Consider the following 114,029-nt stretch of genomic DNA (forward strand, 5'->3'; position numbering starts at 1 on the left):
AGGCTGCATCATCCCCGGCTGCACCATCCCCGCCCGCTGGACCGAAACCCACCACGTCATCCCCTGGCAACAACACGGCCGCACCGACATCAACAACGGCGTCCTCCTCTGCTGGTTCCACCACCACACCATCGACACCAGCGGATGGAAAATCCGCATGATCAACAGCCGGCCCCAAGTACGCGGCCCCCTACTCTGGGACCCCACCCAAACCTGGCGGCCCGCCCACAGCCACCGCGCCAACACCCCCAGCCCCGAACCACCCTGGCGCACGTAAGCCTTACCGCGCTGTCCACCAGAGTGTTTCGGTTGCACATCCTGAAAGGGCCGTGCTTTCAGGCGTCGACATCTCCGCGCGCGAGATTCCGCGGGTGCCCAATGAGTCTCTTGGCGCTGCGACGCGAAGCTCCGCCGGCCAGGCGTTGACCGAACAGGCGTTGACCGAACAGGCGCCGGGCGAACAGCGCGAGTCCGATCGCGGCCAGCAGCATCAACAGACCGCCGAACACCGTGGCCACGATCCAGACCGGCACCAGGGCGCCGATCCGCAGCTCGCGAACCAGCTCCAGTTCTACTCCGGCCTCAGCCGCACCGTTCATGGTCAGGGTCGCTGTACCCAGAGCCGTGTGCTGCGGAACGATGGCGGTGAGTTCGGCGTGGCCGGCGGCATCCGCTGTGGCGGTACCGAGAATGCTCGGGTCACCGCTCAGGGTCACGACCACCGGCGAGCCCGGCAGGTAGCCGGAACCGGTCACCCGCACCTGTTGCCCGGGCGACACGTGCACGGCTGGGCCGCTCACCCCCAGCTCGGCCAGCTTCGTGGGGTTGGCGAGGCCGGAGACCGCACGGTCAACGCTCTTGAGCAGTCCGGGTGCCGGCACCGCGTAGAGGTCGGCGCTGGCCAGCGCGGATGCCGACGGTTCGACACGCGCACGGTTCTGGCTCCAGAGCAGCAGGGTGTCGCCGATCGCGGTGAAGCCGTCGACGCCCGGTGCGAGCTGCCCCTCATCGGTCACCGTGACGAAGCTGTCGTCGTCGCACAGGGTGTGGTTGGGCTGCAGAGCATCTTCGGGCCCGGCGGCGTAGTACACCTCGTAGCCGTCAGCGGCCGCCCGCAGGGCCGCCGTTTCAAGGGACGCGTTCAGGTAGGCGATGACGGTGTGTCCCACCCGCGCTTCGGCGCGGCCCCATTCCTTAGTGCAGTCGATTCCGCGGTCGCTCGAGAACAGCTGCGGGTAGGCCGTCACGATCACCGGTGCGTGGGTGCCGCCGCGAGCTTCACGGGCTTGCTCGGTGTTCACGGTGGCCCAGATGCTGCGGTAGACCGGGCTGAGGTCAAGTTCCTGCACCTTGCCGATCACGGTACGAACGGCCTGGTCGTCGAGTGCGCAGCCGGAGCTCGCGCACAGGGCGAGCAGGGAGTCGAGCCCCACGTCGGCGGCGCCGACCGAGACGACCACCTCACTCACTGCGGGCTCGGCCGCGAGGCGTTCGAGCTGGTTGTCTGCGCCACCTGGCATCTCAGCGCCGAGCAGGTTGTTGCCCGACGTTGCGGCGCAGGCGAGTACGACCGGGTCGGTCGATGCGGCGAGAGCGCCGGCGTACCCGACGGCTCCGCTGTTCTCACCGGCCTCACAGTCCGTGCCGGAGCCGCCGGAGGCCAGGCCGTCGCCGACCAGAGCTGCCGGATAGTCGCTCGCCGCCGCATCCGCCAAAATCGCTCCCGGCTCGATCGGGTCAGTGCGCTCCAGCAGGGTCTCATAGCTGCCCTCGACGATGACGGCGTCGACCTCGAGGCCCCAGGCAATCAACCGATAGTTGGTGCTGCCGACGGCGTCTTGCACTGCACTGTAGAGCTGCACGCTCTGCGTGCTGGTGGCGCCGGGCGGCAGGTTGCCGAAGAGAAGTTGCGGTGACGGGCTGACCAGCGGCACCAGGTCGCCGCTCGGAAAGGTGAGCGCGACGGTGATGTCGGCCGCGTCTCGACCCGAGGGGTTCGTCACCGTGACGTCAACGTTCTGGGGCTGGTTGGCCAGAATGGTGTCGCCGGCCGCGACCGTGAGGTCGATGCTGGCTCGACCGAGTTCGGCGAGCTTGTCGGCGAGCGCATCGACGTCGTCGACCGAGGTGTAGGTGCCGTCGGTCTCCTCGGCGATGCACTTGAGCTCGGTTTCGCCGAGGTCGGAGGTCTGGAAACCCACGGTCTGCACCTGCAGGTCGAAACCCTGAGCGCGAATCTGCGCCGCAGCCTCGCAGGGGTTTCCACATCCGCTTTCCCCGTCGGAGACCAGGGCCACGGTGGCCCCGCTGAGGCCGTCTTCCTGCAGCTGTTTGGTCGCTGCGAGCAGCGCCTCGGCGGTGGGCGTGCCTCCGGACGCGGTAAACCCGGCGATCTCGGAGACGAGGTCGCCGGTGCCCATCACCGGGGCGACCTCGATGGCGTAATCCCCCGGCGCATCGCAGCCGCCGCCGTAGGTCCAGATTCCCATTTCCGAACCGAGCGGCTGGCTCATCACCAGCTCGGTGAGGGCGTCCTGCGCCTTCTCGATGCGTTCACCGGACATCGAGCCGGAGAGGTCGACGACCACGAGCAGGGGGCGATTACCCGTTCCGGTGGCCGTGTTGGGCTCGGTGTCGGGGGCAAAGGCCTCATCCCCGGTCAGAGCGTAGGCGAGCTCATCGAGGGTGTACTTCTCGTCCCAGAACACCTTCTTGTACAACTGCAGCGGCTCAGCCTCCCAGCTGAGCAGATTCTTGTCCAAAACCTCGAGTTTCACGCCGATGACACCCTCCACGACGATGTCGAAAGTGCTCGAGAAGACAACGGATGCCGGCGCCGCGCCGACGGTGCCCTCGGCCACCGAGCCCACGGTGAGGGCCGGCTTGATGGTGATACCGAAGTAAACCCCGGCCATGTCGTAGATCATCGCGTCGACCCGCAGGGCAAGAGTGGCGCCGAGGGCGACCTCGAGTTCGCTCTTCCACACGGTGGGGGCGGTCTCGGTGATGTTCTCATTGAACGACCGCAGCTTGCCGTTCTCGAGGCGCACACCGAATTCGCGGGTGATGCGTTCAACGGCCGTGAAGGTCGTGGTGCCGGTCAGCGACAGGGACCAGTCAAACTCAGCGCTCAGGTCGAAGGTGAGCACCCAGGGGATGGGGACAGGAGTCGGAATCACTCCGAGCAGACGCCCCAGCGAAACGTGGGGCAAGTCGCCGGCGGTCACCTGCAGCGGTGTGCCGACCTGGCCCACTCGGCGTTGCTTCTTGCCCGAGCCGTAAGCGACGGCAATTTCGCCATAGGAACTCACCTCGATCGTCTGGGTCTGTTGTTGCTTGACACTCGATTCGAAGTCGGCGAGCACTGTGCGCACGTCGCGGGTCCACTCCCAGAACGGTGCGATCTCAATGGTCAGGGTGGCGTAGCTGACCAGTTCGAAGGCGACACCCAACTCGAGGCTCGCTTCGCCGCTGAACGTGGGTTTATTCGGAGTCGGTGCGGCGCTGGGCGCCGGCGTGGGGCTGGGGCTGGCGGCGGGCTCTGGCACTGACAGCTCGGTGTCGCCGGCCGAGAAGCTCGCATCGGCTCCCTCGGCGGACGCGGTGATGCTCATCTTGAGGTCGTTGCTCTTGCTCTCGTACTCCACCGAGACTTCGGGCTCGGTCGTGACGGAAACGGTGGCGCTGAGGTCGACGACACCGATGCGCTTGGTTTCCGCCAGGTCCGTCGTGGGGAGGCCGGCCGGGTCAGCGGCGGCGGCGTTGTACGACGCCGGCAGCACGACCGGGCGGTTGCCTTCGGTGGAACTACTCGCGGCACCACTGGCAGTGGCCGGCGGCGTGAGGGCCGTGTCGGGAAGCAGAGCCTGCTCGACGACCCGATGATTTACCTGCAGCACGATGTCGCCGAATGCCGCCGGCCGAGTCGTCACGACCACGAGCCCGTCGATGAGTTCCACCGCGATGACCTCGCGCATGATGCCGTCCGGCGTCGCCTCCGACACCCCGGCAACGATGAACTCGCCGACGACCGCCGGAGACAGCCCGGCAAACGAGATCGACGAGGCGGTCAGGTTCGACGCCACGTCCAGGCTCGCCTCCTCGAGCACGACGGTGCGGTTGTTGGCGACCGCCTCAGTTGCAGCCGGTACCTCCACGGTGAACGCGACCTCGTCCTGCCCGGTCTGGCCGGCCCAGTCCGTTACCGTGGCGCTCACCTCGTGGCTGCCGGGGGTCGCTGAGGTCTCGATGCTCCACCGCGGCGGAGTCGTGGTGGTGTCGACGCGAGCACTGCCGATGGAGCGATTACCGAGGCGCACCTCGACGAGCTGCACGCCGGCATCCGCTTGGTCGATCGTGCCGTGAATGACGAAGGTTCCGCCGGCGTCGCCGAGATTGACCGTGCCGTCCTGTGCCGGTTCGGTGATGGTGAGCGTGGGCGGGTTGTCGTTGGCCGGCAGCGCGGTGGGAAAGTAGCCGAGCAGGGTGAGTGAGTCGGCGATCGCGCCGTCGGGCAGGCTGATAGTGCCGCCGGGGCCGGCGATGACCAGACTGGATGCCGCCCCGCGCACCGGCAGGGTCGTCTCACGTCGGTCGTCGGCCAGGCTGTCACCGGCGTCGGCGCTTACGCTACCGGGCGTGGCGCTGGTGACCTCGACGCTATAGAGGGCGGAGCCGACTGACGCCGTGGCGATGCCCTTCGGCAGGGTCGGCGCGAGGCCGTTCGATTCGAGGGCAGTGTCGAGGGCGGTGGTGGCGACTGGAACGAGCCCGCCGACGATCGTGGCGGCGTCGAGCGAGCGGCTCTGGCCGGCAACCCAGCCGGTGACGCTGGCGCGCACGGCGTCGACAGTGCCGCTGAAACTCCACTGGAACAGGCCGGGGTCATCGAGCGGAACGAGAATCAGGGCGTTGCTCCAGGATCCGCGGCTGTGCAGGACCGCCGGGGCGTCATCGGCGCCCGCAGTGGGCAGGCTGAACCGCGCATCGGAACCGAGCAGGGCAACCTGCAACCAGACGGCCGCCACGTCGTCGGTCGGTACCGCGCCGAGGCCCTGCGGGCTCAGCGTGATCGGGGTGTCAAGGGCGGCGAGCGTGCCGCCGAGACCGGCGCTCGTGTCGATCACGAGGCGAGGCTCGATGGCCGCACTCCCGCCCGGTGCAACCGCCGGCTCGCCCTTGCCTGCCACCTGCAGGTAGGCGAACAGTGTGAGGGTGACGGCAACGGCCTGGTCGGCGGTGAGGGTGAACGAGCCCGTGTCGTCGAGCAGTACGAGCTGCGAGGTCGTGCCCGGCGCGTTCGCGCTGAAGCTCACGGTGGGGGTGTCGGTCGGCTGCGAGCCGATGACGATGGCGCCGGGTTCGGTGCCGGGAACGATCTCGAGTTGGAGCAGAACGGAGGTGGTATTTTTCGGGAGGGCGGCATCCGCTCGGTCAATGGAAAACTCGGTCCCGGCATTCGCCACCAGGTCTTCTGACCCGACATCGAACGGTTCGACGGCGTGCCAGCTTCCGGCCGAGCCGGCGTCGTCGAGGCCATCAAGGGTGCCGGCGGCGGCACTGTTTCGGCCGTCCATGAGAAACCAGACCACGCCGATCGCCAGCACCAGGGTGACGACGAGTCCGGCGGCGATCAGGATGAGTGCCGCGCGGCTACGCGGCGTAGGAGCGGCCCCCGAGGCGCTCACTTAGAGTTTTCCCAGTTCGTCGATGCTGCCGAGGACTTCCGGGGTGATGAGCACGAGGTACGAACCGTAATCAGATTCGGCGCTCGTGACTTGCACGGACAGGGTGGTCACGCCGGAGACGAGCCAGCTGAACGCCACCGGAGGCCCCTCGGCGAGCGCGTAGCGGGCGATTTCGGCACCGTCGGCGAGCACCACAACGGTGATGGACTCGTCACTGTACTGGTCGTCTTCGAGGCCGAGCGAGCCGGTAACCTCGGCGACGTGGCCGCCGAGCGTCCAGGTGACCGTCTCGGTGTCTGGGCCGGCCGACACCGTCACCGCGTCGTCGTAGTCCTGGCCGCCGACCGACTGGGTGCTGCCGAAGCTGGTCGATCCCTTGGTCGGATCGATGTCGTCGAGCGAAACACGTGACGCACTGTCGGCGATCACGATGGCGACCGATTCGGGCAGGGCCGATCCGGGCGCCGGAACAATGCTGGTGACCGTGCCGATGACGGCGCCGGGAACATACTGGCGGGTCTGCTCGACCCGGGCGCCCATACCCTGCAGCTCATCGATGATCTCGGCGGCTGGGCGGCCGGCAAAGTCGGGCACAATGGCGGGCGTGGATTCCAGGATCGTCACGCTCGTGGGGTTTTCGGCGCCGAAGACCGGCGTCTGCTGCACGATGACGCCGACCACGCCAGCGGCCGGGCGGGTGGCGACCTCGATGAGTTCGGCCGGCACCCCCGCGTCGACGATGGCCTGCATGGCCCGCTCGGTGTCGAGTCCGCGCACATCGGGCATGATGGCCACGTCGCCCGGTTGGTATTCGGGCAGCGCTACGGTGATCACCTCCGGGCTCGTGCGGGAGACCTCGGCGACCACCAGACGGTTGGCGACGGCCCAACCGGCGAAGACTCCGCCGGCGCCGCTCGCGAGCATGAGTGCCAGAACGGATGCCGCAGCCACGGCGATCCACCAGCGGGCCTTGCGTTCCGGGGGCACCGTTTTGGTCTCTGGAGCGGCCGGCTCGGGAGCCGGATCGGTACTCGTTGGGTCGGGCGCAGCCAGATCTGTTGCAGCCAGATCTGCCGCTGTCACATCGGCGATCCACTGCAGAAGCCCGGGATAGCTCGCGGGGTTGTTCACGATGATCTCCCGCAGTTCCGGATGCTGCTGGGCGAGCTCGGCGAGCCGCTCCGGGCTGCTCTGAGGGTCAGCTGCGAGGTTCTGCAGGGCGATAAGCGTGGGATTCACGGGCTGGCTCCGGGTTGGGGATGAGTGGGGTGCGGTCGCAGGTGTTCGGTGGGGCTAGAGGCCGCGGGCGCGCAGCGCCTGCTGCACGAGCGGGTCGGGCGACTGCGCCAACCAGGTGAGCAGGTCGGGGTAGGTACTCGGGTTGCCCGCTAGTTGCGGCCAGACCTCCGGGTGCTTCTGCGCCAGGTCATAGAGCTCGGCGGCCGAGGTGGCCGGATCGCCGGCCGCGAGGCTGGCCGCGCTGGGAGCTGCGACGGGTGCTGCGGGTGCAACGAAGGCCGCCGGAGTCACGGTTGCGACAGCGGCGGGTGCCTGCACGACCGGCGCCGCGGCATCCGCTTGCGCGGTCGGCGGAACCGGCGGAACAGCCGAAACGGGCGCAACCGGCGGAACCGGCGCATAGCCCGTGTACGTGGCCTGAGCCTGGGCCCGAACCGGTCCGTACTGGGTGAAGTAGCCGCGAACGGCGGCCGGGGCGGTGAGCGAGTAGAACACCAGGGCTGGCAGTCCGAACGCGAGGGCGAGACTCAGCGTCGCCGCGGTCGTGAGGATGATCAGCGAGAAGGAGCTGTACGCCGCGCCATCGAACATCCAGGAATAGAGCTCGCCGACGTTCTCGTCGCTGAGGGTCTGGGCGCGCAGCACGACGAAGACGATACCGAGCACGGTGACGACGCCGGTCAGCCCGAGCACGAGCCACTGGCTGCCGGCCGGGTTCGACCGCAGCGTTGTGCGGGCGATGATGGCCACCACAATGATGATGGAGAGCACGATCGTGGCACCGATGTTCAGACCGGTGGAACCGGTATTGGTACCGCTCCCAATGAGGTTGGCGATGACCAGCAGCAGGCTTAGACCCGCGGCGCTGATGATGAGAATGAGAGTGAGCGAGGCCACGCCGAACCATTTGGCGATCGGTTCGATCGGCACCATCGCCAAACGCAGCGCCGGTGCCGAGGCCAGGCCGAGCAGCCCGGCGAGCAGAATGAGCGGGTAGCCTCCCCAACTGAGCGACTCGATACCGCCCACGGACAGAGCAAAATCGGTGAATGCGTCGATCGTGATGACGGCGACGGCGATGCCGCCGAGCGTGCGGCCGACGGTGAGCCAGATCGCGCTGCCGCGAATGATCCCATAGGTCGGCAGCAGCACGGCGGCGGCGCCGGCCAGCACGGCCACGACCGCGGTGAGCAGCACCACGGCGTTGACCTGAGCGGATGTCGACGCGACCAGTCCGAGAACCAGCGCGCCCAGCACGGTCAATGCCACCACGGCGCCGTACCCAATCACGATGCGGTGCCAGATTCGAGCGATCGGGTGGTAGCCGACGATGCCGACCAGTTCGGCGGAACGGGGCTGGGCGGCGAGGAAGGCGCCGGCCAGTCCGAAGGCAGCCGCGTAGCCGAGCCCGGTCGTTTGATCCTTCGAGAAGGCGTCAACGAGCATGAACCCCAGCACGAGGAGCGCGTATGGGACGTTGACCAACAGTCGGATCAACCAGATCTGGGCGAGCCCGACGCCCGGCCCGAAGACGCCGGCGCGCAGCAGGTAGGTGAGGCTGAGCGAGAACAGCGACAGCAGCGTGATCAGGATGACCTCGATGCGGCCGGTCGCTCCGATCGTTTCGCTCATGTTGTAGGTGTCGGGACTGTTCATCCACGGTAGGGCCAGGGAGATGAGGAGCAACAGCAGTGCTCCGCCGTCGCGCACCCAGTCGGAGGCGGGGATGCCGGCGAACGGGTTCGGTCGGGTCGGTGCTGGGGCGTACTGTGGCGCAGCTTCGGGCGCGGCGTACTGCTGCGGGGCCGCGTACTGCTGCGGGGCCGCGTACTGTGGCGGCGCGACGGGCGCCGCATACTGCGGAACTGCCGGCTGCTGCTGGGGGGCGTTCGGGTCGAAGGTCATCTGAGTCCTCTGTCTTCGTTCTGGTTTCGTGTCACGGTGCTGCGCGGGGGTTACTGGTAGAGCCGGTCGAGTTTGCCGTCTTGGCTGAGTCGCACCAGGTTGTCCACGGCGATGCCGGTCACGTCGGCCACGGTGCGCATGGGGCTGACGAACCATCCGCTTTTCTCCTGCACGGAGAGAACCCGCCAGCTGTCGGCGCCGAGTTCTTTCATCCAGGACGCGTCGTCGAGGCATCCGTCGAACGACGAGTAGCCCGAATCGGTGGTGACGCAGACTCCGTTGAATTCGGTGCGGTATGGCCAGTTGTAGCCGTCGCCCTCGATCACGATGCTGTCGATGTCGAGGCGCGCCGTATTGCCCTCAATTTGCGGGGTCACAGCGAAATCGGTGATCTGCAGGTTGTCGTAGTCGCCGTCACCGTCGGTGGGCATGAGGGCGTCACCGTAGAGGCTGAGAAAGCGACGTTCGGCCTCGGGCAGCACCGCGGCGAGGTCGCCGTAGTCGCCGTTCTCGCCGAACGCGATCACGGCTTCGGCGAATCCTTCGGCAGCGGCGTCGGCGGTGTCGAACGAAGCGACGTCGCCTTCGGCGACCAGGCTGCCTCGGGCGTTCGATCCGCTCTGCAGAATGTTCTCGCCGGTCGTCAGCAGCGGGCTGACGTACCAGGAGCCACCCTCGCGAACGGTGACGATGCTGGCGTCGTGTCCGAGCGAGTCGGCCAGGTCGGCGGCGGTCTGCGTGTACGGCAGCATGTCGTTCAGTTCGTCGATCGACGACTCGCGCAGGTCGGCGATCATCGAATCGGTGTCGCTGTCGTCGTAGCCCCACGACTCCTGCTGCAGGCGCAGCTGCGGCGCGACGACCTCGAGGTAGGCGTCGGTGATCGTTTCAGCATCACCGTTCATGGTCATCTCACCCGCGGTGATAGTGACGACGGCGATGCCCTCTTCGATGTCTTCAGACTCGAGTTCGAGCCCGGTCAGGGTGATGTTGAGGCTGTCGACGACGGTGTTGATGAGCTCCGGCATATCAACCGGGTCGCCGTTCTCGTCGTCCATGGCGATGGTGCCGAGCTGGTCGATCGGAGCCTTGAACGATTCGATCTCAGCGGGAGACAGCGAGCCGTACAGGCTGATCAAGTCCATCTCGGCGGTGCCCTCGAGCAGCTTTTCGACCGCAGCCGTCGGTGAGGATGCCCCGCCCAGCTTCGAGAAGATGGCCCCGTAGGCCCAGATGCCGCCGCCGGCGACCAACAGCACGACGACCCCGATTGAGCCCCAGATCAGCAGTTTCTTGCGCGGGCGCTTGGGCGCTTGGCCCGGCTGGGTCTGGCCAGCCTGAGCCTGACCCGGCTGGGCATAGGGATTCACCAAAGCGGATGCCGCCGGCTCGGTAGCCGGCACGACAACGGCGGGCGCGACTGCGGGCGAAGCGATCACGGGCGCGATCGTGCCGAGCTGGAGCATCCACTCAATCAGGGCCGGGTAACACGACGGATTTCCGGCGATGACGGGGTGCAGCTCGTGGTGGGCGGCAGCGATTTCGGCGAGCCTGGCCTGCGGGGTCGCCGGGTCGGCGGCTTCCCGATAGAGGGGGGAGGTGGAATCTGTCACGAGAGGAATGCTCCTAGATGGTCAGTGCTGGTGGACGGGTACGAAGTGAGGGGGCGGTAGCGGGTAGCGCTTGCCATTACCAGGTGAGAATGGTGAAGACCGTGTACGCGGCGGCTGCGAGAACGACCAGAACGGTGATCGAGATGATCAACGTCAGGGTCACTCGGCGACGGCGACGCTTCGTGACCGCGGTACGCTCGCGAATCTCGGCGGCCGCGTCGGCGAGACGGAGACGGACCAGGTCGGGCTGCACGTCGGCGAGGGGCAGCGGGTTCTTTGGCGGAATGATGGCCGGTGTCGGCCGCGCCGCGTAGCGCACGCTCTCACCGCTCTGCACCTGCGGCGGCTGGTAGCGCCGTTGCAGGGAATCCACGACCGGAGCGTGCAGGGGGGCGGCCGCTCGCCGTCCGCTCAGGAGGGTATCGGCCGCCGTGCTGCCCCGGGAGGAACGCACGGTGGCCTCGTCGTCCGGGCCATTAGTCGGGTCATCAGTCGGGTCGGCCGCACCTGGTGCCTTCGTACGGGCCCGTCGCAGCACACGGCGGGTGTGTTCATCACTGCCGCGTTGCACGATGCGGGTGTGATCGTCCATCGTGCGCGAAACGATAATGGTGTCGTCGATGTCGGTGTCATCGGTGTCGGTGTCGTCGATGTCGGGCAGGTCTGCCACCGGTTCCGGGGGTGGCGCGCTCGGGTCAGCGGGCTGCATTGCGGGCCACTCGTTGCACCGGTCGGGTGTCTTCGGTGCGGGTATCGATGGTGTCGGAGTGGTCGTCGCCGATCGCGACGCCGTGCCAGGAGCTGACCCCGCCGGCGATGACATCGATCACGATCACCGAAACGTTGTCGCGGCCGCCGTGCTCGAGGGCCCCGGCGAGCAGCGCGTCGGCCGTCTGCTGGGTGCTGCCGCCGAGGGTCAGACCGGCCTTGATCGCTTCGTCGGAGAGCTCGCCGCTGAGGCCATCGGAGCACACCAGCAGTCGTTCGCCGGTCACGACCGGTCGCAGCCAGTAGTCGGCGCTGCTGTTGTCGGCACCCATCGCGCGGGTGATGACGTTTTTGCGGGCGAAGCTGGCGACATCCGCTTTGAGCAGTGACCCTTCCTCGATAAGTTCCTGGGCGAGGGAATGGTCGACGGTGAGCTGCTGAAAGTCGCCGCCGTGCAGGCGGTAGACGCGCGAGTCGCCGACGTTCACGATGAGCCAGTGTGGGGCATCTTCGTGGTCGATGAGCACCAGGCCGGTGAGAGTACTACCCGCGCCGCGCCCGGTCGAATCCGACACGGCGCGCACGCTGGTGTGGGCGCGCTCGACCGCGGCCACCACGTCACCGGCCGCAACATCGGTGCGGCCGACGCAGCCCCGGAACTCGGCGATCACGGCGGAGCTGGCCCGCTGGCCGGCCTCCAGCCCGCCCATGCCGTCTGCGACGATGAACACCGGTTGGGACGCCAGCAGCGAGTCTTCATTCTCGTGCCGTTTGCGGCCGACATCGGTGCGCGAGCCGCACTGCAGCGACACCCCGGCACTGGTCGCTCGCTGTTCGGCGAGGTGCGTCATGACTCAGGCCTCCAGGTAGATGCGCGCCGCGAGCTCCCCCAGCAGGAACCGATCGGTCAGGGGCGCGCTCGCACCCGCATCGAGTTCATTCTCCAGTCCGCCCCCATCAATGAGCACGACGCCGTTGGTCGAGTGCAGGTCGCTGATACCCCAGGCACCTTCGACAAAGTCCAGGCGGGCGTGCGTCTTCGACACCGTCTTGCCGGGGTCGTGCAGCGGAACCAACTGTGCGTCGGTGTGTGCGCCGCCACGTGCGGGGTTGCGCCCGAGCAGCACGACCGGTTTGGTGAGCGACACTTTGAGACCGTGCTCAGTTTCGAGCGTCCACGGCTTCATGCGGCGCGCCACGATCATCGTTTCGTCGAGGTCGTCGCCGGCTTCGTCGTCGACTTCAGCGGCGACTGGCGCGGGAAGTGCGGCGGGGACCGCTGCGACGGCTACCCCGGCGGCGATCTCGGCGGCGGCTGCGGCGAGCTCGCCGGGCAAGGCCATGGGGAGTTCCGCGGTCCTTGGCCCACTAGCCGCAGCAGCGACTGGTGCGGCGCTCACCTGAACGACCGGCGCCGGCGGAGCCCACGGGTTGGCCGGTGCGGCGGCCGCAACGGGCGGTGCCGCAACAACCGGCGGCGCCGGCGGGGCAGAGGCTACCGGCGGTGCCGGCGGTGCCGAAGTTACCGGCGGTGCCGGCGGTGCCGAAGTTACCGGTGGTGCCGGCGGGGCCGGCAATACCGGCGGGGCGGGTGGGGCTGGCGGGGCTGGAACAACGGCCGGAGCCGACAGCACCGGCACAGCAGGCGGGGCAGGCGGAGCAGGCGGGGCGGAGAATGCCGGCGGCGCCGGCGGTGCGCTCACGTAGAACGGCGGCGGGCTGGTCGGCAGACCGTGCGGCGCTGCTGGTGCCGGCTGGGCCGGCGGGGCCGGCGGGGCCGGCGGGGCCGGCGGGGCGGTCGCCAAAAACGCTGCGGGCGGGGCGGGTGGCAGTGGTGGTCCGGCAAACTGAGCCGCCGGTGCAGGGGGCGCCGGCGGCATGGATGCCAGCGGCATCGAAGGTGCAGCGTTGTGGCCGACCGGCGTGGGAACGGCCGGCTGTGCCGGCGCCAGTGACAGCAGAGTCACGGGGGCGAACGGTACGTATCCGGTCGCGGCTATGCCCGGCATCCAGCCGGTGTCGACCGACTTTCCGAACCCCAGCACGCCGGCCCAGATGGGAAAGGAGATCAGGTAGAGCAGGGTGAACCCGCCGCCGCGCCCCAGACGTCGGTTGACGTTGTTGACCGCCATGATGAACACGACGAGGGCTACCAGGTTCGCGGCCGGAATGAACATGCCAATCACCCACAGGGCCGAATACCGACCGAGCTCAAGCAGGGTGATGGTGTTGACGATCGGCACCCAGGCCTTCCAAGCCTGCTCGCCGAGTTTCAGAAAGACCTTGCCGAGGGCGATCGACGAGAACACATACAGGCCGAGGCCGAGTAGCACGGCCACCACAACTACGGCGATCGCCGCTCCAGATGATTCATCCATTTATGCTTCACGGCCGCTGATCGGCGGCCGCTCCCCCAATCTGCTGGTGTCGCGCCGGTTCGGGCGAACGGTGATGACGTCGTATCGAGCTGAGCGTCGGCGAAAAGTGAACAAGTGGCGGGCATCCGCCAGTCGAGAGAAGGAGCGCAGCGAGATGGCTGCGCGCAGGCGTTGCCGCCGGGTTCCACTGGCAGCGAGGCCGGCGCGTTCGGCCGTGACGAGCGCCCAGAAGGCGTCGCTCTCGTCGACCTGAGGTGACACCGGCCCGAAGACAGCCCTGTCGGCGAGGGTCGCAAGCTGGGCACCGCCCGCCGATTCGTAGTATGAGGCGGTCTCGACCCGGGTCATGCTGCCCTGGTCGCTGAAACCGCGGTCGACGACGGCGTCGATGTATTCGTCCCAGCCGCCCGCGAACCTGGCCGATACGTCGGCCGCGCGGGCCCGGTCACGTCGACGCTTGAATTTGGCACCGAGAATGACCAGGAACGGGGTGCTGATCGCGAGCAGCGCGGCCAGGCTGATGCCGCCGACCTTCAGGATCGCGAACAGCCAGGCCAGATCGGTGCCGGTGACCGTGTCCTGCTCCGGCTGGTCTTCACCGTTGGTCGGGTTCGCCTCGGGCGCGCGCTGCTCGGTTGCACCTTCGGCGATGACCTCGGTGTTGTATTGCGGGTCGCGGGTCGTGTCGTCGATGGGTGACAGCGGGTTCTGAAACTGCGGGGTCGCGTCCAGGGTGATCCAGCCGCCGTCGCCGCTGGCCACTTCGACCCAGGCCGCGAGGTTCTGGCCCGAGCAGACTCCGCCCCGGCACGCCCCGGGTGCGCCCGAATCAGCGCCGGATCCCAGGGTGAATCCGAGCACCACGCGGGACTCAAAGCCGAGGTGACGAGCGAGCAGTGCGGTAGCGACGGCGAACTGTTCGTCGTCGCCGATAGCTGCCACAAGCTGGGAATTCTCGGTGGCGGTCGTGCTGTTCTGCTTCTCCAGCAGCGCGGTGAAGAGAGCGTCGATGCGGGCGACCGAGTGCCCGGACAAGCTCGGCGAGAACTGGTAGTCGCCGAGGTCAGCGGTCCAGGAGTCCACCGCCGGCTCGGTCAGGGAGTGACTGAGGTAGCCGCGCTCGCGCAGGCGGGTGACGAGTTCGGCCAAGCCGGTGCCATCGCGTGTGACGGCCTGGGCGTCGACCCAGTCGACCAGGCTCTGCGGAATGAGCGTTTCATCGATCGCGTCACCGGCCGGGCTGGCGAGAGAGGCGAGGTCCGTCGCATCCGCTTGCGAGTCGGAGACGATCGTGTAGCGGTCGCCGCGCTCGAGGGCTTTGAGTTGAATTCCGGATGCCGTACCCGCGTTGTAGAAAAAGCCGTCGCTCAGGTCAGCCGCGCGATCACCGGCAAAGCGGATGCTCGACAGCGCGCCAGCCCCCGGCATCCAGACGCCGCTGTAGCCGGCAATGTCGAACCGGGTCGTGACGCTGTCCGCGCTCGCCCCGCGCGCGTGCGGCACCCGGGCGAAGGCGGTGGCCTGGTCGCTCTCGCCCGCGGCGGGGTCGACGACCCGAAAGACTTCTCCGTCGTAGTAGCTGAGCACGGCGAGGCGCACGCGGGAGTCGGTACCGTCGTCGATGGCCGGGCCGGATACCGTGAACAGCTCGGCGTCGTACTGCTCGGCGCTGAAATAGCTGCGGTACTGGCTGAGCGGGCTGACGTATTCGCGCAGTTCAACGGCCGGGTCGATGCTGCTGCGGAGCACCTCACGGGTCGGCGTCGCGGCAACGGCCGACAGCCCGCCGAGGGTGACGCCGATGGCGAGAACGAGCACCCCGCCGGCGAGAATGGCCCGGCGCAGGCGACCGCCGAGGCCGCCGGGAGTGCGCCGCACCCCGGTGGTGCGGGCAGCCAGGTCGAGTGCCTCGCTGCGGGCGAGGTGGGTGCGCCAGGCCAGAAAGCCGAAGGCCAGCAGCAGGGCGGCCAGGCCGATCAGGCTTTCGCGTGGTGCCGGCAAACTCACACTAAAAAAAGTCAGCGGAACGCTCACGGCACTCGATCCGAAGACGAGGCCGAACAGTTGCACGGCAAAGATCAGCGGCACGGCCAGGGCCATGAGCCGGCCGCCGCGCCAGGCCAGCGAGAGTGCCACGGTGGTGCCGCCGAGAAACAGCAGAAAGGCGGGGGCGAGCAGCGACTGATAGGAGCCGACCGGCAGTTGGATGGTGACGAGTTCTTTCCAGCTGAAGACCGTCGCGGTCACCAGGTCGAGCAGCCCGCCGACGGCGTTCGGCACACTCGTGAAGGCGGTCGGCACCGCGAGCGGTACGCCGAGCAGCAGGTAAGCGCCCAGCACGGTCAGCAGCACGGTGAACCAGCTCCAGCCTCGACGGGCGCCGAGCCAGGCCAGAGCCAGGCCGGTGAGAATCGCTCCGGCCGCCATGATCAGGTAGCTCACGTCCTGGTAGATCGGCCAGGCCGCCCACACGGCAACGAGCATCATCGCCACGATGAACACGGCGTTGATCACCCGGGCACGCCGGCGTGGGACCGGCCCACGGCGCGGGCGGGTGGTCGGCACGGCACCGGTCGCAGGTCGCATGGGCTGAACTTCGGGCGCGCTCATGCTGCTCGTCGACTCAGCAGGGATCGCAGGTCGTCGAGCACACCGATGGTCAGCACGCTGGTGCCGGCCAGGTCACGAAAGCTCGGCTGTTCGTTGGGGTTGCAGAATACGGCGACGACCTGCACGTTGCCGGCAAATTTGAGGGTGAGAGCCTGCAGACGCCGAGCGGTCATCGCCGAACCGCAAATCACGAAGGCGATGGAGATGTCGGGCACCACCTGCGCGGCGAGCACGCAGACGTCTTCGACGTGCATCGCGTGCGAGCTGGTTTCGATGGCGGTGAGGTCGTCGAGCAGGGTGCGCGTCGACACGACGCTCAGGCTGCGTACCGAACGGATGCTCTTCCGCACGATATCGGGGATTTCCTCGCTCGCTACGACGGCCAAATCGCGGCCGTCGCGAATGGCGCGCACGCCGAGCGAACCGGCGGCGCTGACCGCCATCTCGAACTCGTCCTCCGACGCGTATTCGGCATCGTTGAGGCTCAAGACGATGGCCAGGCGGGAGCGCCGGCTTTCTTCGAACTGGCGCACCATGAGCTTGCCGGTCTTCGCGGTGGATTTCCAGTGAATGTGCCGCTGCCCGTCACCCGGCGCGTACTCGCGAATGGCGTGAAAGGAGATGTCGGAGTCGACGATGTCACTCGTGGGGTTGCCCTCGAGGTCGCGCACGAACCCGGCGCTCGTGCTCGGAATCGACACGGTCACCGGATGCACGAACAGGCGGTTGACGTCGGCCCAGGCCACTTCACGGCCGAGCACACCGAGCGGGTCGCTGCGCACGGTCGTGACCGGGCCCACGTCAATCACACCGCGACGGTAGGCCGGCACGCGAACGTGCTCTTCGTGAACCTGGCCGCTGCGGAGGAGCGGCACGTAGACATCCGCCAGGCCTTTGCCAATGGGAACGTCGACGCGACCCGGCAGCTCGAGCCGTTTGGACACGTTGGTGACGGTGAGGGTACCCAAAACCTCGGAGCCGGCCACCACCCGGTCGACCGGCAGCACGAAGTCGACGCTGTAGGCGCGGCCGCCGGCCAGAAAGGGCAGGGAGATGAGAATGAGGGCGACCGCCACACAGCCGGTGACGATCAGTTCGGTCCAGCCGAAAACGAGGCCGAGCGGCAGCAGCACGATCGCCGTGGCGACGACGACCCAGCCGGCCGGCGTGACCGTTTCGCCCACCCATTCGACGGATACCCGCGCACCGTTTCGCACAATTCGCGAAACCCGCATCCAGAGCACGACGGCGCCCACGAGGGTCAACGCTGTTGACTGGTTCGTGCGCGTGGTGCTGTACCGGGTGTGCGTTGCAGACCTGGTCTGGGTGCTGGTTCGCGCCAGATTTGAGGTCTGGGAGCGCCGCGATTCGGTGTGGAAACTCACGCCAGGTCACTCCGACTGGGCGGTACGACGTCGAGCAGAATCTGGCCGATGACGGCGCTCGCCGTGACGCCGTCGAACTCGGCCTCCGGGTCGAGCACCATGCGGTGCGCGAGCACCTGGTCGGCGAGGGCCTTGACGTCGTCGGGGGTCACGAAGGTGCGGCCGTGGGCGACGGCCCAGGTTTTGGCGGCCTTGGTGAGGGCGCGTGCGCCACGCACGCTGACGCCCATGCGCACCTGGCGGGCATCCCGGGTGGCCTCGACCAACCGAACGATGTAGTCGTAGACCAGGGGGTTCACGAACACTCCGCGGGCGATGTCGCTCATGCTCACGAGCGCCTGCGGGGTGATCACCGGGGCGAGTTCGTGGCGCACGTCGGCGGTGCCCTCGAGAATGCGAATGGTCGAGGCGAGGTCGGGGTAGCCGAGCGACGCCTTCATCATGAACCGGTCGAGCTGCGCTTCGGGCAGCCGGTAGGTGCCGGCCTGCTCGATCGGGTTCTGGGTGGCGATCACGAGGAACGGCACACCGGTTGAGCGGGTGACGCCGTCGATGGTCACGTTGCCCTCTTCCATCGCTTCGAGCAGCGCGGACTGGGTCTTCGGGCTGGCGCGGTTGATCTCGTCGGCGAGCACGACGTTGGCGAAGATCGGTCCGCTGTGAAACTCGAACTCGCCGGTCTTCTGGTCGTAGACGGTGATGCCGGTGACGTCGCCGGGCAGCAGGTCCGGGGTGAACTGGATGCGCGTGGAGACTCCCTGCACGGTCTGCGACATGGCGCGGGCGAGCGAGGTCTTGCCGGTACCCGGGTAGTCCTCGAGCAGCAGGTGGCCCTCGCTGACCATCGCGGTGAAAGCGAGTTCGATCACGTGGCGCTTGCCGAGAACGACCTGCTCCACATTGTCGACCATCATCGCGAAGGTCGCGGAAAACCAGTCTGACTGCTCCGTGGTGATTGTCATGTGTGTGGCTCTTTCAGTGGGGCGAGATTTAGGTGGTGGGCGCAGAACAGCCGGTGGCGGTTGTCTGGGTGACAGCGGAGACAGGGGCGAGGCCGGATGTCTGCGCGGCCGTCCATGTGATGGTCCAGGTCACGTTCCTGGTTTGTTCCGCGTCACCCGGAACGACGGCGGTGTTGCGGTACTCCCACATCCGGCCACCATTCGGGTTGGGCACGTCAAACTCGGCACGGGTGACGACGGCCGTCGCGAGACCGGCAGCGGTCGCATCGACGGCGACCTCCAGTGTGCGGCCAATCAGGCATCCCGCGGTGGTAAGGCCGGTGACGGCGTATTCGACCTGCCAGGCGCGGTCGGAATCCGCTGCCGTCACCGTCGACCAGTCGCTGCACAGGGTGTCGTCGTTGCTGGTGCAGTAGCGCGCTGTGATTCCCGGGTTAGCGCCGAAGACGCTCGAGCCGGCGACCTCGTCGTATCCGTCGAAGTCGACCACGAAATCATTGGGCACTGTGGCCGACGAGGTAGGCGTCGTGAGCAGGTACTTTCCATTGGCCGGCGTCGCCATACCGTAGGTGTACGAGCCGTCGCCCGGAGCGGAGGGCTTCACCCACGTTGTGACGGAGCCCGCGCTGCCCACCGCCTCGCCGTATCCGTTGGAATAGCAGACCGTCACGTAGTACCTGGTGTGCTTGGTAAGGCCACCGATGGTGGAATCCTTCGAGGTGAGATTTCCCGCCGAGGTGATTCCCGCCACGGTGAACGTGCAGACGGCGTCCGGTGTGGTGGATGCCACATACAGAATATGTTCGGTCTCGGCGCTGTAGTTCTTATCGGGATTGGTACCCGAAACCGTGATCGCGGTGTTCTCCGAGGTCAGCGTGCCAGCCGTGATCGAGGGAGCTCCGGCCACGATCACCGTTTGCTTGACCGACAGATCAGTGGGTCCGCTTCCGGCCGGCCGGTCGTACTTACTCAGCGGGGTGACGGTGATGGTCTGCTCGCCGACGGGCAGCGTGCGCGTGAATTCCGTCGTTCCAACACCGGGAACAGCAACGGTTTCTTCCGTGCCGTTGACGCTGTACCGGTTGGTGGACGGATCGTCGTTCTTGATCTTCACGGTCACTACGCCCTGCGCCGTCGTCGTGCGACCGTCGAAGACCGGCTCGGCCGTGAGCTCGCCCATGCCCGGAGTGTCATAAGACCAGGCCGTCACGCTCACCACGGTGCGCGATTCCCCGACCGCATTGAAGGCTTTGGCCTCGTAGTCAGCTTTGTCACCGTTCGCCGACGTCGTGATGTTGCCGCAGTCGCCCGACGTGTCGCACCTCGCCACCGAAGCGCCGTTGCGGTACAGGTTGAAGCCTTCGAGGGCCGGGTAGGCCGCGTTAGCGCCGCCGGGGCTCACCGAGAGAGTCACCGACCGGTCGTCGTAGGCGATTTGGGCCACGGCGTTCGGCGCTTTCGGGTAGCCCTGCAGGTCAACCGTGATCGACCCATTGCGGGTGCCGGCGCTGAGCTTGCCCTGCGCGTCGCGCACCACAAAACTCGCCTCGCAGACACCGCCGGCGGTGTCGCCCGACCAGCTGGCTCGAACATTCTTGGAATTCTCGACCGAGAACGACACCCCAACGCAGGTGCTCGGGGCGGTGACCGAGACCAATTCAAGCGGTGTTCCGCGGTACAAGTTGACCTCGCCGGGGGTGCCGACGACGGCAATCGAGCAGCTCGATCCCGACGACTGGGTGCAGGTCGTCGCGACGGTGCCGCCCTTGGGCAGTTCGCTCGGTGCCGGGCCCACCTTGAGCGCGAGCACCGCCGGAATCGCCTCGCGGTGGCTCGACAGGCTCACGGTGACCGCCGCCTCCCGGCCGGCCACGGCGTTGTCGGCGACAGAGATCGTGAGAATCGAGCCGTCCTGCGTGACGGTGAACTGATCGGAGGAGAACTCGATCGCAAAGGTCAGCGCCGGCACGTCGCCCTTGCCCTGCCACTCGACCATGTGGCTGAGGTCGTAGCGAACGGCGTCGGCTCCCGGGCTCTCGGTCAGCGCGGCCGGGCGCAGTTCCGGCTGGGGGTCGAGCGGCTCGACCACGATGGGTACTACCAGCTGCGTGTAGTCCTCCTGTCCATCGATGCGTGCCGGCACCGTGCAGGAGTCGGTCCAGGGCGCATCGGAACCGGCCGTGTAGGTGACCGTCGTGCCGGAGTCGAAGGTGCAGGCCGCCTTGCCGCGCTCCCCCGACGAACGGATGCCCGTGCGCTGCAGTTCCAGCGTGGTCCCGGCGGGAATCGACACGAGGCTCGTCAGATCAAAACTGACCGAGGCATCTTCCCGCACGTTTTGGTCGACGTTCCCCTTCTTGAGCGCGATGATGATCGCATCCTTGGCCGGAATGCGCAGGAACCCATAGGTGGTCACTAGGGCGCCCTGAAAATTCGGGCCGGTCAGGGCGAACGGCGCGAGTAGTCCCTCGTCGGGGACGTCGCCGCGGATCTTCCAGCCCGACACGTCAAGGCCGGGGTGGTTTCCCCACAGGGTCAGGGTGAGATCGGAGACATCCCCGGAGTTCCAGGACACCTTGTCGGTGACCACGTCGATGCCCTTGGGAAACCCGTCTCGTTCGTCGAGGGTCAGGGTGGTATCGATCACGACCGGGTAATCGGGAACCGAGGTGCGCACCACCTTGACCACGATGAGTCCCTGGCCGACGTCGTCGTTGGCGTTGGTCACCGAGTAGACGAAGGTGAGCAGGCCCGGCTCGTCGCTGGCCGTGAACACCACGCGCGCGTCGGTGACGGAGTCGATGCGCCCAGCCAGCGCGTCGTACTCAGCGGTGCCAGCCGCGGCGTCGGGGGTGACCTGGCTCAGGGTGAGGCTGCCGCCGCCGGGTTCGATGTCGTTGGCGGCGGGAAAAACGACGACCTGGTTGTCGGGCCCGGCCTGCACCTCGACGTAGTCGCTGAAGGTGATCGGGCTCGGATTGGAGCGCTGGTCGAGTACGCCGATGCGCACGAGGGCGACGCCGGTGGTTCCGGCGGTGTCGCGTACGCGGTACTGAAATTCGATGGCGCCGTGATAGTCGCGGGGGCTGGAATAGACGATGGCGTCGCCGGTGGCGTTGAGCGAGGCCGTTCCGCGGGCCGGCTGGGTGAGCACCCGGTCGAGCACGACGGTGTCACCGTCGGGGTCGGTACCGAAGCTATCAAAGGGAATCTCGATGGTCTCGCCCGACAGCACCCGACCGTAGAGGGTGTGCGGCTGGGGCGCCGTGTTCTCGCCGTCGGCGAGCACCTCGACCGAGACCACGGCCGAGTCGATGAGTTCCGGCGAGCCGGCGGTGTAGACGCTGTAGGCCACCTCGTAGCTGCCCGGTTCGTCGGGGGCGAGGTAGCGCAGCTCGGCGCCGGCCGCGAAAGCGAGGCCACGGTCACTGCGGTTCTGCACCGATTCGGCGTTGAGCATCACGATGTTGCCGTCGGGGGCCACATCGTTGGCGAGCACCGGGATGTCGATCTGGGCGCCAACGCGCACCGAGACGCTGTCGTTCATGGCGATCGGCGTCTGCGGAACGGATGCCGGAAGCAGGTAGACGGTGGCCTCACCGCGCACGGTGTACAGCGGGTTTTCGGTGCCGTCCGACACCGTGTAACGCACGGTGCCGAGCTTGCCCGGTCGTTCGTCAGCGGTGGAACCGCGTACGCGCAAAATGTTCTGCCCGACGACATCGACGCTGAGCGAGGCCCCGAAGACGGTTTCGGGAATGGCCTCGCCGAGCAGCAGCACCCGGCCGGCCGGGTTGGAGACGGCGGTGAAGACGTCAACGCTGGTGTCGGCCTTGGGCCGCACGAAAACGGTCACGGGGGAGGTCGTGAGTGCCTGGGCATCCGCTGAAACCACCGAAATGCGCGCGAGCGTGACGACCTCGCTCACGTCGTCGGCGATGGTGAGACTGACGGTGTAGTTACCGACGACGGTCGCGGAAAAGTCGAAGGCAGTACCGTTCGCCGTGATGCTCACGGCCCCGCCCTCGGTGCTCGACGGTGTCGTCGCCGACGTGATGCGGTACAGCCCGGCGGCGCCCGAAATGTACTCGGCGGGGTTCACCGTGAGGCGCTCGTTCACCGCGGCGAGCAGTGCGAACGGTTCAACGGTGAGCCGTGGCGTGGGCGTGACCACGATCGTGAGCACCTTCTCGGTCGAAGCGCCGTGAATGTCCGAGACGCGCACCAGAATCGTGGCCGACTGGGCGGCCTGTTCGGCCGCGTTCGGGTGCTTGTAGACGAGCACGCCGGCCGGCGTCACGCTGACCGAGCCGATAGCGGTGGTGTTCAGAGCGGATGCGACGAAGATCGGATCGCCGTCGGGATCGACCCAGCCGGGCAGCACCGGAATGGTCACGGTGCCGCCGGGCTGTACCTCGGGGCTCGGCCAGTCCTGCAGGCAGCCGTCGGTGCCGCACCAGACCGGGGCAGAATTGATCTCGTCGCCGTGCACGGTGAGGGTGACCGTCGTCGATGCGGAGTCGAGGCCGTCGGCGCGCGATCCGTCGGTGATGGCGTAGTTGAACGTTGCAGAGCCGCGAGCGCCGGGAGCCACCTGCACGGCGAGAGCCTGGTTCTGATCGGTGACGGTGACGGTGCCGAAATCGGGGTCGAGGCCGGTGACCGAGGCGGGCACGACGCTCAGCACGTCGTCGTTGGCGTCGTGGTCGTTGAGCAGTACCGGCAGCGTGACCAGCTGGTCGATGCGCACACCGAAGGCGTCGGGCACGGCAATGGGGGCTTTGGGTTCAACGACCTCTGAAGCTTCCTCCACGTTGTCCTGGCGCTGCGGTTCTTCGGCGGCGGCGAGGGTCCAGTCCTGGGAACTGGCGACCAGGGCGCCGCCCGGAACGGTCCACACCCATCCGCTCCGGGTGTCATTGAGAATCATGAGCGATTCGTTGGCGCGAAAGGCGGGGGCGGCGTCGCCGGTCGGAGTTGCTGCGCCGTAGCTGAGGGCGGATTCGCCGTCGCTCTCGCTGAACAGGGTGCCGCCGACCCCGGAGGCGGGCAGCCAGGCGGCGTAGCGTTCTCCTTTAAAAGGGGTCGGCGCGGCGGGGGCGCCGAGCACGGTTTCATTGTTGCCGACCAGTTCGGTGCGGGCCCCGTCGGCGAGCGCGAAGGAGACCAGGCCGGTCTGGTCGGCGACGAGCACGTCGTCGGCGGTGGTGCTCGGGCGTTGCAGCACGGCCAGTTCGCTGAGGTTGGTCGGGGTCGGAGCGTTCTGCCCGGCCAGCCACAGTTCGTCGCCGACCACGCTGAGCAGCGCCCAGCTGTCGCCGACAACGCTCAGTTGGCTTCCGGGCTCGGCCGGGCCGTCGGTCACGTCGTCACTATTGCTAATCTTGTCGTCGACGATGGAATAGCGCAGCACGCTTGCGGCCTCGCTGGAGTAGCTGTAGAGCACCCCGTCCGGTGTGATCGCGATGGCGTCGGAGCGGTAGACGCGCGGGGTGTCGCCCTCGGCTACCTCGTCGTCGGCGTAGGGATTGACCGCGCGCGGTGCTTCCGCGGCGCCCACGGTTCCGGCGAAGACCGTTCCGGCGCTCGTGAGATAACCGACCCAGGAACCCGACGACACGATGGTTCGGGTGCCGGCCGGCGTGCTGTCGTAGTCGCTGGCGTCGTCACCGAGGTCGATCGGTGCCGCGAGGCTCACGTCGACGACCTTCTCGTTGTTCTGCGCGTAGAGCAGCACGGTGGAATCGGTTTGCACCAGTTCGCTCGGCGCCGGCACGGTTTTCACGGTGTCGAGTTCGCCGAGGTCGGTGTTGACGCGGGCGTACCGGTTGCCGTCGCCGCTCTGCAAAGCCCAGATCGAACTCGCGTTCACCGGCGTCTGCTTCACGTCGAAACCATCGACGACGATCGCCACGGTGGCCAACAGCGCGCCGATCGCGCACACAGCGGCAATGCGGATGACGCCGAGACGAGCCGTTGACAGCACGGGCAGGCGGCGGCGAGTCCGTTTGCCGGCCATCAGAGCAGCCCGGTGATCACGAGCACGCCCACGGTGGCGCCGATCCCGACGATGACAGCGCTGGACAGGAGCAGGCTCAGTGTGAGCGGGGTGAATCGGGTGCGAGCCGTGTCGCTCGAGTCCGGCAGGGTGCCCTCGCGGGTCTGCGAGGCGGGGCGGCGGGTACTGCGCCGCGGGCCGGGGCGCAGGGTGGGAATAGAGACATTCGAGATGATAGCGCCACGCGATTCGTGGTTATCAAAATCCACCGGCGCACCAGCGGATGCCCAGGCCTCGTCGGCGACCTCCAGCGCGGTGAGGGGCAGGCCGAGGTCGCGTTCCACCCGCTGCAGGTCGTAGGCACACTCGAGCATGCTCCCCTGGCGGGCTGCCGGGTCGCGACTCATCATGCGGGCGAGGGCGCTTTCAAAGGAGGCGGAAACATCCGCTCGCCCGATGCTGGTGTATTTGGCGCGGCCAATGCGCTGTTTCAGCTGTACCCGCGACCCATTGGAACCGGCTGGCAGTTCGAACGGCGCCCGTTCGGCCAGAAGCGAATACATCGTGGCACCGAACGACCAGACCTCGGTGGCGATCGTACCGGTGGTGCGTTCGTCGACGATCTCCGGAGCGCTCCACGGCAGCGACATGGCGAACAGCTCGTCGCGGGCACCGCCGGCCAGCGACGCGGCGATGCCGAAGTCACCGAGCACCGGGCCGCCGAAGGTCGTGGTGAGAATATTGGACGGTTTGATGTCGCGGTGCAGCACCTTGGAACGGTGCGCTGTCTCGAGGGCGCAGGCAATTCGCACGGCGATATTGAGCACGGTGGCTACGGGCAGCGGCTGGGTACGCTCCCGGGACGAATAGGAGCCGGGGCAGAATTCCATAACCAGGTAGGGGCGGCCATCGGCCGAGATGCTCGCGTTGTAGACGGTGAGAATGGACGGATGCGAGCTGAGGCGCGCCATGACGTCCGCTTCGGCATTGAAGGAACGCAGTACGTCGGCGTCGACGATGTCCTGCAGCAGCACTTTGACCGCCACGGACCGGCGGGGCATGTTCTGTTCGAACAGAAAAACGTCGGCAAATCCACCGGTGCCGAGGGGGCGCACGTAGGTGTAGCCCGACAAAATGGGCGGAGCAGAAGGAAGTCGCCTGCCCATCGCTCCCCCGACCTGCATTGTTTCTGTCTTGCATCTTTGTCTTCACTCGCAAAGACGCAGCTGGTCTCAGATCCAATCTTAACGGCGACACTCGACCCCGCCACACACTGGGGCAAATGGTACACCCCCAAAATGGGGGTGCCTAGCTAAGTAGTCGTGCGCGTCACTGGGAATAGACGGTCTTGGCAAGTGACCTGCCGCGGATATCTCTGACAGTGGGCCCTCTTAAAATGAGGGATCACTGAAAGTAGAGATCAGCATGACCGCCGCGCGGAGAAAATTTACCCAGGAGTTCAAGGACGAGCTGTGTCGCGAGGTGATCAATACCGCGAAGCCGATCAAGGACGTCGCCACCGCATATGGCGTCGGCCCGGAGACGCTCCGGAACTGGCTTAACAAATACCGTGAGGTCAACGGCGGCACCGAAGCCGACCTGACGGTCTCGGAGCGGGCCCGTTTGAAGGAACTCGAGCGGGAAGTTCACGAGCTGCGGGCGGAGACCGCTTTCTTGAAAAAAGCCAGCGCTTACTTCGCGCGGGAGCAGCGGTAGTGAGCAAGTACGAGTACATCGACTCCCAAAGATCTGAGCTCACCAACCAGAATTCGGTGGTGAAAATGTGCCTCTGGCTGGCCGTCTCCACGTCCGGGTTTCACCACTGGGCGATCCGTCCGCAGTCCGCGACCGCGGCTCGCCGAGAGGCCCTGCTCGCCCGGATTCAACACTTCTTCGAGGAGTCCGACGGCACGTACGGGTACCGCCGAATCCACGCCGATCTCGCCGCGGAGCAGACCGAGTGCTCGCCCGAGCTGGTGCGGCAACTCATGCGCCAGATCGGCCTCGTGGCCTGCCAACCACGGCCCTTCCGCATCACGACCGAAGCCGATGCGAAGGCGGCCGCGAGCATGCCCGACCTCGTTAAGCGCGACTTCACCGCCGACCGTCCCGGAGTGAAGTTCGTCGGCGATATTACCTACATCCACACTTGGCAGGGGTTCATCTATCTGGCCACCGTCATCGACTGCTATTCGAAGAAGGTCGTCGGCTGGTCCATCGCCGATCACATGCGCACCGAGCTCGTCGCCGACGCCCTCCGCAACGCTGCTGCAACGCTGCTGCAACGACCCTGATCGAGCCTCACGCGATCTGGCACTCCGACCGCGGCAGCGTTTACACGTCGGCTCACTTTCGGGCTCTCGTGACCGGCCTGGGGATGCGCTCCCCCATGGGCCGCACCGGCGTGTGCTGGGACTGTGACACGATCAGCTCATCAGGCTTGGTCGCGGCTTGACCCGTGTTGGGATTGACCGCCGCTCAACCGTGGCGTGTCCTTGTGTTGATCTGTCGACCTCGGCCCAGTCTGGAGCAGGGTTCCGCCTGCTAAGCCATGTCCCAATAGGGGCCTTGCCCGGGTGTTCCCTGCCCGTGTGTATCGTCACAGTCCTGACTGACTTTCTTCGCGGAACCGCCTTCGATAGAACAGCGAATGAAAGGCCAACTCAATGCCCGCCCCCGTTTTAAAGCGCCCTCGCAAACCTCATGGGGTATTCCACGGCGAAGGAGTAATCCTCGGCGTCGATACGCATAAAGATGTTCACGTCGGAGCCGTCCTCACGATGGCTGGGGTGCTTCTGGCAACCCACAGTTTCGCAACCACCAGTGCCGGCTATCAGGCTCTCTTGTTGTGGGCTTACCGTTTCGGTGAGGTGAGCGCGGCGGGAATCGAGTGCACCGGCTCATACGGTTCAGCGTTGATGAAATACCTCCACACACAACATGTGCTGGTCTTCGAGGTCAACCAACCCGATCGTGCGTTACGGCGAAAAGCGGGGAAAACAGACGCAGTCGATGCCGAAGCTGCCGGACGAGCAGTGCTCGCGGGTCGCTCGTTATCGACCCCGAAGGACGGTATCGGAGGAAGCGAGAACCTTCGCCAGATGCGGTTAGTGAAGTCCTCAGCGGTGAAAGCACGCACGACCGCGATCAACCAACTCAAAGGACTCGTCGTCGGCGCTGAACCCGGTCTGCGAGACGAGCTACGAGGGCTGACCACGAAGGCTCTCACCCGGGCTTGTGCGGTCATGCTGCCCACCAGTGTCGAGCGGATGCTGATGGCGGAACTTGCCCACCGGATCAGCTCCCTCACCGACGAACTCACCCGTCTGAAAACAGTCATGACGCAGACAGTCACGGCCTGCGTGCCAGAACTCCTCCAACGATCCGGTATCGGCTACGACAGTGCTGCAGCGCTGATCATCGCTGTCGGTGACAACCCCGAACGGATGACGAACGAGGCATCCTTCGCGGCTCTGTGCGGGGTGAGCCCGGTCGAGTTCTCATCCGGGCAAACAACGAAACGTCGACTCAACCGGGGCGGCAACCGACAAGCCAACGCCGCCCTCTATCGCATCGTGCTCACCCGACTTCGATGGGACCCACGCACCCAGGAATACCTGAAAAACCGTACCGAGAAAGGCAAAAGCAAACGAGATGTCATCCGCTGCCTGAAATGCTACATCGCCCGCGAAATATTCACCATCATCAAAACTATCCGTGACCAGCCCAAACATCTAACACGGGCCGATTTGACACCATAGGGGCATCAACAGCATGGCTGAATCGTTCTTCTCGATGCTCAAAAACGAGCGCGTCTACCGGACCATTTACGCGACCAAAACCCAAGCCCGCAGCGACATCATCCGCTATATCGAGGGGTTCTACAACAGCCGACGCCGGCACTCAGCGCTCGGCTACCGACGCCCCAACGAAGTCCACTATGGTTATCAACAACCAGCCCTGGCAGCGTAGAAGAAACCACTAATTCCGCTGTCCGAAATCCCCGCAGCAGCCCAGTCGGTGGCTGCCTAGATACTGTGACGGACAAGCGAAAAGACCGGACTGAGCAAAGGAGCACACAATGACGACGTACCCTTCAGCGAAGAATCAGGACCCGACTCTCTACTGCTCTTATTTCGGTGGTCCGCGAGACGGACTCAAGTCCGGTGACCTTCCGACTATCCTCTCGGGCAAGAAATTGACAGGAATGGTCTCGAAAACGCCATTGAGTCAGCCTCACCAGTTCAGCCTCTACGCCGTATACGTGTGCACCATCGAGGCGCAGATCAACGGCTTCTGGGAATTCCACTACCGGGGGATGGAAGGACCCGATGGAGAGAAACTCATCGCGGCCACGCCTGACCCCGTCACGACGCAGGTGGACTCGGCTACAGGCCTGGGGGAGCGTGGACGAAGCGGACTCGTCAAGCTCCATGCTGCCCCAGCAACGTGGGAGAGCAAAGCCCGAGGTCTGATGCTCGGACTCGCTTTGGGCGACGCAATGGGCTCAGATACGACTCGGTTTCGCTAAGCTCTCGCTATGGCCTTCGGTGATCGCGGACGTTACAAGTCGCTGGCAACAGCGATCTATCAGTTGCTCCCGGATTTCAACCCGACTATCGAAGCGTTTCCGAACGCTGGAACCGTGGCGGGATTTCCGAAGGAGGCAGTCGTCTTTCACCCGACGAGCAACACCTCACAGTTAGTTTGGATCGAAGCGGGAACGTGGAAGTGGAAGCTCGTCGTAGAGAACCATGATGGGAGTTCCACGGTTACCGATGACCCAGGGGATGGGCCACGTTCAGGTGATTTGCCCGCACGCTGGGCGCTGGGCGGAACTCGACGCTATTTCAAGGGCTGGCTTGCCGATGATCAACCAGCCGAAGACGAGCGAGCCAAAGAGTATCGTGCCTCCCTCTCCCGAGTTCACGTCGAAGACATGCTTTTGCGAGTTGAACGGCTCCTTCTTACCTAGTTCCTAAGCCCTGCCTGATTCCCACTCTCGCATTAGGGCAACTTGGGGTGACTTGTGAATTCGTCGAATATCCGACGCTAAGGGCGTGGGGCCCGGGGCGTCCGATAAGGATCGTTCGCACGGCAGTCCTAGCGCGCTGCATGTCACGCCAGGTGGAAGGAAGTTACCGAGACGGATTCTGAAGCTACGCGGCAGCGACTAGCGCAGAAATAGACCGTCTCAGGTGTCCACGCGCCGCGCGCGATACCTGCGGACGGTGGAAATGCTGGAAACACCGTTTCGGAGAAGCCCCTCCCCGAGCGGCCCGGTTATGACTGGGTCTGCTCCCCTGCGTCGATGGAGACCTCGGCGATCCGCTTGATCGCGGCGAGGGTTTTTGGGATGCCGTCGAGGGCTTGCTGGGTGCGGTCGGTGATTTGAGCGTGGGCGTCTTCGCCGTACTTCTCCTTGAACATGGCGATCCCGTCCGGTAGGAACTCCCACGACTCGGTGAGCATCGTTCCGGTCTTCGCGGCGGTGAAGCTGAAGCCCCAGCGGGCGAAGCTGCCGCCGACCACCCAGGCGAATTCGCGACCGTGCTCTGCTGTCACCACCTCAGACCGGGTTTCCCAGGTCCGGTGTGGGAGCTCGTTGTGTCCAGTGAACCAGGCACCGACCCGACCGGCCTCGGCTTCGTCGTCCCACCAGCATGACGTACAGACCGGGCTCCACTGGCCGGTGCGGGTGATGTCGGAGAGTAGGTCGTAGAGAAACGCGGCCGACGCCTCGATGAGGATGGACTCCTGGTGGCTGACGGTGCTCGTCTCATTCATGCATTTACCCTAGCGGAAGGGGTCATTTCTTCTGCCGTCGGCTGCCGCCGTGCCAGTCCTCCTGCTTTCCGACCGTGTCCGCGTCGACTCCGAACGCGGCCAGCTGTGGCCGTTCGCGCAGGCTGCGCTTGAGCTCGGCAAAACCTGGGAAGCGGGCCAGAGCGACTACGTGGTCCCACAATTCGGCTGCCGAGTCCTCGTGTGGTAGCCGGCTGATCACCGGTCCGAAGAAGGCCACACCGGTGGGTGGCTCGAAGTGGATGATGGGCGTGCCCACGTCTTTTCCCGTCAGGGAGAGTGCCTCGTCTGTCTCCTGCTGGATCTCGATGTCCCATGATTCGTCGTCGAGAGCTTCCGCCAGCTCGAGCGGTAGGCCCGCGTCGGCGAGGATCGGCTCCGCGAACTCACGCGTTCCGCGGAGCTCACGCAGGTCGACCTCGGTCCGATGGTTGTCCGGGTCGGGGGGGGGGCGAAGATGTGGGTCCCGAAGGCGGCGTACAGCGGCGCCATCGCTTCGCGGCCGTGCTCCGCTCGCGCGCGGGCGGCTACTCGCAGGAGTCGGAGTCCGGAGGTGTGGCCAGTTACGTACTCGGGAGGGAAGTGTGCGTAACATTCCCGAATTCACGACAACAGAGAAGATGCTAGGTAATGAACAGGACGGTTGCCGCGCTTACGGCGACCACGACGAGAATTGTTCGGAGAACGTTCGCCGGTAGACTCCTGCCGATTCGTGCACCGAGCCATCCGCCCGTGGCGGAGCCGACACCGACCAGAATCGCAATCTTCCAATCCACCGTTCCGCTCGAGATGAAGATCACGGCGGATACCACGTTGGCAATACCCGCAAGCACGTTCTTGGCACCGTTCGCCTTATGCATGTCAGTCGACCAGAGAATGCCCAAGAGCGCCAGCAGCACCACACCCTGCGCGGCGCCAAAATATCCGCCATATACCCCGGTGCCCAGAATGCCGAGGACGAGCCCGAACGTCACCGGGCGGGTATCCGCGACGATCCCTGTGGACTTGCGCCTCACGAATCGGGCGACCCGAGGTTGAATTGCGGAAAGTAGAGCGGCGAGTAACAGCAAATACGGGACCACCATGGAAAACGTGGCCGCCGGAAGTACGAGCAGGAGCATCCCGCCGACCAATCCGCCGATCGCAGAAAATACGGCCATCACGCCAACGCTGCGCCACTGCCCGCTGAGCTCTCGACGATATCCATACGTACCGGTGATTGCGGCGGGCACGAGACCCACAGTGTTTGACACGTTGGCGGTGAGTGGTGGGATTCCGAGCGCAAGCAGGGTGGGAAACGTAATCAAGGTGCCAGCACCCGCTACGACGTTGATGATGCCGGCCACAATGCCGGCCACCAAAATGATCGTTCCGTCAAGAATACTCATTCAGTTCTCGTTCCTTCGATCCTGCGGGATCGACTCATGCTGGCTTCGCCACGGATAGCTTTGCCCAACTTCACAAATCAGGCGTCAGGCACACCCCAAAGAGAAGGAGAGCTTGTATTTGACCGGGTCGCTTGTTGCTTCGCGATGTGGGCGAGAACCGACTCGACATGCACTGCGGCGGCCTGATAAGCGCCTTCGGAGTCACGAGCTGCGATCGCCTTGACGATCTGTTGGTGTTCGGCGATCGATGACCGTTGTCGCGCGATGGTAAGAAGGGCATTACCACGGCTTGGCTCAATAATTTCATTCACCCGATCCAACAGGCGTAGCAACAAGGGGTTTTGGGCGGCCAGGGCGATCGATCGGTGGAAAACTCGATCGAGCGCGCCATACTCGCCGGGCGTCAACTCCAGCGTCATCTCCGAAATCAGCCCATGCAAATTGGCGATATCCGTTATCGATGCCCGAGTGGCGGCCCTCGACGCGATGGGCGGCTCGATGCACGCGCGGACGTCCATGATGTCGTCCAAGCCGGACGGCGCAATATCGAGGCCGGAAGCGAGAACATTACCGTGCGGGGTGGCTCCCGGGTCCGTAATGATGGTGCCGATACCGGGCTGTCGGCGGACCATACGCCGAACCTCCAAAGCACGCAAGGCGTCTCGCAGAGACGAGCGAGATACACCGAGAATTGCTGCCAACTCGCGTTCAGGGGGGAGTTTTGAGCCCGACGCCAATTCGCGGGACAGGATCAGGCGTTCGATGCGAACAACCAGTCCATCCGGGGTTGAGAGTCGTCCACTCCAACTTTGATTCATCTTTTACGCTCTCTGGTCCGACCAACGGGTGTGCGGTATTGACATTACAGGATTCTCGCGCCTAGCTTGGTCCTACCAAGACATTTGCAATCTCAGGAGAACCTATGAAAGCTTTAACCAAGATTGTTCCAATTCTCGTTGTCGCCGGCCTAGCGCTAACGGCGTGCGACAGCACTGTCAACGCAGAAGTAGACGCCAGCAGCACGACGATTGAAGCTCCCCGCACGATAACCGAGGGCGCTCTGACCTTCTGCACTCCTTTCGAGAGCCCGCCGAATAATTTCTATGACGAGAACCATGTCGAAACGGGAGCGGAGGTCGACCTCGCCCGCGTGCTCGCGGCAAAGATGGGCCTGGCACCCACCTTCCGGGAAACCAAGTTCGCCGCAATCATCCCCACGCTTCAGGCGCAACAGTGCGACGTGATCATGGCTTCTCTCTATATCAAGCCCGAACGCGAAAAGGTTGTCGATTTCGTTCCCTACATGCTCTCCGGACAGGCCGTGGCCGTCAAGGTCGGCAATCCCAACCAGATCACGGGCATGGACGACTCCCTGTGCGGAATGAAAATCGGCGTCAAGGTCGGAACCACCGCTGCGTTCAAGAGCGAAGAGCAGGCCGCGGACTGCGCGAGCAAAGGTTTGGGCGAGCTCACATTGATGTCCCTCGACAATCAAACCATCGGCCTTCAGCAGGTGACTGCGGGACAGCTAGATGCGTACAGCGACACCAGCGCCCTCGTCCTCTACTACCAGACGAAGGATCCGGACGCTTTCGAAATCGCAGGTGAGCCCTACGGCAAGATCACGGTTGGAGCCGCAGTGAATAAGGGCAGCACCGAGCTCCAAAATGCATTGATCACCGCCCTGGACGAAGTTCGACAGGAGGGTACTTACGACGCAATCCTCGCAGACTGGAACGTTGATTCCCTCGCCCTCGACTGAATCTCACGATCACCTATTTCGGAGGATTAATGGATACCGGCCTCATTTTTGATTGGGCGTTTTTTTGGCGCCACCTGCTCACGCCTACCGACGCATTTCTCGATGGCTTATGGCGAACAATTTATATATCGGTTGCAGCCATGGCCCTGGCACTGGTCGTCGGCGTCGGTATCGCCCTCATGGGCAGATCAAAAATCGCCTTGTTCCGCGGCTTCGCTGGCGTCTATATCTGGCTCATCCGCGGTACACCGCTGTTGGTACAGCTGGTCCTCATCTACAGCGGATTGGCTGCGATCGGTGTTTATCGTTTTCAAGACATCTTTATTTTCGGGTTCGTGTTCCAAGGGGTCATCCAGGCAGCCATCATTACCCTGACGATTCACGAGGGTGCTTATATCTCCGAAATTGTCCGCTCGGGAATTGAGGCCGTCGACCGCGGTCAACTTGAGGCGGCGGAAGCGCTGGGATTGACTCCAGCTCGCGGCATGCGGCAAATCGTCATCCCGCAGGCACTGCGAACAATGGTTCCACCACTCGGCAATATTTTCAACGGACTGATGAAGACGACTTCGATACTGAGCATCATCGGCGTCAGCGAGATGTTCCTCGTCGCACAAGGCATCAGTTCGACGACGTTTAAGACGTTTGAGATTTTCCTGGTCGCGGCCGTCTATTACCTTGCCCTCACCACAATTTGGACATTCATCCAGCGCGCCATCGAGATCAAGCTGAATGACCAAATCGGAATCATCAGGGCGAAATCGATGATGCAAAGATTCATCGATCGACGTTCAATCAAAGAATTGGTTAGGAGTCCAGATGGCAACCATTAACGACACGACCCAGAACTCGATAGCTGACGTGCGGACACCGATGGTACAAATTCAAAATATATGTCGGGTCTTGGGCGGAGTCCAGGTTCTCAAGAACATCAACTTGACGGTTGCCCAGGGTGAGGTGGTCGTTCTGGTCGGGCCCTCCGGTGCTGGAAAGACCACCCTGCTTCGCACCATCAACCACCTCGAGGAAATTGACTCGGGCTGCATCCTCGTGAACGGTGAAATGGTGGGGTACCGAGGCGGCCATCGCGGGACGCAGAAGAGGGATACGGCGAAGGGAATCGCCAGAAAACGCCAGGACATCGGCTTCGTTTTCCAGCACTTCAACCTTTTCCCCCATATGAGCGTGCTCGACAATATTTGCCACGCACCCATGAATGTGCTGGGAAAGTCAAAAAAGGAGGCCGTCACGACCGCCGAGCGACTGCTGGAACGGGTCGGTCTGCTCAACAAGGCACTGGCGAAACCGCGCAATCTCTCCGGCGGCCAGCAGCAGCGAGTCGCCATAGCTCGGGCACTGGCCATGGATCCGACCGTCATGCTCTTTGATGAACCGACCAGCGCTCTCGATCCCGAAATGATCGGCGAGGTCCTGGACGTCATGAAAAAACTCGCCGCGGACAACATGACGATGGTCGTGGTTTCGCACGAAATGGGATTCACCCGGGAGGTCGCGGATCGAGTAGTAATCATGGACGACGGGCGAATCATTGAAGAAGGCCATCCAACACAGGTCTTCCAGACCCCGAACCATCCGCGAACCGTCGAATTCCTGTCGAAAATTCTCTAGGAGCTATCGCAGGAACGTGATTCGCCACATAGAAAAGGCTATCTCAATGACCATGATTTCAACTCCTACTTCGGAATCCTCGGTGACCGCCAGATCCGGTGCCATCGCAACATCTCACTCCCTCGCGACTGCAGCCGGTGAAGCCGCGTATGCGGCCGGAGGAAACGCTATTGACGCCGCTTTGGCGGCCGCAGCGGCTTTGGCCGTCGTGTACCCCCATAACACCGCACTTGGTGGTGACCTAGTCGCTCTCGTACGCACTCCGGAGGGCCGGGTCCATTGTGTGAACGCGACTGGTGTCGCGGCGCAAAACGTCGACATCACCGAGCTGCGGAAGAGACACGGCGGCCAGTTGCCACAACGCGGCGTCGATACCATCACGGTTCCGGGAACCATATCCGGATGGAAAGAAATCAGCAGGCTCGGCGCGGAATTGCCATGGGCCGAACAATTCAACCTCTCAATTCAGTACGCGGCCGAGGGTGTACCCGTTTCCCATTCCCTGGCTGAGGCCCTGATCAACGGACGTGATCTCATCGCGCGGGATCCGGGAATAAATTCCATTTTTCTCAGCGACGGACAGCCACTTGGTGAGGGCGCTCTCCTGCAGCAACCCGCCCTGGCACGGACACTCAGCACACTGGCAAAGGGCGGGCCGGACGAGTTCTACCGTGGCGAAATCGGCCGAACCCTGGTAGACGGACTCTCACGTTTGGGATCAGCGTTGACGTTTGATGATTTCGCTGACTATCAAGCTGAGGTCTGCGAACCGATCAGCCTGGAATACCGGGGACACCGGGTCCACACCAGTCCGCCCAATACCCAAGGATTCATCCTCCTCAGGGTCCTGAAGATGCTCGATGAACTCGGTATTCAAGATCCCCTGGGGCGCGACGCTGATTCGCTGGGCAGGCTCTTCTTCGACGGGAACCGGTTCCGCGAGGAACTCCTGGCAGATCCGCGCTTCACAGCCCTTGACCTGGACCAGCTACTTCAGGGAGCCTCCTTAGGGGGAGAAGGAACAGGCAATATTCAGATCCCTACCGGCGACACCGTCGGAATCGCCGCCGCAGACTCCGACGGACTCGCCGTATCTCTCATCCAGAGCATTTACTTCAGTTTCGGCTCGGGCATCTTGGAACCGACAACGGGAATCCTCATGCAGAACCGTGGCATGTCCTTTTCCTTGGACGCAGACTCTCCAAACATCTTGGCGCCCGGGAAACGCCCCAGTCACACTTTGATGCCGGTGTTGGTCACACAGGGCGAGCACCTTCGCTGGGCCAATGCGACGATGGGCGGCAAGGGCCAACCGCAGATCCATACTCAGGCAATCCTGCGGCTACTGGCTGGAGCCACCCCCGAGGATACGGTCTCCAGTGCTCGTTGGATCGTAGGTCCGCACGTTCCAACGGACGGTCCTGAGACCGTATACGTAGAAACCGACACGGCGCCCGAAGCTAAAGAAGCCATCTTGAAGACTGGGTTCGCCGTCCACGAAATTCCTCCCCTGACGGATTGGATGGGCCATCTGCAGATCGTCGCGGCCCAGCCGGATGGAATTTTCACTGCCGCAAGCGATCCACGGTCTGACGGTTCCGCCTTCGTCGTCCCAAGAGCTTAATCCTTTGATTCCCCGGGGAGAACCAATCACCACCTCCGGCGAGGTACGCGACGGTCTGGCCGGCGCTGGCGGCGCGGTGCGCCATTTCGTTTTGGTTCTGTTCCCAGAGTTCGGGCGTGGTTTAGTGAGGGTCGCGCTGTCCGGGGTATGCCACTGGTGGTCCTGGTTTCGGCGCAAGGGACGTCTTGCTAACCGAAGCGGCCAGGGCTGTGGGTTTGCCCGCGGCCCTGCGCACGACGCTGGTGCCGTGGCGTAAATCTTTGCCCGGTGCGATCCGGGCAAAACCACAGAGAAAGCTAGGACGCGAGCTGCTCACGCTTCGGGAGCTTCCATCCGGGACGCACATAGTGGCAGGTGTAGCCGTTTGGGAGCTTCTCGAGGTAGTCCTGGTGCTCCTCCTCGGCCTCCCAAAAGTCGCCAGCCGGGGTCACCTCGGTGACAACTTTGCCGGGCCAGAGGCCGGAGGCGTCGACATCGGCGATCGTGTCTTCCGCGACGCGCTTCTGTTCGTCATTCGTGTAGAAGATCGCCGATCGGTAGCTGTTGCCGACGTCGTTGCCCTGACGGTTCTTCGTCGACGGGTCATGGATTTGGAAGAAGAACTCCAGCACGTCACGGTAGGCGATCTGGTCGGGATCGAACACGATCTCGACCGATTCCGCATGGCCTTTGTGGTGACGGTAGGTCGGGTTCGCCACCTCGCCGCCGGAATATCCGACTCGGCTCGAGATCACTCCTGGGCGCTTACGCAACAACTGCTGCGCTCCCCAAAAGCATCCGCCGGCCAAGATCGCTGTTTCTGTCGTTGTGGTCATCGTGCGGACTCCTTCGTAGTCATTGGGCTGCTCGAACCGCAAATTGCTTGCGGTCGGAGCGAGCCACGTCACGTAGAACAGGCCTCCACTGCCAAATGTTCCCTGCACCCACTGTGTCGACAGGAGCCGTTGCTGACGAAGGGTCTGTCTTTTAAATGGTGTTTCGTGCCAGACACACTGAGCGTGAGTTCGGCGGGGAGGGTGCCGTCATGACGACACTGGATGATGTGACGATGAAGACTCGAATGGGGCCGACAGCGGAGCCTGTCGCAGTGATTGGATGGGTGCACTGAGCCCGTGAACTGGGCCCGAGTTGAGAGGGTCCGGAAGACCTGCTCGAACCAAGGCGAGGGTGTCAGATGGCCTGTGTAAGGCGTTGCGGATCGACTGCTCGAAGGAGTGATACTCATGGTCATGACGAATCGAAACGAGTTGCGCAAGGCACCGCGGTCCCCGTCTCAGCTGCAGACGGCGAAGGCGATCGATGACCTCCGCGAGAGCGGCGCGTTGGATTCGCTGTTCTCGAAGATCGATGCCGGCCAAATCCAGCTCACGGGCGAGGACGGGTTCGTGCCCGGCCTGATCGAAGCGGCCCTCGAACGCGGGTTGCAGATCGAGCTGACCGAGCACCTCCGCTACGAGAAGGGCGACCCAGAAGCCCGGTTCTATCCGAATTCTCGTAATGGTTCCACGCCCAAAGTGGGCGACGCTGAGGTCGGTGCACTCGATTTGGACATTCCCCGGGGACCGTGGCGGGAGCTTCATCCCGCGCCTGGTGCCGGGGTCTGAGTAGCACCGGAACGAAACGTGCGCTAAGGGTTGTTGGGTTGCAGGCGGGAGAAGCATGCCCAGCGACACGGCGCTAAATTAGGGTCGATAACTCGTGCCGAGAATCAATACCGGTAAGCCATGTATGTCAACTTTTTTAGTACAGCCCTTCCAGAATCCCGGGCCGCCATTGGGTTCGTCGGCCTTATCGTACGATCTGGGTCCATTACCACTCCCAACCCCAATATGCCTCCGCTCAGATCACCGCGTTCGCTGCCGAGAATGGCATCACACGCTCGATGGGATTGACCGGTATTTGCTGGGATTGTGAGACGATCAACCCATCAGGCCAGGTCGCGGCTTGACCCGTGTTGGGATTGACAGCCGGCCTCATCGCCGGCGTGTCCTTGCGTTGATCTGTCGGCCGCGACCGGGTCTGGTGCCTGAATTTCACCTGGCCCAGCCATGTCCCAATAGGGGCCTTTCCGTGGGCGTTCGCTGCCTGCGTGGATCGTCACAGTCCTGACTGACTTCCTCTCGTGGAATTGCTCGTCAACACCCCACGAAAGGCAGCCATGAGCTCATCTGTTCTGAAGCACCCGCGAAAGTCGCGACCAGCGCTCCACGGCGAAGGGGTGATCCTTGGCGTAGACACACACAAGGATGTCCACGTCGCGGCGATCCTGACGATCACGGGAGTTCTTCTAGCGACTCACAGCTTCCCGACTACACGCGATGGCTATGCGGCGACTTTGGAGTGGGCCCACCGGTTCGGGGACGGGAACGCGGCCGGTATCGAATGCACCGGCTCGTACGGTTTTCGCGCTGATGAAGTACCTCCAAACCCAGAACGTGACAGTGTTCGAGGTAAATCAACCAGACCGAGCACTGCGGCGCAAAGCCGGAAAAACAGATGCCGTTGACGCTTAAGCCGCGGCCCGGGCAGTCCTCGCCGGCCGGTCCTTGGCGACGCCGAAAACAGGTATCGGTGCCGCCGAAGACCTACGCCACATGCGGTTGGTGAAATCGTCAGCAGTGAAGGCACGAACGACTGCGATCAACCAGCTCACAGGCCTCGTTGTCGGAGCGGAGCCAGCACTGCGCGATCAGCTCCGTGGACTCAGCACCAAAGCCCTCAGCCGGGCCTGCGCCCTGCTGCTGCCCAGCACCGTCGAACGAATGCTCATGAGTGAACTTGCCACCCGCATCCACCACCTCACCGAGCAACTCAGCCGCCTGGAAACGGCCATGACACGAACGGTGACAGCCTGCGCGCCCGAGCTCCTAGACCGCCCCGGTGTCGGCTACGACAGCGCCGCTGCGCTACTCATCGCCGTCGGCGACAATCCCGAAAGAATGAAGAATGAAGAACGAAGCCGCATTCGCAGCGCTCTGCGGCGTCAGCCCGGTCGAGTTCTCGTCAGGGAAAACGACGAAGCGGCGCCTCAATCGCGGTGGGAACCGCCAAGCCAACGCAGCCCTGTATCGAATCGTGCTGACGAGACTTCGATGGGATGAAACCACCCAGAAGTACCTGCAGCACCGCACCGAACAAGGGAAAAGCAAGCGAGACGTCATCCGCTGCCTCAAACGATACCTCGCACGCGAAATCTTCACCATCCTGAAAACCATTCCCGACCAGCCCAAAACCTCGCGCAGCATGAATTGACAACATAGGGGCATCAACAGCATGGCCGAAAGTTTCTTCTCAATGCTCAAGAACGAGCGCGTCTATCGCACTACCTATGCCACGAAATCACAAGCTCGCAGCGACGTCATCCGCTATATCGAAGGGTTTTACAACAGCCGCCGCCCGCACTCCGCACTCGGATATCGCCGGCCCAATGAAGTCCACTATGGTTATCAACAGCCAGCACTGGCAGCGTAGAAAAATCCACTAATTCCGCTGTCCGAAATACCCGCAGCAGGTCAGGGAACAACCCGCGCTCCAACGGCGCCTTCGATGCCGGGCCTTTCTACCAAGGCCCGAAGCCCTTCATCTCAATGGATGGGGAAGGGGCGTTGATATTGAACCCGAGCGTACCGTTGGACAATCACAACCTCGTCGCCACCGACGATTTGAATAATCAAGAGGTTCTTGTGGACCTACAGGAGCTGATTTACGGATGAATCGCCAGGGCAAGACGACGGCAATTACTGGATTGCTCATTCTTATAGCCGTGCTGACTTCATGTGCGCCGACAAATCAGGGAAGCGAGACGACCATGGATCTCCAGACAGCGAAGGGCATCGCGATGGCATTAGAGGACGAGACCGCTGCACTCGTTCCTTCCGAGAATGTGGGCGACCAGTCTCAGTTGCAGATGACCTATTTGTTGGGCTGCGCGAATGACACGTTGGCTTGGCCTGGTCGAACGACTGTCACTCTGGTCGGTGATGTCGATGCGGAGGCGATGATCGATGTTATTGCCTCCGCGTGGGAGCAGAAGGACGGAGTGGTCGTGGAGCGACGCAAGACCAGGCAGGGCGCACCGAGGGTAGACATGACGGGCGTTCAGGGAGACTTTTATAGTGCGTCGATTTGGGCTCCCGGCACCGAACTTCAAATCACCTCCTTCTCGCCGTGTTTCGAGCTGGAGGGCGGCACGAAGCCTGGCATGAAGTATTGATTGAGTCGTCCGGGTCCTCCATGAGGCAGGGCTTTCCGATTGACAGCAACAACCTAGGCCTCTCCGGATGTGAACAATCGACTGGTCCTTGTAGATCTTGAGGAGCTGATTTACGGATGAATCCCACAGGAAAATGGGCGGCCATCGTCGGGATTGTCGCGCTGACAGCAGTGTTGGCGTCGTGTACGTCTACGGACCCGGAAAGTGAGGCGATGATGGATCTGCAGACAGCTAAGGGCATCGCGATGGCGATGGAGGACGAGGCTGCGGCCCTTGTCCCAGCGCAAAATGTGGGCGATCAGTCTCAGTTCACGACGGCACACCTCATGGGATGTTCGGCGGGCGGATATACCTGGCCCGGCCTCACGACCCTCACTTTGATCGGTGAGGTGAATGGCGAGGAGCTCATCGACGCGATCGCATCCGCGTGGGAGCAAAAGCCCGGGGTGACCGTGGAACGAAAAGCCGTTCGCGGCGGCACACTCCGGGTAGACATGATCGCGACACAGGGAGACTCCTACAGCGCGGGGGTCTGGGACTCTGGGAAGACTCTGAAAATCGACTCCTTCTCGCCCTGTTTCGAACTGGAGGACGGTCTCAAGCCCGGCATGGAGTATTGACGCAGCAAGGTGCCGCCCCACTTCTGAGGTTCGGCGGGAGAATCGCCGCCATCAGCGTCCCGCTCGCCATCACGGCACCTTTCCCGCCAGACCCAGGTCCAGCGCGTCAGGCCGGAAACACCGTTTAAGAGACAGTCCCGGTGGGGATCGTGCAGCTGGATTCGACCGGAGGCCTGCTCACCGCGAACGACCAGTGGCTGGCGCTTAGCGGACTCACCCCCGAGCAGTCCCAGGGCTCCGGATGGGCCGCTGCCATGCACCCCGATGACACCGAGCGGGTGGGCAGCGAATGGGCCGTGCACGCGGCCGACGGCACGGCGTACCAGACCAGTCTGCGGTTTCGCACACCGAACGGCCAGGTGAACTGGGTGCAGGTACATTCAGCGCCGACCTATGACAACGGCGTTCTGGTCGGCCACCTGGCCGGCGACGCCGTACTGGTCGAGGTCGCAGCCCGGCTGCTGGAGGGTGCCCGCGCCAACGGTGCAGCCCACCTTGGTTTCGCACCGCTGACCGAACGAACGTCTCATTCACCATTCAGCAGAACGTAGACGATCCCCGCGATCTGGCCGGTCACCCGGTCGGGAGCCTCGGCGCTGGCTGCGCTCGTGCTGAACGACGTCACGGTCATCAGGCGCTGGCCGTTTTGCAGGCCGTCAAGAAATTCCAGCACGGCGTCGAAATTTCCGGTGACGGCGATCGTGATCGGCACGGCGACGAAGTTCTCCGCCGTGACCAGTGGACTCGACGCGGCGGACGGCGCGGCCGAAGCATCTGCTGCCGTCGTGGGATCGACGCCGGAAGCGGTGTCGGGCAGCGCGACGACCGGCAGATACGGCATCGCGTCGGCCGAGGAGAATTCGGTCAGGGTGACGGATGTTCGACCGGCGATGCCATCCAGCTGGCCGATCAGAGTGGGCAGCGCCGCACCGCCCGGGATCGCCTCCCGCAGCACCGCGAGTTCGTCCTGCACCGTTTCGAGGCCGTCGAATTGACGTTGCAGTGCCGCGAGCTGCAGGTCATACACCTCATTCTGCGCCAGCGCCGCGCTGCGAGTCGTGCGGGCCTCGCTCAACTCGTCGAGTTTGGGCGAGATGCCGAGCGTGTACCCGGCCAGCATGACGAGCACGATGACGAGCATCGCGCCCACCAGCCACCACTTCGTCGGCGTCATCCGTTACCCTCCTGGTCGGCGAATCGGTTCGAGAACGCCTCGCCGTTGACGTGCAGGGTAAGGCTGACCTCGTACGCCCCGGAGTCGAGCAGCGCCACCCGGGTCGGGGCGCTGTCCGCGTACCCGGGCAGGGTCGCCATCGCGTCGAGCCAGTCGGGAATGCTCGGCAGGGTCGCACTGGTCAGTGTGAGGTTGATGGCGGCTACGCGGTGCGGCTGCAGCGGCGCCGTCGCTTGCAGATATGGAGCCCAGGGCGAACCCGCGTCGAGGGTCACCGCGCCAATCACAACGTCACCGGGCAGGCGGGCACGGATCTGCTGCAGATATGCGGTCCAGTCAATATCAACGGATGCCGCCAGACGGCGAGCCGCGAGGGTCGCGTCGACCTCCTCCTGCGCCCGCCGCACCTCGATGTATTCACCCTGCGCGGCCAGCAGCTCGGTCGTGCGGGCCTGTACGACAGCCAGGCTGGCCTGGCTGCGTTCGGCTTCCCAGGTGGCGGCCGCGATACCGGAGCCCGTCGCGATGACCACGGCGACGACCGCGACGGCGAGCGCCCGCCGGAGCCGACGTCCCTTCTGTTCCGCCGTGACTTCGGGCGGCAACAGGTCGACCCGGGGCTCACCGCCGATGATCGGGTCGTGATCGGCGTTCTGGGCGCTCATGGAGTGCGTCCCAATGCGAGACCGAGCGCGACGAGATAGTCCCCACCGGAATTTGCCAGCCGCAGAGCGTCGAGGCCACGGCCCACGGTGAGACCGCCGGATGGGTTCGGCGCTACGACCGGAAGGCGAGTGAGCTCGCCGAGTTGCGCGGCGAACCCGCCCAGCCGTGCTCCGCCCCCGGTCAGAACGATACGGGTCACGGGCAGGTCGCTCCGGGTGTGGATGAAGTAATTCACGGTGTTGCGCAGGCTGGCGAGCAGTTCACTCACGCCCTCGTGAATGACGAGCGCGGCGGTCGCCGCGGTATCGGCCAGCTCAGCGGCATCCGCTGACCCACCCGGGAACGGCCCGCTTGAGCCGATGCTGGAGGCGCGTTTGAGGGCATCGGCTTGTTCGACGGGCAGGTCGAGCCGAGCGGTGAGCGCCTGGGTGACGTCGTCACCACCGGCCGGAATGAGCCGCACGAACTGGGGCACTCCGGCCGCAGTGATCACGATGCTCGTTGTCCCGGCTCCGACGTCGATCTGCGCCACCACATCGTCGGTGGGGCCACCCCGACGAATAGCGCGGCTGAGGGCAAACGGAATCAAATCGACCGCGACCGGGTTGAGTCCGGCCAGTTGCACCGCCCGAACGTTACGCAAAACCACTTCCTTGACCGCGGCGATCAGGAGTCCGTTGAGCTGCGGCCCCGATTGGCCATCACCGGGCACGGCCTTGATCGGGTAAAAGTCGAGCAGGGCCTCCGACACCGGAACGGAGAGCAGGTTCTGCACCTGAAACGGCAACGACTCACGGATGCTGCGAATCGACTGCGCCGGAACAGTCAGGTCTCGAGCAACCACCCGATGGTTGCCCATACCGATGACAACATTCTTGGTGGTGAATTTGCCGCCCGCCCACAGCCGTTTCAGCTGTGAGGCGACCGTGTTGGGCTCGAGTACCTCGCCGCGTCCCACGGCGCCGTCGGGCAGCGCCGCCTCATGGAAGCGCATAATGGTCGGCTGCTCCCGGCCGGCATCGGCCAGTTCGACCGCCCGCAACGATGCACGACCGATATCGATGCCGACGACGTGGCGCGTCATGGTGTGCTATCCATCACTCAGGTCCCTCATTGACGTCATGTTTCCCAGGCGCGGAACAGTGCCAGCCGAGCCGGCGACGGTCACCGTGCCCGTGTCGAGGTCGATTCCCGGCAGGCCGAGCGGGGCAGATTCGAACCGGGTATTGTTCTTGAAATCGTTGGCCCCGTTCGCGTAGAGCTGGCCGCGCCACTCGAAAGTATTCATCGCGTTGAACCGGCAGGGTGTGTAGGTCATGGCGTCGAGTGTGGACGCTACCGTGAAACTGTTCTTCATCAAGAAGTCCCCCTGCGACGCACCACAGGTGGGCAGATTGTCGGCCACCAGGTCGGGCGTGATGAACCAAACTTTGTGTCGAGACGTCGACGAGGACTGAAAATGCACGTTGTTGACGAAGGTGAATTTATTGGCGAATATCACGACATCGGAGCTGAGCTTTACCGTGCCGGCTGCGGTGACACCGGAGGCACACGCAGCCAGGGCGTTGATAATGACGGGTTTGCCGCCGTTCGCGGCCGCAGATAGGGTCGTCGCATCGATGGTGCAGCCAGCACCGATTGACGCGACCTTATAAGGCACTCCGCTTGCGTCGATCCAGTCGCTCGGTGTGTAGTTGAGATCGACCCAGGGCGGCACTGTGGGAATCGGTGTTCCGACGGTATAGCGCGTATAGACGCCGCCGATCCTGCTAGCTCGTTGGTCCGCCGTCAGGTTCACGCTCGCCGCGGTGAGGTTGCCCGTTACGGCGCCGAGTGTCGCGGCGCCGGTGGCCCACGCGTTGCCCTCGATGGAGCATCCGCTGATATTGAGGTTGCCGGCCGAAACGACGACATCACCCTCGATCACGGTGTTATTGGAGCACGATACGTTTCCGTTCTTTACCTGGATGGCCGCCCGACCCGACTCGGCCACGAGCAGGTCGGCATTGTTCATAAACACGACACCGCCATAGAGGTACATGGCCGCGCCACTCGGCTGCACGCCCGGGGGCACTGCCGACTCGTACTCGAAGATCGCCTCGACCCGAGCTCGATCCGACGCTGACCCGGTCAACGAGCTTCCGGTTGACTCAACGCGCAAACGCACAGCCTGGACGCCGGCGGCGGGGCAGCCCGCCACCCATACGTCGTCGGTCGAGCTCAGGGAATACGCCACGTCGGCTGTGAATTGCGGCGAGGATCGCGAGTAGCTGGGCTGGCAGGTGCCCTGGGTCAAACTGAGTTCGGCCGCGCTGACACCGCTTTCGGCGGCGGCGACCGATTGCACGGAGGCACGAGTGCTGCGGGTGAAATCAAGCGAGTAGAGCGTGGCCGTGGTCAGGGTCAGGGTGATAACGATCATTACCCCCATAACGCCGATGACGGCCATGAGCGCACTGCCTCGCTCGACGCTCGCGCCGTTCTGATTTACAGGCACGGGGCACCCACCGTCGCAAGTGTGCGCGGCGTGACCGTCGTGTTGACGACTACATCATCCTGCGCGCCCGCAGCCAGGTTCAGGTCAACGGTGATGCGATCGTTGACCCCGCCGAAGACAGCGGCACCGGTTGTGCTCACACCGACGCCGAGCTTGATCCAGCTGTCCAGGTCGGCCGAAACCGGCGCAGCGATGTGACTTGCTGGAGTTGTGCGCTTTGTGTACAAAGAACCCCCAGAATCCGACGTATAGAACCACGCTTGACACGACCACACCACCGTTGCACCGCGGCCCGCCGTTCGAACGACGAGAAGTTGAGCACCATCACTGTTCTGCAGAGAGACCTGCGAGGCGTTACGCACCCCGACCTGCACCGAGCGGCTGATCAGCTGTCCGAGGTCGGTCGCTTCGGTCGTGCTGCGCACGTCCCGTTCGATTCCCACCGAGCTGATCAGCATGCCGCCGATGATCACGAGCACAACGACAGCAAAACTCATATAAACGAGAAGTTCGATCAGGGTGAATCCCGATTCTGCGTCCGTCAAAGGGGATTGCCCACTGTCGGTCACGGCGCATCCAACAGAATGAGGGTTTCCGCAGCGGCCAACTCGTCGTTCGACCCGACGGACGATGCCCACACCCTCATCTGCACGACGCGTAGGTACGGTTCGGCGCACACGTCGGAAGGCGGCAGGTTGAGCCTCAAGTGCGGTTGCAGGGCACCACGTTTCGTTTCCACTGCTGCCGGGACACTCGCGGTGACGGCCTTGACCGCTGAGCAGCTCGACCCGGCAGCCCCGACCCGCTGCAGTTGCTGGGCAACGACCTGAGTCGCCTCGGCGATGGTCACGTTCGTGTCGGAGACGCGCGCACTCTGCACGAGAATCGGCAGAAACGCAACGGCCAAGAGCCCGATGAGGAACATGGCCACGACAATTTCGACCACCCCGAATCCGCCCTCGTTGCACGAATGCGAGCGGCGCGGCGAATCGGGCATGCTCGCCCCCTTCGGTCGATCGAAACAGTGCACTGAAAATATATGGATCGGTGGGTCCACCAGACGGAGGCAGGCGGGGAGCCACGTGTGACACCCCACCCGGCACCGGCTACGGGGTCGCGACGTTCGAGACGCAGGTCCCCTGCAGAGCAGCACCGTTATCGTCGATGACGAAGATGCGGGCCGATCCTGTGAACTGGCCCGAGATGCAGAACGCTGTCGCTGAACCATTGAGCTTTACCGTGACTTCGTCGCTCTTGGTATAGGCGCTCGCCGTGAAGCTGCCATCAGCGCCGGGCGTCGGGAAGGTGTTGGTGACCATTTCGGCGACTACAGCGGTCTTCGCCTGGGTGATCTGGGCCTTGACAGCGCTGTCCTTTGCGCCCTCCTGCTGGTTGAGGAAGATCGGAATTGCCACGGCGGCAAGCACGCCGATAATGAGAACGACCACGAGCAGCTCAATGAGGGTGAAGCCCTGCTGCCGTTCTCGAATTGCCGTGCGGGTGCGGGAGAGTGCGTGCAGGGTGCGGTGGATCAGGGGTCGGATCATGAGCGTGGTTTCCTTATTGCCGTGGCATTACTGTGGGATATTGGGTAAGTGGGAAATGCCAAAATCTCACTTGGTTTGATCTTACGGTTTTCTACCCCTTAATTGGGGGTAACTTGAAAACTCGTTTTAGCATTCTCTGACCGGCTATTTTACGTATTCAAAGATGCTGAACATGGGCAGATACAGGGCGACGATCATTCCGCCGATCACCACTCCGATGAACGCGATCATGAGCGGCTCGATGAGTGCCGTGAGCTGCTCGGTGGTGGCCTGCACCTCTTGGTCGTAGAAGTCAGCAACCTTGGCGAGCATCTGCTCGAGGGCGCCGGCGTCTTCGCCGACGGCGATCATCTGCACGACCATGGGTGGAAAGATCGGCTCCTGCGCCAGTGGCCCGGCGATCGACCCGCCCTGGCGCACCGATTCGGTTACCTTGCGCAGCGCTGATTCAATCACCCAGTTTCCGCTGGTCTCACCGACAATGGCGAGCGACTGCAGGATGGGCACGCCAGCAGCGATCATGGTCGAGAAGTTTCGGCTGAAACGCGCAATGGCGAGTTTCGTGAGCAACGGTCCGAACACCGGAAGTCTCAGCTTGAACGGATCAACCCGCCGGCGCACCGCCTCGGAATTCTTGTTGGCGCGCCACCAGTACGCGAACCCAGCGCCAAGCACGAGCAGCAGCGGCCCCAGCCAGACCATCATCTTCGACAGCACCACGAGAATCTGGGTGGGCAGCGGCAGCTCCCCACCGAGCCCCGCGAACATCTTCTCGAAAACCGGCACGATGAAGATCAACATGCCGATCACCGCCAGCACCGCCATGATCAACACAACCACCGGGTACGCGAGAGCAGACTTGATGGTGTCGCGCAATTTCACCTCAGACTCGAAATTTCCGGCCACCGAGTTGAGTGAATTTTCGAGAAATCCGCCGGTCTCCCCCGCGCGAACCAGGTTGACCATGATGGGTGGAAATACTGCCGTGTGCTTGATCATCGCCTCGGAGAGCGCGGCCCCGGTCTCCACTTCGGATCGAATCGTTGCCAGGATGCGCGCGAGCTGAGCGTTCTCGGTCTGCTCCGCGAGGATGTTCAGGGTGCGCAGCAGGGACAACCCGGCACTGGTCATGGTCGACATCTGGCGACTCATGATCGCGAGGTCTTTCAGCCCGACGCCCTTGCTGAGACCGGGGATCCGCACCTCCCTCTTCAGCCCGGTCCCGACGGTGACCTCGGTCACCGAGATCGGCGCCAGCCCCATACCGCGCATCCGCACCATCGCCGCGTTCTCAGACGCGGCGTCCAGCCGACCCGTGACGATCTTTCCCACTGCGGTGCGACCCTTGTAGGCGAAGACCCCGCCGGTGGTCATTGCGGTTCCCTGGTGGAGTACGAATCACCGAAATCGATGCCGTCAAACCCCGATGGGCCGGCCGCGAGATCGCTGACATCCGTCTTGCGAATAAGCTGGGCGAGGCTGTCCTGGTCCTGAGCTTTGTCCTCGGCGGCCTTGCGAGTGATCAAACCGGCGTTGACGAGTTCGGCGAGGTGCTGGTCCATGGTGTGCATTCCCAGCGCTTTCCCCGCCTGCATGGCCGAGGCGATCTGGTACGTCTTGCCCTCGCGAATGAGATTGGCGACGGCCGGCGTAACGATGAGGATCTCCGTAGCGACGACCCGGCCACCACCGACCTTTTTCACCAAGGTCTGGCAGACCACGCCCTGTAGGGTGGCGGCGAGTTGGGCGCGCACCTGCCCCTGCTGGTAGGGCGGGAAAACGTCGATGATGCGGTCGATGGTCTGGGCAGCATCCTGGGTGTGCAGAGTTGCGAAAACGAGGTGTCCGGTCTCTGCCGCAGTGAGGGCCACCGACACGGTTTCCAGGTCGCGCAGTTCACCGATGAGAATCACGTCGGGGTCCTGCCGCAACACGTGCTTGAGCGCCGCCGCGAAACTGTGGGTGTCGTTTCCGACCTCACGCTGATTGATCAAGGATTTGTGGTGCTGGTGCAGAAACTCGATTGGATCTTCGACGGTGACGATGTGGTCGGCCCGTGTGCGATTGACCAGGTCGATGAGCGCTGCCAGGGTCGTGGATTTGCCCGAGCCGGTAGGGCCGGCGACGAGCACAAGGCCGCGGGCCAACTGTGCAAACTGGGCGACCGCATCCGGCACACCGAGCTCGCCCAGCTGTTTGATTTCCCCCGGGATCAGGCGAAAGGCACCGCCCACACTTCCGCGCTGTTGAAAGTAGTTCACCCGGAACCTCGCTCCGGTGGTCGTATAGGCGAAGTCGAGCTCGAGTTCGTCCTCGAACAGGTGCCGCTGCTCGGGGGTGAGCAGACTGAACAGCGCCGTGGCCACCTTGTCGCGCTTCCACACGGCGGCCCCGTCGATAGCCCGCAGTCCGCCGTCGATGCGGATGCAGGGCGGCGCTCCCGCCGTGACGTGCAGGTCCGAGGCACCCTGCAGCACGACGTCGCGCAGGGCCGCGACGAGCGCCGGGTCAGGCCCGACGTCGAGGTTCGGATCGTCGAGCGGCCAACTCTCCGCGGCGACGCCGGGCGGAGTGACCGGAATCTCGTAAATTTCCTGACTCATCGTGACTGTCCTTTCGGCCTACGCGACCACTCGAAGAATTTCGTCCACCGAGGTGAGGCCGAGCCCGACCTTGGCCCAGCCGTCGTCGCGGAGGCTGATCATGCCTTGCTCATGAGCCGTGTGGCTGATCAGGGCGCTGGACGCACGCGCGACGCACAGACGTTCGATCTCCTCGGTTACCGTCATCACCTCATGAACGGCAAGGCGCCCGCGATAGCCGGTATTGGAGCAGCTGGCGCATCCGTTTGGTTGAAAAATGAGGGGCAGCGGATGATCCGGCTCAAGTGGAAACCGCAGGTGTGCGAGCTCGTCCCGGTCGCGCCCGTCAGGCATCTTGCAGCGGTCGCACAAGCGTCGAGCCAGGCGCTGGGCGACGACGCAGTCCAGCGCGCTCCCCACGAGGAAGGGTTCGATGCCCATTTCGGTGAGGCGGGTGATGGCGCTCGGTGCGTTGTTGGTGTGCAGGGTGGAGAGCACAAGGTGCCCGGTGAGTGCCGCCTCGATGGCAATCTGCGCGGTTTCGTGGTCGCGAATCTCGCCGAGCAGAACAACGTCGGGGTCGCAACGCAGAATGCTGCGGAGTGCGCTCGCGAAGGTGAGGCCCGCCTTCGGGTTCACCTGCACCTGGTTGATGCCGACCATGCGGTATTCCACCGGATCTTCGACCGTGATCACGTTGATCTCCGGTCGGGCCACCGAATAGAGGGTGGTGTACAGGGTCGTCGATTTGCCCGACCCGGTCGGCCCGGTCACGAGGATCATGCCGTAAGGCTTGGAGTAGGCCGTCTTGAAGGCGTCGTAGTTGTGGTCGAGCAGTGACAGGTCGCGCAGGTCCATGCTCGTGGTCGAATTGTCGAGGATTCGCATCACGACCTTCTCGCCCCACACGGTCGGCAGGGTCGCCACGCGCAGGTCAATCTTGCGGCCGCCGTGACTGACCGACATACGGCCGTCCTGCGGTTTGCGACGCTCCGCGATGTCGATGTCGGCCATGATTTTCAGGCGGCTGATGACGCCGTTCTGAATGCTCTTCGGTGCGCTCGGCATCTCGTGCAACACTCCGTCGATGCGATACCGCACCCTCAGGCTGACCTCCCCGGGCTCTATATGGATGTCGCTGGCCTTGTCCTGGATGGCCTGACTCACGAGCAGGTTCACGAAGCGCACGATGGGTGCAGCATCGTCGCTGGCTTCATCGCTCGGATCAGGCGTCGACAGGATCGAGTCGTGTTCTTCCTCAAGCGTGGTCGTGAGGTTGCTGAGCTCGTCGTCGGCGCGATGGAACCGAGCGATCGCCGCGAGCAGATCGCTGCGCTCGGCGACCACCGCAGACACTCGCATGCGAGAGGCCTCACCGACATCGTCAAGCGCGAACACGTTACCGGGATCCACCATTGCGAGCACGAGCCGCCCGCCCTCAATACCGATTGGCAGCACTTCGTGTCGTCGACAGACCAGCGGCGACACGAGGGCGAGGGCACTCGCCTCGACCGCATACTCGAGCAGTTCGACAAAGGGAAGATTAGCCTGGGCGGCTCGTGCCTTCGCGAACTGCAGCTCGGTGATAATTCCGCTGTCGACAAGCCGCCGAACGGCGCCCTCATCGGCCGGATCCCCCGCCAACAGGGTGTCGAGAGCTTCGATCGGAAGCAGACCGTGCAGAATGAGAATCTCAGTCAGGGTTGCCACACACGCCTCCCCCAAACTGGGCACAATTACAGTAGAACCCGAGTATACGTCTCTTCACCCCGTTTCCCGTCCTCCTCCCTTCGCCCTCCGGCTACTTTCCGGGCCCGGGCCCGGAAAGTAGGACCGGGATAGATCATGGACCCGGTTCCCTACGGTGGGCCCGGGCGGCGGGGCGGGCGCGCGAAGCCAGCACGCGGCATCCGCTGCCCGGCACCGCGCTCGAGTGCTTAAACGACGGATGGCCCCTGCCGAAGCAGGGGCCATCCGTTTAGAACTGCGGGTTAGTTATACGTACCCGGCGCCAGGTCGTCCGACGAGAAGCTGTCGAAGTCGACGAAGCTCAGGTCACCCTCATTGAACGTTGCATCTTCGGTGAAGATGCGGTTCGGGTAACGCTCAGCCTTGGCTTCTTCCGTGGCCTCGACGGTGACGTCGCGGTAGCGGGGAAGGCCGGTTCCAGCGGGGATCAACTTACCGATGATGACGTTCTCCTTGAGGCCCATCAGCGGGTCGCTCTTGCCTTCCATGGCCGCCTGGGTCAGAACCCGGGTGGTCTCCTGGAAGGAAGCAGCCGACAGCCAGGACTCGGTCGCCAGCGATGCCTTGGTGATACCCATGACTTCCTGGCGAGCGGATGCCGTCTTCTTGCCCTCGGTGAGCGCGGTGCGGTTGAGGTCGTTGTACTTCAACCGGTCAACGAGCTCGCCCGGAAGCAGTCCGGTGTCACCGTGTTCGACGACGGTCACCTTGCGAAGCATCTGACGAACGATGACCTCGATGTGCTTGTCGTGAATCGGTACACCCTGCGAACGGTAGACCTCCTGCACACCGGAGACGAGGTGCTTCTGCACCGCGCGAACACCCTTGACGCGAAGAACTTCCTTCGGGTCGACGGCGCCGATGATGATCTGCTGCCCCAGCTCAACGTGCTGGCCATCCTCAACGAGGAGGGTTGAACGCTTGAGCACCGGGTAGGCGATAGCTTCGTCGCCACTGTCGGGGGTCAGGATGACCTTGCGGCCCTTGTCCGAATCCTCGATCGTGATGCGTCCGGCAGAGTCGACGATGGGCGATGCACCCTTGGGGGTACGCGCCTCGAACAGCTCCTGAACACGCGGCAGACCCTGGGTGATGTCGTCAGCGGATGCCGACCCACCCGTGTGGAAGGTACGCATGGTCAGCTGGGTGCCGGGCTCACCGATGGACTGTGCGGCAATGATACCGACGGCCTCACCGATGTCGACGAGCTGGCCGGTAGCGAGCGACCGGCCGTAGCAGACCGCACACACACCGACAGCCGACTCACAGGTCAGCACCGAACGCACCTTGATGGTTTCGACACCACCGATAATGAGCTTCGCGATGAGCACGTCTCCGACGTCGTCTCCGGCGTCGGCGATGACCTCACCGGCAGCGTTAACCGCGGCTGCGGCCAGGCTGCGGGCGTAGACCGCGTTCTCGACGTTGAAGTCGACCAAGAGGCCGCCGTCTTCGCCCCGCAGGAGCGCACCGGTCGTGGCGTCGGTTCCGGCGATGGGCAGTTCAAGGCCCTTCGTCGTTCCACAGTCGTCTTCGCGGATGATGACATCCTGCGAGACGTCCACCAGACGACGGGTGAGGTACCCCGAGTCAGCGGTACGCAGAGCAGTGTCGGCCAGACCCTTACGAGCACCGTGAGTAGCAATGAAGTACTCGGCGACGGACAGGCCTTCGCGGTAGCTCGAGATGATCGGGCGAGGGATGATCTCACCCTTCGGGTTGTTCACGAGGCCTCGCATGCCGGCGATGTTACGCACCTGCAGCCAGTTACCACGAGCACCCGAGGTGACCATGCGGTTGATCGTGTTGTCGGCCGGGAAGTTCGCCTGCATCGCTGCGGCAACGTCTTCCGTGGCGCGAGTCCAGATCTGGATGAGCTCCTGGCGACGCTCGAGGTCGGTCGTGAGACCCTTCTCGAACTGTGCCTGAACCTTGGCGGCCTGCTTCTCGTAGCCGGCAACGATCTGCGGCTTGTTCGGCGGGGTCAGAATGTCGCTGAGCGCAACGGTTACACCGGAACGGGTTGCCCAGTAGAAACCGGCATCCTTGATCCGGTCGAGGGTTGCAGCAACCTCCACCTTGACGTACCGCTCCGCGAGGTCGTTGACGATGGTCGACATGGTGACCTTGTTGGCAACGTCTTCGAAGTACGGGTAGTCGGCCGGAAGCGCCTCGTTGAAGATGGCTCGACCGAGGCTCGTGGTGACGAGAACGGTTCCGACAGCCTGGCCGCCCACAAGTTCGACGCCTTCGGGCTGCGTGCCCTCGGTGAAGTACTTGTCGGTCAAGCGGATGCGCACCCTGGCATTCAGGTCGAGCGACTTCTGGTCGAACGCGAGAATGGCCTCGGACACGGTGGAGAATGCGCGGCCTTCTCCGACCACACCTTCCTTCATCGTGGTGAGGTGGTGCAGACCGATGATCATGTCCTGGGTGGGCAGGGTCACCGGGCGGCCGTCAGACGGCTTGAGGATGTTGTTCGAGGCGAGCATCAGGATGCGTGCCTCGGCCTGGGCCTCAACCGAGAGCGGAAGGTGGACGGCCATCTGGTCACCGTCGAAGTCGGCGTTGAACGCCGCGCAGACGAGCGGGTGCAGCTGGATTGCCTTACCTTCAACGAGCTGAGGTTCGAAGGCCTGGATGCCGAGGCGGTGCAGGGTGGGTGCACGGTTGAGCATGACCGGGCGCTCGCGGATGATTTCCTCGAGCACGTCCCAGACCTGCGGACGTGAGCGTTCGACCATCCGCTTGGCAGCCTTGATGTTCTGAGCGTGGCTCAGGTCGATCAGACGCTTGATCACGAACGGCTTGAACAGCTCGAGTGCCATCTGCTTGGGCAGACCACACTGGTGCAGCTTGAGCTGCGGGCCGACCACGATGACCGAACGGCCAGAGTAGTCCACGCGCTTGCCGAGCAGGTTCTGACGGAAACGACCCTGCTTTCCCTTGAGCATGTCGCTCAGGGACTTGAGGGCACGGTTACCGGTACCGGTGACCGGGCGACCACGACGACCGTTGTCGAACAGTGCGTCGACGGCCTCCTGCAGCATCCGCTTCTCGTTGTTCACGATGATCTCGGGAGCACCGAGGTCAAGCAGACGACGCAGGCGGTTGTTGCGGTTGATCACACGACGGTAGAGGTCGTTGAGGTCGCTGGTGGCGAAACGCCCACCGTCGAGCTGCACCATCGGGCGCAGTTCCGGCGGGAGCACGGGTACGACGTCGAGCACCATTCCGGCCGGCGAGTTGCCGGTCATGATGAAGGCGTTGACCACGCGCAGACGCTTGATGGCACGGATCTTCTTCTGACCCTTGCCCTCAGCGATCTGCAGGTGCAGGTTTTCGCTCTCGGTGACCAGGTCGAAAGCCTCAAGGCGCTTCTTGATGGCTTCGGCGCCCATGTAGGCCTCGAAGTACATTCCGAAACGGTCCTGGAGCTCGTGGAAGACGGAGTCTTCCGGCTTCAGGTCGCCGACCTTGAGGGTGCGGAAGTCCTCCCACACGCGCTCGAGGTGCGCGATCTGCTCGTCCAGGGACTTGCGAACCTGGCCCATTTCCTTCTCGGCGGCGTCCTTCGTGCGCTTCTTCTGGTCGCTCTTGGCGCCTTCGGCCTCCAGTGCTGCGAGGTCGGTTTCAAGGCGCTGCAGGCGATCGGCGATGCGCGAGTCGCGGCTGGACTCGATGGTCTTGAGTTCGAGGCGAAGCTCGTTCTCGAGGCCAGGCATGTCCTGGTGGCGACCGTCTTCGTCCACCGTGATGACCATGTACGCAGCGAAGTAGATGACCTTTTCGAGGTCCTTCGGAGCCATGTCCAGCAGGTAGCCGAGACGCGAGGGCACACCCTTGAAGTACCAGATGTGCGTGACCGGAGCAGCGAGCTCGATGTGGCCCATGCGCTCACGGCGCACCGACGACTTCGTGACCTCTACACCGCAACGCTCGCAGACGATGCCTTTGAAGCGAACACGCTTGTACTTGCCACAAGAGCATTCCCAGTCCCGTGAGGGTCCGAAGATCTGCTCGCCGAACAGGCCGTCTTTTTCCGGCTTGAGCGTGCGGTAGTTGATGGTTTCGGGCTTCTTGACCTCACCGTGCGACCAACGACGGATGTCGTCTGCGGTAGCCAGGCCAATACGAAGCTCGTCAAATGTTGTTACGTCGAGCAATTTCTCTCCTTGGAAAGTTTTCGAAGATTGCGGGGCGGGCCCTGCCTTAACAAGCTCAGATGTCGTCGATGGACGACGACTCAAACCGGGTGGAAATGTTGATGCCGAGTTCTTCCGCAGCACGGAACACCTCGTCATCCGTGTCGCGCAGGCTGACTGCGGTGCCATCGGCCGAAAGTACTTCGACGTTCAGGCAGAGCGACTGCATTTCCTTGATAAGAACCTTGAAGCTCTCGGGAATGCCGGGTTCCTGGATGTTCTCACCCTTGACGATGGCTTCGTACACCTTGACGCGGCCGAGGATATCGTCGCTCTTGATGGTCAGGAGTTCCTGCAGGGCGTAAGCGGCTCCGTATGCTTCGAGCGCCCACACCTCCATCTCACCGAAACGCTGTCCACCGAACTGCGCCTTACCACCCAGCGGCTGCTGCGTGATCATGGAGTACGGACCCGTCGAACGTGCGTGGATCTTGTCGTCGACGAGGTGGTGGAGCTTCAGGATGTACATGTATCCAACGGACACCGGCATCGGGAACGGCTCACCGGAGCGGCCGTCGAAGAGCTGGGTCTTGCCCGAGGAACCGATGAGGCGTTCGCCGTCGCGGGTCAGGGTCGTGGAGTCCAGAAGACCCTCGATCTCGATCTCGAGCGCGCCGTCGAATACCGGGGTGGCGACCTTCGTGCCGGGGGCGGCGCTGAAGGCGTGCTCCGGAAGACGAGCAGCCCATTTCGGCTTGCCCTCGACGTTCCAGCCCTGCTTCGCAATCCAGCCGAGGTGGGTTTCCAGCACCTGACCGAAGTTCATACGACCGGGGATACCGAGCGGGTTGAGGATGATGTCAACCGGGGTTCCGTCGGCGAGGAACGGCATGTCCTCGATCGGCAGAATGCGGGAGATGACACCCTTGTTGCCGTGACGGCCGGCGAGCTTGTCACCCTCGGTGATCTTGCGCTTCTGGGCGATGAACACGACCACGCGCTGGTTGACGCCCGAGCCGAGCTCGTCGTCGCCGTCCTGCGAGTCGAACACCTTGACACCGATGATGGTGCCGCGCTCACCGTGGGGAACCTTGAGCGAGGTGTCGCGAACTTCGCGGCTCTTCTCGTTGAAGATGGCGCGCAGCAGGCGCTCCTCGGCGGAAAGCTCGGTCTCGCCCTTGGGCGTGACCTTGCCGACGAGGATGTCGCCGGGGCGAACCTCGGCTCCGATGCGAATGATGCCACGCTCGTCGAGGTCGGCGAGGAAGTCCGGAGACACGTTGGGAAGGTCGCGGGTGATCTCTTCTTTACCCAACTTGGTGTCGCGGGCATCCACTTCGTACTCTTCGATGTGAATCGAGGAGAGGGTGTCGTCTTTCACCAGGTTCTGGCTCAGGATGATCGCGTCCTCAAAGTTGTAACCTTCCCACGGCATGAATGCCACGAGCAGGTTCTTTCCGAGGGCGAGTTCGCCCTGGTCGGTGGCGGGTCCGTCGGCGATGACCTCGCCGGCTTCGATGCGCTCACCGGCGTTGACGATCACGCGGTGGTTGAAGCTCGTGCCCTGGTTGGAGCGCGAGAACTTGCGCAGGTAGTAGTCCTGCGTGCCGCCCTCGTCGAGCTGGATGGTAACAACGTCAGCCGACACCTCGGAGACCACACCGGGCTTCAGCGCGGTGAGCACGTCACCGGCATCGATGGCCGTGTAGACCTCCATGCCGGTTCCGACGAGCGGGCTGTCGCTGAGAAGCAGCGGCACCGCCTGACGCTGCATGTTGGCACCCATGAGCGCGCGGTTTGCATCGTCGTGCTCGAGGAACGGGATGAGGCTGGTCGCGACCGACACCATCTGGCGCGGCGAGACATCCATGTAGCCGATGTCTTCAGCGGGAACGAGGTCGACCTCGCCACCCTTCTTACGAGCTAGCACGCGGGCCTCGGCGAAGTGCGAGTCCTTGGTGAGCGGCGCGTTGGCCTGGGCGACGATGAAGTCGTCTTCCTCACTCGCGGTGAGGTAGTCGATCGTCTCGGTGACCTTGTTGCCCTGCACACGACGGTACGGCGTCTCGATGAAACCGAACGCATTGATCTGCGCGAACGAGGCGAGCGAACCGATCAGGCCGATGTTCGGGCCCTCAGGGGTCTCAATGGGGCACATGCGGCCGTAGTGCGAGGGGTGAACGTCTCGCACCTCGACGCCGGCGCGGTCACGGGACAAACCACCCGGGCCCAGCGCGGACAGGCGACGCTTGTGCGTGAGGCCTGCGAGCGGGTTGTTCTGGTCCATGAACTGCGACAGCTGCGACGTACCGAAGAACTCCTTGATCGCGGCGACGACGGGGCGCACGTTGATCAGGGTCTGCGGGGTGATCGCTTCGATGTCCTGCGTGGTCATGCGCTCGCGAACGACGCGCTCCATGCGGGACAGTCCGGTGCGAACCTGGTTCTGGATGAGCTCGCCAACGGCACGGATACGGCGGTTACCGAAATGGTCGATATCGTCGATGTCGATGTTGATGTCGGTCATCTTGCCGTCGCGCAGACCCGGAAGGGTGGTCTGGTTGTCGTGCAGGGCGACGAGGTACTTGATGGTGGCCAGAATGTCCGCCAGCGTCAGTACGGAGTCACTCAGCGGCGCTTCGAGGCCGAGCTTGCGGTTGATCTTGTAACGACCAACCTTGGCCAGGTCGTAGCGCTTGGAGTTGAAGAAGAAGTTGTCAAGGAGCGCACGCGCAGCCTCGGCGGCAACCTGCTCGCCGGGACGAAGCTTGCGGTAGATGTCCTTGAGGGCTTCTTCCTTGGTAAGGATGTTGTCCTTCTCGAGGGTGAGCTCGATGGACGCGTAGCCCTTGAACTCCTCAAGGATCTGCTCGCTGGTGAGGCCAAGGGCCTTCAGGAACACGGTCACGGACTGCTTGCGCTTGCGGTCGATGCGCACGCCAACCTGGTCGCGCTTGTCGATCTCGAATTCAAGCCAGGCACCACGGCTCGGGATGACACGGGCGGAGTAGATGTCCTTGTCAGACGTCTTCTCCTGCTCGCGGTTGAAGTACACGCCCGGGGAGCGCACCAGCTGCGACACGACGACACGCTCGGTGCCGTTGATCACGAAGGTGCCCTTGGGGGTCATCAACGGGAAGTCACCCATGAACACGGTCTGAGTCTTGATCTCACCGGTGAGGTGGTTCATGAACTCGGCGTTCACATAGAGGGGTGCTGAATAGGTCTTACCCTTTTCCTTGCACTCGTCAATGGTGTACTTCTCCGGCTCGAGCTCCGGGTTGGTGAAGGACAGCTGCATCGTTTCGCCGAGGTCCTCGATGGGAGAGATCTCCTCGAAGATCTCATCGAGCCCGGTGCGATTCGGCAGGTCCTGGCGTCCGGCCTTCTGGGCCTCGGCGACGCGAGCCTTCCAGATATCGTTGCCGACGAGCCAGTCGAAGCTCTCGGTCTGCAAAGCGAGCAGATCCGGAACGTTCAAGTGGTCGCTGATCTTTGCGAACGACAGACGCTCGTGGGAGCGGCCGTTCTTGGGTGAGTTGGTGGTTGCGTTGCGCGCAGCAGCCAAGGAAATAACCTCCGTGGACCCCGTCAGGTCTAGTTACTGTTATTGGTGATGACTCCGCAGACCCTCGAAAGAGGTGTGCCTCAAGGTGGCTTGAACACGCAAAGCCGACCGCAATATGAAGGCATAGTTTGTCTGGGAGCGCAAGGATCAACTATATGCCTTCCTGACTGATGTGTCCACCTCATTGTTGCGATCGAGCAGATTCTCAGGTATAACCCACCCTTCCCCTTCCCTCGAAAGCGGATGTTGCCGGTACCGCACACACGGAGGGCGCAGACTGGGGGGATGAGTACTGGGCGCAAGGGCGAAGTGGCGACGGACGGGCATCCCTCTGTCGTATTGAAGTTGAGCGGACACACGGCGGTGATCGAACCGGACCGGTTCACCCCCGGCAGCTTTCAACTCGTGGTCGACGGCACTCCGCAGTCGCACGTGAACATCGACCACCCCGACGAGCTCTTCTTCGAGTACATCCAGCGCATCGGGCATGTCATCGATCTGCTCGGGGAACCGCACGAGCCGATCACCGCCGTGCACCTCGGAGCCGGCGCCCTCACCCTGCCCCGCTATGTCGAGGCGACCCGACCGGGCTCGCGCCAGCAGGTGGTGGAGATCGAGAGCGATTTGATCGATCTCGTGCGCGAGGTGCTTCCTTGGGACAAGCGCGCCCAGCTGCGGGTGCGCCACGGCGACGCCCGCGAGGTGCTCGGCAAGCTGCCGGCCGGGCTGAACGGCGCGGTCGACCTCGTCGTGGTCGACATCTTCTCGGGCGCGCGCACCCCGAAGCACGTGACCAGCCGTGAGTTCTTCGCGCTCGCCGCCCCGCTGCTGTCGCCGCGCGGTGTGCTCGCAGTCAACGTTGCGGATGGCCCCGGCCTCGCGTTCGCGCGTGGCCAGGCCGCCACCCTCTCCGCGGTGTTCCCGCACGTGATCGGATTCGCCGAGACCCAGGTGCTCAAGGGTCGCCGTTTTGGCAACATCGTGTTCGTGGCGGCGCACACGCCGATCGACCTCAACTGGATTCCGCGGCTGCTCGCGGGCGGGCCGCACCCGGCGAAGGTGATCGAGGGCGCCGAGCTGAAGGCGTTCATGGCCGGTTCGCTCGTGGCGACCGATGAGACCTCGACGCAGTCGCCGCTGCCCGGCCGCACGGTCTTCCAAATCGGGCATTAGCCGAGCATCCGTTCCGAACTGCGGAGATTCTGCACAATTCGGGTCACCGCACCCCTTGGTTTGACAAATCAGCCCAGATCTCCGCAGTTGTGAACGTTGCCCTAGATAACTCCCCCGATGCGACCCCCACCGGCGCAACACCGCCCCGGCTTCGGCCGGTTTCTCACCGGCGGCGGTACTCTGGGCACACCCGTTCTTTCCCCTGCGGCCGCGGCCGCCCTCGTCAATACAGGAACACACCCTGAGCTTCATCATCGGTTACGATCCCATCACCCTGCGCGAAAAAGTCGACCTGCTGGCCGCTGGCGAGCGACTCGTCGAACTCGGCAATCTGCGCAGCCTGGCCGCCCTCAACGAAAAGGTCGCCCTGCTGCGGCTGGTCGGGCGGCTCGATGAGGCCTGGGAGATCGCGAATGAGGCGCTGCGGCAGTCCCGCTTTACCGGCAACCGGGAGCAGGCGGTGGCCAGTCGCATCCGTCGTGCGCAGGTTTTGCAATTTCAGGGCAAGCTCGATGAGGCCGCGAGCGAGCTGACGCACTGCATCCTCGACTCCGAGGTGCACGAGTGGACCCGCCTCGCCGCCTATGCCCGGCAGCACCGCGGCAAGGTGTACTTCGACCAGGGCAACCTCGAGGGCGCGTTGGCTGACTTCACCGCGGCCGTGTTTCTTCGGGAGAAAGACGGCGCCGACGCCGACGAACTCGACAGCTCGCTGCTCGCCGTGGCCGTCGTTGAATCGCACATTGCGGCCCGCGGGTCCGCGGCCTGACCACCTTCCACTTTGGCTGCCGCGCAAAACTCCTGCAATTCGCAGCGGGCGCTCGATACAGGTCCGAAAATACGCGGCACCCGATGCGCTCAGCCAGAAATTGCAGGAGTTGTGCTGCCCGTCGGCCGGAGACAGTGGCCCCCGAGCGAGTTCTACGGCATGCTGTGTTCACCACGAAGGCGAGGTGAACAGTGACTCTTGGGCGAGCGGCGGCCGTCGCATCTGCAACCCTGCTGGTTCTCGTGCTGGCCGCCTGCAGCGCGGACGCGCCGAGCGCTACTCCGTCGACCTCGACACCAGCCGGGCCCGCACCGACCGCGACGGACGCCGGCCCGCTCGCGCCGGTGCATCCGCTCGGCGAACCGGTCGTCATCGCCTCGGAACTCGAGGCGCCCTGGTCGATTTTGCGGCTGCCAGACGGCACCACGCTGATCAGCGAACGCGACACGACCCGGGTGCGGGAGCTGCTGACCGACGGCAGCCTGCGTGAGGCGGGAAAAGTGTCGGCCGCGCAGCCGAACGGTGAAGGCGGCCTGCTCGGCCTGGCCTTTCTGGCCGACGAAGCAGCCCCCGGCGGAGACGGCTGGGTGTACGCCTATTTCTCCACGGCCAACGACAACCGCATCGAGCGGATGCCGCTGGCCGGCTCCCCCGGCCGCCACACCCTGGGGGCGCCCACCGTCATTCTGAGCGGTATCCCCCGGGCCGGCAACCACAACGGAGGGCGCATCGCGTTCGGTCCGGACGGCCTGCTCTATGCGACCGCTGGCGACGCGGGAGACACCGTCAACGCCCAAAACCTTGATGCCCTCGGTGGCAAGATCCTGCGCATGACCGCGACCGGGCAGGTACCCGACGACAACCCGTTCGGCACGCTGGTGTACTCGTTCGGGCATCGGAATCCGCAGGGTTTGGCGTGGGATTCGCGCGGACAGCTCTGGGCGAACGAGTTCGGCCAGAACACCTGGGACGAGCTCAACCGTATCGTTCCCGGTGGCAATTACGGCTGGCCGCTGGTCGAAGGCCAGGCCGGCAACTCGGCGTACATCGACCCGGAGCAGCAGTGGTCGACCGACCAGGCCAGCCCGAGCGGCATCACCATCGTGAACGACACCGTCTTCATGGCGAGCCTGCGCGGAGAACGGCTGTGGAGCATCCCAATCACGACGGAGTCCTCCACAGACACCCCCACCGAGTGGTTTGTGCACAGTTTCGGTCGATTGCGCGACGTGGTGCCCGGGCCTGCTGGCACACTGTGGTTTGTGAGTAATAACACGGATGGCCGGGGCTCGCCGGCGGCCGGTGACGACCGGCTCTACCAAGTCGAGTTGCGCCAAGTTCAGGTTGGTCCTTAATGGCCGACCTCGCTCAGGTGCGCCGCTGGGCTGACGCACTCATCGTGCTGCACCTCGACCCCAGCTGGACTTTCGGCTTCGACAACGCGAAGAAGCGGGCGGGCCTCTGCAATTTCAGCAAGAAGCACATCACCGTGTCGCGCTACCTCGCCTCGCGCTACGTCGACGACGACGTCTACCAAATTCTGCTGCACGAGCTCGCGCATGCCCTGGCCGGCCCGCGCGCCGGACACGGCCCGCGGTGGAAGAAGATGGCACACGACCTCGGCTACGACGGCAAGCGCACCCACGACGGTGAGATCGCCAATGAGCTCGCGCCGTGGGTGGGCACCTGCCCCGCCGGGCACACCCACTTTCGGTACCGGCAGCCCACCCGGCCCCTGGCCTGCGGGCTCTGCGCCCGCCGGTTCGACCAAGCGCACGCCATCACCTGGCTCAGGCGGGAGATCACATCGGCGATCCGGCGCCGGGCCGCGGCATCCGCTGGGCCCTAGTGCGTCACCCGGCCGGGTTCAGTGCGTGTCGTAGCGGGCGAGGGCGTCGGCATCCGTTGCGAGGGTCATCGCCCGGCGCGCGGTGTCGAGCGCGGTCACCGGGTCACTTTCGGCCACGGCGAGCGCCAGCTGCCGCTCGGCCTCGGCCAGGCGCGTGCGGGCTGCAGCTTGCACCCGTCCGCGGTGCGCGGCCACGAAGTCGCGAGTGACGGTGATCTGGCTGCGCGCGGTGAGCAGCGCCCCGGCCAGGGCGGTGCGCGCGTTGTCGAGGCGCAGCTGGCGGTTGCGCGCCTCCGAGCGGATGCTGTCCAGCCCGTTCATCGCGGCCTCGAGGGTCACCAGATCCGCGGCCGGGTCGCTCGGCCGCCCGGGCTCGCGGAGAGACGCCTGCACGGAGGCGGCGTCGGCGATGACCTGGTTAAGCGACGCGCTCGTGTCGGACTCTTCGTGGCCATCGCGCAGGGCACGGGCTTCGGCGAGTTCCGTACCGGCAGCATCCAGCGCCTTCTGCAGGTTTGCGAAGCCGCGGTGGAGCTGGTCTTCGCCGGTTTCGATCGCGTCGAGCAGCTGCGTCGCCTGGAACAGGGCGTGCTCGGCTGCCTGCAGCTGCTCGCCGACCGGCTCAGTAGCTGCCAGGCGCGCCGCCGCCGCATCCGCACTCGCCCGCGCAGCGTCCAGAGCCGTGCGGGCCCGGTCGACGTTGCCGCTGATCGGCGCGAGCGCGGCGGCCGAATAGCTGAGGCCGAGCCTCGTGAGGGTGCTCGCTCCGCCCGCAACGCGGTCGGACACCCGGCCCTGTCGACGGCGCAGTTCGTCGATCTGCTGCGGCGCATTGCGCTCCACACCACGTTTGGCCGTGAAATCGCGGGCCTGGTTGGTCAGCCGACCGGTCGCTTCGTCGGCGAGCTGCACGATCTGGTGGTTCCAGCGGGTGCGCTCGAGAGCGCTGTCCGGCACCGCGTCATCGAGTTTCTGCTGCAGCGCGAAGGCATCGCTGAGCTGTCGCCTCGAGGTCGCGAGCGCGGTGGCGAACTCCCGCGTTGCCGATTCCCCGAACTGCGCGATCGCGAAGCTGAGTTCGTCGGTGGCGTCCTGCACCACGTCGTCGGCGCGCACCAGGCTGCTCGACGCGTTGCGTTCCAGCTCGGTGGCCACTGCTCTCACCTGCCCGAGCCTGGCCCGAGTGCGCCGCCGCGAGGCGCCGACCAGCGCCCAGACCCCGGCCACAACGAGGCCGATAACGATGACCGAGGGTACCCACCAGAGATCGCCATTCATGGGCTTGAGTCTAATAAGGGATTACTGACCAAACGCCCTACCGGTCGTCGGCGGAGGGCCGGCGCATCTGCTGCCGAATCGTCTCGAAGTCGTGCCGCGAGATCTCCAGCACGCCGGCTCGCAGCTGAAAACCCCAGTTGAGGTTGTCTCGGGTCAGTTGCAACACGGGCAACAACGGGCGGATGCTGGTGGGCCAGGCATCCAGGTCGTAGTCCGCCCGGCGTCGCCACGGACGAAATTCGTTACCGGGGTCGCCGACCTGGTACGCGTAGGCATCCGCTATGCGACCGATCGCGGTGAATTCCTTGAGCGGTTCGCCCTCGATCGCGGTCTTCGGCGAGTAGTAGACGATACCGTCAGCCTCGCCCATCTGCGCGATCATGTCGCCGGCACCACGGTTGGCGCGGGCAATTCCCAAATCAACACCGCGCAGCACATGCTCGCGATGCACAACGCCCAGCCAGAACCGAATTGCCACCTGTCTAGTTGTACTGCATGCCGTCGTCAGACCAAACTAGAACCATGCGCGTACTGCTGAAAGAGATCCTCGACTGCACACCGGATGCCGCCTGGCACGCCATTCACAGCCCCGCCGTGTTTCGGGAGGTGAGCAGCCCGTTCATGGCGGTCGAGTCCCTCGAAGCCGACGGTTTTCCCACCCGCTGGGAGCCCGGCGAACACCCCGCCGTGTTCACCGCGCTCGGTCTCGTGCCGATGGGCACCCAGGTCATTCGACTCGCTGACTCCACGCACCGACCCGACGGAGTGCGCATTCTGCGCGACACCGGCCGCGGGGTATCCGGTGCGCTCAGCGCGGTCACGCTGTGGGACCACCGCATGGCCATCGCGCCCGACCCGGCCGGCACCGGAAAAACGCTCTACCGCGACCAGCTCATCTTTCGCGGGCGGCCTGCCACGCTCGCGCTCTGGCCCACCTTCTGGGCGTTCTGGCAGTGGCGCCTGCTGCGGCTCAAGCGCCTCGCCCCCACCTGGCAGCACGACGTCGGCATCGACGACCCGAACTTCGTGCCGCCGGCGCAGTCAGCGGACTCCAACGGCACCGCCGAAACCGCCCGCGACTAGCGGATGCCTGCTGTGCGCCGCGCCCGGCGGCGGTAGCGTAGCCCGTATGAGTTCTTCCCTCGGAGCCTTGCAGATCGCCGACTGGCGCCGTCGCGTAACCGGACTGTATGCCGGGGTGCGGCAACTGAGCGCGAGCAGCCCGAAGAGCGGGCACGATCTGTGGCGTTCCGGGCGCGACGAACTGTTCGCCGGGCATCCGTCGTCGCCGCTACTGCCGGATGACCGCTCGGCATTCACCGGGCTTCCGATTGCCGCCTACGACCCGGACTGGCGGTTCGAGGTCGAGGTTCACCGCGCCGAGCAGCCGTATCGCATGCAGGTGGAGACCGGAACCGACGGCACCGTGCCGTTCGATCTGGTCGGAACCGTGCGGCTGCCGTACCTCGGCTCGCTCGACGTGTGGCGGCTCGCCAGCTACGGCGGCGGACTTTTCCTGCCGCTGAAAGACGCCCTGGCCGGCAAAAACGACGGAACCTACGGCGGCGGGCGCTACCTGCTCGACACCATCAAGGGCGCTGATCTCGGCCCGGGTGTTGGCGACGACACCCTCATTCTCGATTTCAACTTCGCCTACAATCCCTCCTGCGCGTACGACCCGATGTGGGCCTGCCCGTTGCCGCAGGCCGGCAACATCATCGACACCCCGGTGCCCGTCGGCGAGCTCTACCACGGCGACCACTCCTAGCTATCCGGGTGCCCGCTCATAACTGCGGAGAATTCACCGATTCGCGCGCCTCCGGGTGCGATATTGTGCGAATTTTCGAAAATCTCCGCGGTTCGGTCCAGCACCCCGGATACGAGGGTAAAAACGGGTGGGCACGGAGCCGATTTGACAGCATCCGCTAGAGTGGGAGTACTTGCGAGTGCGTAGTTGCGCTCGCTGCGTCGTAGAACGCCCTCTTCTCTATCCGGCGGCCCACCAGGCTGACCTGATTTTTCGAATGAAACATTCTTACGGCGAACGGATGTGCCCTTCGGCACCTTCGCCATGTGAATCCTCCTGGTTCGATTATCGCTGCGCGGTAAACAAACGGGCGAGGAGACTGATGCCCCGAAAGGCACCACTTTGTCTACAGCTTTATCTACAACTTTCAGTACGCTCGGCGTGCCGGCTCCCCTGGTCAAGGTTCTCTCTTCACAGGGAATCGACACCGCTTTCCCCATTCAGGTCGACACCCTTCCTGACACTTTGAACGGCCGCGACGTACTCGGCCGCGGCAAGACCGGCTCGGGCAAGACCCTGGCCTTCTCCATCCCGATGGTCTCTCGCCTCGGTGGCAACCTCGCCGGCGGCAAGCGTCGCCCCGGTCGCCCCCTCGGCCTGATTCTCGCGCCGACCCGCGAGCTCGCCACGCAGATCACCAACGCCATCACCCCGCTCGCCGAGGCCTACGGCCTCAACACCACCACCATCTTCGGCGGCGTCTCGCAGGGCCGTCAGGTCACCGCGCTCAAGGCCGGCGTCGACATCGTCGTCGCCTGCCCCGGCCGCCTCGAAGACCTCATGAAGCAGGGTTTCGTGAACCTCGATTCCGTCGAGATCACCGTGCTCGACGAGGCCGACCACATGGCCGACCTCGGCTTTCTGCCGGTCGTCACCCGCATCCTCGACAAGACCCCCGGCAACGGCCAGCGCATGCTGTTCTCCGCCACGTTGGACAACGGCGTGGACAAGATCGTAAAGCGCTTTCTGCACGACCCGGTGATGCACTCGGTCGACGAGGCCAACAGCCACGTCTCGGCCATGACCCACCACGTGTTCGAGGTCTCCGGCGTTGACGCGAAGAAGGAGCTCGTGCAGAAGCTCGCGAGCGGCTCCGGCCGTCGCATCCTCTTCATGCGCACCAAGCACCAGGCCAAGAAGCTCGCCAAGAGCCTCACCGACGCTGGCATCCCCTCCGTCGACCTGCACGGAAACCTCTCGCAGGTTGCTCGTGACCGTAACCTCGCCGCCTTCAGTGCCGGCACGGTCAAGGTTCTCGTCGCCACGGATGTCGCCGCTCGCGGCGTGCACGTCGACGACATCGAACTCGTGATTCACGTTGACCCGCCGGCCGAGCACAAGGCGTACCTGCACCGTTCGGGCCGTACCGCCCGGGCCGGCAGCGCCGGTGACGTCGTCACCGTCGTACTGCCGGAGCAAAAGCGCGACACTGACGCGCTTCTGCGCAAGGCCGCCATCAAGGTGACCCCGCAGCGCGTCGATGCCGCCTCCCCCGCCGTCGACGCCCTCGTCGGCGATGTCGCCGCCTACGTCAAGCCGGCGCCCCGAGTCGAAGCGCCGCAGCAACAGCGCCAGTCGCAGGGTGGCCGTTCACAGGGCGGTCGCTCGCAGGGTGGCCGTTCACAGGGCGGTCGCGCAGAAGGCGGTCGCTCGCAGGGTGGCCGTTCAGAAGGCGGTCGCGATGCCGGCGCCAGCCGCTCCGGCGGAGGTCGCGACGGCGCTCGCACTGACCGCAACGACGGCGGCCGCAGCCGCGACTCGGCTCCCGCCGGTGGAGCTCGTCGTGAGCGCACCGGTCGTCCGGCCGGCGCTGCCACCAGCGCGCCCCGCTCCGGTTCGGCCGCTGGCCGCTCCGGCGGAGCCCGCGTCGGCAGCCTCCAGGTCGGCGGACTCGTTCGCGGACCCGGCTCGGGTGGAGCCGGCCGTTCGGCTCCCCGCCGCTCGCAGGGCTAACCAGCCCGCAGCATCCGCTTGCTAGAACGGGTCGGTCCTTTCGGGGCCGGCCCGTTTTGCGTGCCCCGCGTCACGGGGCACCCGCAAACACGGTTAGTGTCGAGACATGAACACCACAGTTGTCGTTCGACCCGTCAGCGAAGCGGATGCCGAAAACCTGGGCCGCGTACACGCCGCCTGCTGGCATGAAACGTACGATCACCTGCTCAGCCAGGCCGCCCTGTCACAGCTGCGGCCCCAGCGCCTCGCGGCCCTCTGGGGCCGCTTCACAACCCAGGGCGTGCAGTACCGCCAGAATGTCGTGCTAGTGGATGGCGAAATCGTGGGCTTCGCCGGCAGCGGACCGACGCGCGACGGGGACCATCCCACTCCAAACGAGTTGTTCTTCCTCTATCTGCTCGAGGCGAATCACGGGTCAGGCGTAGGCCAGCAGCTCTTCGATTCCGTCGTGGACCCCGGTCCGTCTTCATTGTGGGTAGCTGCAGACAACCCTCGGGCGCACGCCTTCTACGCCCGAAACGGCTACGTAGCGGACGGTCTCGAGCGCAACGAAGAGGTGCTCGGCGAAAAGCTGCACGAGGTGCGTCTGGTTCGCTAGGTCCCGCTCACAAGTGCAAAGTTCGCCCTACAGCGCTCGAATGCAGCCCCAAAGCCCCCAACGGAGGTTTTGGGCATATTCAAAGCAATAGGGTGAGCGGATGAGTCCTTCCGCAGCCCCCGAGGCGATCCCTGTCATCCTCGATGTTGATACCGGGGTCGACGACGCCCTGGCCATTCTGTTTGCCCTCGCGCACCCGGGCATCAACGTGCTCGGCATCAGCTGCGTGGCTGGCAACGCCTCCCTCGAGCGCGTCGTCGAAAACACCCTGCGTATTCTCGACGTCGCGGAGGCCCCATACATTCCGGTCGCTGCCGGAGCCCGCCGCCCCTTGCTCGAACCAGCCCGATCGGCCGCGCACGTCCACGGCGAAAGCGGCCTCGGCACGCTGCAGCTTCCGCCGACCGACCGCCAGCCGGAGACGATCAGTTCGATCGAGCTCATGCACAGACTGATCCAGGCCAGCCCACACCCGGTCACCCTGGTTGGGCTGGCGCCGCAGACCAACCTCGCACTGCTGTTGCGGCAGTACCCCGACGTCGTGAACAACATCGAGCGCATCGTGTTCATGGGCGGATCCACCACGGTCGGCAACGCCACCGCCGTCGCCGAATTCAACGTCTGGCACGACCCGGAAGCCGCGGCCATCGTGCTCGACTCCGGCGTGCCCACGTTCATGTACGGTCTCGATGTGTTCAATCAGGTGTCGATCCCGGAGCATGTCGCTGATGCCCTGGTGCAGAGCGACTCCAATCTCGCCCAGGTCGTCGGTCGACTACTCGGCAACCGGATCGCGCTCGGGTCGGGCCGTAACGCCGAATACACGGGCCTCATCGGTGACGCCGGAGCCCTCTGTGCCCTCGTCGATCCCTGCGCCCTCACCATCGAGATGTTGCCGCTGCGGGTGCAGCTCGCCGGCTACGGGCGCGGACAGACGCTGGTCGACAAGCGCATCCACCCGGGAGAAGACATCGTGCACGGGCTGGCGACCGAGTGGGAGGCCGCCGAGGTAGCCCTCGACGTCGACGTCGACCGCTACGTACGCTTGTTCCTCGACACGCTCGGCCTCGGATCGGCGCTGGAGCAGTAATCAAGCGGATGCCGCGCGCGGCATCCGCTGAGCGGGTCAGTACAGCTGACCCACGGAGGCCAGGGCCGCGCGCAGCAGGGTGCCGCGACCGCCTTCCATCTCGGCGGAGACCCCCGGCGAGGCGGCCTCGGCCGGCGTCATCCAGGTGATTTCGAGCGCGTCCTGGCGGGGGTCGCAGGTGCCGGTGACGGGAACGACGTAGGCCAGCGAGACGGCGTGCTGGCGGTCATCCGTGTAGGCGGTGATGCCCGGCATCGGAAAGTATTCGGCGACCGTGAACGGCACAGGGCTGGCCGGCAGCTGCGGAAAGGCCATCGGACCGAGGTCTTTTTCGAGGTGGCGGAACAGCGCGTCGCGCAGGGTCTCGCCGTAGAGCACACGGCCGGAGACCAGGGTGCGCGTCATCTCGCCGGTAGGACGAGCGCGCAACAAAACGCCGACCTCGACGACCTGACCGAGGCCATCGACCCGCACGGGCACGGCCTCGATGTAGAGGATTGGGAGCCGACGACGAATCTCGGCGAGCTCGACGTCCTTCAGCCAGCCCGGATTCGTATTCGGAGCTCCCACGGGGGGCTTCGGCGTCCAGTCCGGGTCTGGGTCAGGGGTTCGCACGCTCATAGTGCCATTCTGTCCTACGCTGGCCCCGGCTGCGCACTCGAGCCGTTACGCGATGTGGAGAACGGGCGCGGCAATGGAAGTATGGAAGGACACGGCGCCGCGAACCCGGGAGGACCCATGACCACCAGCACCCCCATCGACAACTCGGCAGTACTCTGGTCGGCGACCGGCGCCGACCAGGCTGACCGCCCGTTGTTGATCATCATGCACGGCTACGGCTCGCACGAGGGCGACCTGTTCTCGCTGGCCCCGCACCTGCCGCTCGAACCGGTGATTGCCGCCCTGCGCGCGCCGCTGCCGGCGCCGCTCCCGGTCACCGACGGCTGGGCCTGGTTTCCGATCAGCGAACCGGGCAGCCCAGACCCGGCCACCGTCACCGCCGCGGTCAACGCCGTGCTCGACTGGCTCGACGCCCTGCCGCAACAACCGCCATCGATCGGTCTGCTCGGATTCTCCCAGGGCGGAGCGATGGCGCTCGAACTGCTGCGTGCCGCGCCCGACCGGTTCAGTTTCGCGGTGAACCTCTCTGGATTCATCGCGACCGGCCCCCAATTTAGCGACGCCGAGCTGGCCGAACAGCCGCTTCCGGTGTTCTGGGGGCGCGGTACCGCCGACGGCGTGATTCCGCCCAGCGCGATCGAACGCACCCAGGCCTGGTTGCCCGACCACAGCACCCTCACCGAGCGCATCTACGAGGGACTTCCCCACTCGATCTCGCAGGCCGAACTCGGCGACGTGGTGAATTTTCTGCGCACCCAGTACGCCTCAGTCGCGGCCGAGCCGACCGCCTAAACACACGAAAAGCGGATGCCGGTCACCGGCATCCGCTTTCAGCGGGTCAGGAGCGGTCGCGCTTGGCCTGCTCCTGCGAAGCCTGACGCTCGACGTGCGCCTTCTTAGCGGCGCGCTGGGCGTCGCGGTCTTTCACGGCGATCTGGTCGGCGCGCACGCCGGCCTGGGTGGAACGTTCCAGCACGAGCCAGGCCGGCGGCTGCTGCAGCAGGGCGGCGATCTCAGCGGTGGTCAGTGGGTCGGTGATCTCACTGCGGGCCAAGCCGGAGATCGAGACGCCGAGCTTGGCGGCGACGACCTGGCGTGGGTGCGGGCCGTTGGCGCGCAGCACGGTGAGCCATTCCGGCGGGTTAGCCATGAGGTCGGCCAGCTCGGTGCGACTGACGAATTCGGTCTGGAACTCGGCCGGTGCCGCGCCCGGTAGAATCCCGAGTTTCTGGGCCGCCGTGGCGGGCTTCATGGTCTGGGGCTTCTTCTCGGAACTCATTGTTCAAGCGTATAGCCTGAGAGGGCCCTCGTTTGGGCAAATCGACCTCTGCTGTCCTCAACTACTACGAGAAAGGATGCCGGTGAGCTTTTCCATCGCCTTCGTCGCCGGTGTCACCCCCACCAAATGGACCCGCATCTGGAATGACCGCCGCCCCGACGTTCCCCTGTCCGCGTTTCGCACGGAGCCCGCGGAGCAGATCGCGGTGCTGCACGACGGCCGGGCCGACGTCAGTCTGGTACGCCTTCCGATCGACGACACCAACCTCAGCGTCATCAACCTGTACAACGAGATTCCGGTCGTTGTCGCGTCGAAGGACCACGAAACCCTGCAGGCCGAGACCGTGCTGCTGGCCGACCTGGCGGGTGAACACCTGCTTCAGAACCCGGACGACGTGCCTGAATGGCGCGATATCGCCGACGAGATTCGGGACGGCACCCGCCGCGCCCTGCCGCCCATGCGTGATCTCGACGAGACGATGGAGCAGGTTGCCGCCGGCGTCGGCATCATCATCGTTCCGCACGGGGTCGCCCGACTGTACGGTCGCAAAGACGTGGTCTCCCGCCCGGTGACAGGGGTCGCCGACACCCAGATCGCCCTGGCCTGGATCACCCGCGAGACCAGCGACGACATCGAAGAGTTCATCGGCATCGTGCGCGGGCGCTCCAGGCAGAGCTCGCGAACGGATGCCGGTGCCGCCGCCGCATCCGCTGACACCGAAGAGGCACCGGTGCATAGCGATGGCCGCCCGGGAAAACCGCCGCGCAAACCCAAGAAGACAGACAAAGCCAAGGCCGCGGCCAAAGCCATTCGGGTTGCGGCAGCCAAGGCCAAGCCGGCCGTGCGCAAAAGAACCGAGAGCTCACCCGGCCGCACCCGCCCGACCAAGAATCCCAACAAGGGCAAGGGCCGCGGGCACTAGAAGAACTAGGGGTTTTTCAGCACCGACAGAATGTTGCCGGACGGGTCGGTGAACCAGGCGATGTCCGGCCCTTGTCCGCCGCCGACGGCAATTCCCTTGTCATTCTGCTCAAAGCCGTCGGAGCGCAGAAAATCTACGCCGCGTTCGGTGAGTTCGTCGACCGTGGCATCAAGATCGGTCACCGCGAAATTCAGGATCGTATAGGTCGCCGGCACGAAGTCCGGCTTGGGGTAGACGATGACGGTGGCTCCGCCTGGCAGGGCTATGCGCAGCATGCCCATCTCCCCGACGGAGACTTCGAGGCCGAGGGTTTCGGCATAGAAGGTGTGCGCGGCGTCGAGGTCGGAGACCGCGAAACCACTGAATCCGGCGACGATACCGACGGCGTGTTCGGTCATGAGGTGACTCCTTTGTCGATGAAAGGTCGGTCAGCGGGAGCTGATCGAGGCGAACTTACGAATGCATAGTGGCACGAACACGAGCAACATCACGGTGATGCCGATAAGAACGGTGAGAATCGGGTTCTGCATGGTCCAGATATCAGGCACCGGTGCCGTGCCGAGGTTGCCGAAGAGCTGGCGCACCGCCTGCACGAGTGAGGACACCGGGTTCCACTCGGCGAAGAGGCGCAGAGGTGTCGGCAGGGTTTCACTCGGCACGAACGCATTTGAGACGAAGGTCAGGGGAAACAGAATGAGAAATGACGCATTGTTGATGACTTCGGGGCTCTTCACGCTCATGCCGAGCAGCGCCATCACCCAGCTGAAGGCGTAGCCGAACAGAAGCAGCAGGCCCACTCCGGCCAGAACCTCCAGCGGCGAGGTGTTCACCCGCCATCCGACGGCCAGTCCGGTTGCCATCATGATCACCATGGAGATGGTGTTGAGCACGAGGTCGCCGTTGGTTCGACCGATCAGCACAGCGGATGCGTTCATCGGCAGGCTCCGAAACCGGTCGATGATGCCCTCTTTCAGGTCGAGCGCCATGGCAGCTCCCGAGAACGTGGCACCGAACACGACGGTCTGGGCAAAGATGCCCGCCATCAGGAATTGCGTATAGTCGCTGCCCACCACGGCGATGGCGCCGCCATAGACCTGACTGAACAGCAGCACGAACATGATCGGTTGGATAACGGCGAAGACCAGCATGTCGGGCGACCGCTTGATCTTGATCAGGTTGCGCTTGGTGACGGTCCAGCCGTCGGAGTACCAGAGCGACAGCGGATTCCACGTCGGTAGCGGCGGCAGGGTGGCCACGCGGGATTCACCCGGGGCGAGGCCGGTCGCCATCGGCGGCTCTACCGGAACCGAAGCGTGCCTGGCGCTCATTTCACTTCCTCCAGGTCTGCCGTGTCGGCGTTCGCCCCGCGCGACTGGTCCCGTTTGGCCTGCGCCCGTTTCGAGAGTTTCGGCCCGTCCGAGTCGTCATCGCTCGCTGTGAGATCGGCTTTGTGCCCGGTGAGCTTGAGGAAAACGTCGTCGAGCGTGGGACGGCGCATTCCGGCATCGTGCAGGGTGATCTCAGCGGCACGCAAATCGGCGAGCATACTCTGCAGGGCGGTAGGCCCATCGGTGACGGCAACGTCGACCCCGCGACCGTCGGCGGAGACCGCAGGATCACCCGAGCCGTACCGGGCGAGAACGTCCCGCGCAGCGGCGCTGTCGGAGGCGTCGACGAGAGCCACCACCACACGGTGTCCACCGATCTGGGCCTTGAGCTGATCCGAGGTGCCGCCTGCGATGACCCGGCCGTCGTCGATGACGACGATGTCATCGGCGAGCTGGTCGGCCTCTTCGAGGTATTGCGTGGTCAGCAGCACGGTCGTGCCGTCGGCGACGAGACGCTTGATGACATCCCACAGGGCGATCCGGCTGCGGGGGTCGAGCCCGGTGGTCGGCTCGTCGAGAAAGAGCACCTTGGGATTGATCACGAGCGCGCCGGCCAGGTCGATGCGGCGGCGCATACCGCCCGAGAAGCCCTTGACCGGCCGGTTGCCCGCGGCGGTGAGCTCGAACAGGTCGATGAGCTCCTGCGCCCGTTTGCGGGCAGCCGCCCCGCCCAGGTGATAGAGGCGACCGACCATCTCGAGGTTCTCGAATCCGGTGAGGTTCTCGTCGACGGCGGCGTACTGGCCAGAGACCCCGATGATGCGGCGTACTGATTTGGGGTGGCGCACGACGTCTATTCCGTCGATGACGGCGGTGCCGGCATCCGGTCGAATCAGTGTCGTGAGCATCTTCACGACGGTGGTCTTTCCGGCGCCGTTCGGTCCGAGGAGGGCTTTGACCGTACCGCGCGGAACCTGCAAGTCGAGTCCGGCGAGCGCGTGCACCGGCCCACTCTTGGATTGGTAGGTCTTGGTCAGGCCGCGGGCTTCTATGATCACGTGGAATCCTTGCCGTATCGGGGGTGCAATCAGCTTCGATGCCATGCTAGTAATCCCCTCCGACATCGACAACCGCCCGCCCGCCCAATCTTGGACCGGGCCCCGTCCCCGGGCGAATCTCGAACCCACTTCCCCATAAGAGGTTCGGCGATGCAGTGTTTTGCGGCCGCGCCACCCGCTGTTCCTGTGAAGATCTCAGGAAGGAGGCCCGTTTCTGGCAGCGACCACGGAGTGTCCTATGCACTGCCGATGAATCGCCCGGGCAGGCCACACGCCTGTCAGTGTTCATGCGGGGAGACACCCCATGGAGAGGTATTTATGACTACGACCACCACGCGATCCACTGACGACCGGATGCGGCCCGCAGCTGCTCATCCCGACGGCACGACCGCGCGCCTGATCGACCAGCACCTGCTCACGCGCCGGATCACCGTTGCGCTGTCGCTCGCCGTCATCGGGGCGATTCACATTCTCGACCTTCCGAGCAAATTCGCCGAAACTCCCTACCTCGCCTTCGCCTACGTCGGAATCATCATTGCCGCAGCCGTGTTGATCGAACGGGTTCTCATCGTGGGATCGAGAATCGACTTCCTCGCCGCCGCTGCGCTGTCCGCGGCCGTCATCGTCGGCTTTGTCATCAATCGCACGGTCGGCATGCCGATGGCGACGGGCGACATTGGAAACTGGTTGGAACCGCTTGGCCTGTTGTCACTCGCCGTCGAGTTCTTCGCCATCTGGCAGTCGCTCGTGGCCGCGCTGGTCTACCACCGCAAGGCGCGCTGACCATTCGGGCTCACCGTTACGGTGACGCGGTTCCAGCCTGAAAACTGGGCCCGCGTTCGTGAGGTGGGCCCGGGCACGCCCGGCTACAGCCGGGCTAGGCGCTCGATGTCCTCGAGGAACTCGGCGGCAACATCGTCGGACACGGTGCGGCGGGTTTCGGAGATCGCCAGGGCATAGTCGTCGGTGCTCGGGCCGTTGATGACGAGCCCGTCGCCGGAACGGTAGAGCGCGTTCTCGAGCGCGTGCTGGGAGGCCCGATGGGCGGCGTACTCGACGTCGGCGGGCGAGAACCCGTCGCTTTTCTCGACCAGAACGGCGAGGTCGACCTCGCCGGACACCGCATCCGGAATGTACCGCTCCCAGATGGCCTGGCGAGCGGCGACATCCGGCAGGCCGATCGGCACGACATAGTCGAAGCGGCCATGCCGGAGGAAGGCGGAGTCGAGCGCGCGAATGAAGTTGGTCGCACAGACCAGCAGGCGTCCGGGCTGTTCGCGGAAGGCCGGAATGATCTTGAGCAGCTCGTTGGTGACGCCCTGCATGGCCGACGGCGGTTCGCCGGAGCGTTGGGCGGCGATCTCTTCGACCTCGTCGATGAACACGACCGCGTGTTCGAGCTCGGAGATTTTGAGAAAGGTTTCGCGCAGTGCTCCCGCGAGCCCCTGCGGGTCGGCAGCGAGTCGCGACGGAAAGACTTCGATGAACGACCACTCCAGGCGGGAGGCGATCGCCTTGGCGAAGGTGGTCTTTCCGGTGCCGGGAGGGCCGAACAGAACGACGGCTTTGGGCGGTGAGACCCCGTATTGCTCGGCGAGTTCGGGCTTGGCCAGGGGCATGACCAACCGGCGCTCGAGCAGTTCCTTCTCGTGCGCCATGCCGCCGACCTTCTGCCAGAGGTCGCGCGGCAGCACCCGGCCGCCCAGCTCGCCGAGCAGCTTGAGCTCCTCGCGCTGCACCGGAATGTGCCGTTCGAAGTAGCGCAGGTTCTTCTTCACTTCGAATCCGCGGTTGAGAAAGGCATCCACCTTGGTCTCGGATTCGGGCATGAGCGCCGAGAGCTTGGTCATGCCGTGCGGGGCCATCCGGGCTTCCAGCGCGGCGAGCATGGCCGTGCCGATGCCCTGGCTCTGCCAGTTCTCGGCGGTGGCAAGAAAAACGATCCAGCCCTGCGCATGGGCGGCCCGGCCGACGGCGGCACCGACGACCTCATCGCCGTGCACCGCCACGACGGCGTGGTCCTTCTCGCAGGAGGCGAGTACCTCGGAGAGACCGTAGACCGGCTCCGTGTCGGACGCCTTGAGTTCTTCCCACAGGCGCAGAATGCCGTCCAGGTCGTCGGAGTGAAAATCGCGCAGTCGCCAGCCAGTCATCGTGAACCTCGCATTGTTGGGTGTGCTGCCAATCTATTGCACCCACTCAGGCTCGAAACGCGGCAGCGAGAATGCCGGACAGCCTGCGCACCGACGGGCGCGCGGCGAATTCGGTCAGCAGGCGGGCGGTCAAAGTGCCACTGCGAGCCGACACGAACCACGGCGGCTTCGGCAGCAGAGCCCACTCACCATGCACCACCGAGCGTGGAAACGGCCGAAACGGCCCACGCACGACGGTGCGCTCCACCTCGTCGAGCAGCAGCGCGTTGTGCACCACGCCAATGCCGCTCTGCACGTTGTCGAGGGTGTGCCCCGGAAACGCTCCCCACGGCGCGGCGGCCGACAGAAAGCCCACGCCGGTACACGCGTTGATCGCAATCGTTCCGTAGCGCAGGCGCGCCACGGCCTGCTCGAACCCCGGCCCAAGCTGTCGGATGGTGGATGGCGCCCCGAGAATATTGGCTCCGAGCGTTCCCAGGAAGTCGCGGTTGACGGTCTCCACCGCCAAGTCAAGAAAGGACTGGCCGGAGGCAGCAAGTTCGACGACGCCCAGCACCGGCGCGAAGTATTCCGTAGTGAGCATAGCTTCGCTCGAAGCGGATGCCGCCACGAGCAGTCGCCCGCCGGGAATCGACCTAGCGGCGGGATACGCGGCACGGGCCGCGCGCATCCGCTCGTCGCTGCCGGGATACCAGGCCGGTCGAGCCGGCGAGGCCGCCGGAGCGGCGGCGACCGCGTCGAGGAATGCGGTCTTCTGCGGCCAGACCGAGCTGAGCACGAGCACCTGGCCAGCGATGCAGTTGTAGCCACCGTTGTGCAGCCGCATGGTGGCCACGTGCTCGGCCTGGTAGCGCAGGTCCCTGGCGCTCCAGCGGCCGGGCAGCACGATGATCGGCGAGACTCCGCCGAGCTCACTGCTGATCGGTTTACCCAGGCCGGGAGTTCTTGAGCCGCCGAACACAATCGCATCGTCTGTGGCCGCGCTGCCGGTGATGTGCACATGGCTGATGCCGGGGTGACGGGCGAGGTAGGCGCCCACGTCGGCGCCGCTGGTGACGGGCGCAGCAGTCCCGCGTCGATGAGCGGGGCGAGCGCCGCGCTATAGACGGCAAGCAGACCGTCGAAGGTGGAATTGAGTTTGAGAATCGAGACCCGATTGTGCGCGATCAGCTCGTAGAGCACGTCGAGGCGTGCGATCGAGGATACATTGCCGGCGCCGAGCACGAGGCCGACGCCATTGCGCGCTGTCGGTGTGAGCTGGCCCAGCCCGGCCTGGGCACGGGCCTGCGCCGCCGAGACGCCCGGTCGAAGCCACGCCCGGGCCGTGAAGCCGTGCAGCAGCAGGCCGTCCCAGGCGTTGTGCGGAAGCACGGCAACGGTGACCCGGCCGTCGGGCGCCCGCCCGAACGCTGGCCGGCGAGGGGGCTCCGCCCGGTGGCGAGCGTGCGGAGCGTGCGGCCCAGCGCAGTCAGGGAGGTGAGCACGCCGTAGGGTCCGGTCAGCTATTCCTCGCCGATGAGCGGCGACGAGGGCTCGAGGCCCTTGGCCCGGGCGGCCGCAGCCCCCCAGGGCTCGGCCTCCGCCGCAACGGATGCCCCGGTGTGCTCCAGCAGCTCGGCGCGCGCCTCGAGGGTGGTCGCCGCCCACCGCTGGCTTCCGTCGGTCAGCTCGGTAATGGCAAGGTCGAGCGCAGCCTGATCTGCCGTCATTGGTCTCCCGTGATTGCGGCCCAGCCTAGTGGGCAAACTGCCGAGAGAGGCTCCGTACGGCGGGGCTAGTGCAGGGCGACCGGGCAGTGCAGCTGCGTGCGTTCACCGGTGCGGTCGATGTCGTGCTGGTCCATCGGCTGGGCGCAGACCGGGCAGCCGCGCACGGGCGCGGGCGCTGCCGGCAGCAGATCGGACCCGCTCGGACCGACCGGCGGCGGCCCGAGAATGGGAAACAGCCGACCGTTGAGCCAAGCCGTGAGTCCGCCAGGTCCCTTGATGCGCGGGTGGGAATCCTTACCGTGTGTCATAACTGTTAGTGTACTAACTAAATGCAGGAAGAACAACCAGCCGGAACGGAACGCCCCCATGACATCGTCAACGCTTGAGAACCCCCTCGCTCTCGACAACCAGGTCTGCTTCGCGCTCGCGATCGCCTCGCGCAACGTCATTGCGCTGTATCGTCCCATACTGGAGCCGCTGGGTCTCACACATCCGCAATATCTGGTGATGCTCGCCCTCTGGGACCAGAGCCCGCGCACGCTCAAGGGCCTCGGCCAGACGCTGTGCCTTGAGCCGGCCACCCTCTCCCCGCTGCTCAAACGCCTGGAAGCGTCGGGCTACGTGCGCCGCCAGCGTCGCGTGGCCGACGAACGCACGCTCGATATCACTCTGACCGAGCGTGGTGTCGACCTGCGTTCGGTGGCCGAATCGATTCCGCCGCGGGTCGTCGAGGCGCTCAATATTCCCCTCGACGACCTGGCGACCCTGCGCGACGCGCTGCACCGAGTGATGGCCGCTACGTCCTGACACGTTCGGGCTAATTTCCTGAATAGGCCCTCAGGACGCATGGACGATACGGGCCGGCATCCGCTGATGGATGCCGGCCCGGGTGAGCCACGTCAGACGACGCGGGTCAGGCGATGGCGTCGGCGACGGTCAGCAGCTCGGCGTGGAAGGCCGAGGCGACGTGCGCGTTGGTGATGCGTCCGTTGTGCACGTTGAGGCCCTTGGCCAGGGCAGCGTCTTCGGCGGTGGCCTTCTTCCAGCCCTTCTGGGCCAGGGCGACGACGTAGGGCAGGGTCGCGTTGGTCAGCGCGCGGGTCGACGTGGCTGGCACGGCACCGGGCATATTGGCGACGCAGTAGTAGACGCTGTCGTGCACGGCAAAGGTGGGGTTGTCGTGGGTCGTGGCGTGCGAGCCCTCGAAGCAGCCGCCCTGGTCGATCGCGATGTCCACGAGCACGGAGCCCGGCTTCATCGATGCGACCATGGCGTCGGTGACGAGCTTGGGTGCCTGCGCGCCCGGAATGAGCACGGACCCGATCACGAGGTCGGCCTCGCGCACCTGCTCGGCGATCTCATACTGGGTCGACGCGCGCGTCTGGATCTCGCCGTTGAAGCGGGCCTCGAGTTGGCGCAGGCGGGCCAGCGACAGGTCGATGATGGTCACATCGGCGCCCATGCCGAGGGCGTTGGCCGCGGCGTGCTCGCCCGCGACACCGCCGCCGATCACGACGACCTTGGCCTTGGGGGTTCCGGGAACGCCGCCGAGCAGGATTCCGCTGCCGCCGTTGGCGCTCAGCAGGTGGTACGCACCGACCTGCACGGACAGGCGGCCGGCGACCTCGCTCATCGGCGAGAGCAGCGGCAGGCTGCGGTCGGGCAACTGCACGGTCTCGTACGCGATCGCGGTCGTGCCCGACTTGATCAGCGCGTCGGTGCACTCAGCGGATGCCGCGAGGTGCAGATAGGTGAACAGCACCTGGCCCTGACGCATCAGCGGGTATTCGCTGGCAATGGGCTCCTTGACCTTCAGGAGCAGTTCGGCCGCGGCCCACACTTCGGCGGCGGTGTCGACAATGGATGCCCCGGCGAGGCGAAAAGCATCATCGGTGATGCTCGAGCCCAGTCCGGCGCCCTTCTCGATGATGACGTCGTGGCCGCGACGGGTGAGCTCGTTGACGCCGGCCGGGGTGATCGCAACGCGGTTCTCGTTGTTCTTGATCTCAGTGGGAATGCCGACCAACATAAGTGCTCCGTCTCGGTTACTTCTGCCGAACGACTCGGCTTTGATAGAGGTAAGACTGCTATTGATTCGTTTCCGCTAGGTAAAATCCGTAGAATCTGCCAGACTTCAAGAATATTCCACGAAATATGCGGCTAGTTGGAGATGTGCGATGGCAGAAACGAAGAGGATTCGGGTCACCGAGACCCTCGACGAAATCGACCGCATTCTGGTCGCGGAACTGCAGGCCGATTCCCGCACCACCAACAGCCGGCTCGCCAGCGCCGCCGGCATCGCCGAGTCCACCTGTGTGTCCCGGGTGCGTTCCCTGGTCAGCCGCGGAATCGTCACCGGCTTCACGGCCATGGTCGACCCGAAGTCGATCGGTCTCGGCCTGCAGGCGCTGATCAGTGTGAGCATTCGCGCGGGCGCCCGCACCCACATTCCCGCGTTTCGGGATTCGATCCGGGTGATGCCGCGCGTGGTGCAGCTGTTTTTTCTCGGCGGCTCCGAGGACTTCATCATTCACCTGTCGGCCCGGGACACCGACGATGTGCGCGATTTCGTGCTGGAGAACCTCTCCGCCAACCCCGCAGTCGCCTCCACCCGCACGAGCATGGTGTTCGAGCACTTCTACAACGGCGTCGCGCCGGAGTAGTTCAGGCGCGCCAGTAGCCGACCTTGCCGAGCAACTGCACCTCGCGATTCGAGCCCTCCGGCACCGCCACCTCGGGCGGAAACACGCCGAAACCGCGCCACATTTCGATGTCGGGCGCGATCTGCTCCCAGAGGTTTTCGACCAGCACGTCGGGCAGCGAGTAGTCGAGACCGATGTGCTTGGCGATGCTCCAGGCCTGGAAGGCCCGGTAGAGGGCGGTGTGCTGCAGAGCTTCGCCGAGAGAATAGTCGCCGTAGCTAAGGTGTACGACCTTGTCGGGGTCGAGGTCGCCGTTGGCTACTTTCGTCGTCGATTCGTTGAGGCGGTCGTAATTGCCGATCGGATCGTCACCGAGCAGGTCGCCCTTATAGGTGTCGCCGACCTCCTCGATCGTGCGGCCTTCCAGCACCGCGGGCAGCCAGGCTTCGTCCTCGGCGTGCGAGGCGAGAATGTCGCGCAGCGTCGGATTCGACTTGCGTGACCACTCGGCTGGTGCCGGCTGGTCGAGCTGCGCGGGAGTGATCTGGTCTACGACGCAGCGCAGCGCGGCATCCGCTTGAAGGAACATCTCTCTCTGCTTCATCGGGGCAAGCTAGCACGGCTGACCCCGATCGGCTAGACGCTCAACCGATCCGGGCCACGATTACGGCGATCTGCGCGACCGTCGGGTTGCCCACCTTCCGCAGGTGCTCGGCGATGGCGTCGTGTACCCGCCCACTGACATCAGCCGAGGACTCGGCGGCCCCAATGCCGATCTTCGCCGTGACCCGCACGCCATCGGACTGCGCAACCGTGTGCACCAGCGGCGCTGCGGGCGCGTGGTGTGCCACCGCATCGAGGGCGGTGGTGAGTACTGTGGCCACGATCGACCGAGCCGGGTACAGCGCGTCGACCCCGGGAACCTGGCGTACCAGCGCGTCAAGCTGGTCGGTGAACGGAATAACCGTGGTCATCAGTGCTCCTTTTCTTGGGCGGATGCATCGGGCAGGGCCTGCAGGTCACTCACCGTGATGTCGATGGCCGCTACGACAAGTTCCGTGTATTTGCCGAGCGCGGCGTACATCGCATGGCGCAGTTGATCGGCGAGCAGCGGAATTTTCTCCCCCGGGAATACGGTCACATCGACCTCGATGACGATCGGCGTGCCGGGTACGTTGACGTCGCCGACCAGCACACACCGGCCTACGAACACGTTCTGCATACGGTCGCCGGACTCCCGCAGAATGCCGCGCACGGCGCCTTCCGTCACGACCAGCCGCGCGGTCGGGACAGGATGGGTCAGCGGAATATCCCGGCCGGCGTGAGCTTCCAGGGCGATGTTGTCGAGAATGGCCGACACCCAGCTGTCGTCCCGCCGCGATTCACGTTCGAGGTCTAGCTTGAGCAATAGCCGTTGGGCCCGGCGCAAGCGTTCGAGACCACGCAGGGCAATCTCACACTCCGGCGAATCGTCGATACTCGGGTCGGCTGGCGTTCGGTCGCGATCCAGGTAGTCGCTGACCTGCTCGATGGTGTGGCCGTTGAGCCCGGCCTGTTCCCGCTCGGTATCATCGAGGTCGAATGCGAGGAAGCGCCTGTTTGCCGGCGTCAGTTCGGTCATCGCCATTCCTCCATCTCGCGAAGCAGGGTTTTTCGGGCACGGGCCAGCAATCCGCGCACGGTCGAGAGCGGCAGGCCCAACTCGGCCGCGATATCACCGTAGCTGTACTCGGCGAGTTCCCGCAGGGTCCAGCAGCGGCGCTGGTCTTCGGGGAGGGTGGCCAGCACCCGGGCGAGAGCCTCGGTCTGCGATTCGGTCTCGGCGAGAACGTGCGGGGCGTGCTCGTCGGGCGCAGGGACATCCGCGTCGTCGATGTTGACGTGCTGACGGCGCGCGCGCACCCGATCGATGCTCTTGCGGCTGACGATGCGCATCAGCCAGCTCTTCACCGCGCTGCCGTCCTCGAGCGTGCCGAGTTGCTGCCAGGCCGTGATGAACGCCTCCTGCACCACGTCATCGGTCTCGTCGTTGGAGCCGAGTACCCGCGTCGCATAGACCCGCATGAGCGGGCCGTACCGCCGCACCAGCACCTCGAAGGCGCGCAGGTCGCCGTCGGCGGCACGGTCGGCGAGCATCTGGTCCGACGCTGATGCGAGCGGCGACGCGACCTGCTCACGCAGAGAGCCGGGCATTGTCCCTCCTCTGAGGCTAAATATTTCTCATCTTCGCGTGACGAATATGTCACAAGTTTCGTCCTACAGGTAATAATCCGCTTTCGGCCTGTTCCGACGGCCCGATATGAAGGAGTAACATCATGGACCTCATCGACAGCAACGGCAACGCCTCCGCCAGCACGTCTCCCCGCAGCAGTGCGCCGACCGGCACAGCTCTAGCCGGTGAGCCACTCACCGGCACGGGAAAGACCGTGATCAATGATGGAGTCGTGGCCAAGGTCGCTGGAATCGCCGCGCGCGAGGTCACCGGCGTGCACGCCCTCGGTGGCGGTGCGGCCCGAGCCCTCGGCGCAATTCGTGAGGCGATGAACAACACCGACGTGAGCCAGGGCATCTCGGTGGAGGTGGGCGAAACGCAAGTCGCCGTAGACGTGACGATCGTCGCCGAGTACCCCGTGCAGCTGCAGCAGGTGGCCAACGACATTCGCTCGAGTGTCATTCGGGCCATTGAAGACCTGATCGGACTCGAAGTTACCGAGGTCAACGTGACGATCGTCGATATTCACCTGCCCAGCGACGACGCCGCCGACGCTGAGCCGAGCAAAGCTGCACTGCGGTGACCAGTGCAACCCGAACAGGAATGCTGGTCGGTGCGGTTCTCGCGCTGACCTGGGTGATTCTGGGCTTTTGGGCATTTCTGTTCGTGGGCCTGGCCATGCTGGTCGGCGCCCTCGTGGGCCGCGTGGTTGACGGCCGTCTCGACGTGAGCTCACTGATCGGAGCCTTTCAGGGAAAGCGCTCATCGTCGTGAGCGTGACGACAGACTCCGCGGGCTGGTTTCTCGGCGAAGGTATCCCCAGTGACACTCCCATGGAACCAACGAATGCCGCACTGCCGGCGGCCACAAGCCCTGGTCGAACCCGCGTTGTGCCGCGGGCGTTGCGCCAGATCGTGTCCATGGTTACTGCGGAGTCGCTCGGCGTGGCGCCCAATCAGGTCGGCGTCGAACTCGGCGACGACCATGGGATGCTCGCGCTCACGGTCAGCACCTCAATCCGCGTGGTTTCCCTGCAGCGTGTCACGAGCGAAGCGGCCCTCATCACTCGCACCGGGGGAACCATCCTGGCTCGATCCGCGCAATCACAGACCGACATTCGACGCCGCGTCGGCGAGCTCACCGGTGCCGACATCGGTCGGGTTACCGTGCGCGTGACCGGGGTGGATGTCGCTCGGGAACGGCGCGTGCGATGAGTGCGTCGACATCGGCTACCTACGGGCGCATCCGTCGTCGCGAACTGCACTCGCCGCGGGCTGCCGCAGCCATCTCAGTGGCGATCGTGGTCATTCTGCTGTGCGCCTGGCTAGGTACGGAGATCGTGCTACGGCTGACAAATCAGCCAGCGCTGCTGACGGCGCCGGCTGATCTGGCCGACGGCGTGGCGTCCGCGTCGAGCGCACCCCTGCCACTGCTCATCGGAACCGCCGTCGGCTGCGCGCTGGTCGGCCTCGTCTTGCTGGTCCTGGCACTCTCGCCCGGACGCAGGGCCCGGCACGTGATGGTTTCCGAGCGGGTGGTGACCATCGTCGATGACGAGGTCATCGCATCCGCTCTCGCGGGGCGCGCCGCTCGCACGGGCGGGATCGATCCGGACAACACCCGGGTGAGTATCTCGCGCCGCCTCGCCACGGTGCACCTGGTGCCCGCCTCGGGCCAGGCCGTGCACCACGACACTGTACTCACGGCGGTGCGCGATCAGCTCGACGGGCTGCAGTTGCGCCCGGCGTTACAGACGCGGGTCGTGGTGGCCGTCGACGCAAAGGTCGGAGCGTGAACAACACCAATCGAGCGCTCAACCGCAGCCTTCTACTCCTGACCGGCCTGCTGCTGCTCGCCGTGGCCGGCCTGCTCGGTCTGCTCGCGTCCCAGACCGCTGTGCAGGATGCCTGGCGCGCCATTTCCGACGCCACCCGTGCGAACGTCGCCGGCTGGCTCCAGGCCAGGCCGCTGGGTACAAGCACGCACAGCTGGCTCTGGATCGTCGCCCTCGCTCTGCTGCTGGCGGTCGTGGGCCTGCTGCTTCGTTTCATACTGCGGCAGGGCGGCGGCCACTCCGGCCGGTTGGTCAGCGAGCAGACGACCGATTGGGGCGCCACCCAGGTCGATTCCGCCGTCGCCGAGCAGTCACTGCAACAAGCGCTCGGTGAGCACCCCGAATTTCTGTCAACGCGCGTCTCGACCTACCAGGTGGTGGGAGAGGCAGTGCTCAAGGTCTCGGTGACCTGTCGCCGCGGCACGTCCCCGACCGACGTCGTGCGCATCGTCGAACAGTCCCTTAACGCCCTCGACGAGCTGCTCGGGCTGCGCATCCCCGCCCTGCTGCAGATCAGCGGAGGCTTTCGGGTGCGCACCAGCCGCAGCACCCGCATCCGCCGATCGGCGATCCCCCAACTCGCGTTCGGCGCGCCCCGCACCGAACGTTCCCCGGAAACACCACACGAAAGCGAGAACACCATGAGTGCAGCCGACAAGATCAAGAACGCCGCGCAGGACCTCAAGGGCAAGGCCACCGAGGCCGTCGGCAAGGCCACCAACGACGATTCCAAGGTCGCCGAAGGCCGTGCCGACCAGACTGCCGCGAGCGCTAAGAAGGTTGGTGAAGACGTCAAGGACGTCTTCAAGGACTAGCCCTATCCGGTGCGGATACGTCTTCACCCGCGAAGGACGCCGCTTCGCACACCGCGAACGTCGCCGCCGATCAGGCCGCGAACGTGGGCGACACCGCCGCGCACGCAGTCAGTGAAGTCGCCGACGTCACGAAGGATGAAGTCGGAAAAGTCGCCGCCGAGACCAGGCGAAGGACCTGCTGACGGATGCCCGCAGCCAACTTACGGAGCAGGCTGGCGAACAGCAGGCCAGAGTTGCTGAAGGCCTGCGCTCGATCAGCGACGAACTGACCCAGATGGCCAGCCGGGTCTCCTCGGTGACAACCCCGATCTGGCGGTTCGGGAACGATGACCGACCTGCATAGTCCGTCAGAGCAAAAAGCGGCGGAAACGTCGCTGGGCGATCTGCTGGGAGAAGTCACACGTGATCTCTCTACGCTCATGCGTCAGGAACTCGAACTGGCCAAGGCCTAGCGTCGCCAAACGGCCACCCGGACCGGTAAAGGTGCCGGAATGCTGGGTGGAGCCGGCTACGCCGCCATCATGGCCGTTCTATTCCTGTCGATCGCACTCTGGTGGGCTCTTGGCTACCTGGTCGGTAACGGCTGGTCCGGGCTTCTCGTGGCCAGCCTCTGGGCGATCATCGGGCTCGTACTGTTCCTGATCGGCCGCAAGGAATTGAAAGCCGTCAAGGGTGCGCCGCGCACCGTTGATTCCCTTAAGAAAATTCCCGGCACACTGAAACGAAATGAGGAAAACCGATGACCGACACCGACCGAACCCCCGATCAGATCCGGTCTGATATTGAGCGCACCCGGCGCGAGCTCGGCGGCGATGTCGACGCCCTCGCCGACAAAGTGACACCGTCCAAAATCATTCAGCGCCAGACCGACAAAGTGAAGTCCGCCTTCTGTATTGACGGTACTGAGTCATCAAACGGATGCTGCGGCTCGCCCGAGCCGCAGCATCCGTTATAGGCATCGACACTTTCTGGCAGCCGACCCAGCGCCAGATCAGTGAGAACGCAGTACATTTTCAGCGCCGGGATCGCGACCCCCGGCCTCACTCGACCCGAGCAGGAGATTTTCATGGTGGACGAAGGCCAGAGCCAGGACCTTGCCGACGCCCCGGCCCCCGATGATGACCGCAAGCCCGACTCCCCGACCGAGGTCACCAAGACGTCGTGGAAGTACGTCGCCAAACGCACGCTGAGTGAATTCGGCACCGACCAGTGCACCGACATTGCAGCGACGCTCACCTACTACGCCGTACTCTCGCTGTTTCCGGCGCTGATCGCCCTGGTTTCCCTGCTCGGGGTGTTCGGGCAGGGTAAGCAGTCGGCCGACACCCTGCTGACCATTCTGGCCTCGATCGCGCCAAGCGACGCCCTCGACGTCATTCGCGGGCCGATCGAACAGTTCAGCACCTCGCCCTCGGCAGGCTTCGCCCTGGTGGCGGGAATCGCGGTCGCGATCTGGTCGGCATCCGGTTATGTGGGTGCCTTCAGCCGGGCCATGAACCGCATCTACGAGATCGACGAGGGTCGCACGTTTCTGAAGCTCAAGCCCACCCAGTTGCTCGTGACGGTGATCGGCATCGCCCTGCTGCTTGTGGTCGTGCTTATCCTGGCCATTTCCGGTCCGGTAACGGATGCCGTAGGCGCTGCCCTCGGCCTCGGCCAGACCGTGCAGGTGGTCTGGTCCATCGCCAAATGGCCGGTGCTCGCGGCCACGGTCGTGCTGCTGATCGCGGTGCTGTACTACTTCACGCCGAACGTGCGGCAGCCGAAGTTTCGCTGGCTGTCGCTGGGCGCCCTCGTGGCCCTGGTGGCCATCGTCGTCGCCTCGCTGGGGTTCGGCTTCTACGTGACGACGTTCTCGAATTACGCCAAGACCTATGGTTCGCTGGCCGGCATCGTGATCTTTCTGCTCTGGCTCTGGCTGACCAACCTCGCCCTGCTGTTCGGGGCGGAGTTCGATGCCGAACTCGAACGTGGACGCCAGCTGCAGGCCGGCATCGCCGCCGAGCAGAATATTCAGCTTCCGCCGCGCGGCACGAAGAAGAGCCAGAAGGCCGCCCTGAAGGAGATGCAGACGGTCGCCGACGGCCGGCGCATCCGCAAAGCGAACGCCGCCCCGCGAGAGTAGCGAGACCCCCGACGTTTTTCCGGCCAACTTCACCACGCTCGCAAACTCCGGCGTTCTACGGATGCCCGGCCGTGATGGTGACGCGAGCGAATGCCATGTGCAACTCGACGCTGATGGCCGCCTCCGCCCCCTCGAAATCACCGGTCGATACATAGACGAAGCGCAAGGGTACGCAGCCGGCAAGAAGAGTTTCTGTGGGCACGGAGATCCACGCCCGGTCTCGGGCGTCGGTCGTCGCCAACAAGGTGGCGCCGGTGTAGACCTCGATGGTACCGGTGGGCTCGACAGCGTCCAGAGTGATAGTGAAGCCCATCCGGAGACCCACCCGCGCCTGGCTCGGAAACTGCTCGGTCACCGTCATTGTGGTCGCGCTTCCCTCCAGCGACTCCATGGCGAACGCCGGCGTGCCCAGGGTGGCTCCGAGCGCGAGTACGATCACTAGCCCTGTGCGGCGCATCACCGGGGTGACGGCGCGCAGAGACTGGGCGTAGCGCGAGCCCTGGCTGGCGGGGTGGGCGTGGGCATCCGGTTGTCTGATCATGGTCGGCGGACGGTCCGGACCGGACATGTGGAACCTCTTTCAGAAAGAATCCGCCCATGGTCGAATGCGGCTTTGGGCACTATGACGACGGATGCCGTCGCAGAGAAGACGACAATTCAACTCTGTGCGGTTCGCTGATCTGTACACTAACGAGCATGTGTGCCGCATGATATACCCCTGTTATGGTTAGTAGATACCTTTGCCACCACCGCATCACGACGTGTGCGGAGACTGGTTGGATAAGAGAGAGTGTCCGACCGCGGACACTGTCAACGATTCAGGGGGCACGAGTGCGACTGCTCTACGCGCTGCTCCTTTCCGGCATCATCCTGACCGTGGGGCTCTCGGTGGCGCTGCCCGATGCGACACTCGTCGCCGGCGGGTTCACCATCGCTGCCGCGGCGGTGGGACTGACGCTGGTCAACCGCACCCAGCGCATCATTGCGGGGGTGCTGATCGGTGTGGGGATCGCATCCGTTGTGGTCGGTCTGGTTTTGGGCGGACAGATCGTGGGCCGCGACCTGTTCCTGGTCAACCAGGACCTGATCGGCATGCTCGCCGCGGTGTCGTTTCTGCGATTGGTCACACCGACCTCGCCGATCACCCGCACCCGGCTGCACGGCCGACTCGCCGTCGTGCGCACCGCACTGGCCACGCACGCGCTCGGCGCGATCATCAACATCGGTGCGGTCGGCATTGTCGGCGACCACCTGCGCGGTCGCTCCAGCCTGCGGCTCGCCGATGCGGCGCTGATCTCCCGGGCCTACTCGACCGCTGCGTACTGGTCGCCGTTCTGGGCGGCCGCCGCGGCAGCGACCACGCTCGTTCCCGGCGCGAATTCACTGGTGCTGATGCTGGTGGGGCTGGGGCTCGCGCTCGTCACCATCGGCCTGAGCGTCTGGGACATCTTCCACCTCTGGGGCCGCGAACTGCCCGCGTACACCGGCTATACGCTCAGCTGGGAGCTCATTCGCGTACCGCTCGCCCTCGTGGCCCTGGTGGTGCTGGCGCACCAGCTGGTTCCCACGGTTCCGGTGCCGCGGATCGTGCTGCTCGCCGGCCTCGGCGTCACCCTGATCGGCTTGCTGATCATGAACGGTCGTGGCGCCCTGCGCGCGCTGGCGCGCCACGCCCGGCACGACCTGCCGCAGCTGCGCGGTGAGGTAACGCTGTTCGCCTCCGCCGGGGTGCTCGCCGTCGGTCTGCGGATGCTGTTTCCCCTGTTCGACCTGCAGCTGCCGGTGACCGAGTTCACCGTTCCCGTGGCCTGGGCCATGATGCTCGCGATGATTCTGTGCGCGATCATGGGGGTGCACCCGGTGGTGTCGGTTGCGATCGTCGCGGCGCTCGTGCAGCCCCTGTCGCCCGACCCCACGTTGTTCGTGCTGGCCGCGTGCATCGGCTGGGGAGTGTCGACCGCGGTCGGCCCAGTCACCGGATTGACGATGCTGCTTAGTGCGCGGTACGGCATCGACAGCATCACCCTCACACGGCGCAACCTGGTCTACCTGGCCGCCGTGCTCGTTGCTTCCTGGCCGGCATTGCTGCTCTGCGCCGCACTGGTCTAGCGCTTGGCGCACGACCGCGCCCGATTAGGGTGCGCGCTACGACCGTTACCGTAGCGCCCACCAGGATCGGGCGCGGTCAAGCGGATGCGAAAGGCAGGCTAGACGGCGACCTCGACGGGCTCGTCGCTGACGACGTAGTTCTGAATCTCGATGAGCAGCAGGTCGCCGGCTTCCTGGTCGGTCAGGCCCTGGGCCAGAGCGAGTTCGGAGACGAGGATCTGGCGGGCCTTTTCGAGCATCCGCTTTTCGCCGGCGGAGACACCCTTGTCCTGGTCGCGACGCCACAGGTCGCGTACGACCTCGCTGACCCGGTAGACGCTGCCGCTGGCCATCTTCTCCTGGTTGGCCTTGTAGCGGCGTGACCAGTTGCCCGGCTCCTCGGTGAAGGCGTTCTGCAGAATTTCATAGACGGCGCTTACGCCGGCGGCGTCGATGACGTCGCGCACGCCGACGAGCTCGACGTTGTCGACCGGCAGCTGAATGGTGAGCGCGCTGGTGTGCACGTTGAGGGTCATGAACTGCTTCTCGACGCCCTTGATGGTGCGGGTCGCGAGGGCCGTGATGGTGACCGCTCCGTGGTGCGGGTAGACCAGGGTTTCGCCGATTTCAATCTTCATAGAATGCGCCTTCAGTGTTGTGTGGGTGATGCAACGCGAACGGGCGTTGCGCTTGAGGTTTCGGGTTCGAGCAGCCAGCCGGGCAGCAGGGCCACGAGCTGGTCGACGAGTTCGTCGTCGGAGACGTCGAGGTGACCGCGCATCCAGGCGCCGATCAGGGTGAGCGCTCCGCCGGCGACATAGGTCGTGACCAGTTCGGCGTTGACGGCGTCGTCGAAGACGAGCACCGACTCGAGCATGCGGGTGGCGTAGGCCTCGATGATCTGGTCGTGCGCGCTGCGCGTCAACGGTAGTTCGAGCACGCTCGCGTACAGGGGAAAGTTCTCGACCATATGGGCGACGAGTCGGGCATAGCCGAGGCGTGAGGCGTTCTCGCCGGTGCGCGGCCGCGGCAGATCGAGCCCGGCCGAGCCGATGTCGGCGAACTGCGCCCGCAGCAGTTCGGCGGCGAGCACGTCGAGGCTGTTGAAGTGCGCATAGAAGGAGCTGCGGCTGATCCCGGCCAGGCGCACGATCTCGGCCACCGAAACGGATGCCGCCGGCTGGGCGATCAGCGTGCGGATCGCCGTGAGAATGAGTTGCCGGGTGCGCTCAGCGCGCGGGTCGTGTTTCGACTCGTCTGGCTGCAGAATTGGCTGCACCTTTGGCTGGACTGCCGCCTGCGGGGCGGGCGCAGTCAACGAAGTCATTTGACCATACTAACACTTTTCGGACAAGTGTCCGAGACGGGCAACGTTTTCACGGCTGACTCGCGGAAAACCCCGAGTCAGCCGAGAATTTCAGCGCCCGCGGTACTCGTCGAGCAGCTGCGCGCAGCGGATGAAGCCGAGGTGCGAGTAAGCCTGCGGGTGGTTGCCGAGGTGGGTTTCGGTGGCCGGGTCGAACTCTTCGGAGAGCAGACCGGTGGGGCCGGCCAGGGCGATCAGCTGGTTGAACAGCACTTCGGCCTCGTCGATGCGCCCGGTAAGCACGTAGGCCTCGATCAGCCAGGTCGTGCAGATGTGAAAGCCGCCCTCGAGGCCGGGCAGGCCGTCGTCGTAGCGGTAGCGGAACACCGTCGGCCCCACGCGCAGCTCGCGCTCGACCGCGCTCACGGTGAGCTGAAAACGCTCGTCGGTCACGCCGAGCAGGCCGGACAGGCCGATGTGCAGCACGGCGGCGTCCAGGTCGGGGCTGTCGTAGGCCACTGTGTACGACTGGGCTTCCTCACTCCAGCCTTCGCGCAGCACTTCGTCACGAATCGTGGCGGCGAGTTCCACCCAGCCGGCCCCGACGTCCCTGCCGTGCCGCTCGGCGGTGCGGATGGCCCGGTCAACGGTCACCCAGCACATCGTCTTCGTGTAGGTGTGGTGTCGCGGCGAGCGCCGCGCCTCCCAGATGCCATGGTCGGGTTCCTGCCAGCGACTCGTGACGGCGTCGACCATCTCGGTCAGCAGGTGCCACTGAAAGTCCGAGAGCGTTCCCTGCCGGGCGCTCAGCGTGTCGATGAGCTCGGCGACCGGTCCGAACACGTCAATCTGCACCTGATTGTCGGCGGCGTTTCCGATGCGTACCGGGCGTGATCCGGCGTAGCCGGGCAGCGATTCGAGACTGGCTTCGGTCGACAGCGATGAGCCGGTGACCGAATAGAGCGGATGCAGCCACTGCGCGCCGGGACTGTCCGCCACGACCCCGGCCAGCCAGCGCAAGAACCCGTCGGCTTCGTCGGTCGATCCCAGGTCGACGAGCGCTTTCACGGTCATCGAGCCGTCACGCAGCCAGCAGTAGCGGTAGTCCCAGTTGCGGGTGCCGCCGATTCCTTCGGGCAGCGACGTCGTCGAGGCGGCGAGCACGGCGCCGGTCGGTTCGTAGCAGAGGGCCCGCAGCACGAGGGCTGACCGGCCAACCAGCGACGGCTTCACGCTCGGCAACGACAGGGTGTTCACCCAGGAACGCGAGTCATTCATGACCGCGCCGCGACGGGCGGCTTCGCCGGCGGCATCCGCTGTGTAGGGCTCGGTATCGCCGCAGCGCAGGTTGAGCATGATGGCACCCTGCGAAAGGTCGACGACGGCGGTGGCTGTTTCGTTGCGGCCGTCGCTGGTGACGGTGAAGTCGACGCCCGCGGCCGTCAGCACGATCGGGTCGGGGGTTCCGGTGATGGTCACCACACCGTCGGCGGCGTGCATGTTGAAGTAGGCGACGGCGTAGTCGGGGCGCGGTGCGAAAACGATGCGGGCGAGCCCGGTGCCGGTGAGCTTGCGCACGAGGTTGGTGATGCCAAGCGGTGACGGCTCGATGTAGTCGGTGACGGTGACGTCGGCCCAGCGGGTTTCGACGACCATGGTGTTGTCGACGTAGCGCTGGCCGAGCACGCGGCTCTTCTTGACCGGCTCGATCGAGAAGTGTCCGGCCTCTTCGCTGCCGAGGATGCTCGCGAACAGCGAGCCGGAATCGGGCAGCGGATGCGTCATCCAGCAGATGCGCGCTTCCGGCGTCACGAGGGCGGTCGAGGTGCCGTCGCCGAGCATGGAGTGGCGTTCGATGGCCACGACATGCTGGCCGAACAGCCAGTCCTTGCGTAGCTCGAACAGCAAGGCCAGAATCTGGGCGAGCTTTTCGGGGCCGCTGATGCGGTGCGCGGCAACGGATGCGTCGTCACCGATGCGAATGCCGAGGTCGGGGCCGTGCAGGGTATTCATGGCCATTTCGTCGCTCGCCGCGTCGCCGGCGAAGAAGGCCGCGCTGACGCCGAGACGGATGCGCAGCCGGTCGAGGGCGACGCCGGAATCCTGCGACTCATCGGAGGGCTCGGGGGCGTCGAAGAATTCCGAGTCAAACTCGGCGCCGTTCGACCCCACCAGGTGCACCTCGCGGGGCAGTCGGGAATCGGCGGCGAGGTCGCGTAATGGGCGGCCGGACATGACGGCGGTGTGGGTGTTGGGCAGGGCCGCGAGGGCGCGCAAAGCCGTCGCGGATTCTTCCAGCAGCACAGACGGCACATTCGACGCAACGTGGTGCGAGAGGGTGCCACCGTAGTTGCAGGCCACGAGGAGAGAGGGGGTGCGCGCGAGCTGTTGCAGATCCTGCAGTATCTCAGCCGACAGCCCCGTCAGCGTGCGTGGAAGGTTCTTGGAAAGATTCAATCGTTGGGGCATTAGAGGTTCCTTGCAGAAGGGCGTCGGCCGTCAAACCGGTTGCTGGACCTAGGCGACGTTACCATTTGCCATAGGCTGCTCGGCGGCTGACGCACCGTCCGGCGGGCTGTTGTCAGAATCGGGCGGCCCCGCGACCCACTAGCCTGAAGCCACGACCGCACTTTTGGTTGGCAACTTTTCGCCGGGTGGGTGACATGGCAACGAGGTGGGCGCGGTTCGCTCGCGGCTGGCTGACGGCCGTCGTGGCCGTGCTCGTCGCCGCCCTCTCGCACGTGGCCGCTGGCGGCCAGGCGCCCGCGCCGGTCAGCGTCTCGATCGCTCTCGCCTTTGCGGGCATGGTCAGCGTCGCTCTGGCGGGCAAGAAACTCTCCCTGGTGAAGCTCAGTGTGTCTGTGGGGTTCAGCCAGGTGCTGTTCCACCTGCTGTTCGGGCTCGGCGGAACGGCAGGCTCCATGACGATGGCCGGGCACCACGGGTCGGCGACCGAGATCGTGGGGGCGGCATCCGCTTCGCCGATCTCGCCTGCGATGGGGTGGATGTGGATTGCCCACGCCCTGGCAGCGATCGTGACGATCGTGGCACTGCGCTGCGGCGAGCGCACCTTCTGGACGCTGGTCGAGCTGGCGCGCACCGCGCTCGTGACCGTGGTCATTGCGCTCGGGCTGGTGCTCGTTCCGCTTCGCGTGGCTCGACTGCGCGCCGCGCTGCACCGCGTGATCGAACCAGTCGACCTGGCCGTGTTGCTGTCGCCGATGCGACACCGCGGGCCGCCGCGCGCGCTCGCCGGCTTCTAAGCCCTCGCGCCGCGCCTCGCTCGCGGCACGTTAGCGGTCGCATCCGCTCGCGGCACTCGTTTGAGAAGCCGGCACTGGTTTGAACCAGTGCCCCGAGCCCAAACACGTGCCATGACGCACCCATCCTTCTCGCGAACTCCTCGGAGGCACCGCATGCTCTCTTTCCCTGCCCGAAACCGGCTCCTCGCCGGTCTCGGTATCCTCGCGCTCGCCGCAGCGTTCACGATCGGCGGCGTCGCACCGGCCGCGAGCGCGCACGATTCGGTGGCGTCCACCGTGCCGTCCGACACCGAACACGTCGGCCTGGCACCGGCCACCGTGTCGATGCGGTTCACCGACGACATCATGCAGCTCGGCGCGATCATGCTCGTCGTTGATTCAGCGGGCACCGACTGGGGCACCGGCGAACCCGCCCTCGACGGGCCGACGGCCACCCTGGCCGTTGACCCCGCCCTGCCCGACGGCGCCTACCAGGTGCGCTGGCGGGTGGTCTCGGCCGACGGGCACCCCATCTCCGGCACCTTCGACTTTAGTGTCGGCGACGCCAGCGCGGTGGCCACACCGACAACGGACGCCGCCGCTCCCGTTATCACCACCCCGACCGATTCGACCGTGGTCACCACCAACACGGCCGCCAGCACCGGCGGCGGGCTCCCGATCGGCGTCACCGCGCTCATCGGTGCCCTCGTCGGCCTCGGCCTCTTTCTCGGGGTTGTGGCGCTGACGCGCCGTGCAGCATCCGCTCGTCAACGCACAAATCCCCCCACTACAGAAACGACACACTCATGACCTCCACCACACCCCGCCTTCTCATCGTTGCCGCCCTGGGCCTGCTCGCCCTGACCGGTTGCGCCGCCACCACCGACACCGCATCCCCCGACACCGCGGCGACCAGCACGGCGACCGCAGCCGCGAGCCTCACCATCACCGACCCCTGGGTCAAGAGCGCCGAGACTGGAATGAGCGCCGCGTTCGGCACACTCGCGAATGCCAGCGACACCGACATCAACGTGGTCTCGGCCGAATCAACGGCCGCGACCATGATCGAGCTGCACGAGACCGTCGCCGACGACTCCGGTGCCATGGTGATGCAGCAGAAAGAGGGCGGGTTCGTCGTTCCGGCGAACGGCACCTACGAGCTCGCGCCCGGCGCCAACCACCTCATGCTCATGGGCCTCACCGAGCCGATCGTCGCGGGCGCCGAGAACACCTTCACCCTCACCCTGTCCGACGGGTCGACGGTAGAGTTCACCGTCCCGGCCAAGGACTACTCGGGCGCAAACGAGAGCTACGACAAATAATGTTGGTCGATCAGCCTGGTCGTCGCCTCAGCCGGCGTCACCTCCTTGTGGGAGGTGCCAGCAACCCCGGCTGGATGCTTGGCGGCACCGGCTTCGTGCTGCGGCGCATCGCGATGGGTCTCGACAAGTGGGACAAGCTCGATCGGTCCGGGCGGGAGGCATCCGTTGGTCGCACTCTCAGCAACGGCGCGCCGCTGACCGGCACCAACGAAACGGATGCCCCGGATTTTGCCGCGAAGACCACCATCGGTTTTCCGGTGATCCCGGAGTTCTCGCACCTGCGGCGGGCCCGCAGCGAGAACCCCGACGAACGCATCCTGCGCCGGGGCTACAACTACGACGACGCGCCTACGGGCGGCAGCGTGTCGAACTCCGGCCTGCTCTTCGTCTCTTTTCAAGCGGATATCGACGCCCAGTTCGTGCCTATTCAGCGCCGCATCGACGCCCTCGACCTGCTGAACGTGTGGATCACACCGATCGGCTCGGCCGTCTTCGCCATTCCGCCGGGCTGCGCCGCTGGCGGTTATGTCGGCGACACCCTGTTCTGACCCTGCGGTTGAACCGGCTCGTGGCACGTGTTTAGGAGGTTCGCCCTGGTTTGAACAGGGGCCACCGTCTCAAACACGTGCCACGAGAGCGGATGCCGCGGTGCTGGCCACCGGCATCGGCCGCGTGGGCAGTTAGACGGTTTCGCCCATCGGGAGGTTGCCCTTGCGGGCGTCCAGCTTGCCGAAGTGGGTCTCGAGCAGGCTCTTCATCTTGTGCAGGGCGCCGGTGAGGGCTTCCTCCACGGCGTTGGCGTTCTCGGTGACGACGACCGGGGTTCCGCCGGCCGGGCGAGCTTCGAGGGTGCACTTGATGTCGTCGGTGCTGCTGCGGCCGGCGCTGCCATCGGAGAGGTGAACCTCAACCCGGGTGAGGCGTTCGCCGTAGCGCGCGAGGGACTCTTCGACGATGGTTTCCAGCGCTCCGGCAACCCGCTCGGTGCCGTCGACGTTGCTGTCGGTGTTCACGATGACCTGCATACTCACTCCTCTTAATTGCTGACAACTTCAGGCTACCGCTTGCGGATGCGTGCCCATTGCGAGCCCGTTCGGCACCCACGGCATCCGCTCCCGGCGAATTGCGACCCCACGGCCGGCCTGCGAGACTGGAAGTGATTTTGTTCCCAGTGTGAGGTTTAAACCAGTGAAGATTCTCGTCGGTTTCGCGCCGCAGTCCCTGCGCTGACCCCGTCGAACAGCCTTTCCCGGCTCCGGTGTCAGTTGCCCACGACACCGTTGGAGAATCCTTCGCTAAGCACATCAGCCTCACCGACGTCAGACCGCGCAGTTCCTGCTCGATACAGCGGACGACCGGGCCGGCTCAGCTGATGCCACCAATACGCTCGAGCGCCGCGCGCATGATCTGTGCCTCCGGCGTCGGCGCCACGTGGTGGTTCGTGTAGATCCCCACCAGCCACTGCAGCACTTCGCTTTCACTCATGGCGACGGCATTCCAGTCCACCCCGGGCTCAGCCGCGGTGCGCGGTTCGCCGGTGAGCGGGTCGAGCCAGGCGCGAGCGATCGGAACGTCGGGGTCGTCGTTGTTCACATTCCAGAGCAGGGCGATCGGATGGTTGTCACCGTCGATGTGCTCGTGGTCGACGCGCCCGGAGCCGAGCCAGGGCAAGGTCAGCAGCTCGCCGATGATGCCAACATCGATCAGCTCGAGCTGGGTCGGTTCGGTCTCGGGAACGTAGAGGGTGAACCCCTGCTCAAACCACTCGGCGGCCTCGTAGATCGAATCGAGCAACTCGTCGAGAGCATCGACCTCCTGCACCAGAATGAGCGCCCATTCCAGCAGAATCTGGGTCTGGTCGGCCGGCCACGGACTCTCCATCGGGTCGATCGTGCCGTGAAAGTGAAAGCTCGGGCCGGCTTCGTCGAGCAGCACGTGCAGTTGGCCGCTGTCGTAGTCGATCGACAGGTTGAGCGCTCCGCCCTCGTCGTCGCGGTCGGCGAACAGATCCGGGTGGGCCAGTTCCGGCGGCAGAGTGATCGCTGCGGCGAGTCGGGGGCCCAGATCGAGAACAACGCGAAACTGAACGGTCGGCAGGCGCAGGGTTTCATCCTGCTCGAAGTGCTGGTCTGACATGGTTCGAGTTTATCGACCACCAGCCGCCCTCGACGTGCCGGAAGAGCGTGCCGGTCCAACGCGCATAAGCGGATGCCCGCAAGCTCTCGCGCAGCAGCGGTCGGCGTGGCAGACTGCGGCCTATGGATATCGAGCTGTGGTGGCCCAAGCTGAGTCCGTCAACGCGGGAGTGGCTGATGCAGAACAACGGCGACGCCGTGCCGCCGGCCCTCGTGGCCGAAATCACGAGGGCCGGCGGCGAGGTCGCCACCGATAGTGAGAGTGAACAATCCGGCGTCTATCTGTCGGACGACGACGTCGACTGGATCGAGACGGTCGCCAACGAGGAAGAGCCCACCTGACGCCAAGCCGGAGCGGTCGCGCATCCGCTTGAGTCGGGCGATCAGGGCCACCTAAACTGAGCCCATGCGCACCGCCGGAGTGGACCTCGCCGCCGAGCCCAAAGGCACCGCGCTTGCTGTCATCGACTGGACCGACGCCAGGGCGTTCTTGTCTGAACTGCACCTCGGCGTATCAGACGAGATCATCGTGCGCACGGCGGGCACCGTTGACAAGGTCGGCATCGATTGTGCGTTCGGCTGGCCCGACGAGTTCGTGCAGTTCGTGGTCGGGCATTCCAGCGGCGACCTGCCCGGAGTCGACGGCGGAATGGCCTGGCGACGTACCCTGGCCTACCGCGAAACCGACCGGGAGGTGCGAAAGATCACCGGCCGCTGGCCGCTCAGTGTTTCCACCGACCGGCTCGGACTCACCGCTATGCGCTGCGCCGGCCTGCTTTCCCGAATCTCGGCGGCCGGTATTCCCGTCGACCGGGCCGGTTCCGGAGTTGTCGCAGAAATCTACCCGGGCGCATCGCTTCGCCTGTGGGGGTTCTCGACGACGGGGTACCGCACCGACGCCGCCAGGCGCTCGCACCTCCTGGCCGAGATTCAGGATGCCGCACCCTGGCTCGATCTCGGCCCGCACGCCCCACACATGATCACCTCAGCGGATGCCTTCGACGCTGTGATCGCGGCCCTCGCCGCCCGCAGCGCCGCGCTGGGATTCTACGAACCGCCTGCGCCGGCCATGCTCGATCGTGCCCGCCGCGAGGGCTGGATCGTGCTGCCGAACGGCCCTCTCGCCGAGTTATTGCCATCCGCAAGATGACCGCGCCCGAAATCGGTGGCCGCTACGCCGATGGCGCTCGAAGAAGCCGGACTCTCGATCAACGATGTGGAACTGGTCACCCTCGGCAACCCGGACATGCCCACCGCGCTGGCCAACGGCAGCATCGACGCCGCATTCGCATCGGCACCGTTCTGGAACATGCCCGTTGAAGACGGAACCGCGGTGAGCCTGTGGACCACGCCCACCGGGACATCCGGTACCGGGGTCATCTACGGCGGAGACTTCGCAGGATCTGAACTCGCGCAGAAGTTCTTCACCGCACTGACCCGTGGCGCACAGGACCTGCAGGGCGACGACCGGTACACCGACGAGAACCTTGCCATTATTGGTGCCGCGACCGGCCAGACCGCCGAGCAGGTGGCCGCGGTACCGCTGTACCGCAGGCTGCCCGACCTTGCGCCGCTGCCGAAGCAGCTCGCCGCGATGGAACGCATGTGGATGGAACGCGGGGCGATCGTCTCCACCGACCCGATTCCCGAAGCCGACTACGTGGACGCCACGTTCGCGCAGAACTCTTAGTCGATTCCCCGGGCCGTCCAGCCTGATCGGGCACCCCGGGCTGAATCGCCGCGCTCAAACACACCTATGGTGGATGGCAACGCCCGCGTCTGACAAAGGAGAAGCCGTATGCCCGAAGCACCCCCTCGAGCGAATGCCTATTTCGAGCCGATCGCGCCCGGCCGCTACCGGCCGACCGAGCATGCCGGCGGCGCCTGGCAGGCCGACGAGATCCACTTCAGCCCTCTCGGCGGCCTGATCGTGCACGCCATCGACCTGCACCGAGCAGCCGAGGCGGGTGGCGCCAACGGCAAGGAGCTCGGGCGTATCAGCTTCGACATTCTGGGCTTCCTTGCCGCCCAGGACTGTGAGGTCCGGGTCGAGACGATCCGTCCCGGCCGCACCATCGAGCTCATCGAGGCGACCGTCATCATCGCCGGCCGACCGGCCGTGCTCGCTCGCGCCTGGTTCATCGCGACCGCCGACACCGCCGCCGTCGCTGGTGGCGGATCGGTCTCCCTACCCGCACCCGACACGGCGACCCCGTGGTCGATGACCGACACCTGGCCGGGAGGGTACGTCGCCTCCCTGGAGACGAAGGCCGTCGCACCTCCCCTACCCGGAGAAACGAGCGCGTGGCTTCGCACCGACATCGCACTCGTCGCGGGCGAGGCAATAAGCCCCCATGCCTCGTTCATCACCCTGGTGGACACCGCCAACGGAATCGCCGTTCGCCAGTCGCCGCTGGATTGGGCGTACCCCAACCTCGACCTCACCATCCACTTTCACCGGCAGCCGACCGGCAAATGGGTGGGGCTGGAGACCACGGTCACCTTCGGGCCGGCCGGCCACGGCATCACCAGCAGCGTGCTCCACGATGAGTCCGGGCCGGTGGGCCGCGCCGAGCAGATCCTGACCGTGCGACCACTGCGCTGACCCGCCCGCTACAGACCTGTGACCGCAGGCTCAGCCAGGATGCCGGTGGCCGGGCAGGTGGGCCCGCTCCCCGTCGTGGTCGAAGATCGTCAGTATTTCCACGGGTCCCTCGTACGCCTCGATGGTGTGCGGGGTCATCGTGAAAAACTCGGCTTCCTGGCCCTCGCGCACGAGGATGGTCCGCTCGCCGAGCCGTAGCTGCACCGTGCCGCTCAGCACCGTGAACCATTCGTAGCCGGGGTGCACCTTCGTCTCGCTGATCATACGGTTGGGCGTGATGCGCATCTTGGCGATCGTGACGCCGCGGCGGTCGCGCTCGCGCGACAGGATCCACAGGGTCGATCCGGCCATCGTCTCCGGCTCCGGGCGGATGAACGGCCTGGCGTAGTAGGCATGACACCGACCCAGACTCCCGCGAACCACTCGCACCACGATCGGCCCGGCCACGGTCCCGCGCTGGGAGATGACAGCAACCTCGCTGAGTTCCTCAACCTCGACGGCGTGCTCGTCGTCACGGAGGTAGCCGGTGTGACGACGTACGACCCCGCCGACCTCGGTACCGGCCGAGCCGGCTTCGGCGAGCGCATCGTCGGGGCGCTCGCCGCTCACGGCTACCCCGTTACCGCCGACTGGACGATCGCCCTGGCCGAGGCCGGGTTCGCCCCGGTCGAGCGTCATGCGTACACATTCACGGCATCCGCCCGCACCACCGACGGCGCTCGCTACCTGGCCTTGCAGCTCACTATGAGCCTGGCTCGTCTAACCGAAGACCTTTCCGCTGACGATCTCACGGCCCTCGACGACGCGATCACCGCCCTCGTGGCAGGAACGTCAGAGGTCGTGATGACGTCAGGGCGCTTCAGCTGGATCGCCGTCCGACCGATTACAACGGGGTCAAACCAGCACGACACCGGCGCGCCGGGAGACAGCCGGTGACCGACACGCTCCAGGCCGATGTCGTTGTGGTCGGAGGCGGCCCGGCTGGCCTCGTGGCCGCGGTCGCACTCGGTCTCTCGCGACGCAGCGTCATCGTCGTAGATACCGGACAACCGCGCAACGCCCCGGCCGATGGCGCCCACAATGTACTCGGTGAGGAAGGCGTCTCCCCCCTGGAGTTGCTCGCCCGCGGGCGCGCCGAGGCCGAGGCCTATGGCGTCCGCATCGTGTCCGGAGTTGCGACCGGCGCGTCCGGAACACTGGACGATTTCACCGTCGAGGCAAACGGCGGAGCGGTTCAGGTTCGCGCGCGTCGCGTGATCCTGGCTACCGGACTCGTCGACGATCTGTCGGCCGTCCCCGGCGTCACCGAGGCCTGGGGCCATGGTGGGCGCCGCGGTACACGGCGACCTCGCCGTCGCCGGCCTCGCGCAGGCCGTGCGGGCGGAGCGCGAACCCTTCTCGGTCGCAAGTGACGCCCGGAACGTCGAGACGGTGCTCGGCGATCGACGGCACGGGATCTCAGCGTCGCCCCACGACCATCATGGCAATTAACGAACGGGCGTCGCGGCCACCGAATCCGGGCGCCCTCATCTCGCGGGCCCAGTTGAGCCGCTCGTCGGGCACCGTGTTGCCAAAATCGCCATCTGAGAAAAACGAAACCCCCTACTCCCCAGTGAAACACTGGGATGTAGGGGGTTTTTCGTGGCGATACCGGTGGGATTTGAACCCAAAGTCCCGCCCAGTCATAGTCTCACGCACGGCGAAGATGCCCGTGAAATCAACGGTTTCGGGTCACCCTAACGTCTCGTGAATCACCTCGAATTTTTTGAAGTGTGGGCAGAATGTGGGCACGCGCCTTTTGAACGCCCGAGCGCAGGGATTTCCCAGCACGCGCCGCCATGTGCACTTACGGCCGTTCAATCAAGGCGCGCGACTCTGATCCTCCTCCACTATCAAATCGATCGCTCTCACCGTGCGGTGCATCACGTCAAAGACCGCGCCCCCTCCCCGACCAAACATTAACGTTAGGGTTATTTCAGCGGAAACGATCGCATGACGCGTGGGATCGCTCCCACGAGTCGTTCTGTCGATCGAACAGAGCCTAGGTCGCCCCCTTCCTCGGAGCATGACGAGCGTGATCAGAGCAAGAACATATCTCTTCTTAGAGAGCGTTGCGATTACCGCGACCAGGGCCACAGTCAGTATCCACCACGGCGCCCCGCCGCTATCGAGTGCTGTCTCCGGCACTCCAGCAGCACTTCAGCCAGTCCTTACGGCGGATATCACCTCTGCGCAATTGATGTTGGCCAAACACAACGAGGTGACCGCCTACGTTGACGCGCTCGCCACAGTGTCGACGTCGACCTGCACCTTCTCCAGCACGCGCGCGACGCAGAGAGCACCCAAGCGTCAAATCTCAGGCTGCCAGAAGACTCGCTGACGGCTGGGGTTCATGGCCTGCCGATTCGCGCTACGCAGTGCGGTAGCGAAACGAATTCGCGGGAAACGACTTTCACAGTCATTTTCCCTCACTTCTGAGCTCCTGCTCCTGCGCTCCTGAGCGGTGTGGGAGGGTGATTATTCTTGACGGCCCGGGTTTACCCCGTGCTCAATGTTTCGGGACCGAGTCTCCGGGCGAGTCCTGATTGCGTCTTTGACGGATTCGTTGGATGATTTCGATTCCTAAACACCCTGGGATTGCTACGCCAATGGCTACGGCTAGGAGGTCACCGGTTGGAAGCTCGAGGTCGAAGAAATCGCGAATGATGGGCACTGTGAGACAGGCGAGCAATCCGAGGTACATGCTCGCGAGGATCAGTGCTCGCCATCGGTTTAATGGCCGAATCAGTGCAGCCAACACCCATAGGCCCACCAGGGATACAGCGATGAAGGATGCTGTTTGGGCGGCGTCCTGCGTATTGCCGACGGTGATACGCGAGTATGCGTCCACGCCCAAAATCACCACGCTGATGACGACTCCAGCGGGAATGGAAAATGCCAACGATCGTCGCAGGAATCCTGGGACGTACCTGCGCTGGTTGGGCAGAAGCGCCAGGAAGAACGCGGGGATGCCAATCGTCAGCCCATCGGCGGCGGACAGTTGGCGGGGCAAGAAGGGGAATTCCCAGAGCAGTAGGCCGAAGGCCAAGGCGAGCAGTATGGCGTACGCGGTTTTCGTCAGGAAGAGTTTAGAGACCAGCTCCACGTTTGCGATCACCCGTCGTCCTTCGGCCACCACTTTGGGCAGGTGGGAGAACGCGCCATCGAGCAGCACCAGCCGCGACACCGCTTTCGTGGCGTCAGCTCCGGATCCCATAGCAATTCCGATGTCCGCTTGTTTGAGCGCGAGGGCATCGTTCACTCCGTCGCCCGTCATCGCCACGACATGCCCGCGTCGTTGCAAGGCGATGACCATGTCTCTTTTCTGGGTCGGAGTGACTCTGCCGAACACGTGGTGTTGTTCGAGCACTTCCCCCATCGATGCCAAGTCCTCGGGCAATGTCCGGGCATCGTAGCCATCGCCCTCGAATTGCAGGCCGACTGCGCGGGCCACAGCCGCTACCGTAAGCGGATTGTCGCCAGAGATCACTCGAAGGCCGACCCCCTGTTCTTGGAAGTAGCTCAGAGTCTGCGCAGCATCGGGACGCACCTTTTCCCGAAATGTGACGATTGCGACCGCGCGTACGCCATCAGGTAGCCGTTCCTGTGCAGCCTCGGACACGTTCATCGAATGGAGGGTGTGGGCCAGTACCAGCGTCCGCATGCCCTCACCGGCGAGTCCCGCCGCGGTGCGCAAGACCGCGACGGCGTCGGGAACAGAGGTGTTCAGAATCATTTCCGGAGCTCCGAGTACCCATGTTCCCGCGGCGTCCTCGGCATCGAATGCGACGGATCCCCACTTTCGCCTCGAGTTAAAGGGCACTACGGTCAGGGGTCGTAGCCCCCCCCGCATCGTCGAACTCAACGGTCAAGGCACGGGCTGTGGCGTTAGCGCTGACGTCCGCGCCGAACCACCCGAAAACCTGACGCCACCGGGGAACTGATGAGACCTGAATTTCCAGTACGGCGTCGAAGACTATGGCCCCTTCGGTGAGCGTGCCCGTCTTATCCAGGCAGACCACGTCGACCCGTGCAAGACCCTCCACGGCCGGTAGCTCCTGGACTAGGACTTGGCTGCGTGCCAGTTTCACGGCCGCCAGCGCAAAGGTGACGCTCGTAATCAGTACCAGGCCCTGGGGAATCATACTGATTGTGCTGGCCGTGGCGCTGACCACGCCCTGTCGCCAGGTGCCGGTCTCGATCGCCTGAGTCCACCCTCCCAGCGCCTTCATCTGACCATTGACGACCAACGCGGTGAGCGGAACGAGAGCCCAACTGACCCACCGAATTATGCGATTTAGCCCATTGCGCAGCTCCGAGTTAACCAAGGAAAACTGCTTCGCCTCCCTCGTCAGCTGATTGGCAAAGGAGTCCGCGCCGACGCGCACGACTCTGGCACGGCCGTACCCCGCCACCACAGCCGAACCGGACAGCACGTCCCCCTGCACAGTCAGCGCGACCGGGTCCGCTTCCCCCGTCAACAGGGATTGATCAATTTCGAGGGCGTCTGCTTGCAAAATAGTGGCGTCGGCGGAAACTTGATCTCCGGCGCGCAACACCAAGACATCGTCCAAAACAACGTCCGCAACAGCAATCTCCGCCACGCGTCCCTCTCTCAACACGCGTGCGTGCGGTGCGTGGAGGAAGGTGAGCTTGTCGAGTGTGCGTTTTGCATGGTATTCCTGAACGACACCGATGAGCACATTGGCAATGACCGCAAGTCCAAAAAGTGAGTCCTGCCACTGCCCTAGTGCGAGCAGGAGGATGAAGCATCCGCCCACGATCGCGTTGAACAAGGTGAAGAGATTGCCGCGCAGAATGTGCCACAGGCTCCGGCTTGAATCCGCAGCCACCCGGTTGTCCAAGCCCGCCTCAACCCGAAGCCTCACCTCGTTCTCACTCAGACCGACGTCGGGCAGGCGCTTCGCGTCGAGGACGGGAAGCGCCTGCCGCGCCGCTTGCAACGTCCGCTCCCGGGCTGCCGTTCGTTCTGTCATCCGTTCTGCACACCTCCAATCAAGCGGCTGGAACTATCGAGCAGGCTCAGTGAATTATGGAACCAGAATGATGCTGAATGTGAGATTAAAAGCGCTCACAGAATGACTTTGCGTGCCGTCGCAGTGAACTTTCTCAGAGGATAGCCAAGTATGGGATTGTCACTGTGACCGTGAAGCCGCCTTGTGGCTGATTCTCAAGGTGAACCGTGCCGTTCGCCCGTGAAACGATCGCCGAAACGATGGAGAGGCCCAGGCCGCTCCCACCGGTGCCGCCCCGTTGCGCGTCCGGGCGGGTGAATCGGTCGAAGGCGATGCTGATGAACTCTTCGGCCATCCCAGGGCCGGTGTCCTCAACGGATAGGCGAAGCCCGTTCTGGTCCTGCTGCAGCCGTGCTCGTACTTCTCCTGATTCCGGAGCTGCCCGGAGCGCGTTGCTGATCAGGTTGTCGATTACCTGGGCAAAGTGCGTGGCGGAAATTGGAAAGGACAAGTTGTCTATTGCCTCATCGACGTCAAATTCGACCGTGATGGCTTTATCCAGCGCGAGGAGCCGTGCCCTGTCCGACGCTGCGACGAATTCCGCCACGAGTGACTTCCCGGGCGTGAACTGGGTTTCGTGACCCGCTTCGAGCGTGGACAGCGTGAGGAGGTTCGTCGCCAAACGGGAGAGACGATCGACAGAACTTTCGGCCAATTGTAGGTCCCTGCTGAGGGCACTCGCGTTGCCGTCACTTAAATGGGCGAGCTCGAGCTGGATTTTGAGCAGAGCGATCGGTGTTCGCAGTTCATGACTAGCATCGGAAACCATCTGCTTTTCTCGCGCAGACGTCTCCCGAACGCTCGCGATGAAGTCGTTCAGAGTGAGGGCCAGGGCGGCCAATTCGTCCCGCGCCGGACCCACGGGCAACGGTTCAGATGATCCACTGGCACGGAGAGTCTCGGCGCGCTGGCGCATTCGCGCAACCGGCCGAAGCGCCGCAGTGGTCAATAGCCAGGAAGCCAGTCCGAATCCTATGAGGAGCACAACGGCGCCGAGGATCAGAACTCTCGTCACATTCTCGACAACGAGCGCCGTCAATCGCTGATCTCGCGTTGCCACGACGTGCCAATCCCCGGTCGGGGTTGTGACCGTTCGAACGATGACGAGGTAGTTCGAGTGTGACTGGGTGATGAAGTGTGATCCGTCGCCCAGCCTCGTCAGCCCCGTCAGCCGGCCGAATAATTTGTCGGGAATGTTGCTGACCTTAACGGTTCCTGCTGGATTCACGACCGCAACGTGTTGCTCTCCAGCCGGTGGGTCGATTTGATCTGGATGGGTTGTGATGCGGTCAGGTAGGGAGTACTCGCGTCGTACAGCAGCTTCTTATCGGCAGCAATTTGCACCTGTTCCATCTGCAGCCGAAAGGCAAAGGTCGCGGCGGTCAGTAGCACGGCGGCAACCAGAACACTTCCAATGGTTATTTTCCATCGGATTGACAGCCGCCTCAACCAATTCACTCGTTGACCTTCGCCAGGTAGCCGACACCGCGAACCGTGACAATTGCAACGTTGCTATCTCGTGCCGCCAGCTTCTTGCGGAGCGTGCTGACGTATTGCTCGACGATGTTGGCGTCGATGTGCGTCGCGGTCCCCCAGACGGATTCGAGGATCTCCTGCCGCGTCATGGGCTCACCGAGTTGCGTGATCAATCCCCGCAGCAACGTGAACTCATTAGGGCTGAGCGCAAGGGACTCTTCCCCAACCTGCCCTTTTCGCGACTGGGAGTCCAGTGTCACGTCGCCAGCTGTGACCTTGATCCACTGCTCGGCCGGGTCTCGCCGGATGAGCGCTCTGATCCTCGCGGACACCTCGGCGAAGCTGAACGGTTTCGTGAGATGGTCGTCCGCGCCGGCACCCAACCCGGTCACCCGATCGTCGACAGCATCACGGGCGGTGAGCAGAAGCACCGGCATCGTGCTGCCCGTCTGTCGGACACGTCGGCAGATTTCAAACCCCGACATGTACGGGAGCATCACGTCGACAACGGCTACGGCAAATTGGCAGTTCGCCAGATTTATGAGCGCGTCCACACCGTTGTCCACGAGCACCGTCTCGTACCCTTCGGCGTGCATACCGCGCTCGAGCGCGAGCCCCATCTGGGCATCATCTTCGACGATGAGGATCGATTTCACGAGTGATTCTTTTCCTAACGTACGCGCGCGGGGCAAACGGATCATGGCGTCCTGCTTCATAAAACTAGGTCATGGGCACTTCTCGGAGCCGCCCGGCGACTCAAAGTACGCCTTTCCTGTACAGAGTTTCAACCAATTTCCCGTGATCTACCGGCTCGGCGTTATCTCCGCCGCTAAGGATGGATCTATGACAGTCACGCTCACTCGGATGCCCGCTGCAGTCGAGCCAGTCTCGACCCGACGGGGTGCTCGGTGGCGTCTGCCGATCGGCCTGGGACTCTTCGGGTTCCTGGCCTCGTTTGCGGGCTCGTGGATCCCGTCCTTCTGGGGGGACGAAGCGGCGAGCGTGATGTCGGCTGAGCGCACGCTGCCGTCCCTGTTCGGAATGCTGAAAAACGTCGACGCCGTGCACGGCTTCTACTACCTCTTCCTGCACTTTTGGATTCAGGCGTTTGGCCCGTCCGAGCTTTCGGTACGGCTGCCCAGTGCGATCGCCGTGGGCTTCGTCGTGGCCGGGACGTTTGTCCTGGGACGGATGTTGTTCACCCGAAATGTGGGCATTGCCGCCGCCCGGATCTGCGCTGTGCTCCCGCGGACCAGCTACATGGGAGCGGATGCCCGCTCTTACGCATTCTCAACCGCGATCGCGGTCTGGATCACGGTCCTATTCCTGATGCTCCTGCGGAACAAGTTCAGCTCGACAGTGTCACGGAGGCTGGCGTGGCTCGGTTACGCGGTGGCTGTCACCATCGGAATCTATCTATTCCTGTATCTCGGACTGCTTCTACTCGTGCACGGAGTCTTCCTCGACACGGCGCGGTCATATCGCCACCACCAGAAGTATTGGTTAGGGGCCGCCGCCCTCGCCGTGACCCTTGCTATCCCGATCCTTGCAATCGGTTACTCGCAACGAGGTCAAATAGCATTTCTGGCTCATGCCCCGAATGTGCGCGAACTCGTCGAACGTATCCAGACCGCGTTACGTGGACGGGTGGCGGAAATCGTTTTCGTCGATGACTCGAACGATGACACGCCTACTGTCATTGGGCAAGTTGCTGCCGAGGCAGAGATTCCTGTCCGCCTCATCCGCCGTGATCAACCCGTTGGCGGGCCGTCCGGAGCAGTTCTTGTCGGTCTGGCGGAGTCCACCAGCGACTGGTGCATCGTGATGGACGGCGACTTGCAGCATCCACCGGAAGTGATCCCGGTGCTTCTGAGCTCGGGCATTGACCAGGATCCGGACATCGTGGTCGCATCTCGTCACGTCAACGGCGGATCGTCTGAGGGGCTGAGTGGGCGGCTGCGACATCTGGTGTCCGCTTCGGCGACCGTGCTCGTTCGAGCTATGTTCCCGACGAGGCTTCGTAATTGCACCGATCCGATGACCGGATTCTTCGCCATCAGACGGTGCGCTGTCGACCTCGATTCGCTCAGACCCCGCGGGTTCAAAATTCTCCTCGGAATCCTCGCCCACAACACCATCACCGTCATCGAGGAACCATTCGTGTTCGGTCACCGTCACGCTGGTGAGTCGAACGCGGTCAACAAGGTCAAGCCCCAGGAGAATGACCCGGCAATTTGGTAACCCTGATAGACGATAAAGATCAGCAAGAAAGCGATCATCCACGGGTAAGCCCAGAGCTGATCGCGAAGAACAGCCCAGACCAGGACCACCTTCACTAAGCCGTGCAACAGGAGGTAGATCGCACCGAATAATGCTGCTGACAGGTTGAGACTGCTCGTCAGATCTATCAATGAGTTCGCGATCAGGTCGTGTGGATCTTCGGCGATTTCGTGTTGGGTCAGAAAGCGCGCAATGGCGCCGATCTGAGCGGGAGAGATGACCAGCGGCAGGATGCCCCCGATGAGTTCGAGGACACCATCTAAGCCTTTGAGGATGAGGCTGATGAAAAATGTTCGATCAAGCAGGGTTAGCGCTGTCTCTGGTGTGTTCACAATCATCCCTTCAAGTAACTCTTGTTACAGTAGCTTTTGTGACGAATAATATTAGTTGGGTGTTGATACTTATTCAGTTGCCATCGGAGCCTTCCCGGCACCGGGTCGCTGTCTGGCGGGAACTGCGAAAAGCCGGCGCGGTGCCTGTATCGCCGGGCACCTGGGCGCTCCCGGCCGGACCCACCTTTCAACCCGCACTGGATCGGGCGGGTGAGTTGGCCCGCAAAGGGGCCGGCACCTTCGCCGTGATCGACGCTTCTCCGCGGGACGACGCCTCCACCAACCTGATCCGTGATGCCTTCGCCGCCGCCCGGGTTGACGAGTGGACCGAATTCGTGGCCGATTGCGGGAAGTTTGACGCCGAGATCGCACGCGAGATCGCCAAAGCAAAATTCACCTTCGGAGAGCTGGAAGAGGAAGAACAGAGCCTCGACCGGCTGAGGCGCTGGTTTCGCGACTTGAAGAAGCGCGATGTCCTCGCACTGCCCGAGGCCACGTCCGCCGAAGAGCACCTTCGAACCTGCGAGAGCGTGCTCGACGGGTACGCCGAACGGGTGTATCAAGTCATGCGCGGGAGCACCCCGGCAATCGACACGCCCCCCGAATCTGCGAAAACCGGAACTGCCCGATGAGCGCGTTCCCGGCTTCCTCCGATCCCCGCGCTCGCCTAGCACGTCTGCCCCAGCTGCGATGGTGGATCAGCGTGTCGTTACTCCTGGTGCTGGTCACTCTGATCCTGGGTTTCGCGGTCAAACTGAATCCCCGCCTGTCCGGAGCAGAATTTCGCATCGACGAGCTGCTGAGCCGGGATCACCTCGCTGTTGGAAATACGATCGCCTTGACGATCAACGCAGTGTTGTCCCCGCCGGGGATCATCCTCATCCTGCTCGTGCTGTTCGCTTTCCTCCTAATCGTGCGTCGCTCGCCGGTGAACGCGTTCGCCGTCACGTTCGCTATTGCGATCTATTTCATTGCCCGCGGTACTCGCGGGGCTACTCCGGCGGCGATCATCGGGCTCGGCTTCGCGCTCCTCGTCGCAGGCTCTCGCCTCTATCTGGGTGTGCACTACCCCAGCGACGTTCTCGGATCCTTCCTCGTTGCGCCCGCCGCTATCTGCATCTACACCGGATTGTGGACCCAATACGGGATGCACATACTGAACTGGATACCATTCTTGGATCGCATCGGTCCGATCCCGCCAACGCCGCAGCCACGCGGCCGTCCTGCAACACGGCCCTCGGCGCCGGAAACGCGCTGATGACCGGCGGTACACCCGCCACTGTCGGCCCATCGCCGACCCGCGGGGTCGTTGCTCCCTTATACCTGGCTGGTTTCACGACCGCGTTCGGCGCGCACGGAATCGCCGCCGCGCTCGGCGTCGAAACCGGCGACATCGGACTGAGCATCCTCACCTTCGGGATTCTCCTGGCCGTCTACGATCTGGCCGAAGTGGTCCTGAAGCCCGTCTTCGGTTCCCTCAGCGACCGGATCGGCGCCAAACCCGTGATCGTCGGCGGCCTGATCGCTTTCGCCGCCGCGTCGTTCTTCGGAATCTTCGCGGGCACCCCAATTCTGCTGGGCATTGCTCGCCTCGGCCAAGGAGCGGCAGCAGCAGCATTCTCGCCGGCATCATCGGCCGCCGTCGCCCGACTAGCCGGCCCCGGTGCCGTGGGACGATACTTCGGCAAGTACGGCTCATGGAAAGGTCTCGGCTATGCCCTGGGCCCCCTGATCGGTGCCGCATTGATCGGGCTAGATGGCCTCCGCGCACTGTTCATCGCACTGACGATCCTCGCCGCCGCGACCGCAATATGGGTCATCGTCGCTGTCCCACGCCTCCCCATCCTGCCCCGCCCCCGATACACGCTAAAGGATCTGGTCAAGCAGACCGTCGACCGGTCCTTCCTCATCCCGACACTCGTACTCGCGGCCAGCACCGGCGCTCTCGGTGTCGCGGTCGGATTCCTCCCTCTGCTTGGAACCACGCTCCACCTCGGGCTATTTGGCAGTATGGCTGCGGTGACCGTGCTCGCCATCGCCTCCACGCTCACTCAGCCTTCCGTGGGCCGGCTCCGCGACAACGGCCGCATCAGCACACGAACAGGTACCACGGCCGGCCTCCTGCTGATCGCTACTGGAATCGGTGCACTCGCTGTTATCCCCACGCCGGCCACCCTCTACCTCGCCGCACTAACCATCGGCACGGGGATCGGTGTGGCTACCCCGCTAGCATTCGCACACCTAGCCGCCACCACACCAGCCGAGCGGATGGGACGCACGATGGGCAACGCCGAACTCGGTCGCGAAGTCGGCGACGCCGGAGGCCCCCTCCTCGTCGGCGCGGTAGCGAGCACCATAACCCTGGGTGCGGGGCTAGGTCTGCTCGCTATCCTCACGGTCGGAGTTGCCACCCTCAGCGGCATCACCCTGCGCACCAACACCACCCACGCAAGACGTCAACCTGTGTAAGTCAGTAACGGCGACAGCGCCAGCTAGCGACCTCAGAACGCCGCCAAATAGCGCCAAAGACCACATACACGCATCGATGGGCGTGGGTGCTCCATGGACGGTCGTCTGCGGAGACCTGGGTCAGAGCATGGAGCCAAGGTCGGAACCGACGGACGGATAGGTCGCGGTCGCCGATTTTAGTTGTCGGGTGGTTAGGCCCAGCTTGATTGCGAGGCCGAAGATGTTGATCACTTCCGAGTAGCCGGGGCCGAGCAAATGTGCGCCGAGGATCTGATCGGTTGCTGTATCAATGATGACCTTCGTCGCCGCGACGGTCTCGCCGACTCGGTAATTGGCATACCAACTGCTGGTGTCGTTGTAGCGCACAGCGATATCACGGCCATCACGCACGGCTTCGTGCTCGAGCATGCCGACGCGGTTCAGCTCCGGGATCGTGAACACTGTCGTGGGGACGCCGGCATAGTCCGGCACGGTCATGGTGCCTTTGAGCATGTTGGATGCTGCCACCTTGCCCTCGAAAACGGCGACGGGCGTGAGGCGTTCACCGGGAGTGTCGGCGGCGTCGCCGGCGGCGAAGACCGACGGATTGCTGCGGCTTTGCAAGTGTCCAAACACATCGATCCCCTTCGGGCCCCAGGCAATGTTTGCCGCCGCCAGATTCAAACCGTCGATGTTGGGCACCCGGCCAGCGCCGTGCACCGCCAGATCCGTATCGAGGACGGCCGTGACGCCGTGCTGCTCCACGCTCACCTGAAGCCCCGTGGCGGTGCGCGCCACTGCACTGACCGAGGTGCTGCGATTCACGCAGATGCCGGTTTGCTCACTGCGCTGCACGAGCTGGTCGACGAGATCGGGGTCGAACGCGCGTAACGGGCGCGTGCCGTGATCGACGACCACGCAGTCCACACCAGCGCGGGCTGCGATGTGGGCGAACTCGAAGGAGACAAACCCGCCCCCGATAAATACGATCCGGCCGGGAAGCTCCTTGAGGTTGAGAAAGTCAGTGCTGTCGATGAGGTGCTCGTGTCCG

The 114,029-nt window shown here is 64.6% G+C and carries 107 protein-coding genes and 7 pseudogenes (1 of these 114 running past the window's edge); 54 read left to right on the forward strand and 60 right to left on the reverse strand.

Annotation, left to right across the window (positions count from 1 at the left end; all coding sequences use genetic code 11):
• Window positions 1-277 (forward strand): HNH endonuclease signature motif containing protein (locus E3T35_RS13000; RefSeq protein ID WP_134379469.1); only part of this gene is annotated, 277 nt, incomplete at its 5' end.
• 58 nt (window positions 278-335) lie between these two features.
• Here the strand turns inward: E3T35_RS13000 and E3T35_RS13005 are convergent.
• From E3T35_RS13005 to E3T35_RS13060, 12 genes are all read right to left on the reverse strand, one after another.
• Window positions 336-5,687, reverse strand: coding sequence for a VWA domain-containing protein (locus tag E3T35_RS13005; RefSeq protein ID WP_134379471.1), 5,352 nt, complete (start codon window positions 5,685-5,687; stop codon window positions 336-338).
• Window positions 5,688-6,926 (reverse strand): PASTA domain-containing protein, encoded by a 1,239-nt coding sequence (locus E3T35_RS13010; protein WP_134345366.1) that lies wholly within the window; start codon window positions 6,924-6,926, stop codon window positions 5,688-5,690. It abuts the gene before it with no gap.
• Between the two features lie 54 nt (window positions 6,927-6,980).
• Window positions 6,981-8,831 (reverse strand): hypothetical protein, encoded by a 1,851-nt coding sequence (locus E3T35_RS19480; protein ID WP_174776416.1) that lies wholly within the window; start codon window positions 8,829-8,831, stop codon window positions 6,981-6,983.
• A 50-nt stretch (window positions 8,832-8,881) separates the two neighbouring features.
• Window positions 8,882-10,444 carry a hypothetical protein gene (locus E3T35_RS13020; RefSeq protein WP_134345367.1) on the reverse strand — a complete coding sequence of 521 codons (1,563 nt, stop codon included), beginning with the start codon at window positions 10,442-10,444 and terminating at the stop codon, window positions 8,882-8,884.
• A 76-nt stretch (window positions 10,445-10,520) separates the two neighbouring features.
• Window positions 10,521-11,153, reverse strand: coding sequence for a hypothetical protein (locus E3T35_RS13025; RefSeq protein WP_166789948.1), 633 nt, complete (start codon window positions 11,151-11,153; stop codon window positions 10,521-10,523).
• On the reverse strand, window positions 11,140-12,003 hold the full coding sequence (locus tag E3T35_RS13030) for a PP2C family serine/threonine-protein phosphatase (protein ID WP_134345369.1): 864 nt from the start codon (window positions 12,001-12,003) through the stop codon (window positions 11,140-11,142). Before E3T35_RS13030 ends, E3T35_RS13025 begins: the two co-directional genes overlap by 14 nt.
• 3 nt (window positions 12,004-12,006) lie before the next feature.
• A complete protein-coding gene (locus E3T35_RS13035; RefSeq protein WP_134379475.1) occupies window positions 12,007-13,530 on the reverse strand; it encodes a DUF5684 domain-containing protein in 1,524 nt (507 codons plus the stop codon).
• The gene (locus E3T35_RS13040) at window positions 13,531-16,116 is read right to left on the reverse strand and encodes a transglutaminase domain-containing protein (RefSeq protein ID WP_166789949.1); all 2,586 of its coding nucleotides are present in this window, start codon (window positions 16,114-16,116) and stop codon (window positions 13,531-13,533) included. It lies immediately after the preceding gene.
• Window positions 16,117-16,136: 20 nt separating this feature from the next.
• Window positions 16,137-17,525, reverse strand: coding sequence for a DUF58 domain-containing protein (locus E3T35_RS13045; RefSeq protein WP_134345471.1), 1,389 nt, complete (start codon window positions 17,523-17,525; stop codon window positions 16,137-16,139).
• The gene (locus tag E3T35_RS13050) at window positions 17,522-18,487 is read right to left on the reverse strand and encodes a MoxR family ATPase (protein ID WP_134345472.1); all 966 of its coding nucleotides are present in this window, start codon (window positions 18,485-18,487) and stop codon (window positions 17,522-17,524) included. The genes E3T35_RS13045 and E3T35_RS13050 overlap by 4 nt, the downstream gene beginning before the upstream one ends.
• Before the next feature lie 28 nt (window positions 18,488-18,515).
• Window positions 18,516-24,506: an Ig-like domain-containing protein gene (locus E3T35_RS13055; RefSeq protein WP_134379479.1), complete on the reverse strand. Its 5,991-nt coding sequence runs from the start codon at window positions 24,504-24,506 to the stop codon at window positions 18,516-18,518.
• Complete coding sequence (locus tag E3T35_RS13060) at window positions 24,506-25,651, reverse strand: serine/threonine-protein kinase (protein ID WP_134379481.1); 1,146 nt, start codon at window positions 25,649-25,651, stop codon at window positions 24,506-24,508. Before E3T35_RS13060 ends, E3T35_RS13055 begins: the two co-directional genes overlap by 1 nt.
• Before the next feature lie 259 nt (window positions 25,652-25,910).
• Between E3T35_RS13060 and E3T35_RS13065 the strand changes: the two are divergent.
• From E3T35_RS13065 to E3T35_RS13085, 5 genes and pseudogenes are all read left to right on the forward strand, one after another.
• Window positions 25,911-26,901 (forward strand): annotated as a pseudogene (locus tag E3T35_RS13065) (IS3 family transposase); the annotation flags it as partial.
• 250 nt (window positions 26,902-27,151) lie between these two features.
• Window positions 27,152-28,246 (forward strand): IS110 family transposase, encoded by a 1,095-nt coding sequence (locus E3T35_RS13070; protein ID WP_134345474.1) that lies wholly within the window; start codon window positions 27,152-27,154, stop codon window positions 28,244-28,246.
• Between the two features lie 7 nt (window positions 28,247-28,253).
• Window positions 28,254-28,457: pseudogene (locus tag E3T35_RS13075) on the forward strand (integrase core domain-containing protein); the annotation flags it as partial.
• Window positions 28,458-28,566: 109 nt separating this feature from the next.
• Window positions 28,567-29,016: a hypothetical protein gene (locus tag E3T35_RS13080; protein WP_134345475.1), complete on the forward strand. Its 450-nt coding sequence runs from the start codon at window positions 28,567-28,569 to the stop codon at window positions 29,014-29,016.
• 9 nt (window positions 29,017-29,025) lie between these two features.
• Window positions 29,026-29,460, forward strand: coding sequence for a hypothetical protein (locus E3T35_RS13085; protein ID WP_134345476.1), 435 nt, complete (start codon window positions 29,026-29,028; stop codon window positions 29,458-29,460).
• Window positions 29,461-29,768: 308 nt separating this feature from the next.
• Here E3T35_RS13085 and E3T35_RS13090 read toward each other — a convergent pair whose 3' ends face one another.
• From E3T35_RS13090 to E3T35_RS13105, 4 genes are all read right to left on the reverse strand, one after another.
• Complete coding sequence (locus tag E3T35_RS13090; RefSeq protein WP_134345477.1) at window positions 29,769-30,272, reverse strand: SRPBCC family protein; 504 nt, start codon at window positions 30,270-30,272, stop codon at window positions 29,769-29,771.
• A 22-nt stretch (window positions 30,273-30,294) separates the two neighbouring features.
• Window positions 30,295-30,549 (reverse strand): hypothetical protein, encoded by a 255-nt coding sequence (locus E3T35_RS19585; protein ID WP_198421029.1) that lies wholly within the window; start codon window positions 30,547-30,549, stop codon window positions 30,295-30,297.
• A gap of 364 nt (window positions 30,550-30,913) precedes the next feature.
• Window positions 30,914-31,678: a sulfite exporter TauE/SafE family protein gene (locus E3T35_RS13100; protein WP_134345478.1), complete on the reverse strand. Its 765-nt coding sequence runs from the start codon at window positions 31,676-31,678 to the stop codon at window positions 30,914-30,916.
• 77 nt (window positions 31,679-31,755) lie between these two features.
• Window positions 31,756-32,496, reverse strand: a complete 741-nt coding sequence (locus E3T35_RS13105) for a FadR/GntR family transcriptional regulator (protein ID WP_134345479.1) — start codon at window positions 32,494-32,496, stop codon at window positions 31,756-31,758.
• 104 nt (window positions 32,497-32,600) lie between these two features.
• On the opposite strand from E3T35_RS13105, the gene E3T35_RS13110 reads away from it, so the two are divergent.
• The 4 genes from E3T35_RS13110 to E3T35_RS13125 are packed head-to-tail and all read left to right on the forward strand — an operon-like array spanning window position 32,601 to window position 36,693.
• Window positions 32,601-33,440: an ABC transporter substrate-binding protein gene (locus E3T35_RS13110; protein ID WP_134345480.1), complete on the forward strand. Its 840-nt coding sequence runs from the start codon at window positions 32,601-32,603 to the stop codon at window positions 33,438-33,440.
• 29 nt (window positions 33,441-33,469) lie between these two features.
• Window positions 33,470-34,273 (forward strand): amino acid ABC transporter permease, encoded by an 804-nt coding sequence (locus tag E3T35_RS13115; RefSeq protein ID WP_134345481.1) that lies wholly within the window; start codon window positions 33,470-33,472, stop codon window positions 34,271-34,273.
• Window positions 34,260-35,069, forward strand: a complete 810-nt coding sequence (locus E3T35_RS13120; protein ID WP_304998664.1) for an amino acid ABC transporter ATP-binding protein — start codon at window positions 34,260-34,262, stop codon at window positions 35,067-35,069. Before E3T35_RS13115 ends, E3T35_RS13120 begins: the two co-directional genes overlap by 14 nt.
• Before the next feature lie 46 nt (window positions 35,070-35,115).
• On the forward strand, window positions 35,116-36,693 hold the full coding sequence (locus E3T35_RS13125) for a gamma-glutamyltransferase family protein (RefSeq protein WP_241988849.1): 1,578 nt from the start codon (window positions 35,116-35,118) through the stop codon (window positions 36,691-36,693).
• Between the two features lie 296 nt (window positions 36,694-36,989).
• Here E3T35_RS13125 and msrA read toward each other — a convergent pair whose 3' ends face one another.
• Window positions 36,990-37,508 carry a peptide-methionine (S)-S-oxide reductase MsrA gene (gene msrA / locus E3T35_RS13130; protein ID WP_134379483.1) on the reverse strand — a complete coding sequence of 173 codons (519 nt, stop codon included), beginning with the start codon at window positions 37,506-37,508 and terminating at the stop codon, window positions 36,990-36,992.
• A 462-nt stretch (window positions 37,509-37,970) separates the two neighbouring features.
• Between msrA and E3T35_RS13135 the strand changes: the two are divergent.
• The 7 genes and pseudogenes from E3T35_RS13135 to E3T35_RS13160 form a co-directional block, all read left to right on the forward strand.
• Window positions 37,971-38,289 (forward strand): annotated as a pseudogene (locus E3T35_RS13135) (transposase); the annotation flags it as partial.
• A gap of 562 nt (window positions 38,290-38,851) precedes the next feature.
• Window positions 38,852-39,199, forward strand: a complete 348-nt coding sequence (locus E3T35_RS20235; protein ID WP_370449337.1) for a transposase — start codon at window positions 38,852-38,854, stop codon at window positions 39,197-39,199.
• A gap of 440 nt (window positions 39,200-39,639) precedes the next feature.
• Window positions 39,640-39,945: a transposase gene (locus tag E3T35_RS19590; RefSeq protein ID WP_198421030.1), complete on the forward strand. Its 306-nt coding sequence runs from the start codon at window positions 39,640-39,642 to the stop codon at window positions 39,943-39,945.
• A gap of 15 nt (window positions 39,946-39,960) precedes the next feature.
• A pseudogene (locus E3T35_RS13145) lies at window positions 39,961-40,164 on the forward strand (integrase core domain-containing protein); the annotation flags it as partial.
• A gap of 238 nt (window positions 40,165-40,402) precedes the next feature.
• Window positions 40,403-40,906 (forward strand): hypothetical protein, encoded by a 504-nt coding sequence (locus E3T35_RS13150; protein ID WP_092341663.1) that lies wholly within the window; start codon window positions 40,403-40,405, stop codon window positions 40,904-40,906.
• 116 nt (window positions 40,907-41,022) lie between these two features.
• Entirely contained in the window at window positions 41,023-41,526 is a 504-nt protein-coding gene (locus tag E3T35_RS13155; RefSeq protein WP_134379485.1) for a hypothetical protein, read from the forward strand.
• A 140-nt stretch (window positions 41,527-41,666) separates the two neighbouring features.
• The gene (locus E3T35_RS13160) at window positions 41,667-42,077 is read left to right on the forward strand and encodes a PAS domain-containing protein (RefSeq protein ID WP_134345487.1); all 411 of its coding nucleotides are present in this window, start codon (window positions 41,667-41,669) and stop codon (window positions 42,075-42,077) included.
• Here the strand turns inward: E3T35_RS13160 and pilO are convergent.
• The 12 genes from pilO to rpoB all read right to left on the reverse strand — a co-directional run bounded on the left by pilO (window position 42,053) and on the right by rpoB (window position 59,454).
• A complete protein-coding gene (gene pilO, locus E3T35_RS13165) occupies window positions 42,053-42,700 on the reverse strand; it encodes a type 4a pilus biogenesis protein PilO (RefSeq protein WP_134345488.1) in 648 nt (215 codons plus the stop codon). The genes E3T35_RS13160 and pilO overlap by 25 nt on opposite strands.
• Window positions 42,697-43,365, reverse strand: coding sequence for a hypothetical protein (locus E3T35_RS13170; protein ID WP_134345489.1), 669 nt, complete (start codon window positions 43,363-43,365; stop codon window positions 42,697-42,699). Before E3T35_RS13170 ends, pilO begins: the two co-directional genes overlap by 4 nt.
• Window positions 43,362-44,450 carry a type IV pilus assembly protein PilM gene (pilM, locus tag E3T35_RS13175; protein ID WP_134379487.1) on the reverse strand — a complete coding sequence of 363 codons (1,089 nt, stop codon included), beginning with the start codon at window positions 44,448-44,450 and terminating at the stop codon, window positions 43,362-43,364. The genes E3T35_RS13170 and pilM overlap by 4 nt, the downstream gene beginning before the upstream one ends.
• Window positions 44,451-44,456: 6 nt before the next feature.
• Complete coding sequence (locus E3T35_RS13180; RefSeq protein ID WP_134345491.1) at window positions 44,457-45,863, reverse strand: hypothetical protein; 1,407 nt, start codon at window positions 45,861-45,863, stop codon at window positions 44,457-44,459.
• A complete protein-coding gene (locus E3T35_RS13185) occupies window positions 45,854-46,432 on the reverse strand; it encodes a hypothetical protein (protein ID WP_134379489.1) in 579 nt (192 codons plus the stop codon). Before E3T35_RS13185 ends, E3T35_RS13180 begins: the two co-directional genes overlap by 10 nt.
• Window positions 46,429-46,860, reverse strand: coding sequence for a type II secretion system protein (locus tag E3T35_RS13190; protein ID WP_134345493.1), 432 nt, complete (start codon window positions 46,858-46,860; stop codon window positions 46,429-46,431). Before E3T35_RS13190 ends, E3T35_RS13185 begins: the two co-directional genes overlap by 4 nt.
• Before the next feature lie 109 nt (window positions 46,861-46,969).
• Window positions 46,970-47,410, reverse strand: coding sequence for a type IV pilin protein (locus E3T35_RS20095; RefSeq protein ID WP_134379491.1), 441 nt, complete (start codon window positions 47,408-47,410; stop codon window positions 46,970-46,972).
• Window positions 47,411-47,554: 144 nt separating this feature from the next.
• Window positions 47,555-48,784 (reverse strand): type II secretion system F family protein, encoded by a 1,230-nt coding sequence (locus tag E3T35_RS13200; RefSeq protein ID WP_166789951.1) that lies wholly within the window; start codon window positions 48,782-48,784, stop codon window positions 47,555-47,557.
• On the reverse strand, window positions 48,781-50,013 hold the full coding sequence (locus E3T35_RS13205; protein WP_134379493.1) for a type IV pilus twitching motility protein PilT: 1,233 nt from the start codon (window positions 50,011-50,013) through the stop codon (window positions 48,781-48,783). Before E3T35_RS13205 ends, E3T35_RS13200 begins: the two co-directional genes overlap by 4 nt.
• A gap of 18 nt (window positions 50,014-50,031) precedes the next feature.
• The gene (locus E3T35_RS13210) at window positions 50,032-51,702 is read right to left on the reverse strand and encodes a GspE/PulE family protein (protein WP_134345495.1); all 1,671 of its coding nucleotides are present in this window, start codon (window positions 51,700-51,702) and stop codon (window positions 50,032-50,034) included.
• Between the two features lie 281 nt (window positions 51,703-51,983).
• Window positions 51,984-55,907: a DNA-directed RNA polymerase subunit beta' gene (locus E3T35_RS13215; RefSeq protein ID WP_134345496.1), complete on the reverse strand. Its 3,924-nt coding sequence runs from the start codon at window positions 55,905-55,907 to the stop codon at window positions 51,984-51,986.
• Window positions 55,908-55,962: 55 nt separating this feature from the next.
• On the reverse strand, window positions 55,963-59,454 hold the full coding sequence (gene rpoB / locus E3T35_RS13220) for a DNA-directed RNA polymerase subunit beta (protein WP_092341667.1): 3,492 nt from the start codon (window positions 59,452-59,454) through the stop codon (window positions 55,963-55,965).
• Window positions 59,455-59,739: 285 nt separating this feature from the next.
• On the opposite strand from rpoB, the gene E3T35_RS13225 reads away from it, so the two are divergent.
• Window positions 59,740-60,627, forward strand: coding sequence for a spermidine synthase (locus tag E3T35_RS13225; protein WP_134379495.1), 888 nt, complete (start codon window positions 59,740-59,742; stop codon window positions 60,625-60,627).
• A gap of 223 nt (window positions 60,628-60,850) precedes the next feature.
• Here E3T35_RS13225 and E3T35_RS19850 read toward each other — a convergent pair whose 3' ends face one another.
• The gene (locus E3T35_RS19850) at window positions 60,851-61,189 is read right to left on the reverse strand and encodes a hypothetical protein (protein WP_241987772.1); all 339 of its coding nucleotides are present in this window, start codon (window positions 61,187-61,189) and stop codon (window positions 60,851-60,853) included.
• Here E3T35_RS19850 and E3T35_RS19855 point away from each other — a divergent pair.
• From E3T35_RS19855 to E3T35_RS13240, 3 genes are all read left to right on the forward strand, one after another.
• Complete coding sequence (locus tag E3T35_RS19855; RefSeq protein ID WP_233197172.1) at window positions 61,184-61,396, forward strand: hypothetical protein; 213 nt, start codon at window positions 61,184-61,186, stop codon at window positions 61,394-61,396. The genes E3T35_RS19850 and E3T35_RS19855 overlap by 6 nt on opposite strands.
• A gap of 191 nt (window positions 61,397-61,587) precedes the next feature.
• Window positions 61,588-62,751 (forward strand): sorbosone dehydrogenase family protein, encoded by a 1,164-nt coding sequence (locus tag E3T35_RS13235; protein WP_134379497.1) that lies wholly within the window; start codon window positions 61,588-61,590, stop codon window positions 62,749-62,751.
• Window positions 62,751-63,245, forward strand: a complete 495-nt coding sequence (locus E3T35_RS13240; protein ID WP_134379499.1) for a SprT-like domain-containing protein — start codon at window positions 62,751-62,753, stop codon at window positions 63,243-63,245. Before E3T35_RS13235 ends, E3T35_RS13240 begins: the two co-directional genes overlap by 1 nt.
• 18 nt (window positions 63,246-63,263) lie before the next feature.
• On the opposite strand, the gene E3T35_RS13245 is transcribed toward E3T35_RS13240, so the two are convergent.
• Window positions 63,264-64,523, reverse strand: a complete 1,260-nt coding sequence (locus E3T35_RS13245; protein ID WP_134379501.1) for a hypothetical protein — start codon at window positions 64,521-64,523, stop codon at window positions 63,264-63,266.
• Between the two features lie 37 nt (window positions 64,524-64,560).
• Window positions 64,561-65,001 carry an EVE domain-containing protein gene (locus E3T35_RS13250; RefSeq protein ID WP_134345500.1) on the reverse strand — a complete coding sequence of 147 codons (441 nt, stop codon included), beginning with the start codon at window positions 64,999-65,001 and terminating at the stop codon, window positions 64,561-64,563.
• A 44-nt stretch (window positions 65,002-65,045) separates the two neighbouring features.
• Here E3T35_RS13250 and E3T35_RS13255 point away from each other — a divergent pair, with 44 nt between their 5' ends.
• The 5 genes from E3T35_RS13255 (at window position 65,046) to E3T35_RS13275 (ending at window position 69,971) form a co-directional block, all read left to right on the forward strand.
• Entirely contained in the window at window positions 65,046-65,606 is a 561-nt protein-coding gene (locus tag E3T35_RS13255) for a hypothetical protein (protein WP_174776419.1), read from the forward strand.
• 46 nt (window positions 65,607-65,652) lie between these two features.
• On the forward strand, window positions 65,653-66,291 hold the full coding sequence (locus tag E3T35_RS13260; RefSeq protein ID WP_134345501.1) for a DUF1684 domain-containing protein: 639 nt from the start codon (window positions 65,653-65,655) through the stop codon (window positions 66,289-66,291).
• Between the two features lie 381 nt (window positions 66,292-66,672).
• Complete coding sequence (locus tag E3T35_RS13265; protein ID WP_134345502.1) at window positions 66,673-68,283, forward strand: DEAD/DEAH box helicase; 1,611 nt, start codon at window positions 66,673-66,675, stop codon at window positions 68,281-68,283.
• A gap of 106 nt (window positions 68,284-68,389) precedes the next feature.
• Window positions 68,390-68,881, forward strand: a complete 492-nt coding sequence (locus E3T35_RS13270; protein WP_134345503.1) for a GNAT family N-acetyltransferase — start codon at window positions 68,390-68,392, stop codon at window positions 68,879-68,881.
• Between the two features lie 100 nt (window positions 68,882-68,981).
• Window positions 68,982-69,971 (forward strand): nucleoside hydrolase, encoded by a 990-nt coding sequence (locus E3T35_RS13275; RefSeq protein WP_134345504.1) that lies wholly within the window; start codon window positions 68,982-68,984, stop codon window positions 69,969-69,971.
• Window positions 69,972-70,007: 36 nt separating this feature from the next.
• On the opposite strand, the gene E3T35_RS13280 is transcribed toward E3T35_RS13275, so the two are convergent.
• Window positions 70,008-70,592, reverse strand: a complete 585-nt coding sequence (locus E3T35_RS13280) for an NUDIX hydrolase family protein (RefSeq protein WP_134345505.1) — start codon at window positions 70,590-70,592, stop codon at window positions 70,008-70,010.
• Window positions 70,593-70,709: 117 nt separating this feature from the next.
• On the opposite strand from E3T35_RS13280, the gene E3T35_RS13285 reads away from it, so the two are divergent.
• Window positions 70,710-71,384, forward strand: a complete 675-nt coding sequence (locus E3T35_RS13285) for an alpha/beta hydrolase (RefSeq protein WP_134345506.1) — start codon at window positions 70,710-70,712, stop codon at window positions 71,382-71,384.
• A 46-nt stretch (window positions 71,385-71,430) separates the two neighbouring features.
• Here the strand turns inward: E3T35_RS13285 and E3T35_RS13290 are convergent, their stop codons facing one another.
• Window positions 71,431-71,871, reverse strand: coding sequence for a DUF5997 family protein (locus E3T35_RS13290; protein ID WP_134345507.1), 441 nt, complete (start codon window positions 71,869-71,871; stop codon window positions 71,431-71,433).
• An 82-nt stretch (window positions 71,872-71,953) separates the two neighbouring features.
• Between E3T35_RS13290 and E3T35_RS13295 the strand changes: the two genes are divergently transcribed.
• Entirely contained in the window at window positions 71,954-72,793 is an 840-nt protein-coding gene (locus E3T35_RS13295) for a LysR family substrate-binding domain-containing protein (RefSeq protein WP_166789952.1), read from the forward strand.
• Window positions 72,794-72,798: 5 nt separating this feature from the next.
• Here the strand turns inward: E3T35_RS13295 and E3T35_RS13300 are convergent, their stop codons facing one another.
• Genes E3T35_RS13300 through E3T35_RS13310 form a run of 3 tightly spaced genes read right to left on the reverse strand, consistent with a single transcriptional unit; the run spans window position 72,799 to window position 75,224 of the window.
• Complete coding sequence (locus tag E3T35_RS13300; protein ID WP_134379505.1) at window positions 72,799-73,191, reverse strand: VOC family protein; 393 nt, start codon at window positions 73,189-73,191, stop codon at window positions 72,799-72,801.
• Window positions 73,192-73,221: 30 nt separating this feature from the next.
• On the reverse strand, window positions 73,222-74,121 hold the full coding sequence (locus E3T35_RS13305; RefSeq protein ID WP_370449333.1) for an ABC transporter permease: 900 nt from the start codon (window positions 74,119-74,121) through the stop codon (window positions 73,222-73,224).
• On the reverse strand, window positions 74,118-75,224 hold the full coding sequence (locus E3T35_RS13310; protein WP_134379507.1) for an ATP-binding cassette domain-containing protein: 1,107 nt from the start codon (window positions 75,222-75,224) through the stop codon (window positions 74,118-74,120). The genes E3T35_RS13305 and E3T35_RS13310 overlap by 4 nt, the downstream gene beginning before the upstream one ends.
• Before the next feature lie 273 nt (window positions 75,225-75,497).
• Here E3T35_RS13310 and E3T35_RS13315 point away from each other — a divergent pair, with 273 nt between their 5' ends.
• Window positions 75,498-75,962, forward strand: coding sequence for a hypothetical protein (locus E3T35_RS13315; protein WP_134379509.1), 465 nt, complete (start codon window positions 75,498-75,500; stop codon window positions 75,960-75,962).
• An 83-nt stretch (window positions 75,963-76,045) separates the two neighbouring features.
• On the opposite strand, the gene E3T35_RS13320 is transcribed toward E3T35_RS13315, so the two are convergent.
• The 4 genes from E3T35_RS13320 to E3T35_RS13330 all read right to left on the reverse strand — a co-directional run bounded on the left by E3T35_RS13320 (window position 76,046) and on the right by E3T35_RS13330 (window position 79,349).
• Window positions 76,046-77,332: an ATP-binding protein gene (locus E3T35_RS13320; protein WP_134379511.1), complete on the reverse strand. Its 1,287-nt coding sequence runs from the start codon at window positions 77,330-77,332 to the stop codon at window positions 76,046-76,048.
• A gap of 46 nt (window positions 77,333-77,378) precedes the next feature.
• Window positions 77,379-78,371, reverse strand: a complete 993-nt coding sequence (locus E3T35_RS19860; RefSeq protein WP_241988851.1) for an aldehyde dehydrogenase family protein — start codon at window positions 78,369-78,371, stop codon at window positions 77,379-77,381.
• A 463-nt stretch (window positions 78,372-78,834) separates the two neighbouring features.
• Window positions 78,835-79,041, reverse strand: a complete 207-nt coding sequence (locus E3T35_RS19865) for a hypothetical protein (protein ID WP_241988852.1) — start codon at window positions 79,039-79,041, stop codon at window positions 78,835-78,837.
• Window positions 79,042-79,106: 65 nt separating this feature from the next.
• A complete protein-coding gene (locus E3T35_RS13330; RefSeq protein ID WP_134345513.1) occupies window positions 79,107-79,349 on the reverse strand; it encodes a hypothetical protein in 243 nt (80 codons plus the stop codon).
• A 58-nt stretch (window positions 79,350-79,407) separates the two neighbouring features.
• Here E3T35_RS13330 and E3T35_RS13335 point away from each other — a divergent pair, with 58 nt between their 5' ends.
• On the forward strand, window positions 79,408-79,848 hold the full coding sequence (locus E3T35_RS13335; RefSeq protein WP_092341687.1) for a MarR family winged helix-turn-helix transcriptional regulator: 441 nt from the start codon (window positions 79,408-79,410) through the stop codon (window positions 79,846-79,848).
• A 106-nt stretch (window positions 79,849-79,954) separates the two neighbouring features.
• On the opposite strand, the gene ald is transcribed toward E3T35_RS13335, so the two are convergent.
• On the reverse strand, window positions 79,955-81,070 hold the full coding sequence (gene ald / locus E3T35_RS13340) for an alanine dehydrogenase (protein WP_134379513.1): 1,116 nt from the start codon (window positions 81,068-81,070) through the stop codon (window positions 79,955-79,957).
• A gap of 148 nt (window positions 81,071-81,218) precedes the next feature.
• Here ald and E3T35_RS13345 point away from each other — a divergent pair, with 148 nt between their 5' ends.
• Window positions 81,219-81,704, forward strand: coding sequence for an Lrp/AsnC family transcriptional regulator (locus E3T35_RS13345; RefSeq protein WP_134345514.1), 486 nt, complete (start codon window positions 81,219-81,221; stop codon window positions 81,702-81,704).
• Window position 81,705: 1 nt separating this feature from the next.
• Here E3T35_RS13345 and E3T35_RS13350 read toward each other — a convergent pair whose 3' ends face one another.
• From E3T35_RS13350 to E3T35_RS13365, 4 genes are read right to left on the reverse strand one after another with little or no spacing between them, the layout of a single operon-like run.
• Window positions 81,706-82,287, reverse strand: a complete 582-nt coding sequence (locus tag E3T35_RS13350; protein WP_134379515.1) for a hypothetical protein — start codon at window positions 82,285-82,287, stop codon at window positions 81,706-81,708.
• Between the two features lie 40 nt (window positions 82,288-82,327).
• Entirely contained in the window at window positions 82,328-82,657 is a 330-nt protein-coding gene (locus tag E3T35_RS13355; RefSeq protein ID WP_134345516.1) for a hypothetical protein, read from the reverse strand.
• A complete protein-coding gene (locus tag E3T35_RS13360; RefSeq protein WP_134379517.1) occupies window positions 82,657-83,304 on the reverse strand; it encodes an Asp23/Gls24 family envelope stress response protein in 648 nt (215 codons plus the stop codon). Before E3T35_RS13360 ends, E3T35_RS13355 begins: the two co-directional genes overlap by 1 nt.
• On the reverse strand, window positions 83,301-83,876 hold the full coding sequence (locus E3T35_RS13365; protein WP_092341693.1) for an RNA polymerase sigma factor: 576 nt from the start codon (window positions 83,874-83,876) through the stop codon (window positions 83,301-83,303). Before E3T35_RS13365 ends, E3T35_RS13360 begins: the two co-directional genes overlap by 4 nt.
• Before the next feature lie 122 nt (window positions 83,877-83,998).
• Here E3T35_RS13365 and E3T35_RS13370 point away from each other — a divergent pair, with 122 nt between their 5' ends.
• The 8 genes and pseudogenes from E3T35_RS13370 to E3T35_RS13405 all read left to right on the forward strand — a co-directional run bounded on the left by E3T35_RS13370 (window position 83,999) and on the right by E3T35_RS13405 (window position 88,669).
• Complete coding sequence (locus E3T35_RS13370) at window positions 83,999-84,478, forward strand: Asp23/Gls24 family envelope stress response protein (protein WP_134379519.1); 480 nt, start codon at window positions 83,999-84,001, stop codon at window positions 84,476-84,478.
• Window positions 84,475-84,669, forward strand: coding sequence for a DUF2273 domain-containing protein (locus tag E3T35_RS13375; RefSeq protein ID WP_241987776.1), 195 nt, complete (start codon window positions 84,475-84,477; stop codon window positions 84,667-84,669). The genes E3T35_RS13370 and E3T35_RS13375 overlap by 4 nt, the downstream gene beginning before the upstream one ends.
• A 2-nt stretch (window positions 84,670-84,671) precedes the next feature.
• Complete coding sequence (locus E3T35_RS13380) at window positions 84,672-85,109, forward strand: hypothetical protein (RefSeq protein WP_134379521.1); 438 nt, start codon at window positions 84,672-84,674, stop codon at window positions 85,107-85,109.
• Window positions 85,106-85,690 (forward strand): DUF6286 domain-containing protein, encoded by a 585-nt coding sequence (locus E3T35_RS13385; RefSeq protein ID WP_134379523.1) that lies wholly within the window; start codon window positions 85,106-85,108, stop codon window positions 85,688-85,690. The genes E3T35_RS13380 and E3T35_RS13385 overlap by 4 nt, the downstream gene beginning before the upstream one ends.
• 680 nt (window positions 85,691-86,370) lie before the next feature.
• The gene (locus E3T35_RS13390; protein ID WP_134345655.1) at window positions 86,371-86,544 is read left to right on the forward strand and encodes a CsbD family protein; all 174 of its coding nucleotides are present in this window, start codon (window positions 86,371-86,373) and stop codon (window positions 86,542-86,544) included.
• Between the two features lie 326 nt (window positions 86,545-86,870).
• Window positions 86,871-87,287, forward strand: a pseudogene (locus tag E3T35_RS13395) (phage holin family protein).
• Window positions 87,284-87,430, forward strand: a pseudogene (locus E3T35_RS13400) (DUF3618 domain-containing protein); the annotation flags it as partial. The pseudogenes E3T35_RS13395 and E3T35_RS13400, both read left to right, overlap by 4 nt.
• A gap of 180 nt (window positions 87,431-87,610) precedes the next feature.
• Complete coding sequence (locus E3T35_RS13405) at window positions 87,611-88,669, forward strand: YihY/virulence factor BrkB family protein (RefSeq protein WP_134379653.1); 1,059 nt, start codon at window positions 87,611-87,613, stop codon at window positions 88,667-88,669.
• A gap of 55 nt (window positions 88,670-88,724) precedes the next feature.
• On the opposite strand, the gene E3T35_RS13410 is transcribed toward E3T35_RS13405, so the two are convergent.
• Window positions 88,725-89,237, reverse strand: a complete 513-nt coding sequence (locus tag E3T35_RS13410; protein ID WP_134379525.1) for a hypothetical protein — start codon at window positions 89,235-89,237, stop codon at window positions 88,725-88,727.
• Window positions 89,238-89,500: 263 nt separating this feature from the next.
• Here E3T35_RS13410 and E3T35_RS13415 point away from each other — a divergent pair, with 263 nt between their 5' ends.
• Complete coding sequence (locus E3T35_RS13415; protein WP_134379527.1) at window positions 89,501-90,778, forward strand: hypothetical protein; 1,278 nt, start codon at window positions 89,501-89,503, stop codon at window positions 90,776-90,778.
• 98 nt (window positions 90,779-90,876) lie between these two features.
• Here E3T35_RS13415 and E3T35_RS13420 read toward each other — a convergent pair whose 3' ends face one another.
• From E3T35_RS13420 to E3T35_RS13430, 3 genes are all read right to left on the reverse strand, one after another.
• Window positions 90,877-91,395, reverse strand: a complete 519-nt coding sequence (locus E3T35_RS13420; protein WP_092107039.1) for a CarD family transcriptional regulator — start codon at window positions 91,393-91,395, stop codon at window positions 90,877-90,879.
• Window positions 91,396-91,406: 11 nt separating this feature from the next.
• Entirely contained in the window at window positions 91,407-92,084 is a 678-nt protein-coding gene (locus E3T35_RS13425) for a TetR/AcrR family transcriptional regulator (protein ID WP_134345526.1), read from the reverse strand.
• A gap of 90 nt (window positions 92,085-92,174) precedes the next feature.
• Complete coding sequence (locus E3T35_RS13430) at window positions 92,175-94,532, reverse strand: trehalase-like domain-containing protein (RefSeq protein ID WP_134379529.1); 2,358 nt, start codon at window positions 94,530-94,532, stop codon at window positions 92,175-92,177.
• A 194-nt stretch (window positions 94,533-94,726) separates the two neighbouring features.
• Between E3T35_RS13430 and E3T35_RS13435 the strand changes: the two genes are divergently transcribed.
• The 4 genes and pseudogenes from E3T35_RS13435 to E3T35_RS13450 all read left to right on the forward strand — a co-directional run.
• The gene (locus tag E3T35_RS13435; protein WP_134379531.1) at window positions 94,727-95,326 is read left to right on the forward strand and encodes a hypothetical protein; all 600 of its coding nucleotides are present in this window, start codon (window positions 94,727-94,729) and stop codon (window positions 95,324-95,326) included.
• Between the two features lie 153 nt (window positions 95,327-95,479).
• The gene (locus E3T35_RS13440; protein WP_166789953.1) at window positions 95,480-96,115 is read left to right on the forward strand and encodes a copper resistance CopC family protein; all 636 of its coding nucleotides are present in this window, start codon (window positions 95,480-95,482) and stop codon (window positions 96,113-96,115) included.
• A complete protein-coding gene (locus E3T35_RS13445) occupies window positions 96,112-96,627 on the forward strand; it encodes a copper chaperone PCu(A)C (RefSeq protein ID WP_134379533.1) in 516 nt (171 codons plus the stop codon). Before E3T35_RS13440 ends, E3T35_RS13445 begins: the two co-directional genes overlap by 4 nt.
• Window positions 96,628-96,641: 14 nt before the next feature.
• Window positions 96,642-97,175 (forward strand): annotated as a pseudogene (locus E3T35_RS13450) (Dyp-type peroxidase); the annotation flags it as partial.
• Between the two features lie 132 nt (window positions 97,176-97,307).
• On the opposite strand, the gene E3T35_RS13455 reads toward E3T35_RS13450, so the two are convergent.
• Both E3T35_RS13455 and E3T35_RS13460 read right to left on the reverse strand, forming a co-directional pair.
• Window positions 97,308-97,652 (reverse strand): HPF/RaiA family ribosome-associated protein, encoded by a 345-nt coding sequence (locus E3T35_RS13455; protein ID WP_134379537.1) that lies wholly within the window; start codon window positions 97,650-97,652, stop codon window positions 97,308-97,310.
• A 340-nt stretch (window positions 97,653-97,992) separates the two neighbouring features.
• Complete coding sequence (locus E3T35_RS13460; protein ID WP_134379539.1) at window positions 97,993-98,763, reverse strand: hypothetical protein; 771 nt, start codon at window positions 98,761-98,763, stop codon at window positions 97,993-97,995.
• Between the two features lie 122 nt (window positions 98,764-98,885).
• Between E3T35_RS13460 and E3T35_RS13465 the strand changes: the two genes are divergently transcribed.
• From E3T35_RS13465 to E3T35_RS13480, 4 genes are all read left to right on the forward strand, one after another.
• The gene (locus E3T35_RS13465) at window positions 98,886-99,104 is read left to right on the forward strand and encodes a hypothetical protein (protein ID WP_134345534.1); all 219 of its coding nucleotides are present in this window, start codon (window positions 98,886-98,888) and stop codon (window positions 99,102-99,104) included.
• A gap of 64 nt (window positions 99,105-99,168) precedes the next feature.
• Window positions 99,169-99,912 carry a DUF429 domain-containing protein gene (locus E3T35_RS13470; RefSeq protein ID WP_134379541.1) on the forward strand — a complete coding sequence of 248 codons (744 nt, stop codon included), beginning with the start codon at window positions 99,169-99,171 and terminating at the stop codon, window positions 99,910-99,912.
• Between the two features lie 30 nt (window positions 99,913-99,942).
• Window positions 99,943-100,452 (forward strand): ABC transporter substrate-binding protein, encoded by a 510-nt coding sequence (locus E3T35_RS13475; protein ID WP_134379543.1) that lies wholly within the window; start codon window positions 99,943-99,945, stop codon window positions 100,450-100,452.
• A gap of 108 nt (window positions 100,453-100,560) precedes the next feature.
• Entirely contained in the window at window positions 100,561-101,367 is an 807-nt protein-coding gene (locus E3T35_RS13480; RefSeq protein WP_134345537.1) for a thioesterase family protein, read from the forward strand.
• 30 nt (window positions 101,368-101,397) lie between these two features.
• Here the strand turns inward: E3T35_RS13480 and E3T35_RS13485 are convergent, their stop codons facing one another.
• Window positions 101,398-101,718 (reverse strand): cupin domain-containing protein, encoded by a 321-nt coding sequence (locus E3T35_RS13485; protein ID WP_241988853.1) that lies wholly within the window; start codon window positions 101,716-101,718, stop codon window positions 101,398-101,400.
• A gap of 42 nt (window positions 101,719-101,760) precedes the next feature.
• On the opposite strand from E3T35_RS13485, the gene E3T35_RS13490 reads away from it, so the two are divergent.
• Both E3T35_RS13490 and E3T35_RS13495 read left to right on the forward strand, forming a co-directional pair.
• A complete protein-coding gene (locus E3T35_RS13490) occupies window positions 101,761-102,303 on the forward strand; it encodes a hypothetical protein (RefSeq protein WP_134379545.1) in 543 nt (180 codons plus the stop codon).
• Window positions 102,300-102,779: an FAD-dependent oxidoreductase gene (locus E3T35_RS13495; protein ID WP_134379547.1), complete on the forward strand. Its 480-nt coding sequence runs from the start codon at window positions 102,300-102,302 to the stop codon at window positions 102,777-102,779. Before E3T35_RS13490 ends, E3T35_RS13495 begins: the two co-directional genes overlap by 4 nt.
• A 1,136-nt stretch (window positions 102,780-103,915) precedes the next feature.
• Here the strand turns inward: E3T35_RS13495 and E3T35_RS19870 are convergent.
• From E3T35_RS19870 to E3T35_RS13510, 5 genes are all read right to left on the reverse strand, one after another.
• Window positions 103,916-105,142 (reverse strand): HAD-IC family P-type ATPase, encoded by a 1,227-nt coding sequence (locus E3T35_RS19870; protein ID WP_241988854.1) that lies wholly within the window; start codon window positions 105,140-105,142, stop codon window positions 103,916-103,918.
• Between the two features lie 76 nt (window positions 105,143-105,218).
• Window positions 105,219-106,403 carry an HAD-IC family P-type ATPase gene (locus E3T35_RS19875; RefSeq protein ID WP_241988855.1) on the reverse strand — a complete coding sequence of 395 codons (1,185 nt, stop codon included), beginning with the start codon at window positions 106,401-106,403 and terminating at the stop codon, window positions 105,219-105,221.
• A 133-nt stretch (window positions 106,404-106,536) separates the two neighbouring features.
• Window positions 106,537-107,481: a cell wall metabolism sensor histidine kinase WalK gene (locus E3T35_RS13505; protein ID WP_134379549.1), complete on the reverse strand. Its 945-nt coding sequence runs from the start codon at window positions 107,479-107,481 to the stop codon at window positions 106,537-106,539.
• Window positions 107,482-107,666: 185 nt separating this feature from the next.
• Window positions 107,667-107,834: a hypothetical protein gene (locus tag E3T35_RS19345; protein WP_166789954.1), complete on the reverse strand. Its 168-nt coding sequence runs from the start codon at window positions 107,832-107,834 to the stop codon at window positions 107,667-107,669.
• Between the two features lie 62 nt (window positions 107,835-107,896).
• The gene (locus E3T35_RS13510) at window positions 107,897-108,634 is read right to left on the reverse strand and encodes a response regulator transcription factor (protein WP_241988856.1); all 738 of its coding nucleotides are present in this window, start codon (window positions 108,632-108,634) and stop codon (window positions 107,897-107,899) included.
• 127 nt (window positions 108,635-108,761) lie between these two features.
• On the opposite strand from E3T35_RS13510, the gene E3T35_RS13515 reads away from it, so the two are divergent.
• Window positions 108,762-110,159, forward strand: a complete 1,398-nt coding sequence (locus E3T35_RS13515) for a glycosyltransferase (RefSeq protein ID WP_166789955.1) — start codon at window positions 108,762-108,764, stop codon at window positions 110,157-110,159.
• Here E3T35_RS13515 and E3T35_RS13520 read toward each other — a convergent pair.
• Window positions 110,093-110,530: a DUF2127 domain-containing protein gene (locus E3T35_RS13520; protein ID WP_166789956.1), complete on the reverse strand. Its 438-nt coding sequence runs from the start codon at window positions 110,528-110,530 to the stop codon at window positions 110,093-110,095. The genes E3T35_RS13515 and E3T35_RS13520 overlap by 67 nt on opposite strands.
• 59 nt (window positions 110,531-110,589) lie before the next feature.
• On the opposite strand from E3T35_RS13520, the gene E3T35_RS13525 reads away from it, so the two are divergent.
• From E3T35_RS13525 to E3T35_RS13535, 3 genes are all read left to right on the forward strand, one after another.
• Window positions 110,590-111,162: a Chromate resistance protein ChrB gene (locus E3T35_RS13525; RefSeq protein ID WP_370449338.1), complete on the forward strand. Its 573-nt coding sequence runs from the start codon at window positions 110,590-110,592 to the stop codon at window positions 111,160-111,162.
• Window positions 111,163-111,233: 71 nt separating this feature from the next.
• Complete coding sequence (locus E3T35_RS13530; RefSeq protein WP_166789957.1) at window positions 111,234-111,788, forward strand: phosphatase PAP2 family protein; 555 nt, start codon at window positions 111,234-111,236, stop codon at window positions 111,786-111,788.
• The gene (locus E3T35_RS13535; RefSeq protein ID WP_134379555.1) at window positions 111,788-112,999 is read left to right on the forward strand and encodes an MFS transporter; all 1,212 of its coding nucleotides are present in this window, start codon (window positions 111,788-111,790) and stop codon (window positions 112,997-112,999) included. Before E3T35_RS13530 ends, E3T35_RS13535 begins: the two co-directional genes overlap by 1 nt.
• A gap of 120 nt (window positions 113,000-113,119) precedes the next feature.
• Here the strand turns inward: E3T35_RS13535 and E3T35_RS13540 are convergent, their stop codons facing one another.
• Window positions 113,120-114,029: the 3' portion of an NAD(P)/FAD-dependent oxidoreductase gene (locus E3T35_RS13540; RefSeq protein WP_241988857.1), read on the reverse strand. Its footprint extends 452 nt past the window's final position; 910 of the gene's 1,362 nt are visible here — the last part of the coding sequence; the start codon falls outside the window, past its right edge; its stop codon occupies window positions 113,120-113,122.

The organism is Cryobacterium sp. TMT1-2-2 (assembly GCF_004403505.1).
GTDB lineage: Bacteria > Actinomycetota > Actinomycetes > Actinomycetales > Microbacteriaceae > Cryobacterium > Cryobacterium flavum.

Bases quoted from the DNA above. Each gene is read 5' to 3' on its own strand.
- E3T35_RS13320 (WP_134379511.1), bottom strand. From the start codon at position 77,332: ATGACTGGCTGGCGACTGCGCGATTTTCACTCCGACGACCTGGACGGC.
- E3T35_RS20235 (WP_370449337.1), top strand. From the start codon at position 38,852: ATGAGCTCATCTGTTCTGAAGCACCCGCGAAAGTCGCGACCAGCGCTC.
- E3T35_RS13040 (WP_166789949.1), bottom strand. From the start codon at position 16,116: ATGCGACCTGCGACCGGTGCCGTGCCGACCACCCGCCCGCGCCGTGGG.
- E3T35_RS13435 (WP_134379531.1), top strand. From the start codon at position 94,727: ATGGCAACGAGGTGGGCGCGGTTCGCTCGCGGCTGGCTGACGGCCGTC.
- E3T35_RS13470 (WP_134379541.1), top strand. From the start codon at position 99,169: ATGCGCACCGCCGGAGTGGACCTCGCCGCCGAGCCCAAAGGCACCGCG.
- E3T35_RS13285 (WP_134345506.1), top strand. From the start codon at position 70,710: ATGACCACCAGCACCCCCATCGACAACTCGGCAGTACTCTGGTCGGCG.
- E3T35_RS13370 (WP_134379519.1), top strand. From the start codon at position 83,999: ATGGACCTCATCGACAGCAACGGCAACGCCTCCGCCAGCACGTCTCCC.
- E3T35_RS13170 (WP_134345489.1), bottom strand. From the start codon at position 43,365: ATGAGCGCCCAGAACGCCGATCACGACCCGATCATCGGCGGTGAGCCC.
- E3T35_RS13300 (WP_134379505.1), bottom strand. From the start codon at position 73,191: ATGACCGAACACGCCGTCGGTATCGTCGCCGGATTCAGTGGTTTCGCG.
- E3T35_RS13290 (WP_134345507.1), bottom strand. From the start codon at position 71,871: ATGAGTTCCGAGAAGAAGCCCCAGACCATGAAGCCCGCCACGGCGGCC.
- E3T35_RS13350 (WP_134379515.1), bottom strand. From the start codon at position 82,287: ATGAAGCAGAGAGAGATGTTCCTTCAAGCGGATGCCGCGCTGCGCTGC.
- E3T35_RS13100 (WP_134345478.1), bottom strand. From the start codon at position 31,678: ATGAGTATTCTTGACGGAACGATCATTTTGGTGGCCGGCATTGTGGCC.
- E3T35_RS19875 (WP_241988855.1), bottom strand. From the start codon at position 106,403: ATGACAGAACGAACGGCAGCCCGGGAGCGGACGTTGCAAGCGGCGCGG.
- E3T35_RS13510 (WP_241988856.1), bottom strand. From the start codon at position 108,634: ATGAAGCAGGACGCCATGATCCGTTTGCCCCGCGCGCGTACGTTAGGA.
- E3T35_RS13410 (WP_134379525.1), bottom strand. From the start codon at position 89,237: ATGTCCGGTCCGGACCGTCCGCCGACCATGATCAGACAACCGGATGCC.
- E3T35_RS13240 (WP_134379499.1), top strand. From the start codon at position 62,751: ATGGCCGACCTCGCTCAGGTGCGCCGCTGGGCTGACGCACTCATCGTG.
- E3T35_RS13270 (WP_134345503.1), top strand. From the start codon at position 68,390: ATGAACACCACAGTTGTCGTTCGACCCGTCAGCGAAGCGGATGCCGAA.
- E3T35_RS13055 (WP_134379479.1), bottom strand. From the start codon at position 24,506: ATGGCCGGCAAACGGACTCGCCGCCGCCTGCCCGTGCTGTCAACGGCT.
- E3T35_RS13260 (WP_134345501.1), top strand. From the start codon at position 65,653: ATGAGTTCTTCCCTCGGAGCCTTGCAGATCGCCGACTGGCGCCGTCGC.
- E3T35_RS13060 (WP_134379481.1), bottom strand. From the start codon at position 25,651: ATGGGCAGGCGACTTCCTTCTGCTCCGCCCATTTTGTCGGGCTACACC.
- E3T35_RS13315 (WP_134379509.1), top strand. From the start codon at position 75,498: ATGACTACGACCACCACGCGATCCACTGACGACCGGATGCGGCCCGCA.
- E3T35_RS13460 (WP_134379539.1), bottom strand. From the start codon at position 98,763: ATGTCAGACCAGCACTTCGAGCAGGATGAAACCCTGCGCCTGCCGACC.
- E3T35_RS13515 (WP_166789955.1), top strand. From the start codon at position 108,762: ATGACAGTCACGCTCACTCGGATGCCCGCTGCAGTCGAGCCAGTCTCG.
- E3T35_RS13150 (WP_092341663.1), top strand. From the start codon at position 40,403: ATGAATCGCCAGGGCAAGACGACGGCAATTACTGGATTGCTCATTCTT.
- E3T35_RS20095 (WP_134379491.1), bottom strand. From the start codon at position 47,410: ATGATCCGACCCCTGATCCACCGCACCCTGCACGCACTCTCCCGCACC.
- E3T35_RS13345 (WP_134345514.1), top strand. From the start codon at position 81,219: ATGGCAGAAACGAAGAGGATTCGGGTCACCGAGACCCTCGACGAAATC.
- E3T35_RS13200 (WP_166789951.1), bottom strand. From the start codon at position 48,784: ATGACCACCGGCGGGGTCTTCGCCTACAAGGGTCGCACCGCAGTGGGA.
- E3T35_RS13430 (WP_134379529.1), bottom strand. From the start codon at position 94,532: ATGCCCCAACGATTGAATCTTTCCAAGAACCTTCCACGCACGCTGACG.
- E3T35_RS13275 (WP_134345504.1), top strand. From the start codon at position 68,982: ATGAGTCCTTCCGCAGCCCCCGAGGCGATCCCTGTCATCCTCGATGTT.
- ald (WP_134379513.1), bottom strand. From the start codon at position 81,070: ATGTTGGTCGGCATTCCCACTGAGATCAAGAACAACGAGAACCGCGTT.
- E3T35_RS13355 (WP_134345516.1), bottom strand. From the start codon at position 82,657: ATGACCACGGTTATTCCGTTCACCGACCAGCTTGACGCGCTGGTACGC.
- E3T35_RS13110 (WP_134345480.1), top strand. From the start codon at position 32,601: ATGAAAGCTTTAACCAAGATTGTTCCAATTCTCGTTGTCGCCGGCCTA.
- E3T35_RS13090 (WP_134345477.1), bottom strand. From the start codon at position 30,272: ATGAATGAGACGAGCACCGTCAGCCACCAGGAGTCCATCCTCATCGAG.
- E3T35_RS13475 (WP_134379543.1), top strand. From the start codon at position 99,943: ATGGCGCTCGAAGAAGCCGGACTCTCGATCAACGATGTGGAACTGGTC.
- E3T35_RS13205 (WP_134379493.1), bottom strand. From the start codon at position 50,013: ATGAGTCAGGAAATTTACGAGATTCCGGTCACTCCGCCCGGCGTCGCC.
- E3T35_RS13310 (WP_134379507.1), bottom strand. From the start codon at position 75,224: ATGGCATCGAAGCTGATTGCACCCCCGATACGGCAAGGATTCCACGTG.
- E3T35_RS19865 (WP_241988852.1), bottom strand. From the start codon at position 79,041: ATGACGGCAGATCAGGCTGCGCTCGACCTTGCCATTACCGAGCTGACC.
- E3T35_RS13120 (WP_304998664.1), top strand. From the start codon at position 34,260: ATGGCAACCATTAACGACACGACCCAGAACTCGATAGCTGACGTGCGG.
- E3T35_RS13480 (WP_134345537.1), top strand. From the start codon at position 100,561: ATGCCCGAAGCACCCCCTCGAGCGAATGCCTATTTCGAGCCGATCGCG.
- E3T35_RS13305 (WP_370449333.1), bottom strand. From the start codon at position 74,121: ATGAGCGCCAGGCACGCTTCGGTTCCGGTAGAGCCGCCGATGGCGACC.
- E3T35_RS13030 (WP_134345369.1), bottom strand. From the start codon at position 12,003: ATGACGCACCTCGCCGAACAGCGAGCGACCAGTGCCGGGGTGTCGCTG.
- E3T35_RS13385 (WP_134379523.1), top strand. From the start codon at position 85,106: ATGAGTGCGTCGACATCGGCTACCTACGGGCGCATCCGTCGTCGCGAA.
- E3T35_RS13445 (WP_134379533.1), top strand. From the start codon at position 96,112: ATGACCTCCACCACACCCCGCCTTCTCATCGTTGCCGCCCTGGGCCTG.
- E3T35_RS13105 (WP_134345479.1), bottom strand. From the start codon at position 32,496: ATGAATCAAAGTTGGAGTGGACGACTCTCAACCCCGGATGGACTGGTT.
- E3T35_RS13035 (WP_134379475.1), bottom strand. From the start codon at position 13,530: ATGGATGAATCATCTGGAGCGGCGATCGCCGTAGTTGTGGTGGCCGTG.
- E3T35_RS13440 (WP_166789953.1), top strand. From the start codon at position 95,480: ATGCTCTCTTTCCCTGCCCGAAACCGGCTCCTCGCCGGTCTCGGTATC.
- E3T35_RS13080 (WP_134345475.1), top strand. From the start codon at position 28,567: ATGACGACGTACCCTTCAGCGAAGAATCAGGACCCGACTCTCTACTGC.
- E3T35_RS13225 (WP_134379495.1), top strand. From the start codon at position 59,740: ATGAGTACTGGGCGCAAGGGCGAAGTGGCGACGGACGGGCATCCCTCT.
- E3T35_RS13070 (WP_134345474.1), top strand. From the start codon at position 27,152: ATGCCCGCCCCCGTTTTAAAGCGCCCTCGCAAACCTCATGGGGTATTC.
- E3T35_RS13335 (WP_092341687.1), top strand. From the start codon at position 79,408: ATGACATCGTCAACGCTTGAGAACCCCCTCGCTCTCGACAACCAGGTC.
- E3T35_RS13485 (WP_241988853.1), bottom strand. From the start codon at position 101,718: ATGGCCGGATCGACCCTGTGGATCCTGTCGCGCGAGCGCGACCGCCGC.
- pilO (WP_134345488.1), bottom strand. From the start codon at position 42,700: ATGACGCCGACGAAGTGGTGGCTGGTGGGCGCGATGCTCGTCATCGTG.
- E3T35_RS13085 (WP_134345476.1), top strand. From the start codon at position 29,026: ATGGCCTTCGGTGATCGCGGACGTTACAAGTCGCTGGCAACAGCGATC.
- E3T35_RS13405 (WP_134379653.1), top strand. From the start codon at position 87,611: ATGGTGGACGAAGGCCAGAGCCAGGACCTTGCCGACGCCCCGGCCCCC.
- E3T35_RS13245 (WP_134379501.1), bottom strand. From the start codon at position 64,523: ATGAATGGCGATCTCTGGTGGGTACCCTCGGTCATCGTTATCGGCCTC.
- msrA (WP_134379483.1), bottom strand. From the start codon at position 37,508: ATGACCACAACGACAGAAACAGCGATCTTGGCCGGCGGATGCTTTTGG.
- E3T35_RS13465 (WP_134345534.1), top strand. From the start codon at position 98,886: ATGGATATCGAGCTGTGGTGGCCCAAGCTGAGTCCGTCAACGCGGGAG.
- E3T35_RS13330 (WP_134345513.1), bottom strand. From the start codon at position 79,349: ATGACACACGGTAAGGATTCCCACCCGCGCATCAAGGGACCTGGCGGA.
- E3T35_RS19480 (WP_174776416.1), bottom strand. From the start codon at position 8,831: ATGACCTTCGACCCGAACGCCCCCCAGCAGCAGCCGGCAGTTCCGCAG.
- E3T35_RS13360 (WP_134379517.1), bottom strand. From the start codon at position 83,304: ATGACCGAACTGACGCCGGCAAACAGGCGCTTCCTCGCATTCGACCTC.
- E3T35_RS19870 (WP_241988854.1), bottom strand. From the start codon at position 105,142: ATGATTCTGAACACCTCTGTTCCCGACGCCGTCGCGGTCTTGCGCACC.
- E3T35_RS13490 (WP_134379545.1), top strand. From the start codon at position 101,761: ATGACACCGACCCAGACTCCCGCGAACCACTCGCACCACGATCGGCCC.
- E3T35_RS13025 (WP_166789948.1), bottom strand. From the start codon at position 11,153: ATGCAGCCCGCTGACCCGAGCGCGCCACCCCCGGAACCGGTGGCAGAC.
- pilM (WP_134379487.1), bottom strand. From the start codon at position 44,450: ATGACGCGCCACGTCGTCGGCATCGATATCGGTCGTGCATCGTTGCGG.
- E3T35_RS13155 (WP_134379485.1), top strand. From the start codon at position 41,023: ATGAATCCCACAGGAAAATGGGCGGCCATCGTCGGGATTGTCGCGCTG.
- E3T35_RS13115 (WP_134345481.1), top strand. From the start codon at position 33,470: ATGGATACCGGCCTCATTTTTGATTGGGCGTTTTTTTGGCGCCACCTG.
- E3T35_RS13125 (WP_241988849.1), top strand. From the start codon at position 35,116: ATGACCATGATTTCAACTCCTACTTCGGAATCCTCGGTGACCGCCAGA.
- E3T35_RS13280 (WP_134345505.1), bottom strand. From the start codon at position 70,592: ATGAGCGTGCGAACCCCTGACCCAGACCCGGACTGGACGCCGAAGCCC.
- E3T35_RS13050 (WP_134345472.1), bottom strand. From the start codon at position 18,487: ATGACAATCACCACGGAGCAGTCAGACTGGTTTTCCGCGACCTTCGCG.
- E3T35_RS13420 (WP_092107039.1), bottom strand. From the start codon at position 91,395: ATGAAGATTGAAATCGGCGAAACCCTGGTCTACCCGCACCACGGAGCG.
- E3T35_RS13255 (WP_174776419.1), top strand. From the start codon at position 65,046: ATGCGCGTACTGCTGAAAGAGATCCTCGACTGCACACCGGATGCCGCC.
- E3T35_RS13190 (WP_134345493.1), bottom strand. From the start codon at position 46,860: ATGCCCGATTCGCCGCGCCGCTCGCATTCGTGCAACGAGGGCGGATTC.
- E3T35_RS13535 (WP_134379555.1), top strand. From the start codon at position 111,788: ATGACCGGCGGTACACCCGCCACTGTCGGCCCATCGCCGACCCGCGGG.
- E3T35_RS13365 (WP_092341693.1), bottom strand. From the start codon at position 83,876: ATGCCCGGCTCTCTGCGTGAGCAGGTCGCGTCGCCGCTCGCATCAGCG.
- E3T35_RS19590 (WP_198421030.1), top strand. From the start codon at position 39,640: ATGAAGAACGAAGCCGCATTCGCAGCGCTCTGCGGCGTCAGCCCGGTC.
- E3T35_RS13455 (WP_134379537.1), bottom strand. From the start codon at position 97,652: ATGCAGGTCATCGTGAACACCGACAGCAACGTCGACGGCACCGAGCGG.
- E3T35_RS13390 (WP_134345655.1), top strand. From the start codon at position 86,371: ATGAGTGCAGCCGACAAGATCAAGAACGCCGCGCAGGACCTCAAGGGC.
- E3T35_RS13425 (WP_134345526.1), bottom strand. From the start codon at position 92,084: ATGACTTCGTTGACTGCGCCCGCCCCGCAGGCGGCAGTCCAGCCAAAG.